Here is a 115343-nt window from a genome sequence, read left to right as displayed (position 1 = left end):
TGTAACATGAATAGCAAAACAGAAGCTAAAAAATATTGCTCAAATCCGAAAATTGGCTAACCTAAATTAAACGATAATTACAGCAGAGAATTAGGAGAAAATAACAATGCTAGGAACACTTTTAACCTTATTAGCCACTGCTTTGAGTCTTTTGGTAGTTGATATTATTTTTTCTGGAGTCGATTTAGCCAACTTTCCGGCTGCAATGCTCGCAGCGTTAGTTATTGGTATTGTCAACAGTGGCGTTAGACCTATCTTATCGATATTATCTTTACCGCTTAATATTTTAACTTTGGGTGGGTTTACCTTGGTTATCAATGGTTTATGTTTTTGGCTAGCTTCTTTATTCGTTCCAGGATTTCATGTCACTGGTTTAATTGCTTTTTTAGTAGCTCCTGTAGTTCTGTCAATAGCAAACACCTTGATTGGTAACTACTTTGCCGAAAAATTTCCTGATTTAACTGATAACTAAGTAACTGAATCTTAGTTAAATTTTAAGCTGAACTTGATTAACTTATTGTATGATAACCGTTATCATAGATTAATTAAGGGCGCGTGGCTCAGGGGATAGAGCAACAGATTCCGGTTCTGTAGGTCGCAGGTTCAAATCCTGCCGCGCTCGTTAGATAGAAGTAATATAGGGCAGATGTTTCGGAGTTTCTAAGCTACTGAGACATCTGCCCTTTTTAGTAGTTGTTACAAGTTTGTACCAACTTTTTTATACCTGATTCACGAATTTCGCTAATGTCAGTATTTAATTTGAAATTAGTATTCATTTAAAACAGTAGGGCTGTCTTACAAGAATGCGATCGCTAACAAATTAAATTCAGAATTTTACTCTATTTACTAAAGCCCTTCTGACTTCGGTGAACTTCTAAATTGGGGTTTTGATAAACTAATATCAGTCCTAATACAAATATTTAGTGACTTCTCCCGACGTTCGCCTATCGGCAGAACGCGGGCTTCTGAAAACCTCGTAAGATAGTCAGAACTTCCTTTAAGGTACTATTAGTTACAGAGTTGATTGTAACCCGATTCCCCTTACGGCGTTTTATAGTGGGGAACAAGCCCAGCCCCACTCTCTTGATATTGATACCAGCGTTAATGTCGCGGTCAATCAAAAGCTTGAATTCTTCATCCCAATACTCTCGAATGCTGCTATCAGTAAAGACAAATTCATCTTTATAACTGAGTAGCTGTGAGGTATAGGCAGGATTCACTTCTTGAACCAAAGCACCAGCTTTTTCGGCTTTGTACTTTAGTATGTTGAAAAATTGAGCAAAAGCAGCATCAGTCCAACTTAATGCCAATCCGCTTTTAGCTGACTGACCATTAGGTACATAATGCCCATTGCCATCTGATTTAGGTTGATTACGTTTCATCAACCCTTTTAGGTTTAACTTCTCATGGAAAAAAACTTTTTTGCCAGTAGCAAGTAGTGCATTAGCCGTATTGTATGCATGGTCTTTTCTGGCTCTAGCTATTGAGGAGTGTAGCTTTGCTTCTTTTTTGGCTAGTTTACGTCTGGCTTTACTACCTTTTTTAAAGAGCATTTTTGCGCCTTGAAACTTTAGCTAATTTAGATTTAGATATACGTAGTGATTTTAAACTTGGTAGCTTAACACCCTCAGATGTAGCCAAATAATCCGACTTATGAAGTACCGCATCCATACCCAGGGTATTATCCCAAGTTGGAATAATATCTGGTTCGTAATCTGGAATACTGTTGTCTAATAATCTTAAATTTATATACCAGCCATCAGCTTTTTTGATTACTTGAACTGACTTTAATTTCGCTCCATTAGGTATTGGTCTGTGATGGCGAATATTAACTACACCAATTTTAGGCAAGACAATATATAGCCATTTACCGCCAACAGAACAAGAGTGAAGTTTTGCACCCTCAAACACCATAGACTTGAAACGAGCTGTATTTTTAAACCGAGGTCTACCACTACGTTTCTTGTTTTTGTCTCCAGATATATAACGAGCAAAAGCCTTTTTAACTCTGTCACATACTTCTTGTAAAGTTTGTGATGGTACAGAGGAAAAATCAAGTAATTCACCACTCCAGCCAATAACAAGTAAATCTTTCTTGATTACTGGCAGTTGCTTTTTCTGCCCGTAAAACTCAGGTTTGTCCTTTAATTCTGGTAGATGACAAATTAAAGGGCATCTATCAGTGTAGCTACGATTTCTTTCCCACCAATCAAACCTTTCACCTAATTGGTGGTTATACCAATAACGACAGATACGAAACCAGTTATTGAGTACTAGCTTTTGCTCCGTATTCGGTCTTAGTCGGTATTGGTAGTTGTAAATCAAGTCAATGTGTTTAAATAAGAATACATTGATTGTAACACAAGAATAATGAAAAATGATTTTGTATCAAGTGCTAGGTCGATATCAGACATGAAAGCCCATTTGGTGCTGACAACTAAATACAGGCGAAAAGTATTGACCAGTGCAATGATTGACCGATTAAAAGAGGTAGTGATTGACTTGTGCAGTAAATGGGATTGTAAAGCAATTGAATTTAACGGGGAAGAGAATCACATTCATTTGCTTTTTCAGTACTACCCTCAAATGGAGATAAGTAAGTTTGTTGGTAATCTTAAATCTGTTACAAGTAGAAAATTGAGACAAGAATTTTCTATTGAAATTAATAGTTTTTACCAGAAAAAAGTTCTTTGGAATGAATCTTATTTCATTGCTTCATGTGGTGGAGTTACAATATCAACATTAAAGAAATATATTCAAAACCAGAATACGCCTAGTTAGTGCCAGCCCGTGCTGTCATCCCGACGTTCGTTCCTACATCCTTGGGAGCACAAAGGACTTGTCCGCATGTACGCGGGGCTTCTCGCACGGACGGCTAAAATCTAAATTTACAGCTAATCACCTCCGTAAATTCAGTTAAAATTGCTTTTATCCCTTCGTAAAGACAGGATTTATATCGAAAACAAAATATATATGTGGAATAATCTTCAGAAACTTTCCGTTATTTCTTCCTTTCTCCCTAACCAGGGTAACAATAGTACAAAAGAATTAAAGGTTGCTTCCTCTAAACCATCAAGTACAGCTTTTATTGAGATGCGTGACTTGAGCAAAAATTTTATGGAAGGGAATAATACTCGACTGGTCTTAAATCAAGTTCGGGCAACTTTTAATCAAGGAGAATTTATTGTTCTTCTGGGTCAAAGTGGTAGTGGCAAAAGCACTCTCTTGAACTTGTTAAGTGGCATCGAAAAACCGACAACTGGAACAGTATTAATTAACGGAGCGGCAGTTAATGAGATGAGCGAACGGGATTGCACTCTGTTTCGACGCGATCGCATTGGCTTTGTTTTTCAATTTTTTAATCTGATTCCGACGCTAACAGTTTTGGAAAATGTCACTCTTCCCCAGGAGTTAGCTGGTAAAAATATTCAGTCAATAGAAAAGCAAGCTTTAACCCTATTAGAGCAAGTTGGCCTAGAAGATCGCGCTCATGCTTTTCCCGACAAACTATCTGGTGGTCAGCAGCAACGAGTGGCGATCGCTAGAGCTTTAGTTCATAATCCGATGCTGGTCTTAGCGGATGAACCGACAGGCAATCTCGATGAAGAAACGGGAGAACGAGTTTTAAAACTCTTGTTAGCTCTCACCCAAAATAGAAACAAGACTTTGATTATGGCGACTCATAACCCAGAAATAGCTAAACTAGCAGATCGCGTGTTACGAGTCCACGAAGGGCATCTAGAAGAAAACCCGGTTGATTTCCCGAACAGGGAGGTGACGGCTTGATATCTAATGAACCTCTTTGGAGACTAGCTTGGCGGAGAATGCGCCGTCGACCATTTCAATATATCCTCTTTATTCTAGGTATTGCTCTGGGCGTAGCGATGATCGTCTCCATTGACTTAGCCAATGGTTCGGCGCAGAGAGCTTTTGAATTGTCTACCGATGCGATTTCTGGACGTACTACCCATCGCATTGTTTCTGTGGCACCGACTGGCGTAGAAGAATCTATATACCGTCGGCTTGAGCGGAAAATTGGCTACTCTCCCGCAGCCCCAGTAGTAGAAGGTTATGTATCTGCTCAAGAATTGGGAGAACAAACTCTACAGCTAGTAGGAGTCGATCTTTTTGCCGAAAAACCATTTCGCAGTTATTTTAACGACGATAGCGGTGAGGGCACAGAAGCTTTAAGCGCATTTCTCACCGAACCAAATACCGTAATCCTGTCGCAAAATTTAGGTCAACAATATGGAGTAAAAGCAGGAGATTACATAACTCTCAATATATCTGGTCAGGAGCAAAAGGCTCGTGTAGTAGGGACGATCCAACCAGCCAATAATTTAACTAGGGATGCTCTGGATAGTTTATTGTTTACGGATATTGCCTCCGCGCAAGAAATTTTAGGCAAAATCGGTTACTTGAGTCATATCGATCTGATTGCTCAAAACGAAGCAGATTTAGCACCCATTAAATCTATCTTGCCCCCAGGAGTAAAGCTAGAATCGGCAGAAATACAAAAAAATGCCGTTCAGCAAATGACTGCTGCTTTTAAGCTCAATCTAACTGCCTTAAGTTTATTAGCTTTGGTAGTAGGGATGTTCTTAATCTATAACACCGTTACTTTTAGTGTGGTGCAAAGAAGACCGCTATTTGGCATTCTGCGATGTATAGGAGCAACCCCAGGACAACTATTTACCCTGATTTTGGGAGAAGCGATCGCCCTAAGTATTCTAGGTTCATTTTTAGGTCTTGGTTTGGGGGTTTTGCTTGGTCATGGCGTGGTTGGCTTAATCACTCAAAGTATTAATGACTTTTATTTTGTGGTTAGTGTTCGGCAAATATCTATTGCGCCTTCTACCTTGGTCAAAGGTGTAGTTATTGGTATTGCTGCTGCTATTGTGGCTTCTTTAATTCCTGCTTTAGAGGCAATGCAAACATCCCCCCAAAGCACTTTACAAAGGTCTAACTTAGAGGTCAAGGTTCAGAAAATTTTACCCTGGCTAGTTTTAGCTTCTGCTAGTTTAACCATACTCGCAATTAGTCTGCTAGCTATGAGAGGTGGGGGGCTAATCGTTGCTTTTACTGGATTGTTCGCTATTTTATTAGCAGCAGCTTTGTTAACCGTACCCTTGACTGACTGGTTAATGCAGGGATTAACGCCGATAACTAGTGGCTTATTTGGCGTGCTAGGCAAGCTTGCCCCCAGAACTATTTCTCGCTCTTTAAGTCGTACCTCAGTAGCGATCGCGGCTTTGATGGTTGCCGTTTCGGTGATTGTCGGTGTTTCTATTATGGTTGGCTCTTTTCGGGGAACAGTGGTGCAATGGCTAGACCAAACTTTGCAAGCAGATATTTTTGTGACTCCCCCGACTACTACTGCTAATCGAGTTTTTGGTCGTTTAGACTCTGAAGCGATCGCTGAAATCAAACGTTGGTCAGGACTGGAAGATGTGGTTACTTATAATGAAACTGATATTGTTGTCGAAGAATATAACCGCACCGTCAAATTGATTTCTGCTGGTGGTGATGTATCCCACGGTCAACGCCCATATGCCTGGATTAGAGACAATGTAAGCAATCCTTGGTCGCAGATGGAAGAGGAAGGAGGGGTAATTATCTCTGAAGCTTTGATGCTTAAAGAAAATTTAGACGACCCCCCTGAAACTATTACCTTGGAGACAACTTTAGGTACGCGGAGTTTTCCTGTTGTCGCCGTGTTCTACGATTATTCTTCTGACCAAGGAACAATCTTAATTGATGATGACCTGTTTATTGAGCTTTGGCAGGATGATAGTGTTGCTTCCCTAGGACTGTTTGTGCAACCTGGACAATCAGTAGAAGCAATAGTCTCTGAATTAAAAACTCATTTTCGAGGTAGACAGGATTTGTTCATTCAATCCAATCAAAATCTAAGATCTGGTTCTCTCGAAATATTTGATCGCACTTTTGCCATTACGAGTGCCTTGCGTCTGCTAGCAATAATAGTCGCTTTTATTGGCGTTCTTAGTGCTTTGATGAGTCTCCAGTTAGAGAAGACTAGAGAATTAGGTATTTTAAGAGCTACAGGAATGACCCCTAGTCAACTATGGCGGTTAACACTCCTAGAAACAGGCTTGATGGGAAGTGTGGCAGGAGTCCTCGCTATGCCTTTAGGCTATGCTCTGGCATGGATTTTAATCTATGTGATTAATGTGCGTTCCTTTGGTTGGACTTTACAAATGCAACTACAACCTAGTTATTTTTGGCAGTCTTTAATTGTCGCAGTAGTAGCAGGTTTATTAGCAGGAATCTATCCAGCATGGCGTTTAGGAAATATGGTAGTTGCTACGGCAATTCGAGAGGAATAGTAGGAAGATATATCTGTACGCTAAAATAGCCCTATCTTAATTCCATAGATGATTCTATGACTTCACTCACATTGAATCTTTCGTCCCTAGTCGATAAAATTAGCGATCGCGATTTAGAGATGCTTTCTCGTGACAATCCTGATGCTCGATTGGAAACTAATTCAGAAGGACAATTAATTTTTATGTCTCCTACTGGTAGTGAAACTGGCGATCGTAATTTAGAACTTGCTTTTCAAATTAAACTTTGGAATAAGCAAAACAAACTGGGAAAAGTTTTTGATTCTTCCACTGGGTTTAAGCTATCTAATAATGCTGTTCGTTCTCCTGATGTTAGCTGGGTAACTTTAGACAAATGGAACAGTTTAACCAAACAACAACGAAGAAAATTTGCACCTATCGATCCTGATTTTGTTCTTGAACTTATGAGTCCTAGCGACGATCTCGATGATTTGCAAAACAAAATGAGAGAATATATGAACTGTGGAGTCAAGTTAGGTTGGTTGATTAATCCCGATGATAAACAAGTAGAAATTTACCGTCAGGGGAAAAACAAAGAAGTACTAGAGAATCCTTTAACCCTATCTGGCGAAGATATTATGCCTGGATTAATTGTAGATTTATCCGAAATCTTTGATTGAGAGAAAGCGCGCCTTAGTCAAGCCTGCCACTACGCGATCGCACTTTTCTATGGATTTGGATAAAAAGCGATCGCACTTAGGTTGTCAGCAGATCAGAGTAATAAGGTAATGATAAACAATAAACATCAATTTTTGTTTGCTGATATTCTGCAAAAAGGGTTGGGAAGAGCTTTTAAATACGTAAAGCAAAATAATGGCGGTCGCAATTTTAATATCTAGAGCTATAAGCTTACAGAGATTTTACTAAACTCTTGGTGAACAAATCATCCCCAAAAAGTAGTTACGAATAACATGAAAAGATTATCGATTCTAGCTTTTTTACTAATTGTATTAGCGGGTCTTATTTTCACTCTCTTACCGCAACCCCAAGTAACAGCTACAGGTAAAGCAACTGTTTCCTGGTTGCAACCAGAGTCTTCTGAGTCTGAAAATACTTTTAGCCGAGTATATGAACCTCAAGAAATGATATTTCCCAGAGATTTAGGCTCTCATGAAGATTATCAAACAGAGTGGTGGTACTATACTGGCAACTTGGAGACTGCATCGGGTCGTCCCTTTGGTTTTCAATTAACCATTTTTCGGCGAGCTTTAACACCTGAAACAGCAAGTTTGACTAGCGATCGCTCGTCGAATTGGCGCAGCAATCAAGTTTACTTTGCTCACTTCACTATCAGTGATATTGATCGGCAATCCTTCTACCAAAAAGAGCGTTTTAGCCGAGGAGGAATGGGATTAGCAGGGGCGCAAGCAAGTCCCTATCAGGTCTGGTTAGAAGATTGGTCAGCTACTGAGTTAGCACCAGGACAGGTACAATTAGTCGCGAAAACCGATGAAGTTGCCTTAGACCTGACACTCCAGGAAACATTACCACCAATCCTCCAGGGCGATCGCGGATATAGCGTTAAAGGGCAAGAGCCAGGCAATGCCTCAATCTACTATTCTATTATTCAACAACAAACTAAGGGAACTATTACTATTGCTGATGAAATCTTTGACGTAACAGGTCTTACTTGGAAAGATCATGAATATTCTACTAGTAGTCTCAGCCCTGGAACTGTTGGTTGGGACTGGTTTTCTCTCCAGTTTGATCGAGGTACAGCCCTGATGTTGTATGTGCTAAGGAAAGAAGATGGGACTATTTCCCCTACCTCTGGTGGAACTTTTATTTCTGCTGATGGTACAGTCCAACCTTTAACTTCTCAGGATTGGCAGTTACAAATATTAGACACTTGGAAAAGCCCTACTAGCCAAGGAGAATATCCTTCTAAATGGCAGTTGTCAATTCCCAAACTAGATTTGACCTTAACAGGGAAGCCTTTGATGGCAAATCAAGAACTAAACTTATCTACCACCTATTGGGAAGGAGCAGTTGAGTTTCAGGGACGACAACAGGAAAAACCTGTCCAAGCGAAAGGTTACGTGGAAATGACAGGCTATACCCAAGGTCTGGATACAGTTCTTTAGAACTATTTGCCTTGCTTTTATGGGACTAATGCCGATTTTATCGTTAATTAACCTGAGTTCGGAATAAGAAAATTTATCGGTGGGGCTAGCTATTAGCCATTAGCCATTAGCTTTTAAGAAATTTTAAATTGAGCCAAAGTTCTAAAATTACCTCAAAAAACTATTTTTTAAATCTCCCCATTCGTAAGGGATACAGCTTAAACCGAATTGACGGTAATTAATACCACGTTTTTCTATAACTCCGAACTCCCATTACTTATACCAATTTTCAAAAGTAACAAGAGAGAGCGAAGAATTAATTGTGAGTAATAAAAACATGAAACTCTTATTTCCCCTACACCCTAAACCCTATCCCCTAACCCCTCCTATTACCGAAGTCTTTGGATATTTACGAGAAATGGTATTAGACTTTTTCTAGCTGCATCGGTAAGCCATGTTTAGGGCGAGTATTAAAACTAAAATAAGGTACTAGCTGATAATCTGGCGCAGTAGTCAAACGATATTGTTGCAGAATGGTTGCCAAATTGATCCGCATTTGAGTCATCGCAAAGGCTTGACCCAGGCAAATGCGGGGTCCTCCACCAAATGGCAAGTAAGCAAATTTGGGAATTTGGCTACGGACTTTGACTTCAAAGCGATCAGGATTAAAAGCAAGAGGGTCGGCAAAAATGTCGGCACGGCGATGCAGTGTCCAGGGAGATATCAAAATAAAGGAATTTTTGGGAATTGAACGGTCTGCCCAGGCAACATTAGTTGTACTTTGCCTGGCAAAAACAGTATTAACGGGAAGTAACCGCATAGATTCTTTTAATACACATTCTAGATAAGGCATCTGGGCGAGATCATCGAGAGTAATTGGTCGGTTGCCAATTACTTGCTCGATTTCTGCTCTTAAGCGGGCTTCTACCGATGGATGTTTATGAATTAAATAGAGAGTAAAAGCTAAGGAATTACCAGTTACTTCATAACCAGCAGCAAATAGGTTACTCACCTCGTTGCGTACCTGTTGGTCAGTAATCAGTCCAGTTTCATCAGCAGCTTGTGCGTTCAGAATCATTGCGAGGATGTCAGTATAAGTACCTTTTGCTGCTCGACGTTCGGCGATTAGAGAGTTAAAGAATTTATATCCTTGGTTCAGGTAACGTTTTAATTCAAGTGTTACAGGTAAGGGCAACCAAGCAGGTACAGGTATTCCAGAAATTCTCTCGTTGAATAGCTCAGTAAATCTGACCAAAACTTTTCCTTCTGCTTTACCGCGCAAGTCTACTCCGAAAAATGCTTGGGTAGTAATGCCCATAGTCAGATCCATCATCGCTTGGCAAATTTCAATGGTTTGTCCTGGTTCCCACCGATCTACCATTTCCCTACTAGCTTGGATCATAATCTGGCTATGGTTTTTAATCTGTTGAGATTGAAAGGCTGGCTGCAAAGTTTGACGCAGTACTTCCCATAATTTTCCATCGGTAGTAAAGATATTTTCACCGAACAGTCCCTTGGCAGCGTACTTGACTGGGAAGGGTTTATGGAAACAATCAGCTTTTACTACCAATATCTGGCGAATGTCATCTGGGTGATTGAGGTAATATCCCCGAGCCATAAACAACGGAATTTTGAGACAATCTCCCTGCTGAGCCAATGCCTCAAGATATTCAATCATATTCTGGCGCATAGCGCGAGCGTGACCTAACTGAGGTTGTTTGGCAGTAACAATAACCATAGGTGAGAATGCGATCTATACTACTTCTCTATCATTTCATTATCACTAACAATCTACTGTATAAACCCAATCTTGATACTTTGGCTCTTTATTTTCGGTAATCGCTGTGAGCTTTTGTTTGATTGTTTCAGTGATTGGTCTATTGGTCGATAAATGGTAACTCTCGATTTGTTTGACAGGAGTCACTTTAGCTGCTGTACCACTTAAAAACACTTCGTCGGCAATTAACAATTCAGTTTTATCGATCGCTCTTTCTTCAGTGGCAATGTCCATATCTCTGGCAATAGTTAAAACACTATCTCTAGTGATTCCCTCTAAAATATCTTGATTGAATCCAGGAGTAATTAATTTCCCATTTCTGACTATAAAAATATTCATGCCCGAAGCTTCACAGACTTTCCCCTGAGAGTTCATTAAAATTGCTTCATCAAATCCCGATTCTACGGCTTCAGTCTTAGCTAAAGAAGAAGTAATATATGCCCCACTAATTTTGCCCCGTAAGGGCAAGCTACGGTCTTCCTGACGATACCAGGAACTAATACGACAGCTAATTCCTTCCGGGGGTAGATAATCCCCCAATTCTAAGCCGTAGATAAAAAAGTCTTTGGCAATTTTGTGTAGTCGGGGAGCAATACCCAAATCGGAAGTGTAGACAAAGGGTCGGATATAAAAAGATTTATTGGGCTTATTTTTCTGGACAAAATCAAGAATCACCTGCTGAATTTTATCGGCAGGTAGATCGTAATTTAGCAGCTTGGCACTATCGCTCAATCTCTGACAATGGCGATCGAGTCTGAATAACAATATTTGATTTGGATTTTCGGGGTTAGGAATCCCTCTCATTCCGCCAAAAGCACCTGTCCCGTAGTGAAGGGCATGGGTAGCAATGGAAATATTTGCTTGCTCAAAAGGGACAAACTGATTTTTAAAATAGGCGATTTCTAAAAAATTGTGCATAGCCACTGATTACTGATTACTGATTACTGATTGCGAGACACTTCGTTGGCGGGAGAACCCCGCTTAAAGAAAGTGTCGAGGGTACTGATTACTGACTACTTATCTCCAAGCCATCCCACTAAATTTTGCCGTTGCACCTCAGATAAATTATCTTTAATCACCACTTCGTATCGGCTAGGTTCGGGAGGAGCTAAGGTAATGGGAATAGTTTTTAATTCATCTTGATGAAAAACGGTAACTTGAATCCTATCATTTGCCTGATAATCTTTGAGTCGTTCATTTAAAGAATTAGCATTAACTCGAATACCGTCAATTGCTAAAAGTTCGTCATTAGGGTCAATGCCCCCTTTTGCTGCGGGAGATTCGGCAGCGACAAATTTAATTACTTCCTGGTTATTTTCTGACTGAACCCTGATGCCCAAATAAGGTAGTTCTGACTCGGTACAGGATTTTAAGTGTAGGCCAAACAGGTCTAGATAGTCATTAAAAGGTAATTCGTCAGTAGTTTCAATGTAGCGAGAGAAAAAATCATCTAAGTTTTCCTCGGCAACTTCGGCAAATACAGCTCTAAGTTGAGTTTCTGTAAAACCAATTTCGTCTTGCCCAAAACGTTGCCACATTAACTGCATCACATCATCTAGCGATCGCATATTATTATGCTTAGCTCGAATGAGTAAATCTAATAGCAACGAAACCAATTGTCCTTTCAGGTAATAAGAAATCTGATTGTTATCACTGTTGGCATCACGGCGATAGAGTTTAATCCAAGCATCATAACTGGATTCTCCTAAAGGTTGCACCTTGCGTCCGAAAGTATTGAGATATTTGGTAATATCTTTGCTCAGATTTTCTAAATAAGTTTTTCGATTATAAATCCCTGCTCTTAGGGGAATGAGAATGTCGTAGTAGCTAGTTGTTCCCTCACAAAACCAGAGGGAAGTAGTGTAGTTCTCTGCTTCGTAATCAAAATTTTCTAGTGCTTGAGGTCGAATTCGCTTGACATTCCAAAGGTGAAAAAATTCGTGAGCCACTAATTGCAGAAAACGATTATATTTCTCGCGATCACGAAATCCAAATCGAGGATAATTGAGAGTACAGCAGTCTTTATGTTCTAAACCACCATAACCACTGCCTGATAGGTGCAACAAAAATAAATATTGCTCGTAGGGTAAACCACCAAAAAGTTCCGCTTCTACTTCAATGATCTTGGTAGTATCGGCAATTATCTGTTGAGGATTGGCGTTTCCCTCCCCCCATATAGCTAGTGCATGAGGCTTATCTAATACCAGGAAATCGTATACTTTTTGTCTGCCAATTTCTACCGGAGTATCTACCAAAGTATCGAAGTCCCGAGCAATGAATGTATTTGCTTCGGCTTCTGCCGGGGGAAAAGTGGTGGTAACGTGCCAATCTGATTGGGGGGGGATAATTTTAATTTTTATTAGCTCTTTTTCCAACCCTGGAATAAAGAAAAATAAGGCTGCCCCATTAAAATAACCATGGGTAGCATCCAAATGATTAGTACGTACCGTCAATTCATGGGCAAAAATACGATAGCTAACTATTATTTCCGAACATTCCTCTGTTGCTACCTGCCAATGATTTTTACTAACTTTTCTGTCAGCTAAAATCTGCTTATTGCTATTCAGTGCCTGAAAATCTTGAACGTGCCTAGCATATTCTCTGACCAAATAAGAACCAGGAGTCCAAACTGGCATTTTTAAATCTAATGTTGCAAAGTGCCAATTTGTTATTTGTAACTTAACTTCAAACAAATGAGAAGCAGGTTGAGACATGGCAACCTGGTAAGACAAGGTTGTCATTTTGCTGTTTGGTTGTGACTTGCGAGTAGCAGTGACTTCAGTCATTAAGCTTCCAGATGATCTACAAAATCAACTTTAAATATCGGCGCGAATTTATATTCTATCCGTATCTTGTTGATTGCCCAAATGATAGATGAAATAAAGGGCTTCGCCCTAGCTATCAGCTATTAGCTATTAGCTATTAGCTTCAATAACTAATAACCTAAGTAAGACTTCTAGCGCAATGGTTAATAGTCTCCAATCTAAAATCTAAATCAAGATCTAAACTTCACAAGTTACGTAACTGTGATATATATATTAAGTATTGTGAAATAAAAGCCAGATATTCGTAATATTTTCGGAGCAGTTATAGGATAACTTGCCGTTACTGCCGAAGATTCAATATTTACTTTTCCAGCTATGGATTTCATAGGTGGTAGGTTTTTATGCGCATTAAAGGAGTGTGATCTTCGACAATAAATTGTTCGCCAAGACCGTCGTCCATCAGCTCTCTCTAACAATATAATTTAAATCGCCAGATTAATTTTATGACAGCAGTATCGCCACGAACTTTAAAAGCTCCTCAGTTGGATGACAGTGTTAAGCTGAGAGACATTATCAAAACTTTACCGTCCGAAGTTTTTATTAAAAATCCACGTAAGGCGTGGTCTAAGTTAATTATCAATGTTTTATGTGTGGCGATCGGCTACTGGACAGTTGCAGTTTCCCCTTGGTATTTACTTCCTTTTGCTTGGGTATTTTTAGGAACAAGCTTACAGGGTTTTTTTGTTATTGCTCACGATTGTGGTCATCGTTCGTTCTCTAATCGAATTTGGGTAAATGATTTAGTAGGACACATTATGACCCTCCCTCTTATTTATCCTTTCCACGCTTGGCGAATTTTACATAACTTTCACCACAAGCACACTAATAAATTGGGTGTTGATAATGCCTGGGACCCTTTTACCACTCAAACATTTGATAATTGTCCCAATTCTATAAAATGGCTATATCGTAGAATGCGAGGCAAGTTCTGGTGGCTGGGTTCAATCATACACTGGGCTAAACTACACTTTAACTGGCAGAATTTTGAAGGTAAACAAAGAGAGCAAGTACGCTTATCTGTATTGGTAGTCTTAATTGGTGCAGCGATTGGTTTTCCCGTTCTATTGATTACTACTGGAATTACAGGTTTTGTGAAATTTTGGCTCATACCTTGGATAGTCTACCATTTTTGGATGAGTACTTTTACTATGTTTCATCACACTATGCCCGAAATTCCCTTTATGCCTGAGTCTGAATGGAACGAAGCTCGTGCTCAGCTATCGGGAACTGTAAATTGTAAGTATCCTTGGTGGGTGGAATTTCTCTGTCATGACATTAATGTCCATATTCCCCATCACCTGACTACTGGAATCCCCTGGTACAATTTACGCCAAGCCCATCAAAGTCTGGTGGAAAATTGGGGAGAATATCTTTATGAAGACTGTACTTTTAACTGGGAATTAATTCAAAAAGTAACTCAAGTTTGTCATTTGTACGAAGAGCAGGATAATTACCAAAGTATTGAAAAATATCGTTTATCCAAAGAGTTTCCAGATTAGCATCATCAGTAATCGATAATTAAATTATATTTTGTAAGCGATTTCCTTAATTATAGGAAATCGCTTTTTTTTGCTATTAAGTAATAAGTAATACGTAATTTTAATCATCTAATTTCAAAGTCACATTTGCGATGAAATAGTAAAATTTGATACTAAAACAGCATAGTCATAATTCAAATAATTAGGTTTTTATTAATCCACTAGTAGCCTTTGATTTAGAATACCACCTTGGTTGAATTGAGTATCAGAAAAGTGTATTTATGTCAACTTTTGTTAAAAGCAAATATAACTTGTTTTTTGGGAATTAGTTCAAATTACAGATTAGATAAAACAGAAAATTTTGGGCATGTGAGATGTTAATTTCAAGACTCTTTTGGGAATTATAGTTCTATCAATAAATTATTATTCGGGTTTTTGAATTACGAAAGTCAAGAAATTTCAACAATGTCATCACAGAAGTATGAAGCAAATCAGCTTAATTCTATTCTCGAATCTTTATTTAAAGAGAAGGCTAATGGGATTTTAAGCTTAAAATCCCAGGTTCCTGCTCGGCAAAATCAAAGGTCTTGCATCTTGATGCTCAATCAAGGTGCATTAGTATATGGAGACAATCAAACCGATCAAATTCCTAACAATCAGGAGTTCTGCAAAATGTTAGGAGATAAATTAAAACCTAACATCATTAATGCTGCTTTATCTGTTGCCAGTGAAAGAATATCTAAACCTACATCGGTAAGAGAGTTAATCGAGCTATTGACTAAAATGAAGATTTTTACTTGGGAAGAAGTAGAGACTTTTATTACTATTAAAGTTACTTTGATTTTGGAACAATTTTTATCTCATCCAGGAGAAGCTCACTGGCAATCCAATAGTGATTTTGATCTGAGTTTCGGTACGGAGCGACATGGTTTAAATTGGTTTCATATCAAACAAAAATTAAATCAGCGTCAACAGCAATGGCAGAGTCTTGCTCCAAAAATTCCCAGTATGGATGCAATTCCCATTGCGACCCTAGAACAATTTAAACAAATTAATAATTTCCAAGTTCAAGAACATTTTAAAAATTCAGTAGATGGCAAAAGGTCAATTGTGGATATTGCTGAAAAAATGGGTAAGGACCCATTGTCAGTTGCCAAAAGCTATCTCAATTGGCTGAATAATGGCTGGGTAAGTCTACAGACTCAGCCTCTTAGGACTCAAGCTGTTATTGAATCACAAGCAAAAACTGCATCTAGCCCGGTTAAACCGGTAATCTCAGTTGGCAGTAATCAAATCCAGGATAGTAACAACTTACCGATAGTTCTCTCTGTAGATGATAGTCCAATTATTCAAACCACGATTAAACGAGCATTAAATGAAAATTACAATGTTTTATTAGCAGATAAAGCCACAGAAGCTCTAAAAATACTTAATCAAAAGCCAGTTAAGTTGCTGTTATTAGATTTGACGATGCCTGATGTTGATGGCTTAGAGTTCTGTAAAACGATTCGTAAAATTCCCAAGTTTAAAGACCTACCCATCATTATGGTCACAGCGCGGGATGGTTTGGTGAACAAAATGAAAGGGCATATTGCAGGTACTAGCAAATATCTAACCAAGCCTTTTAAGCCAGATGAATTAAAAGAAATTGTTCATCAATACATTAGCAAATAGCAATTAAAACTGAGAAATGAACAATGGCAAGTAAACCCTATGTAATTTTTAGTCTTCACGATGGGCGATATGCGATCGCCGCAGAAGCAGTTAAAGAAATATTTTTCTTACCAGAATTAAGTCCCGTTGCCGAGGCACCAACAGATATTGTCGGGTTACTCAATTTGCATTCTGTGTTTGTACCAGTAATGCACTTAGATCTGCGTTTTGGACACAAATTTGAGCGGTGTCATCTGACGGATAGCGTAATTGTAATTGAGTCTCAAGGCTTACAAGTAGGTGTCATCGTACATCAAGTTGAGACGGTAAATGATATTGACGAACAGTACCTACAAGCTGATTTATCTTACGGAAGGGAAAAAAATATCAGTCAGGCCTTTGTTCAGGGAGTGATTAATCTCGACGACGAGATTATTTTACTCCTAAATGTGGATAATTTGGTGCGCCACCCCGATGAATTAGAGTCACTAGTTGTTGGGGAAGACTCTCCAGATGCAAAATCTTCAGCAAGCAATTTTTATGAGCAATATTTTCCTGCCGCCTCTACTAATACGAAAGAAATTTTGCACCAGCGGGCTATCAATCTTCAAGGTGGGACAGATGATTCTGAATCAGGGGAATTAATACCGATTGCAGTGGTCAGCATTGATGGCAATTACTATGGTTTAGATCTAGGGATAGTGCGAGAATTTACCAAAATTGAACGAGTTACGACTATTCCCTGCTGTCCTCCCCATATTATCGGCAATATGAATCTCAGGGGAGAAATCTTGACTTTAGTAGATATTCGTCACCCTTTGAATTTGGGCATTGATAATCATCGCCAACCAGCTAAAGCAGTAGTTATTGAGGTCGATGACATTGTGGTGGGAATTGCTGTGGAGGAAGTTTTTGATGTAGTTGATTTTCGTCCCGATCAACTTAAGCCAGTTCCCGTGGCTACTGATACGAATATCGCAGCTTATTTTAAAGGCATGGCAGATTACTTAGATCGGCCATTAAACGCGATTGACCTACCTAAGCTCCTGACACAAGGAGCGATGACCGTGGAACTAGCAGCTTAAACAAATATTGATCTTAACTAATTAAATTAAATTATTAGGTAATTCATTATGAAAATTGGAACTCAATTGACCGCAGGTGCGATCGGCATTGGTCTTATTGTAGTAGCTAACTCAGGGATAATTTTTCTTGAGGCGACTGGACAAGAGGCAAAAGTGATTAACCAGTCTGGTGTAGTTCGGGGAGGGACACAAAGATCGATTAAGCTCGAACTAGCGAACAATCCTAACGATCAGTTAATCAATAGGCTAGATAATCTAATTCAGGGTCTAATTAATGGTAGTGAAGAACTGGGATTGCCTAAAGCTACAGATGCTGGCTATCTTGCAGCAATGCAAGAAGTAGATAATGAATGGCAAGAGATTAAAAGGATAATTCTACAGTTTAGAAACAACCCTAATGAAAGTACTCGTCAAGCTTTGCTACAGGAAAGCGAAAAATTATTTGAAATCACCAATGCCGCAGTCAACACTGCAGAGGATTACGAAGCCAGAGGTTCCGAGCGATTAAAAGTAATTGAGATTATTGTGACAACCCTTAGTATTGCCATCGTTGTGGGAATTATTGCGGGTTCTCGTCGAATCACCAGCACCCTAGACCAATTTACTAACACCATTGCTACTTCTTCAGAGGAAATTGCTTCCAAAGTAGAAACTCAAGAGACAGTAGCCAATGAACAGGCCAGTTCCGTTAGTCAAACCACTTCTACGGTGGATTCCTTGGGTGAAACTTCTAGACGTTCAGCAATTCAGGCAGAAGAATCGGCCAAAAGTGCCAATACCGCCCTCTCCCTAGCAGAAACTGGAGCGCAAACAGTAGAACAAACTAGGGTAGGTATGGAAAGTCTCAAAGAAAGGGTAAGAGAAATTGCCGAACAAATCATCAACCTGAGTGAACAAACTGAGCAAATTGCTGGTGTATCAGAACTAGTGAGAAACTTAGCAAACCAGACGAATATGCTAGCTTTGAACGCAGCAGTTGAGGCTGCTCACGCAGGAGAACAAGGTAAAGGTTTTAGGGTGGTTGCCGGGGAAATTCGGAAGTTAGCAGACCAAAGTCGTCAATCAGCCGACAAAATCAATAATTTGGTCACAGATGTACAAGCGGCGATGAATAGTGCGGTGATGGTAACAGACGAAGGAAAGAAAACCGCAGAATCCAGTATTGAGCTGGCGTTGGGTACAGCAGAGTCCTTTATTGGGGTAAAAAATGCCATTAACAATGTGTTTACCAATACCTCAGAAATTTCTGAAGCAGCAAAACGACAGGCAGTTGACATTCAAGAAATTTTAGCTGCGGTTAATGCTCTTAACCTAGGTGCAATGGATACAGCCGCTGATATGGGTGAGGTAAAAACGTCTACAGTCCAGCTAAAACAAGCGGCTAATGATTTAAGAACTATTGTTTAATCATAATTCCTCAGTATACTTGGAGTAGCAAATGTCCGAATCAATTAATCAAAATCTAATTACATCCAGTAAATCTAAAAGTTCTGGATATTTCAAAATTCTCTTAATTCCGATTATTCTTACCTTTGCCCTTTGTGGCGGCATGGCTTGGTATATTTTAGATTTATACAATTCTTTTAAACTATTAGAAACTCGGGAGTTTAAAATTCTCAATCTGAGTAATCAAATTACCTATCTGGATGAAGTGTTATCGTCTAGTGCACGTTTGGCTGCTACCACTGGAGATAAACGATGGGAAAAACGTTATTTAGATTTTGTTCCTCAATTAGATAATGCCATAGCAGAAACAGAAGCACTTGTACCAAGTATATTTGAGAATAAAGATGCGATTTCTCAAACCGATGAAGCTAATAACAAGCTGATTGCGATGGAAGATCGAGCTTTTGAGTTAATCAATCAAGGCAAGCTCGAGGAAGCAACAAGTCTGCTTTTAAGTTCTGAGTATGAACAGCAAAAAGCAATATATGCTGAAGGATTAGAAAAAACTACCAATGCTCTCAGAAATTATGTACAAACAATTGTTCAAAATAAATCGCGGTTGACCTTTTCCGGATTAACTACAATTGCTATCGGATTTAGTATTTTATTATTTGCCTGGATTTTAGTTTTACGGAGAACGCAAAAATATATTCAAGCAATTAACGATCTGGAAACACTAATTTCCCAAACGTCGACAGAAATGTCTGCTACAGTCGACAGACAAGAAGAAATTATTTCACAACAGGCAAGCGCAGTTAATAACACTACAGTCACCATAGATCGGCTAGGGTTTAGTTCCAAAGAATCAGCTCAACGAGCAGAAGATTCCGCAGCTGGTGCTAGTGAAGCTTTATCTTTGGCTGAAAATGGATCTCAAACTATCCAACAAACCTTAACCGGTATGGAAAACCTCAAAATGAGAGTTAGAGAAATTGCCGAACAAATTATGAACCTGAGCGAACAAACAGGTCAGATATCAACTATATCTGAGCTTGTAGAAGATGTAGCGAACCAGACTAATATCCTAGCTCTGAGAGCTTCAGTTGAGGCGGCTCGTGTCGGTGAGGAAGGTAAAGGTTTTGGAGTAGTAGCAGATGAAATTCGCAAATTAGCAGATGAAAGTCGCAGCTCAGCAAATACAATCAACAATTTGGTTGCTGAAATTCAAGCTGCGATGAATAGCGCAGTAATGGTAACAGATGAAGGCAAGAAAACTGCGGAGACAAGTATCCAACTAGCAGAGGATACAGCACAGACTTTCGTTAATGTAAAAAATTCTATCAATAATATATTTTCCAACAGTCAAGAAATTTTCCAGAACACTAAACAACAAGCGGTTAGTATTCAAGATATTATGTCTACGATTAATGCGATTAACCTTGATGCTCAGGATACTGCTGTAGGTATCACTCAGGTCAAAACTTCAGCTACTCAACTTCAAGACTTTGCAGAGAAATTAAAAGCGATTATTTAATTGCTAAATTATTCTCTGGGAATCTGACATTGCCCAACTCCTCTGATTCCATCGGCACTCTTAATTATTACTATTAACAACTTATGATTATAGAAGACGAAGAGCTAAGAGAGCTTTATAAAACTTCCAGTAGAGAACACCTACAAAAGCTGGAATCCGAGTTAATGATCTTGGAGAAAAATCCCCAGGATGTTTCATCAATTGACGAATTTTTGCGAGAGGCTCATACCCTTAAGGGAGATTCCCGGATGCTGGGGTTAAACGATATAGAGATGTTGGTGCATCAGCTTGAAGACTGTGTTGAAGGAATCAAAGCTGGAAAAGGTGAAATCACCCCTGAATTATGCGATCGCCTGTATCAAGGTATTGATGCGGTCAACCAACTTTCTCATCAGGCAATTACTGGTGATGCAGTAGAGGTAAATACTTTTGAAGTGCTGGCACTATTGATGGGTGCATCAGATGCTGACGAGTCTGCTGGCGGTAATGAAACAGATTTATTTGAAGAGCATTCTAGTTCGGAAGCCTCTTTATTTGAGGATGATGAGGCTGCTTTCTTTGACACTGACTCCAGTTCCGAAGCATCCTTGTTTGATAATGAGGGTGATGATTTCTTGGGCGATGAACATAGCTCGGAAGCCTCTTTGTTTGATGATGAAGTTGGAGACAATTTCTTAGCAGAAAAACAAGAGCCAATTGTTGATACAGTAGACACCACCAATATTAACCAGCCAGTAAAAACTACTACTCCTACTAGAGACTATAAAATCGACACCATTCGGGTTGAACCACAAAAGCTCGATACCCTAATGACTCATGCCAGTGAGTTAGCCGTTACTAAATTGCGTATTTCGCAGCAAATGACGGAAATAAACCAAATGTTAACTCTCTGGGAGGGGTGGAGCCACAATAATCTGGTTAATAATAATCTTTGGCAAGAGATTGAGCAGAGTCTCCGTCCAGAACAAATTCAACCCCTAAAGTATTTCTTTAACATTACTCAACAGCGGGTCAATTCTCTTGGGGGCTTGGTCAATAACCTAAAAGCCAGGGCGAGTGAAGATGTTACTAGTTTGGGTATCATTGCCGATCGCCTGGAATCAGGAATTCAGGATTTAAGACAGTTACCACTCTCAACAGTATTTAATATTTATCCCCGTATGGTCAGGGATCTGGCTAAACAGCAAGGAAAAGAAATCAACCTGATTATTGAAGGAGGAGACACCAAAGCTGATAAAAGAATTTTAGAAGAAATTAAAGACCCCCTGCTACATTTAATTCGGAATGCAGTCGATCATGGAATTGAAACGCCGGAAGAACGGATTAGTCAAGATAAACCCCAGCAAGCAACTATTATTCTTCGAGGTTATCAGCTTGGAAATAGTATTGGTATTGAAATTAGTGACGATGGACGGGGACTAAATCTCGAAAGTATCAAAAAGACGGCAATTAGACGTAACATGAGTACCGAGGCGGAATTGGCTGTCATGAGTAGCTCTGAGATTCAATCTTTGATCTTTGCTTCGGGTTTTTCTACTCGTACTGAAATTACCGAACTTTCTGGTAGAGGGGTCGGTTTGGATGTAGTAAGAGCTAATGTAGAACGGCTTAAGGGTTCAATTCAAGTTGCTTCTACTCCTGGTAATGGCTGTAAATTTCAGGTTCGTTTAGGTACTAGCCTTGCTATTACTCGGGTATTAATTGTAGGGGTTTCTGATAATTTCTACGCTATTCCAGTCGAGTACATTGCCAATATGTTGGCGATCTCCAGAAGTGATATTTATACAATCAAAGATAGTGAAGTAATTAATTTTGAAGAGCGGCCGATTTCCATAGTTCAATTAGGAAGTTTATTACAATTGCCTACTGGCAACCAGGCTCAAACAACTAGAGCAACTGACAAATTATTGTGCGTAGTTTTAAGCCTTGACAACGATTTTTTGGGCTTGATTGTCGATGCTTTTGTAGATAGACAGGATATTGTCTTCAAACCTCAAAGTAAATTACTCAAACGTATTCCTAACATTGCTGGTGCAACCATTTTGGGCAGCGGGGAAGTCTGTATGATTCTCAATCCCCCCGACCTGCTGCATTCTCTGAGAAATGGTAGTTGGCAGGACGTTTCCCTTCCAGCGAAATCAAAAGCAACCAAAAACAAACTGCTGTTAGTTGAAGATTCAGTCATTATTCGGACTCAAATGCAGCGTCTCCTTAAAGGAGCTGGCTATGATGTTACCTTGGCTGAAAATGGTCTGGAAGGTTTACAAAAAGTTCAAGAGCAGAATTTTGATATTGTGCTGTCTGATGTAGAAATGCCTGGCATGAATGGCTTTGAAATGACTGCCACTATTCGTCAAAACAGCAAATATAACCAATTACCGATTGTGTTGATCACCACTTTAGCCTCACCAGAAGATAAACGTCGTGGTAAAGAAGTGGGAGCAAATGCCTATTTAACCAAAGGTGATTTTGAGCAACAAGTTTTATTCCAAACTCTCAAACAATTAATTAGCCAAGGATAAATATGAATTTAAAACAGCAACGATCTATTTTTTCTGCTGTCAAGTGTTACGGGACGGCGATGGCTGGAGGAAAACCTCTCAGAATAAATTCTGATTAATTCAGTAAAAAAATCACAAATTTAATCACAAATTTAATTGGTAAATATCATGGCTAAAATCAAAGTTTTACTCGTCGAAGATTCCGATGTGGCAATCAACATATATGAAAAAATGCTCAATTCTTCTCCCCATATTGAAGTAATTGGCAAAGCCAAGAATGGGAAACAAGGGTTAGATTTAGTTTTTCAGTTGCATCCCGATGTAATTTGCACTGATTTACAGATGCCAGAAATGGATGGTTTGGAATTTACTAAACAAATTATGGCCCATTACCCCACACCAATTCTGGTTTTAAGTAACAGCGTGCAAAAAAACGATGTCGAGAATATTTATGAAGTAATGAAAGCTGGTGCAGTCGATGTAATGGCTAAACCTCAAACTGCTTTGGGTGGTAATTCTGAATCTATGCAGAACGAACTGATCGTCAAAATTAGGGTCCTAGCTACGAAAAAGGTTACGGCTATACCTTTAGCCTAGGCAAAATCTCCAGAGTAAATCTTATACAAGTTAATCACGGTAAAATATCATGGCCAAAATCAAAGTTTTATTAGTCGAAGATTCCGATGTGGCAATCAACATATATGAAAAAATGCTCAATTCTTCCCCCCATATTGAAGTAATTGGCAAAGCTAAGGATGGTAAACAGGGACTAAGTTTAGTTGCGCAGTTAAATCCTGATGTGATTTGCACCGATTTACAGATGCCCCAGATGGACGGATTGGAATTTACTAAGCAGGTAATGGCTCATCATCCCACACCTATTTTGGTACTTAGTAATGCAGTGCAAAAGTCAGATGTAGATAATATCTATGAAGTCATGAAAGCTGGGGCAGTCGATGTGATGGCAAAACCCCAAACCACTTTAGGTGGAAATACTGAATCGATGCAGAACGAACTGGTAGTGAAAATTAGAGTTTTAGCAACTAAAAAGGTTAAGGCTATACCATTGTCTTAGAAAGGGTGAAGCCCTAATTAATAATTAATAGTTAATAATTTTCTTATTGCTTCCCCTACTCCATTGTTCGATTACATAGCCGCTGCTCTAGCTTCAGCTGCTTCGTCGGGATGAATACCTAGTCTAGTTAAATTGAGGCGATTTTTTTGGTCAAAACCACGTATTTTGACCACAATTTCGTCTCCTACTGCTACTTCATCATCCACTTTACCTACTCTGCCTTCAGCTAATTGGGAAATATGGATCATACCTTCCTTCCCTGGCAGAATTTCCACAAAAGCACCGATATCGATGATTCTAGTTACTTTACCTACGTAAACATCTCCCTCATTTAGCTTACGAGTGATGTTGTAAACCATCTTACGAGCCATCTCAGCTTTTTCAGCTTCTACGGCAGCAATAATGACCGTACCATCATCTTCAATATCAATTTTTGCCCCGGTTTGCTCGGTAATAGCTTTGATTGTTTTACCAGAGGGTCCAATAACCATCCCAATTAACTCAGGATCGATCTTCATGGTTAATAGTCTGGGTGCGTAAGGAGATAGTTCTTCTCTAGGTTCAGCGATCGCCTTAAGCATCTCTTGCAAAATATGTATCCTGGCGGGAAGAGCCTGTTGAATAGCTTTGGCAATCACCTCCATCGACAGACCAGTGATTTTCATGTCCATCTGTAGGGCAGTGATACCAGTATCTGTTCCGGCAACTTTAAAGTCCATATCTCCTAGGAAATCTTCAATACCTTGAATATCAGTTAAAATTCTGACTTCATCTCCTTCTTTAATTAACCCCATAGCTGCGCCACTGACCGGCTTAGATAAAGGAACTCCGGCATCCATTAGAGACAGAGTCGAACCACACACCGAACCCATTGAAGTTGAACCATTAGAAGACAATACTTCGGAAACCACTCGTAATACGTAGGGAAAATCTTCAGGACCAGGCAATACAGGGACTAAAGCCCTTTCCGCTAATGCCCCGTGACCAACTTCTCTTCTCCCAGGCGATCGCATGGGGCGAGTTTCGCCTACGGAATAAGGCGGAAAATTGTAGTGATGAAGATAACGTTTTTCGTCTTGAGGGTTGAGATCGTCGCTGGTATCTTGAGCATCTCCTGAGGTTCCCAATGTAGCAATGGAAAGTACTTGAGTTAAACCTCTTTGAAAGAGACCACTACCATGAACTCGATTGGGCAAAACGGCAACTCTCGAACTAATTGGTCTGACCTGATCTAGCTTTCTACCATCAACTCTGATGCCTTCTTCCAAAATTTGACTCCGCATTAGCTGCTTAGTTAAGGCTTTAAAAGCTTTGCCGATCGCTTTGGGATCTTCATTCGTGACCACGGCAATCGGGTCATCTTCAGGAAGTTCGGCGATTACCTCTTCAATCTTGGTTTTTTTAATTTCATCTAGAGCCTCGTCGCGACCTTTTTTATCTAGATCGTATTTAGAAAGAATGTTTTTAATATCTTCTGTAACGCGATCGCTGATAAAGGTTTTGAGACTTTGATCTTCCTCCGGTGTTTCAGGGACAACGACCTCAATACCTAATTCTTTGATCAATTCTCGTTGCGCTTGAATAAGTTCTCGAATCGCTTCATAAGCAAAATCAATTGCCTCAATCATATCTTGCTCTGGTAGCTGATTTGCCCCAGCTTCTACCATCACAATGCCATCAGGACTACCTGCTACAACTATATCTAAATCACCTTTTTTAATTTCTTTATAAGTAGGATTAAGAATAAAGTCATCTCCGACTAGCCCAACTCTAACGGCTGCCATCGGACCAGAGAAAGGAATTTCTGCTAATAAAACTGCTACGGAAGCCCCGGTTACCGCCAAAATGTCTGGAGGTACATCCTCATCCATCGACAAAGTAGTAGCGACAATCTGAATATCATCTCGCAGCCAACCAGGAAACAGAGGACGAATTGGGCGATCAATTAACCGACTGGTTAGAACAGCTTTTTCCCCTGGTCTGCCTTCCCTTCTAAAAAAACCTCCAGGGATACGACCTGCTGCATACTGACGCTCTTCGTAATCTACTGTTAAAGGTAAAAAATCAATCCCCTCTCTCCCTTTCGCCCTTGTAGCACTAACCAAAACTGCTGTATCACCTGACTGCACTAATACCGAACCGCCTGCTTGTGGTGCGAGCAAGCCTACTTTGAGTCTGATATCACGACCATCAAAGGATATCAACTTGTCTAATTCCTGCATTAAGTTTATTTTCCTTATTTTTTCTCGCTTTTCGTTTGCTGTGGGTCGATCCTAACACTATCTGAATTGTTAACTCCTTTAGATCAAAGAATAATCAGCCTAGAGTTTTATATCTTTAGTTTAAGTTATTTTAAGTGCTTGTCTATGATTGATTGCTCATACTTTTTGCATCTATTGGATGTACTTTTTTCAATCTACTTTTTCCTGGCTCAAGATATGATTCCAAACTCTTGCAGAGCGGGCAGAAAATTTTTGTTCTCATGACTTGGACGACTCAGCTTGATCAGTGCAAATCGTTGAGCTGGAGTTAAATTACGCCATTGCTCAAGAGACAGACTAATGTGGCTTTCCTGGGCTTTGACGATTACCTCATTGGGAATAGTTGTAGCATCTAACCAAGGTGGGTGAGGATCTATAGTTAATTCTTTGGCAGGTTGACCTGTTTTTTCAGTTACCAAGTTTTGCAAAAATTCCTTGTAAGTTTTGGTTTCTAGTTCTGTCTCACAGGGCATATTAACCAAAGCTTGACGTTCTGAGGAGGTAAATTGATTCCAATGAACTAGCTTGAGCTTAACACCACAGTTATCTAGTTTCATTCTCACTTGCATGGGGATACAGTGTAGAGAACCAACAAAATCTGCTTCAAATTGAAAATAATTTGTCGATTGAGAGATTGAGGGATTGAATCCTGAGTTATCCATCGGTTTTTGGTTGTCAAAATAAAAAACTATCTACTATCGCAGCCAATTTGTATCAAACCTATGCTAGTAGTTCACCATGCACTAGTAAGATTTTAATAGTAAGAAATGTAAAGTAATATTAATCAGAACTTTTTCTCAATGCCGAAACCTAGTCAGGCTCATCTTGAGCGTACAGTAAATAAAAACGATCCTTTAGAAGTAAGACAACAAACCCTGAGTCAGATGCAATATTATATGGGGGCAAAATTAATTGAAGTTAGGGTAGATCCTCAAGCAGTAATGTATCGTTGGTCCATCAAAAACCAAGAAGACGAGCAAATTTGCACTCTTAGTGCTTTTTGGGGAGAATCCAGAAAAAAACTACTCTCTGGCGAAAATCCTCTTAGGGGCGAAGAATTGACTAATTGTGCCAGAGCAAATGCTTCTGCAGGAGCGGAGATGGCAGCTAAATTATGTGGTTTTGGGGGAAATGTCGCTCATTTTCAGTCAAAATTAGAAGAGACAGTTCAAGAATTAGGATTATCAGCCGAATCTTTCCAAAAATTATTAGCTAACTAATGAAGCTCAGACAGATATTGACTCCTCGACAACCCCTAAAAAATTAGCTTGACTATTTTTCTCTAACAATTGCTCCTGAGAATCATAGCCAATTGGCGAGTCAATTGATTTCACCGCCATTAAATTTACCGCACAAGCTTTTAATTCTGGCTGTAAAGAAATAGGGCAGGCTTCTGGGTGAGTTAGTAAATTAGCTTCTCCATTGTCTGTCCATAATGCACCCCAATGCATTGGTATAAAGACCGTACCAGGAACAATTGCTTTCGTTATTCTGGCGGAAAAACGCCCTCTGCCTCGGCGCGATCGCACTTCTACCATCTCTTTTTCTTCGATGTCTAATTTAACAGCGTCTTTGGGGTGAATTTCGATAAATGGCTGAGGTTGTTTTTTCATAATCTTTTCGATCCTTCCGGTACGGGTCATAGTATGCCAATGTTCATAGAGGCGACCCACTGTTAAAACGAAAGGATAGGCTGGATCAATAGGTTCGGCTAAACCCCGGGAATGAAAAGCAGCAAACTTAGCCCGTCCATCAGGGGTATTAAATCTACCATCAGTATAAAGTCTTTTAGCTTTGGGAGTTTCGTCTTTGCTCCGAAATAGATTGGAAAATAATTTTTTGCCCTCTTCTCCTTCCTGAGCAATATTGCCCTGAGTATCGCAGGTCAAGGAAATATTGACCAAATCCTCTTCTGTTGATAATTCTAAGGGACAAGGCCACTGAATTGCGCCCTGTTGACGTAATCTACCGTGACTTAAACCACTCATATCACAGGGACGACCTTGAGTAAGCCGGACAAACTCCTGATATACCTGAGCTGAGTTGGCAAAATCAAACTCCTTGGTAAAACCCAAACGACGACCAACTTCGGCAAAAATCTCCCAATCTGGTCTAGCTTCTCCAGGCGGGTTACGAAACTGAGGGCAAAGGGTTACAACCCTCTCCGAGTTAGTCATAGTGCCTGTTTTCTCACCCCATTGAGCTGCGGGTAAAACTACATGGGCAAAACTAGCTGTTTCCATGGGATAGTAAGCATCTTGAACAATCGTAAAGGGCGATCGCAACAAGGCTTTCTTAGTTCTCACTAAATCGGGCATACTGACCGCCGGATTAGTAGCTGCCACCCACAAAATCCCCACATCTCCTGTTTCCAAACCAGTGATCATACTCCAGGCATCTTTACCTGGAATGGGGTTAATACTTCCTGGGGGCAGATTCCAACCTCGTTCCACTTCCGCACGATGTTGGGAATTTTTAATTAACCGATAACCAGGAATAATATGGCACAATCCCCCAGCTTCTCTACCACCCATAGCGTTAGGCTGTCCTGTAAGCGAAAATGGCCCTGCTCCTGGTTTGCCAATATTACCAGTCATTAAGTGCAAATTAATGATGGTGCGTACTTTTGCCGTCCCTTCTGTGGACTGATTAACTCCCATCGACCACAAAGAAAGTACATTATCTGATTCTGCCCAATAGCGAGCAGCTTCTTCTAAATGATCGATCCGAATTCCACAGCGACGAGCCACCAGTTCGGGGGGATACTGTTGAATTACTTGGGTATAATCACTAAATCCTTGAGTACATTCATCAATAAAGTAAGTGTCTAATTCTCCCCAACGCAATAATAAATGGGCAATTCCGTTAAGTAGATCCATGTCTGTACCCGGCTGAATCGCTAAGTGCAAATCAGCATCTTTCGCAGTTTTTGTCTGACGGGGATCGACTACGATCATTTTCACGTTGCGGTTTTTCTTGTGGTGTATCCGCAGACGATTATAGACAATGGGGTGACACTCGGCAGTATTAGTACCAATCAGAAAAGCACAATCAGTTAATTCCAAATCATCGTAGCAAGCAGGAGGACCATCAGAACCAAAGCTTTGAATATATCCGGCTACCGCTGAAGACATACAAAGACGGGAATTGGCATCAAAGTTATTTGTGCCTAAACAGCCCTTGAGTAATTTTTGAGCGATGTAGTAATCTTCGGTTTGAAACTGTCCTGAACCATACATACAGATGGCTTCTGCTCCTTGAATTGCCCTGACTTCTTTAATACGGGACACAATCCGGTCTAGGGCTTCGTCCCAACTAACACGACGCAGTTCCTGATCGAGAGAATCTCGCATCAGAGGATACTTCAAGCGATCTTTATCTAAAGATTCAGCAACGGTTCCACCTTTAATACATACTTTACCCTTACTAGAGGGATGAGAGCGATCGCCCCTTACTTGCCATAGAGGATTTCCTTGACTGTCACGATTAGTAGCTTTTCCTGATTGTGCAGGGGGTAAAACTTCCAAACCACAGCCGACTCCACAATAAGGACATAAGGTTTTGATCGGTTCACTCACTTTTACTTCTCTCCCAGTTGAATATTTTAGGTTAGAAAATTGGCGTATTATTACTTATTTATAGTTGTTAGTTTTGACATGTTGCTGTTACCTAGATTACTAGATTAAATATTTCTTAATTTTGGGAAAAAACTAGCAAAAAATGTTGAGAAAATCAGATTTTCTCAACACTACAAACTAACTTAATTTTCCTAAGACTAGATTTTTTCTGGTTCTAGTATTGGCTCTGGTACCGTCTCGCTTTCACCCTGATGAGCATCAGCAAAGGAACCTTTCGGTTCTTTGAGAACTACAAAACACAGCCCGGCAACAATTAACGCCGCCACACCCATGATTTGAAAAAAGCGCGCATTGGCTGCTGCTTCAATAGCAGGAGTAGGATCGGCACTACCACCTAACCAACCAGGTAATAAACTGAAAATATTCAGGTATAATACCGCCCCAACGTTACCGTAGGCACCAACATTACCTGCAACCTGTCCTGTAACACGACGTTTTACCAAAGGTACGATCGAGAAGGTAGAACCTTCACCAGCCTGTACAAAGAAAGAGCAGCACATAATCAATACAACCGCAGCAGGTAAGAACCAGCTATTATTTACTTGACTAAAGATCAAGTAGCCGATACCCATACAGCCAGTAAGTACAGTCATAGTCAGTTTACGACTACCTAGCTTATCGGAGATTAAACCACCACCAGGGCGAGCCACTAAGTTCATAAAGGCATAACTAGCAGCGATCATCCCTGCTGCGGCTTTGGACAGATCGAATGTTCCCTCAAAGAATGCAGGAAGCATGGAAACTACCGCTAACTCTGAACCGAAGTTCACAATGTAAGTAAGTTCGAGAATTGCTACTTGAGAAAATTCGTAGCGATCTTCAGCAGGATAACGCTTTTTGCCAGTCATCAAATCTTTGTTAACCGTCCAGCAATTATAAGCTTGGAATAAGTACAATCCAGCTAAAGCAGCCCAAATAGCGTACATTGTGCCCGTGCCATATAATCCTAGCTTCATTAAACGCCAGGCCACGAGCATGAGGATGCCACTCAAAGGCATATTCATCAGCATCAAAAACCAGAAATCTTTCTTAGTAGTAACTTCTAGACCTCTAGTACTTTTAGGACGACGATAGGCTTTCCCTGGGGGAGTATCTTTGGCATTGAATAGATAAAAGACACCGTAAAGAGCAGCAATAATTCCTGTTCCTGCGATCGCGGCACGCCAATTGAGTTCAGAGCCAGGCGCACCAAAAGCCAACCAGCCAGCAACGATAGCTAAGGTAAATGCCGAGAAAGCAGAACCAAAGTTACCCCAGCCGCCATATATTCCCTCGGCAAGACCAATTTCTTTGGGAGGGAACCATTCTGCAACCATCCTAATCCCAATTACAAAACCCGCACCGACAATACCCATGAGCAAGCGAGAAATTACTAGCTGACCAAAGTTTTGTGCCGAGGCAAACATAATACAGGGAACTGCTGCGTACATCAGTAGCAGAGAGTAGGTTAGTCGGGGACCAAATTTATCTAACAGCATCCCGATGATAATTCGCGCGGGAACTGTTAAAGCAACGTTACAGATAGCAATAGTCTTAATTTGTTCTGCTGTTAAACCTAAATCGGCTTTAACAGTAGTAGCTAATGGTGGCAAGTTAAACCACACGACAAATGATAAAAAGAATGCAAACCAAGTTATATGCAGGATTTTGTACCTACCCTTGAATTGCCACATTTCTCCCAGCATTATTTACCTTCCTTTAATGTCAAAAATTATCATAATCAAAACCAAACTTAGAGACTAAATACTCAAAGTGCTCAACAACTATAAATATTTTTTTTGTTGCTTTAAAATTTGCATATGACCTACCTAAGTGATAGTTGTTTCATTAGTTATTGGTCTCTTTCTACATCTCGAAATCCCAGGTGAATTTCAGATCATTTTTAAGATGTAATTATCTTGTGGTCATGTTTACATTTAAAAAATAGTTTTATCGTATAAATGGTTACGGAAATCTCTCGAAACCCCTCAATTAATGTATTTTCTACATAGACAAAATACACTAATTGCATACGAATAAAAAATAAATCTTAAGAAATACATATAGACCCTGTCTAACTTGGGTTTCACTAACCTCAGTTCCCAAAATTTTCAACTTTTCTGATTCTAGTTTTTAGCAACTATCCGAGGTTTATTTGATTATTCTGTGGATTTTAAATGTGAATAAAAAAAGAGATTGAAATTTAATACTTCAATCTCAAATTAATTATTTAATTATTTAGAGCGTTTCTCAAATAAGTGAGGTACAAATATAAACTTAGTCAAGAACCTTAAAAGCCCTATTCCCTATTCCCTATTCCCTATTCCCTGACTCCACCAAGGTGTATCTCATTAATACGAGAAACGCTATAGTTTCAACTCAAGTTTCTGAGTCTGAGGTAGGAGTCTGAATAAATGAGGGAGAGAGAAACGCCACAACTGCACCTAGGCAAAAGCCAATAATATTGCGGAAGAGAGGCAAAAATTCAGGAGTACGAATCACGACTGGTCCCATGCCAAAAGCAATGAAGAGAATTCCCCATAAGGGTGACATGATCAAACCCCACTGCCAAGCTATTAACTGACCTTCTTTGCGAGGTATGACGGCAACTCCCAAAATTATACCGCCCACTATAGAACTAATTAAAGTCAGAATCCATTGCTCTCTTGGCAATCCTGGCACTACATTACATCCGTTTTGTCTCAGACAACCTTTAACTGATTCTAGAGCTTCGACAATAGCATTGTTTTCACCATATTCTCTTGTGTAATACATATTGCCAAAACGAGTCTGAAGTTCGATCCAAAAGTTACGAGGTAGCAACTCGTAGACATCGTCACCAATACTAAAAGCGAGTAGATTTCCACCTCTGCCATCAGCTACTAGCAAAATACTCTTATCGTCTAAACCCCAAAATTTCTTAACTGCACGACCAGGTGAGCGGTCATATTGGGTTAAAACACGCATTTTCCAGCCTGTTTCTGCTTCAAAATCTTGGAGATTTTTAATTAACGATTCTTCTTGCAGTTTTGGTAAGAAGTTGGCTAAATCAACTACAGGAGTTTCTACATCAGGTAACAATTCAGGATTATTAACTGCCCAAGCCGAAGGGGTAAGACAGGTGAACAAGACTAGTAAGCAAACTCCCAAAGTGAGTAGAAAACGCCGTGTAAAATTAATTGCCATAATTACTCTATTTAAAAATTCTGTCGTATACAATTTTATTTTGTTAAAGAGGTTATTATTTTCGTTACATTTATTTACTTTAACTTAAGGTTATCAGTTATCAGTACCCTGAGTACCTTTCTACCAGAAAAAAGTTATGGGAACAGCTCTAATTATCTTGAGACTCATCTCTAGAAATTGGTGGTTGAAAACTCTTGTGCCTTTGGGAAGATATCTTAACATCCTTGTTTCGAGGAGTACGCCATACTTTCCAAGCTGCTTTGACTCCTGCTGCCAAACCACGACTACTTTGTTGTACTTGCTGGGCTTGCTGCTTGGCATTGACTAATCCTTGATCTACTTGCTTGACTATTCCCGTAGCGTTATTAATTCCCTGATTAATTTCATCGGTTAATTCACCGACCTCTCTCCCCGTGAAACGGATCGCTTCCAAAGTAGGAGGAAATTCTCGGTTAAGAGTATCAAATAATTTTTCGGCACTACGAGCTGCCTTAGCTACTTCTTGCAAGGTAGGAATTGTGACTAACAATACGGCAAACAGGCTAAAAGATACTAAAAATAGGGAGAGTCCTAACCAAAATAAAGGGTCTATCATAAAAGTCGAGCGTTAGATCGCATCTTTCAATTTTAAAGGCGATCGGCGACAGGATAATTGGAGTCTTGTTTGAGGTTACTGGATTTGTTAGCTTGATTAGTCTCTCTACTGGCTTCTATCCCCGCGGCGATCGCTTGTTGTAATCTTTCTAAGGTACTTTCCCAGTTTTCTAGAGTTGATTCCGAGAGGCGATCGGCTTGCATCTGAATAGTACTAGTTAGATCTTCAGCTAACTCTGGTAAAGCATCAGCAGATTTTTTAAGCACTTTTCTAGTTTCTTTACCAGTGCGAGGTGCAATTAATAATCCTAATACTGTGCCCACTGCACTACCAATGACTAATCCGCCAATAAATACTCCTGTTTGATTTTGCTTAGACATGACTCTAGTCTTTTCCCCGATTTGATTAACTTAAGCTTACCAGCCCAATAGTTTATTGAAACATCTTTAAATAGAAATCGGCTTTTTTTAATTAACTAAATGTATTTAGATCGGCAAGGTTTATTAACAAGTAAAGTGGTTGTCTCGATACCAATAAATTTAAACAGTAGACAGGAAATTTCCTCTGCTTTGACTGATAAATATGGTATGGATTATTTATTGATGGGTAGAGTGTTTCAAGCCACAAAAACTAATCAAAGTTGTGCCATTGATCTTAGTAATCGCCCTCATGTCTGGGAAATTGGCAGTTCAGCTCAAATTTCTCCTAGCTTGCTAGAGCAAATAAATAGTCATCAACGGGTTATTCAATTGTCCTCTGATGATTCAGGTTACAATACATGTTTGAAAATTGCGAAATTTACTCAGGTTTTTCTAGATATAGGAGGAATTGCCGCCACAGTGGAGTCGGCAGGAATCAGCCATGAGAAGCAGAAGTGGTTAGCTAACTATAATTCTGAAGATGTTTTTGATATTTACTCTTTGTTTGTAGCTCTGGTGGAAGGAGACGATAATTATCATTCTTGTGGAATGCACAATTTTGGGAAAGCTGATGTTGCGATGGACATTAGTGAAGAGATTGCCTTAGCAATCTATGTTATGAACGTATTTAATTATTATCGTTTAACAGAATCACCAATACTCCAAGATGGACATACTTTTCAGCCTGATATAGAGTCTCCTACTTATCAGATTAAGTGGACAGAATACGATCAATATCAAGCTGATAGTTTGCTATACAACCCTTACGGAAAATGGCATTTATCTCGTCTAAGGAATTAATTTCTCCTCTTATCTAATTATCTAATTTTTACTCCGGGATTTAAAATATCGCTCAAACCCTCACCAACTAAAGATAAACCTGTCACCATGGTGGTCATTGCTAAACCGGGGAAAGTAGCTGACCACCAAATTCCTGTAGGTAATGCATCCAGAGCTAAACGAAGATCGTGACCCCATTCTGGGACTTCGGGAGGAAGTCCTAAACCCAGAAAACCTAAACCGCCAAGAATCAGAATTGCATCTGCTGCGTTCAGAGTGAATAAAACAGGAACACTTTGGATCACATTGAAAAATAAGTAGCGGGATAAAATTCTACTAGTTGGTGCGCCCATCGCCTGAGCTGCTTCGATAAATAATTCAGTTTTGACACTGGTAGTATGATTGCGTACTATTCGGTAATATTGAGGAACATAGGCAATACTAAGAGCCAATGCTGCATTGAGAACTCCTTTGCCAACCACGAACGCCAGAGTTACAGATAGTAATAAACCAGGTAGGGTATAGATAGTGTCCATAAAAAAGAGCAGCACTTTATCAATTCTCCCACCGAGATAACCACTAACTAAGCCTAAAGGTACACCTAAAATCAAACTGATAGTAGTTGCCAGTATCACCACTTTTAAAGCTGCTTGAGTGCCAAACAAAGTACGGGAAAATACATCATATCCCTGACGAGTGGTCCCAAACCAATAATCTGCCCCCGGTGCTTCGTGAATGGGATTGGCTAAAGCTTCTACAGGGTCTTGTAACCACCCTATATTCTGTAAGGTAGGAGCAAGTAGAGCGATCGCAATACAGCTGATAGTAATAATTAACCCAATAATAGTTAAGCTTTGAGACAGGGTAGGACGGAATTGACGCGGTAATCTGACTCTGGTAGTTGTCATACTAATACTAATCTGATAGAAATACTTTGAACTTGTGGACGGTAAGAAATAGAGAATAAATTTAGTAGTCTGCCAATTTTGAAATGATGGATGTTAAAAAAGTTCGGAATTCGGAATTCGGAATTCGGAGTTATCGGTTATCGGTTAATTCGGAGTCCAAAAATTTACCCCTCAATTCAAACTTGTTAGAGTACTAGCTCTGGGATTTTTTCTTCAATTCCTTGTACATCTGGTACATTTCAGGTAATCGTTTATACATGACAAAGAGTTTACGATAAAGCTTGCTGGGTATATGGGGCATTCCCGAAACCATCTCCCCTGGTGCGACGTTGCCAGTAATACCAGTTTGTCCAGTGGCGATCGCGCGATCGCCAACTGTTACCTGATTTGCCACTCCGACTTGCCCTCCTAACATTACTCCATTACCAATAATTGCTCCTCCAGCTAAACCCACCTGTGCCGCCATAGCGCAGTTGCGTCCGATCTTACAGCCATGACCAATCTGCACTAAGTTATCTAATTTAGTGTTTTGTCCGATTCTAGTTTCTCCCACCGCAGGACGATCTACAGCACTATTACAGCCAATTTCGACCCCGTCTTCCAGGACGGTATAGCCAGACTGTTCCATTTTGTACCACCCTGTTGCTGTTGGCACAAAGCCAAAGCCTTCTGAACCAATAGCTGCACCACTGTGAATTACACAGCCAGAGCCAATTTGAGTCCGTTCGTGAATTGTACAGTTAGCGTGAAGAATGGTATCACTGCCAATAGTGACACCAGGATAAATCACCACATTGGGATGAATACAGACACGATCACCTATGGTAACTCCCGATTGGATTACGACATTTGCTCCAATGTAGATATCTTGTCCTATCCTAGTATCAGGGGCGATAACTGCTGTAGGATTAATATCCGGATCGGGTTTAAAAGGCTGGTAATATAGAGCGATCGCTTGAGCAAATAAGAGCCTAGGTTGAGAAGTAGCAATCCATGCAATTTCTCTTGCTGAAGCTTGAGTTTGTAGAGTTTCATCTGGGGGTAAAATTAAAGCACTAGCTTGAGTTGTGGCGATTATCGTCGCAAATTTCTCCCCTTCTACATAGCTCAAAGTACCAGCAGTTGCTTTATCAATAGCAGCTACTCCTTTAATTTGAGGATTTAAGCCTTGGTTACTATTAAAACTATTGTTGTTAGCTGCTTTCCCTAGCTTGGTAATAAGTTCTTGAAACTGCATTGCTACAAGTGAAATTAGTATCTAAAAATTGATAAACTCAGGCAGCATTTATTCTAGGTCAAAAATAAAAAACTATACTATCTCACGTTCGGTTTAAAAGCTAAAAAATATGGGATTTTATTCTAATTTTATTATTCCTTACGGTATTGATATAGTAATGTCTGGTTCGCCTCTAAGCGAATACCGTCAAAAGCTGCTCGAAAATGTCTCAGGAGAAATTCTGGAAATTGGCTTTGGTACGGGGTTAAATTTAGCTTACTATCCAGACAGTGTCACTAAAATTACTACCATCGATCCTAATCCGGGAATGCAAAAACTAGCGCGATCGCGTATTGCTGCTTCTAATATCGAAGTCGACTTTCAGATCTTAAATGGTGAGAGTTTGCCCATGGCTGATGCTAGTTTCGATTCAGTGGTCTGTACCTGGACATTGTGTAGTATTGCCCGAGTTGAGCAAGCGATCGCCGAAGTCCATCGATTATTAAAACCAAAAGGTCAATTTTTCTTTATTGAACATGGCTTGAGCAAAGATATACAAATTCAAGTTTGGCAAAATCGCCTGACTCCAATTCAAAAAGTAATTGCTGATGGTTGTCATCTGAATCGCAATATTAAGCATATAATCGAACAGAAATTTTCTAATGTAGCTATTGAGCAGTTTTATGCACCTAAATTACCTAAAGTAATTGGCTATATGTATCAGGGGATAGCTACAAAGTAATCATCTTCCCAATAAATCGGTTATAACCATACTGATTAAAATTAATATCTTGGCTCACTGTATTTCAGTCTTTTAGTTCATGTTCTTAAATTGAAACAAAATATTATAAAAACCAACTAAAAATGTCCCAATCGAATAAGAAACTACCATTAGGAATTTTTTTACAAAATGCCGGGTTGATTTCCAGCCAACAGTTAACTAATGCCCTGGAAATCCAATCTCAATATACACAAATGAAAATAGGAGAAATTTTGATTTTACAGGAGGAAATCAAACCACAGACTCTTGATTTTTTTGTGAATAAATGGCGGGAGATTAAAGAACAAGGACAGCAGTTTCCGATTGGATACTATCTTAAACAGGCTTCTTTACTTGACGAGCAACAAATTCAAGCTATTTTGACCGATCAAAAGCAAACTAAGCTCAAATTTGGCGAGCTAGCAGTCAAAAAAGGGTGGCTAAAACAAAGAACTGTTAACTTTTTTCTGAATAATTTGTCTATTCGACCACCACAATTAATATCTTTGATTATGTTAGAGCAATATAATCAAGATACACTGCATTTAGAACGTAAGTATGCAAATCCTCCTTTAATTTTAAGTAGAATTCTGGCTTGGTCTGGAGGAAATCCTACACTTACTAAAATTATTTGCCATGTTTTTGCTAACTCAAATTTCAATATCCCTGCTGGTTTAGAGTCGCAAGCTGTCGATCAATTTGTTGAAGGCTCTTTAATTGAAAATTGGCAAACTACAAAAGTAGGAAATTATATTAGAACTGTCAAAGAAAACTTGGTTAATAATTCAAGATGTGATACCGTCGCACTTTTAAAGGAATATCGAGAAATTATCCTGTCAGGTAGTAAAGAAAATTCAAACACAAAAGAGCAAGAAGAACTACTTGTTCTTGGATTAATTGTTGAAGAAAAAAATAAGTTAAGAGTAAGTAACTTAATTTATCAACAAATTTTCAATCAAGATTGGACTTCTGAGCAAATAGCAAAATTACAACAAATAGCTCAGGAAAAAGACATAGCTTTAATTAGACAAGATGATGTCGAGATTGAGCCATCTTCAGTAAAAGACATCGAAAAACACACTCTCAATAATGAGCAAAATCAAATTGACATCAGCGAAAAAGAGCCTGATGAAATTCTCAGGAATAATACAGTAAGCAAAATAACTGAACCGATTACTAAAATGAGTTCATTAATGACTCTAGCGGGAATTATCTTGCTAGTTCCCATCATTTTAGCTGTCAATAATTATTATTCGCTAGCAAAACAAGAACAAAAACAGGCTTCTGAGTCTCTGATAGAAGCTAATAAACTTAAACAGTTTTGCCGTGAGATACATTTTGACGATCCCAGTTCAACACTCATCTTAATATCAAAATTAGAAAGGGGGAAACAGGAACTGTTAAAGGCATTTCCTCGTAAATTGGAGGCTTTTCCCGATAACTGTGAAACAGCTTTAAATAAGTTGAGAGTATTAGCAGCCCCCCAACTAGGCAAAGAACATAGAGTTTTTGAAGCTCTGAGGCATCTGTGCAAAATACCTACTGATTCTGAAGTGTTTGTTGAAGCTGAAGTTTGGCTCGATCACTGGTATAACTCACCGGGCTGGGGCAAACAGACTAAATTTTATTTACAAGAGGTTACTAAGCAGAATGTTTCCAGATGTCCAGCTGCTCACTTTGCTAATAATAGCGAACAAAAAAAGTAATTTAAGACATCTCCAACATTCTTTGAATGGGTTTTAATGCTCTAAGGCGAATATCTTCAGGTACATCGATTTCTGGAGTTTTATTTTTCATTGCCAAATATAATTTCTCTAAAGTATTGAGACGCATATAAGGACACTCATTGCAAGCACAATTATCCATTGCTGGGGCAGGAATAAAATGTTTGTCAGGAGCTGCCTTCTGCATCTGATGAATAATACCAGGTTCAGTAGCTACGATAAATTTATCACTTTGGCTTTGCTGAGAATAATTTAATAGGGCTGTAGTTGAACCGATAAAATCTGCGTGGCGTAATACGGTCGGTTCACATTCGGGATGAGCGATAAATTCGGCAGTGGAATGCTCGACTTTTAATTCAATAATTCTTTTTTCCGAAAAGGTTTCGTGAACAATACAACTACCCTGCCATAAGACCAAATCTCTTCCAGTTTGTTCACTGACGTACCGACCTAAATTGCGATCGGGAGCAAAAATAATTGGCTGATCTTCAGGAATTTGATTAACTATTTTTACGGCATTAGAACTAGTGCAGATAATATCACTAAGGGCTTTGATTTCTGCTGAACAATTGATATAGGAAATAACTATGTGATCGGGATGAGCAGCTTTAAAAGCTTTGAATTCCTCTGGTGGGCAACTATCTGCTAAAGAACAACCAGCTTCGAGATCCGGCAATAAAACTAACTTATCAGGATTAAGAATCTTCGCTGTTTCCGCCATAAAATGTACCCCAGCAAATACAATCACCTCGGCATTAGTACTAGCCGCTTGCTGAGATAAACCCAAAGAATCTCCTAAATAATCGGCAATATCCTGAATGTCTGCCTCTTGATAGTAGTGAGCTAAAACTACGGCATTAAGTTCTTTTTTTAGTTTGTTTATAGCCCCAAATAAATCACTAGGAATCTCATTGGGATTGGCTTTGGGTGTTGCGGTGGCAAACATATTGATGATTAGTCCTTATAAGTTTATATTTCAGGTTTACAATTATTTATAGTAGTTTTTACTATAAATACAGTATACCCGATCACATCCAAATTTGCAGTTCAGATTCGCTAGGTTTTGATATCGGTTAAATTTTTTTGACTGAAACCTATTTTGTTATAACTAAGATTTCAGATCTCAGATTTAATCTATTAATGTTGTGAAATTGAAGGTTCAAGCGCGTATGAATATTTCTTGGCAATATTTATTATTAATTGTTACTACTCTATTTCATATTGTAATGAGCTGGAGAGAGAGTAGTAACCTATTGCCGCCAAGAGAATTAATTGATATTGGCGATCGCCATGTACATTTATATGTTCGGGGTGAAGGAAAAGCAACTGTCTTCAAATCATAAAAAAGTTAAACTAGCTATTTATATAGTTTTTTTTCATCCTTCATCCCTTATCCCTCCCAAAGTATGTCATTTCACCTTTCATCTTGGTCGATTAAAAATCCTGTACCCACTGTGGTTACTTTTCTCATCTTGGGGATTGTTGGGATTGGTTCGTTTTTGAGTTTAGGAATTGATGACTCTCCTAACATTGACGTGCCGATTGTAATTATCAGTGCTACCCAGCGGGGAGTCAGCCCAAGTGAATTAGAGAATCAAGTAACTAAAAAAATAGAGGATGCAGTAGCTAATTTAGATGGAATTGACGAGCTTAGTTCTACGATTACCGATGGCAGTTCTCGGACTGTAATTAACTTTGACTTTGGTGTCGATAGCGATCGCGCCGTCAATGAGGTTCGCAATGCTGTTTCTCAAATTCGCCCTGACTTACCTCAAGATATCGATGAACCCAATGTTACTAAGGTACAGTTTACCGGGGGGTCGGTAGTTACCTATGCTGTTTCTTCTCCTAAACGCTCGGTTGAAGATATTAGTAATATTGTCGACCGTACGATTATTCCTGAAATACTGAATGTTAGAGGAGTAGGAGAAGTTGAACGTCTGGGAGGCGTAGATCGAGAAGTTAGGGTTAATCTCGATCCGGAACGTTTGAAAGCCTATGGCATAACCGCTACAGAAATTGATAACCAGATTGCTCAGTTCAATCTCAATTTATCAGGAGGGCGATCGGAAGTTGGTGGCAGAGAGCAAAGCGTTCGTACTTTGGGAAGTGCTAAAACCGTCAGAGATTTGCGGGCTTATCCCATTGAGCTAAGTAATGGCGATACAGTTACTTTGGCTAACTTTGGGGAAGTGGCAGATGATTTTGAAGAATCACGACAAAAAGCATTTTTGGATGGAAAGCCTGTAGTCGGCTTTGCCGTTAAACGCAGTTTAGGCAGTACTTTGGTTTCCGTAGAAGAAGAAGTCACTAAAGCGATCGCCGAATTGAAAACTACCCTGCCCGAAGATATCCAGCTAGACTTAATCTTTACTCGTGCTGACGAAATTCGTGCTTCCTATCAGGGAACAATCAATGCCTTAGTCTTAGGCTGTTTGCTTACGGTATTGACTGTGGGCATCTTTCTCCGCGACTGGCGAGTTACTCTAATTACTGCTACGGCATTGCCCCTGTCAATTATTCCTACTTTCTGGGTGATGAGAACCCTAGGCTATACCCTCAACAGCATGAGTTTGCTAGCTTTAGCCCTAGCAGTGGGAAACCTGGTAGATGATGCGATCTGCATGATCGAAAACATCGATCGCCATCTGCAAATGAAGAAAAAGCCCTTCCAGGCGGCTTTAGATGCAGCCAGGGAGATTGGGTTAGCAGTTGTTGCCACTACAGCAACGATCGTGGCAGTATTTATTCCCGTAGCATTTATGGGAGGGATTCCTGGTCAATATTTTCAGCCTTTTGGGGTAACGGTGGCAGTATCTACCATGTTCTCTACCTTGGTTGCCTGTACTGTAACGCCCATGTTAAGTGCTTATTTGCTGAAGTCTAAAAAGCAACAGTTCAAGCTTCCCCGCTTTCGTGCTTACGGTCGATTAGATTACGATATCACTCCTGATGGTCAAGCAACAGGTAACATATTGAGCTATTCCTCCAACAATAATCTAGCTAGTTCATCTCAAGACTTACAGTTAAATTCTGGAGGCAAATGGCAACCCTATCGCTTTTTACTCAATCTAGCTTTACGCAATCGCATCGTAACTTTGATACTGGCAGCAGCATTCTTTTTTGGAAGTCTGCAGCTAGTTCCCTATATTCCTAAAGGCTTATTTAATAGTGGAGATACGGGACTGAGTACAATTAAGGTGGATTTACCACCTGGTTCTCAACTGGATGATACCGAAGCGACAATCATTCAGTTAGACAAAATCTTACAAGAACAGCCCGCAGTTAAAAGTGTTTTGTCTCAGGTAGGGGAGGAAGGAAATATTAATACTGGTTTGGTTTATGTCAATCTTTTGCCCAAAACTGAGCGAGAACTTTCCCAGCAAGAATTCCAAGAGCAGATGCGGAAAATTTTTGCTCAGATTCCTGGAACCAGAATCAGCTTTCAAAGTCAGGGGGCTGGAGGTGGTGGCAAAGATGTCTCGCTAATTCTGCGCAGCAATAATCCAGAAATATTGGTAGACACTGCTAACAATTTAGAAAAACAAGTCCGAGAAATACCTGGGCTAGTAGAAGTAACTTCTAGTACCAGCTTAGTTCAACCAGAGATCATTATTGATCCCGATCCCCAAAGAGCAACTGATTTGGGCGTTTCAGTAGAAGCGATCGCCAATACTGCTTCTTTGGCTTCTATTGGCAATAGTGATTTTAATCTAGCCAAATTTAATCTCCCTGACCGTCAAATTCCTATTAGAGTTCAAATTAACCCCAAAAAACGTCAGGACATCGAAACCCTCAAAAATCTTCGTATTACCTCTCGTAATGGTTCTTTAGTTCCCTTAGAAGCTGTGGCGACAATTCGTTTAGGCAGTGGTCCAGCTACTATCGAACGATATAACCGCAATCGTCAGGTTACTGTAGAAGGTAATTTACAAGGATTATCCTTAGGAGATGCGATCGCTAAAATCCGTGCTTTACCAGCGATGAAATCCTTGCCTCCTGAAGTCAAGGAAGAACCATCAGGAGACGCAGAAATTATGCGGGACATCTTTGCTCGTTTTGCAGGGGCATTAGGCTTAGCGATCTTATGTATTTATGCCATTTTGGTTTTACTCTACAATAACTTTCTCTATCCCCTGGCAATTCTGGTGGCGTTGCCCTTATCTGTCGGAGGTGCACTGTTAGGATTGCTAATTACCCAAAAAGAATTAGGACTATTTGCCCTGATTGGAATTGTCCTTTTGATGGGATTAGTAACTAAAAATGCGATTTTATTAGTCGATTTTGCTTTGGCAGGGCTGAAAGAGGGCAAATCTCAACGTAAGGCAGTAATAAGTGCTGGAGTATCTCGCTTACGTCCCATTTTGATGACTTCCATTTCTACTGTTGCGGGGATGATGCCTATTGCCTTAGAGTTTGGTTCTGATGGAGAGGTTCGTAGTCCTATGGCGATCGCTGTAATTGGAGGCTTTACTACTTCTACTCTTTTAACCTTGGTAGTCGTTCCTGTTTTATTTACCTATGTGGACAACTTGATCCATTGGCTCGGCAAATTTTTCGGATTTGGTAAACAGAAACAGTCAAGTAGCCAATTGACAGTGATTAATGATTAAAACTTAGAGCAAATAAACCATATTTGTAATTAATTCCAAGAATGTAAATAAAGAATGATCCACAAATATCGCCCCTCAAGCACGACTTAAAATCATGCCTAAAGGGCGTTTGTCTTCCGCAGATTGAGGATATTCTAAATCAACGGAGAAGTTGGTATATATAATCAGTAGAGTCAGAACATCAAGTCTGTTTCCATCAAAAATCGGATTGTTCTTGATGATCAACTTTTTGAGCTTGAGAATAATTGCAATTATATCCGCCAATACCAACTACGAAATCATCAAAGTCAGTATCTTCATCTTGAGTTTTTACCAGAGTCGAACCAGTGTCATCGAAGTTAAGCAATAACCCACCATTAACTAAAGCCTCAAACTGATTAGCATCAATAGCAGGATTGTTACGTCGCATAGCTATAGCTTCTTTAGTCAAGCCTTCTTCGTTAAATAGAGCTTGTCGATTACCTTGAGTATTAAAGAAATCAGTAGTGTAAACAGTGCCAGCAGGCTTACCGTCAAACTGCGACTCTAAATAAAAGGCATATCTTTTGTTCGCTTTAAACAAATACTCTGCTTGAGAAACGGGGACGGTATTACCAGGAGTACCGAGAAAATCATTATTGCGGGCTGCTTGTAAATCTGTCTCATAAGTAGATCGGCGATAAACCGTATCTAAGTTATCTGATGCTTTAACCTCAGCTAATAAAGGAGTCTTAGAACAGGAATCAAAATTAGTTATTTCTGAACCACTTACTTCACAAGAATCTAAATCGATAACTCCAAAAGTCGACTGATAAGCACCATGAGATTCAATGAATTCAAATTCAACAATTGTGTCTTCGGCAAATTTAATCTCATTATTATTTACAATATCTTCTGCTAATACAGCAGAACTCATCGAATTTAGCATACCGAATATTGCGAAAAATCCTAAATAAGCCCAATCAATGCTTAATTTGGGAAATTTATGACCAAATTGTGTTGATATTTGCTTTATATCCATAAAATTACTCCTATTTATTTACCAAATATTATTTTCTAGTTCAATTTTTTCCAGCTCTTCAATAAATTTTTTCGATTCATTTAATTGCATTTCTACTACTTCGCGGGCTTCGATTCTACGAGCTTCATATTCACTGAACTTCAAACTTGCAGAATTATCGCAACCACATAGTTCCGAATCACTGCCCCTAGCAATACGCCTAGCATTAGCAGCCTCGTCTGTTAAATTAGGACATCCACAAGTTTGCCTTCCAGCTACATCACTATTTCTTCGGGCAAGTCGTCTAGGTCCCTCTGCCACTTGAGTTCCAGCTTCGTTTTCAATTGCTGCTAAATTGTTAAAGGATTGTTCAAGATTATTCTCTAGTACTGTGGCAACCTCATTTAGAGTTATTTCGCTGCCTTGATCGACATTAGCTGAACCAATATTAATTTCATTTTCTAATCCTCCACCATAGACCATCCCAGTGTCAGGATCATATTGAACAATATTAGAGATACCATTGCCATTAATACTGTCTATGCTGACCGAAGGCGCACTAAAAGTTTGACCAGCGGAAACATCAGATTGATTAGTCTGTGCTTGAACAGATGTCGTTACTGTCAACATTCCCGCAGCAACTAAAAAACCTAGCCATAATCTTTGTTTCTTGTACATATTTAATCTTCCTAAACAATTAATTTGAATTAGAGACCAGCGCCAACTCCAAAGATGAAACGGGCTCCATCTCCAGCACCGGCAATATCTCTAGCACCGAGGTTAATAGTCATGGGTATGGTGCGAAAAGGAGAAACAGATACACCCATAGCTAGATCTTGACCTGTCCACTCGGTAATAAAACTTACTGGGCGAGCTACTCGAAAAGCTAAACTGCCGTAGACGTTAAAATCATTGTTGTCATCTCTGATCGCATCTTCAGTGCGAAATTGCCCGTTACCAACCCCAACAGTTGCTCCCACTCGACTGAAAGCAGAATTAATATTTTCTCTGGTTTTAAAAATCTTGGTAGTCGCAAAATACAGCGAATCATCGAGGTCATTATCATCACCAATGGTCAAGAAACTATTCCAGCCAGCAGCAACCCCCCATCCTTCAGCAACTTTGCGGTGTAATTTTAGGTTAAATCCCCCCGAGCCAAAATCGCGACCATTTTGACCAAAACTTGCAAGAGTATAGCTTAGTTCAGCACCAACAGACTTTTTGGCATTTCCTAAACCTAAGCCAAATCCCCAAGTAGCATCGCCATCGTTTTCATCGTCAAGTCCTCCTCGAGTATCTGCTTGGTAGCTTAAACCACTATAAAATCCACGATCTGCACCAAACCCATAGGGATTAGCAATAGTCAAAGAAGGTACCCCCCGACTGGGTGTAAAGTTACCCTGACGAATATCCTGTAGTTGAAATTTTACATCTTCGACTTCATCACGATTAGAATTACTCCAGGAATTATCAGCAGTAATCTTTGAATTATTAGCAATAATCTTTGACTCAGCACCACATATACTACAAACTTTAGCTTCAGAAAAACCTGTTTGTTGTTGTGATTTGATGTCTGGTTTTGCCAGAGCTTTTAAATTTGATAATGGTAGTAAAAAAAACGCAGTTGTACAAGCAAAAATTAGTATACGCATAAATTCATAACATCAAAAATAATTGTGTTTGCAATTTAAGATAATTTAATTACATAGATATTAATAACTATTTCAATCTTAAAGCTGTAAGTAACTAAATAGATTTAATTTAATCTATATCCAACCATTACTTGAGTTTCAATTTAATTATCAATGCTTATGTAATTTGTAGTTTTCAAATAATAGACATTCTCTAGCAGTTATACTCTACATTTTTATAAAGCTCAACACATACTATAAAAATAGTTATAATTGCTTAATATCTTAGTTGTTTGTACTGTAACAACAATTACATTGATAAAAGTAATGGTTATATCTACTGAAGACATAATAGAATTATTATTGATATTATGTTTTTCTTTTAGTAATTGTTTTAAAGCATTATTCTTGATAGTGAATAAATTTTGTATCAAAAAATATCGAAATATAGTAGCAACGAATATATTGTTAATTAATTTTATTTATCTGCGTATCTAATAATTTTACTTCATTGAATATTTTAATAAGTATATTCAAGAAGTTTAATGAAGGATAAAATTGAATTATATTACTTTTTTGTATTTTTTATTTCGTTACATTTAAGAAAAATATAATTTTTTCGATAAATTTTAATTCGGTGTAACTCTCTAACTTCATTAATGTACTAATGCACAGCAAGCAAATTAGTATCAATGACCATTCATGGCTATTTCTAGGTTTGATTGGGATTAGTATTTTATATCTCAACTTAATTTGGAGAACTACGAAAGACGTCGATCAACTTACGATTAGCTGTTTATTTTGGATAGCCATTTTATGGCTCCTCTGGAGAAAAAGAGATGGCTTAAAATATCGTAGCGATGCAGTTTCTAGTTTTGTCGGCTTACTTTTGCTAGGAGGAATTTTAGCTAAAACTTTTACACTTTTTTGGTTTGAGTCTGTTTTGATCCCATTACTACCCATCAGTGCAGCGATCGCTTTTACTTTAATTGCTTCGGGATTTACTGGGATAAGTCAATATTTGCGAGAACTGTTTTTTGCCTGGTTTTTATTTTTTCCTACTGGGGTAATAGGACGTTTTCTAGATGGGATAGTTCACATTACTATTCTCAATGCCAAATTTGCTACCTATTTTCTTTACTATTTAGGATTTGATGTCATCAGCAGAGGTAATCAAGTTCTATTATCGTTACCTAACCTGGGAGAATTCATGGCGATCGTCGATTATCCTTGCGCTGGTGTACCGATGATTCTTTTGATGCTTAAGTTAGCATTACTGTTAATAAGTTTTGTCCCTGTGCCTAGAAATCAACGATTATTAATTCCCCTATTTTCTGTTGTCTTAGGTTTTTTCTTAGGGGTAATTAGAGTTTGCATATTGACTTTGTTAATTCCAAATCAGGCTCAGTTTGATTACTGGCATGGCTCACAGGGGTCACAAATTTTTTCGACTTTGGCAATTACAATTTTTTCTGGTTATTGTTACTGGATCTTGGAACGGAAGTCAGTAATCAGTAATCAGTAATCAGTAATCAGTAATCAGTAATCAGTAATCAGTAATCAGTAATCAGTAATCAGTAATCAGTGTCTCTCTTTTACGAAGAATATGATTGATCAAATGCATTGGCGGAGTTGTGTTTTGGCGATCGCCAGCGTTGGTACTAATCTGGCTGTTGTTTACGGGATGATAGCTCCTACTGTCGGTAATCGTCCTGTTGCTGATTTTGAGTTTCCCGGGCACTTGAGTTTGAATTCTACCCAGGCAATGGCAGTTAAATCAAGACAAGTAAGTCGAAAAACTGATAATCAAGAGCAGGAAATAATCAAAGCACATCAAAAATATCAATATATCCAAGATAATCAAAAAATTAGTTTAGATATAAGCTACTTAGTAGGGACAAGAGGAGATGTGAATACATACTTGCAACAATATACTGATATTGAACCAAAAACTATTCAAGCTAAAAAAGTAAAACACATTGAAGGAGTTGGTTATCATGCATTGTTTACTACTAGCGATCGCCAAGCTCAATCAAAGAATAAGCGTGCTTATTTAAGTAGTTGTATTAGTCCCAGAAGCCCTAGCAATGTAACTCAAGAACAATTTTCTCAATTTCGCTATCAAAATGATTTACAATTGCAAGTCGGTTTAGATTGGTTACAAGGCAAAGCTAGTATTCGCGATCGCCGTTGTCTTTGGGTGCTTCTTTCGACACCGATTATGCAGTCAGATCCTAAAACTGCTTATCAAGTTCTAGAAAATGCTTGGCAGGATTTATATCGATGGTGGCTACCTAATTTTCCTGCGTTAACAAACTGAATGCTAGTTTGACTAATTCTAGTTTTAATGGACAATTGATTAATTAAGTTTACGATCTCTTCTCTTTTTTCAAGAATAAATCAAAACAAAAATTTTCATTTTTAACAATCCTCTTGTTTCAAGGACAGGTAATTATCCATTGTTAATTGTTAATTATTTGATAAAATTGTGCTGATTTATAACCAATAATTTTAGCAATGATACTATTGGGGAAAGATGTGACTTTTTGATTATAAATTTGTACTGTCTGATTATATCTTCTTCGTTCTGTAGCTAGACGATTTGCAGTACCTGTAATTTCATATTGTAGATTAATAAATGTTTGAGAAGACTGTAATTGATTATTAATGTTGGCATATTCTTGAAAGTCTTGAATAGCAGAGTTAACTGCTTGAATTGCTATTATCCTGTCAGAATTATTGTTGGCTTGCAGATATTCTTGCCGAGATTGAGTTAGTTGTTGAATTAGTTGCTGCTCGCGTTGAGCTTGAGCTTGAGTTAAATTAATTAATTGAGGAACCAAATCTACTTTACGTTGTAGCTGATTTTCTACTTGTGCCCAGGCGGCATTTACTTGTTGTAATTGTTGATTCAAAGAATTATAAACTAGAACTCCCCAAAGTGAGATTGTCACTCCTATTCCTAATGAAATTTGTAATGTTTGCTGTCGCTTTTGTTTTGCTTGTTGCTGCTTAGTTCTAATTTGCTTGAGGGCTTTTTGAATTAATTCAGGTGGAATAGAAACTTCTTTTCCTGCCTCTTGTAATTCTTCAAGAGAATATCCTCCTGAAGACTCAGCTGCATATAAGTGAGAAGCTAAATCTAAGACTTCTGCGGCGATCTCTTCAGGAATTTGTTCATGGTTATTTTGCATATTTCTAAATATCAAATATAGCGTTTCTCATTTTCATGAGGGAAGGAAAACCTTGGTTTTTGTTAATTGTTAATTGCTGATCGTTGATTGGGTATATCTGACTAATTTGAGCATTACTAGCTACGATCACACTATTAATCATCAAAACAATGCTAATAATTAAATGTATTTTTTTATAAATTTATTGTCATCTCTATTTTTTGATTATATGCAATCCCAATGTCATCAGTAATTCAAACTAAAAATAAAATTATTTTTGTCATAACTCTGTGCTTATCATTAGTTTTATTTCCGTTAGTTAGTTATGGGATAAGTGTTACCCAGGTTCCCAATCCCAAAGTTGTAAATAATACTTGGGTGACTGATATGGCAAATATTTTGAGCGATCGCACGGAAATTCAAATTAACCAGATGATCGATGGCTTGGAACAAAAAAATGGCACAGAAATTGCTGTGGTAACTGTACCTGAGACTCAACCTGCTGCTTCTCCCAAAGAATTTACTACAGAACTTTTTAATAGCTGGGGAATTGGTAAAGCGGGACAAGATAATGGCGTATTGTTCTTAGTTTCTGTTGGCGATCGCAGAGTAGAAATAGAAACGGGATATGGAGTAGAGGGAATTTTACCCGATGCTAAAGTAGGTAATATTATTCAAACTGAAATTACTCCTCGCTTCAAACAACAAGATTTTGATGGTGGTGTCTTAAATGGCACGAATGCCCTAGTCAAAGTTTTGTCAGGAGAAGATTTTGCTTCAATTCCAATAACCAGCAGCAATACTTTTAATCAAATTGCCGTACCATATAACCTAAATTATGTATTTTTGATTTTAGGCATTATTGGCAGTTCATATTGTTATAAATGTGTTCTAAAAAAAGTATCCCCAGTTTATCTAGAACCAATTGGTTATTCTCGCAATAAATATTTTACTGAACCACCCAAAGAATGGTTGATTTATAATTTTGTTTATGTAGGATGTACTTTGGGAATTATTTTGGTGATTGCACCTATTCTTGCCAGTATATCTAGAGAATTGCTAGTAGCAGCTTTAGTCGGATTACATATCTACTGGATCAAGAAAATTATCCAAAATCCTCCATCTATTGAGAATATAGTCTCAGTGATAATGTCGCCTATTTTACTTATTGCAGCTTCTTTGCTAACTTATATAGGAGGTTTTATAGGTTTCGTAATAACTATAGTCTTATCATCTGTTTATCTTCAATTTGAGCACAAAAAAGTTACTTTCTTTACTCTATTAGGTATTGTTATTAACTATATTTTGATAATGTTACCAGTGGGAATTATTCTTAGTTCGCTCAATAATCCAGGACATATACCAGTTATTCTTTTGGGTTTAATCGGCAGTATTCCCCTTACCTATTTAGTTTGGGAATATCTAAAGCAGGAATTTAATATTGATGGTAAGTCAAGAGTTTATTGCGCTACTTGCCAAGGATCTCTGAAGCAGATCGATATTCCGTTGCTACGAAAATATCTTAAACCGAAAGAAATAGTAGCTGCAAAAATAGGTAGTGTCAATTTTCAAGGCTGGAGATGTGATGAATGCAATAGTCAAAATGAATCGGCAATTCATATTTGTGCAGATGCTGTTGGGAGTAGTAAATTTTCGGAGTGTCCTACTTGTCAAGAATTAACTGTCATTCGCAAAACAGAAATTTTAAAGCAAGCAACTACCAGAAAAAGTGGTATGCGTTTACATAAATATGATTGCCAATGTTGCGATTACACTCATGAAAAAGAGGAGATCATTCCTCGCAAATCTTCTAGTTCTAGTAGTGTAAGTAGTAGCAATTACTCTGGTGGCTACAGCAGTGGTGGTAGTAGTGGTAGTAGTGGTAGTAGTAGTGGAGGAGGGAGTTTTGGTGGCGGTGACAGCGGTGGCGGTGGTGCTGGCGGTAGTTGGTAATCACTAAAGGTAAGTAGCATTAACCTAGAAAAGCAACAAGCTGAAACTAAATATAGGATTGGGGAGATTATACTAGATTGGTTTAAATTTAATCGAAACCATTTAAGTAAGTTTATGACCATCCTTCAAGATCAAGAAAGACAAGTATTTTCTTCTGGTATTCTGCGTTTAGTGGGCTACGGCTTATTAGGAATGGCAATGGTTGATATTTTATTTTTAATAATTCCGCCACAATTGATGAATCCTCTCTGGGAATTTCAAACTATGGGTGCGATTGTGGAGAGAATCCCTGTTACTTTATTGGGAACGGTTTTAGTATATTACGGAGAACGAAGCGATCGCGCTCCCATTGAAGCCATACTACTAAAGTGTATATCTTGGCTAACTTTGGTAGCTGCCATACTAATGTTATTAATGATTCCATTGAATATCAGCAACAGTTTTCGCATTTATCATCAACAGAATGCTACTGCCAATGCTCAATTTGTCAGCCAGAACGATACAATTCAGCAATTTAAGGAGCAATTAAAAGCGGCTAATTCTAAGGATGAGATTGAAGTAGTTTTACAACAGCAAGCTAAACAGCAAGTTAGTATTCCCGATTCAGTGAATACTCAGAAGCTTAAAACAGATATTCTGGCTACTGTACAAAATAATCAAGATAATATCACCAGTCAAGCACAGACCTTCAGAGTTCAAAAACGTTCGTTGCTGTTAAAAAAATGTCTTAAGTGGAATCTGGGTGCGTTGATCGCATCTATCTTATTTTTTTTGATCTGGAAAAGTACTGGCTGGGCAAGAGTTAAGCTCTATTTGAATGAAGATTAATATTTACTCAACTAATCGCTTAATTCAGATTCTCGATCATTACATGCTTGCCATTGTTCATGGGCTTCTCGGAGTAGGGCGATCGCCTCATCACAACTATCTACACAGTGAGGAATGCTGATATCTGCGGGGTCTGCCATTGGTGGCTCAACGTCGATCGTATACTGTTGTGCCCAGTTAGTTAACTCACTCCACATAGTACCAACCATGATGAATGGAGTATTTTGTAGCTTACGGACTTGTAATAATTGCCAAATCATCAACGCTTCTAAAGCAGTACCAATACCTCCTGGTAAAACTACAAAAGCATCAGAAGATAGAACAAAGTGATGTAGTCGGGAAAAGAAAGTTCTGTGGAGATATGCTTGTTCCACAAAAGGATTTGTATCTTGCTCAAATCCGAGATCGACACGGATGCCAATAGATTGCGTGCGATCTTCGGGATCGGCACTGACACTACCTTCGTTAGCAGCTTGCATTAATCCAGGTCCGCCTCCAGTAACGATATCACAACCCATCTTGGTCAGTTCACTAGCTAGATGACGAACTCCACTATAAATAGGTGTATTCGGATGAATTCTTGCCGAACCAAATAGAGTAACGCGATAACGTTCTCGTCTTGGTGGCTGAATAGAAGACAATTTATTAACCGTGTCCCAAAGGTTAAGAATTGTATCGTGAACTACTTCAAAGGCAGCTTCTGAGTCAGCGATACTAACGGCATCAGGATCTTGAGGTAGATTGCAATGGAGGGGAAGCGATCGCTTTTTCTTACTCATGATGTAAATTGCTAATTAGAAGCCAATTGTAGCTGAATTTTGATGTTATTGAATGCACAACTGCGTGATACTTGAAATATCTACATCAATTGACACGTTGCTATAAATTGGTAAAAGCACTGAAGCCTTTGACAAGAAAAAAAATTAAGATTGATGGGCAACGTACCCGAATTCTTTCTATCAGTATTTTTCCATTTAACTTTAACTAAGGTTCTGTAAGTCTCGTTTTTATGTGGTGATATTTACAGATCGAAATAAGATATGAGCAATGAAATAGCTAGATCGGAAACAATCGACCTAAGTGCTTTAACTACTCAAGAAACAGGTTTTTCTTTAGCAGATCTTAAACAGGTAGTATATCGCCGCTGGAAACCTGCATTGGCAGTGGGAATAACTGCCTTTACAGGGATTTTTCTGCTTACCGCCCTTAAAACTCCTGAATACCGCTCGGAAAGTATGATTCTGCTGGAAAATCCGCAAAATCAGCAATCTACATCTATTGCTCCTTCCCAAACAACTGCTAGTCAATATTACTCGATTAAAGATTTATCTACGGAAATATTTGTCCTCCGAAGTAACTCAATGGTTCGGAAGGCATTAGGAAAGTTAAAAGACCGTTATCCAAAACTGACGGTGAATGAATTGATAAAAAAGCTCTCAATTCATCAAGCAATAGTCAACAAAATACCCACTGATGTCTTAGCTATATCTTACACTGATACCGATCCAGCTAGAGCGAAAACAATTTTAGAAGCTCTTGGCGATACTTACGTTGAATACAGCCTAGAAAGACAAAGACTACAGGCTGCCAACGCGATCGAGTTTATTGATAGTCAACTACCTGATGCTCAACAAGAGTTAGAAAAAGCTGCGAAGGAAATTCGCCAGTTTAGGCAGGTACATCGATTAGTAGATCCTGAAACATCAGCAGTGGTAGCAGGAGAAAATCAACATAACATTGACCAACAAATAGAACAAACTAAAATTGCGATCGCCCAAAATAAAAAGCAAACTCAAGAATTAAAACGCCAATTAGAAGAATTGGGGCAAGACTCAGACACCATGGTGGCATCCTCAGTTTTGGGTCAAGATGGCGTTTATCAAAACTTAGCTAATCAATTAAAGGATGTCGAAACTCAATATAACTTGGGAAAAGTAGATTTTCATGACGACTACCATGTCATCAGCAATCTTAAAGAGAAGCGAAAAGAATTAAAAAAACTACTTCAAGAAAGAGCCGAACAGGTATTAGGCAAATCAGTTTCACCCCAGATATTAGAGCGGATTGTTTTATCTCCCAGCTATACAGATGTTCAAGCACCAGTAGCCGACAATGCAACAGCTTCTAGTGACAATCCAGGCGAAAATAATTCTAATGAAGATAAAGCATCAGGGACTAAAGTATCTTCTGAAGGTTCTACCTTAGAAATTTTTGCCAACCGACAGTTAGAGCTACAAAATCAAGCCGCTACCCTGCAAAGTCAATTAGCAAGTCTGCGTCAAACCAAAGTAGATGCTGACGGTCAATTTCTCAATATTCCTGGATTACAGCAAACCTTCACCGAATTAAAACGTCAACTAGAACTTAAATCTAAAGCCTACAATTATCTGCTGGAAAGGCGACAAGAGCTAGCCATTTCAGAAGCCGAAGAAATTGCACCATGGCGTATACTCAATGAACCCTCTTTACCCAGTAAACCCGTTTCGCCCAATATCAAACAAGGCTTGGTGCAAGCTTTAGTAGCTAGCGTTTTTTTAAGTATTGCCACCGCCTTCATGCTTCAGAAACTTGACCAAAGCGTCAAACAGGTTGACGAAATCAAACAAATTACTAAATTACCTTTATTGGGAGTGATTCCTAAAGTTGCTGAACCAAGAATTGATGCCAATATTCATGTCACTCGCAAATCATATTCATACTATTCATCATTTACTGAAGGATTACGCTCATTAGCAATGAATTTGCGTTATCTAATGACAGACGATGGTCAGCTCAAAACTTTGGCTGTAACTTCTTCAACTTCTGCCGAGGGGAAATCAACTATTTCATACAATCTCAGTATTGTTTTAGCAGAGTTAGACCTGCGGGTATTAATTGTTGATGCGGATCTGCGAAAACCTAAACTACATAAGTTAGCCAGAATCCCTAACGAAAGTGGATTAATGCAAGCTATTACTAAAGATCAACCCTGGACTAATTATATTCAGTCTGGTTCAATCAAGAATTTACATTTAATCACGGCTGGTGCAACTTCTCCTAACCCGATCGCTTTATTAAACTCAGACAAGATGAAGCAATTAATTCAAGCATGGGAAGCAGCGTACGATTACGTGATTATTGACACGCCTCCAATTGGAGTCATTGCGGATGCAAAGAGTTTAGCTAAAGAAGTTGATTCGATCTTGTTTGTTGCTGGTATTGAAAAAGCTAGTCGCAAAGCAATTAGCAACTCTGTAGATGTACTACGTCATAGTCGTTGTCATATCGCAGGTGTAGTTGCGAATATGGTCGATCCTGAGTTTGATTATTACGCTCATTCTTATCATGACTCTTACTATAATCAGCCCCAACGTGATAATAGCGATTTAGACGCTCAAGATAGTAGCTCAAAAGGCAAAATTAAAGGGGTATTACAACAATTTCGTCGGCGTTAATAACCAGAGTTCGGAGTTCGGAGTTCGGAATTCGGAATTCGGAATTCGGAGTTATAGGTTAGTTCGGAGTTTGGACTACTCGCTATTTCCTTCCGAAATGTTAGGCAAGCGCGAATTGATATTTTGTAAAACTAATCAGTAATCAGTAATCAGTAATCAGTAATTATTATTATGGTTAACCATTCCCCAGAATTAATTATTGAAGCTGGTCGTAGTGAACGCCAGTATTGGCGAGATTTGTGGCGTTATCGAGAGTTGTTTTATTTTCTGGCTTGGCGAGATATCTTAGTTCGATATAAGCAAACTATTATTGGTATTGCCTGGGCGTTAATTCGACCTTTTTTGACGATGGTTGTCTTTACAGTGGTTTTTGGTAAACTAGCCAATTTACCATCTGAAGATGCTCCCTATCCGATTTTGGTATTTGCAGCAATGCTTCCCTGGCAATTCTTCGCTAATTCTCTTAGTGAATGCAGTAATAGTCTGATCGGAAATGCCAATTTGATTTCTAAAGTCTATTTCCCGCGATTAATTATTCCCACTAGTGCAGTGGTAGTAAGCTTTGTCGACTTTATGATTTCTGGGATGATTTTATTGGGGTTAATGGCTTGGTATGACTTTGTTCCTAGTTGGCGTATTGTAACCTTGCCATTATTTATAGTGATCGCCTTTGCCGCTTCGATGGGTGCTGGCTTGTGGCTGGCATCTCTCAATGTCCAATATCGTGATTTTCGCTATATTGTGCCGTTTATAGTGCAATTTGGGTTATATATTTCTCCTGTCGGTTTCAGTAGCAGTATTGTCCCATCTCAATGGCGATCGCTCTACTCTCTTAATCCGATGGTGGGAGTAATTGATGGTTTTCGTTGGGCTATTATTGGTGGTGAATCTAATTTGTATGTGCCAGGATTTTTGCTTTCCCTCGGATTGGTAATGGCATTTTTATTAAGTGGTATTTGGTATTTTAGGAGGATGGAACGTACTTTTGCCGATGTAATTTAAAAGATAAAAAGAGTTAGTTTTAAAGGGGTATTTCTTATTTGATCAGTCACAGATGAAATCCACTGTAGAATCAACATCCAAATTTCAGATTAAACTAGAGCAAAGACGGCAACAAGCCTTGCTTGCAGCTAATAAATGTATGCAGATTTTGCGACATAATTTTGGTGCAACAGAAGTTTTTTTATGTGGTTCTTTAGCTGGAGAAAGTCCCTGGCATTGGCACTCAGATATAGACATTGCGGTTAGGGGCATGACTCAAGAGTCTATTTGGAATGCTTATTCAGCATTAGAAGACAGCGTACCCAATTGGTTGCAAGTAGATTTAATTCCTTTGGAATTTGCACCGACCCATCTAGTTGACCGTATTCTGCATAAAATACCTATGTCCGAGAACAAATACCTGGCATTAAAGTCTCACATCGAAGATGAATTGAAATCTATTAAGGGTACGATTCAAACGTTAATCGATCTATTGAAGCAAAAAGATACCATTCCCGAAGTGGCATTGATTCCTGCTCTGGCTAGCTATATTGCCGACTTTTATTCAGGATGTGAACGAATTAGCGAAAGAGTTGCTGTTTATTTAGATGGTGGATTGCCAACAAGTAAAGATTGGCATCAAGAATTATTAAAACAAGTCGCCGAGCCAGGAGGATATGAGCGTCCACCATTATGGAGTGGTTCATTGTTATTAGAACTCGATGAATATCGTAAGTTTCGACATTTAGAGCGTCATATCTACAAAATTCGCTTAAAACCAGATAGAGTAATTGCTTTAGCCGAAAATGTCGAAAAAGTTTTTAATAAAATTCAATCTACAATTACAGAATTTTATCAGTGGCTAGAGCAACAAGCTGAAGAACAAGAATTAAACTAGCTAATCATGTCAGAGGCAGTAATTAAGGTCGAAAATCTGGGAAAGAAATACACTATCGGCAAGCAAAAGCAGGAGAAGTATACTGCGCTGCGGGATGTGATTGCTGATGGAGCAAAATCAATCATCCACAGAATTACTAACTCATCATCTCAGGCTAGTAGTAATCGAGAAGAATTTTGGGCTTTAAAAGATGTTTCTTTTGAAATTAATCAAGGCGATCGCGTAGGAATTATTGGACGTAATGGCGCAGGTAAATCTACTCTTTTAAAAGTTCTCAGTCGGATTACTGAACCTACCACAGGCAGAATTAAACTGCGGGGGAGAGTTGCCAGTTTGTTAGAAGTGGGAACAGGGTTTCATCCTGAATTAACTGGTAGAGAAAATATTTTTCTTAACGGTGCTATCTTGGGCATGACCAAAGTGGAAATCAAAAAAAAGTTTGATGAGATTGTTGATTTTGCTGAAGTCGAAAAGCATTTAGATACTCCAGTCAAACGATATTCTTCGGGGATGTATGTACGCTTGGCTTTTGCTGTAGCAGCTCACTTGGAACCAGAAATCTTAATTGTAGATGAGGTATTAGCAGTAGGTGATGCAGCATTTCAAAAAAAATGTTTAGGTAAAATGGAATCTGCGGGTCAAGAAGGACGAACTATATTATTTGTTAGTCATAATATGAGCATGGTGCAGAATCTTTGTACCAGGGGAATTTTATTACAGCAAGGCAAAATTTCAACTGATTCTTCTATCGAAAATGCTGTTAATTGTTATCTCAAAACTATTGAACAATCTTACAGTGAAAATTTACTAGATCGCCAGGAAAGAATAGGTAAAGGACAGTCACAAGTAGCCAAAGTAAAGATATTAAGTGATAGTGGAGAAACTTCCACTTTAGTCACGGGAAAATTCGCACAATTTTTATTTGAAATTACTAATCTTTTACCTCGATTATCTTGTATGTTTACTATCTACGATCAATTAGGAACGGCGATCATAAATTTTAATAGTGAACAATGTAGTTCCCATGATTTAACCAATCCAGAAATAGGAGCAAAATTTATTTGTGAGATCGAACAACTTCCTTTATTACCAGGTCAATATCGGCTCAATGTTTTAATCAAGGGTGATGGAATAATACAAGATCATCTTGAAGGAGCAGCTTGGTTTGATGTAGAACCTGGAGCAATGCAAGATAGACCAATCAAGATTAAAGATAACGGAATTAAAATCTGTGTTCCACATATATGGACAGTGCCAGTTTAAGTAATCAGTAATCAGTAATCAGCAACAGATAACTAAAAGGATGAATGAAGATTGCTATTTTTGGCTATTATAATTTCTTTAATGCAGGAGACGATCGCATACAGCACTGCTTAAAAAGAATTTTTTCAGGACATATCTTGGTCTTCTTTCCACATTTTTTGCCGCCTCCTAACTTGAAATATTTGAATACTTTTGATTGGATAATTATTGGTGGTGGCGGACTGGTTAGGGAACGTGTTGGTATTTGGGTTAATATGTCCCGTTGGTTGAAAGGCTTAAGAGCTAATGTGGGAGTAATTGGCTTAGGAGTAAATAGTATTACTCCAGAATTGTCACGAGAATTATCTACCTTATTAGATTATGCTCAGTTCTTTTTTGTCAGGGATAGCAAAAGTAAACAGCTCTTAAATAATGACTCTAGAGTTGAAGTTTATCCCGATCTAACTTGGTGTTTTCCTCTGGCGAAAACCACAGATACTTTTAATAACACTATTGCAATTAATTTAACCCCATGTCACGAACAGAAATTTGAACCAGATAAATGGCTAGAAAGGTGTTCTCATCAAAATTTGATTCCTTTTCCACTATATTTTACGAAGAATCGCGACTACTGGTTACTGCAAAAGTATTTTGGCGATCGCCCTGATGCCATAGCTTCACACCCCGTACCGGAAGAATTTGATTTACAACCGCTAAGAACTAGCAAAATGTTAATTGCTTGTCGCTTTCACGCGATCGTATTTGCCATGCAACTTGGGAAACCATTTATTGCGATTAATTATGATGATAAGGTCAAAAGATTATTAACAGAAAGTAATTTAGCTCATTTGTGTTTAGAGCCAAATGAATATCATTTATTACCTGAAAAGATTAACTTTGTAGAATCTCATCGTCATGAAATCGAACGTACAATAAATATCTATGCTACCCAGCAAACTTATCAGGCTAAAATCATACTGGATAAATTAAATCAAAATATCGCCAATACTCCTCTGGTTGAACATCCTCGCGCAGCATTTAAACGAAAAATAAAAGAACTGTTAAAAATTAACTAACTATTAATTATTAGCAAAATATTAGATGAATGAAGCTCCGCTAAAAGTTCTAATGATGCCTGATTATCGCTCAGATAATCCCTATCAGTCATTATTAGCTGATGGATTGCGATCGCAAGGAGCTGAAGTAGTTTTTCCCAGAGGATATCGGCGAGTATTACCGTTCTACCGTGCTGTCCAGGATAATTCTGCTACTGTCTTACATTTACATTGGCTCACTCCTTATCTAAAGGGTGAAATGTGGTTGATGAGATTTTTCTATAGTTTAAAGATGCTCATCGATCTCTGGTTAACTCGCTTCAAGGGAGTCAAAATAATTTGGACAATTCATAATGATCTTGCTCACGATTGTCCTTTTCCCAAGTTGGAATTATGGCTGAGAAAAAAACTGCTCAAGGTAGCTGATGAAATTATCGTTCACAATCACGCAACTGTAGAACAGCTTCAGCTTTTAGATGTTACTGTAATTCCTCATGGACATTATCGAGATGTCTATCAATCTTCCATTCCTCAATCAATAGCGAGAAAACAACTAAATTTGCCTTTAGATGGTTATCTGTATCTCAATTTGGGAATGATAAGACCATACAAGGGAATTGAAAATTTACTGCAAGTTTGGCAAGCAAACCAAACTAAATTTCAAGCCCATAACCTTTTAATTGCCGGGAAATTTTTAGATAGTGCCTATGAAAAACATATTGGAGCATTAATCTCGAAAGCCGAACAGGTGATATTGCAAGCAAATTTTATTCCATCTGACCAAATGCATCTATATTTTAGTGCTGCAGATGTTGTGGTTCTTCCATTTACTAATATTTTGACCTCTGGAAGTCTGATTTTGGCTATGTCTTATGGCAAACCAGTTATTGCACCATCTCAAGGGGCAATTCAGGAGATTCTCCAAGAAGCTGATAGTCTACTTTACGATCCCAGCGATCGCCAAGGACTGGCAAAAGCTCTCAAAACTAGTACTCAAATTGATCTTCAAGAATTAAGTAAGCAAGTTAGACTTGCAAGCGATCGCCTGGACTGGGACAAAATTGCTCAGCAAACTGTCCAACTCTACCAAACCCGAAAGATTAATTACTGATTACTGATTACTGATTATTTTTTTCAAACCCACGTCTGCTCTACTCTCATTTCATCCCATGAATCCTTTAGTTAGTGTCCTTATTCCTTGTCACAACGCCGAAAGGTGGATCGAACAAGCCATTACCAGTGCGCTCAACCAGGCTTATGACAATACTGAAGTCATAGTAGTTGACGATGGCTCAACTGATAATAGTTTAGAGGTTATTAAAACTTTTGATGATTACATTTATTGGGAAACTAGTATCAATCGAGGAGGAAATCCTACACGCAATCGGTTATTAGAAATGAGTAATGGAGAGTGGTTGCAATACTTAGATTCGGATGATTATTTGCTTCCAAACAAGATTGCCCATCAAGTAAAGTTTTTGCAGCAAAATGTTGATGCTGATGTTGTCTTTAGCCCTATTATCCTGCAACATCATAACCGCATAGTCGAATCAATATTGAAAGAGCGAGAACCAAATTTGTTGGCTTTACCTAAAGTTCTTAATCTGGAATCAGCAGATGCGATCGCTCAGGAAATATTACCTATCCCCGAACCTCACGATCCCTGGATACTTTTGGCTCGATGGTATCTGCCCCAAACAGGAAGCCCCCTCTGGCGCAAGGAAGCAATTGTTGATGTGGGTGGTTGGAAGGAAGATCAACCCTGTTGTCAGGAGCATGAACTATATCTGCGTTTACTTCAAGGAGGTAGAAAATTTAGTTATTTTGGACAAGCGGGTTCAGTATATCGACAGTGGAGTGAATTTACCGTTTGTAAAACTAATAAGGCTGAAACTTATCACCGAAGATTAGAAATAATTGACCAAATAGAAGAATATCTTAGAACAACTCAGCAGTTATCTGAACCAAGACAAGATGCTATTAACCAAGCGCGATTTGAATGCGCCAGGATTATTTGGTTGACCGATAAACATTGGGCAAAAGCTATTATTAATCAAATTCGCCAGACAGAAATTAATTTTATTCCTTCAGGCAATTATGCACCGAGAATATATCGACTGCTTTACCAGGTTCTGGGCTTCAATCTTGCTGAAAATTTAGCTCAACTCAAACGTCAACTCATACTCAATTGATTACTTTGATCTAAATCTTTGATCTAAATAATGCACTTCCTACCCGTCTCTGCCATAGTTGCAACCAGAAACCGTAGTCATCCTCTTACCAGGATGCTTAACAGCATGGCAAAACAAACCTTGCAACCTCAAGAAATAATTATTGCAGATGGTTCAGATAATGATGCCACCGAGCAATTATGTAGTAGTGAAATTTCTAATTTGACATCAAAGGTTATTTATCATCCAGCAACCGCCATCGGTGCTGCAACTCAACGCAATCAAGCTCTGGCTTATGCTACCCAAAACCATATTTGGTTACTTGATGATGACATTATTTTAGAACCAGATTGCCTGGCAAAACTCTGGCAAGCCTTACAAAGTGACTCAAAATTGGGGGGAGTTAATGCCATGATTACTAATCAAAAATATTTACCTCCAGGCAAAATTACTAGTATTTTATTCCGTCTATTACACGGTCGTTGTGAAAATAGTTACGCGGGAAAATGTATTGGTCCAGGTTTGAACTTGTTACCGGAAGATAATCCCGAGCTACCTGAAGTCGTTACTGTAGAGTGGTTGAATAGTGGATGCACACTCTATCGACGCGAAGCATTACCAGAGCCATTATTTCCTCCCGTTTTTATAGGCTATTCCTTAATGGAAGATCTTTCTTTGTCATTGACTGTAGGTAAGAGATGGAAGCTTGCCAATGCCAGAACCGCAAGAATATTTCACGACAGTCAACCAGGTGAGGATAAAAATAACCCTGGGGTTTTAGCCAAAATGGATTTAGTCAATCGTCATTACGTGATGACGACAGTTTTAAATCGAGCGACACTACAAGATTATTTCAAGCTAACAATTTTGCAATTATTTGGTATTGCTACATCTTTAATCTCTTTGAGAGGTTGGTTAAATCTACCTGCAATACTCTGGGGAAAAATAATAGCGATCGCCGAGATTATCAATTCGGACTACGAGACATTAGAGCCTGGGGCGGCTAATAAGTAATAAGTAATGAAGGAAATGGGAACGCTTGTTGTTCAGTTTATTAGTTTGATAGAAGGACTTAAAAGTCGCTGGCGTAATATTTACTATCGTTTTTTGGGAGTGAAACTCAATGGTTATGTTTGGCTACGTCAGGTGGAGATTCCCCGTAATTACTCAGATATTGAGATTGAAGCAAACTGTGCTCTAGATCGAGGTGTCACTTTACTTTGTAGCGGCGAAGCCTTAACCCATCCCAAAATCTTGATTGGCGCAAATACCTATCTCAATCGCCATACTTTTATTGATGCCATTTTGTCAGTTACCCTGGGACACGATTGCGCTGTTGGTCCTAATTGCTATATCACCGATCACGATCATGGTTTAGATATTCAACTTCCTCCTTTACAGCAACCAATGATTGCCAACAAAACTAAAATTGGCGATCGCGTTTGGTTGGGGGCAAATGTGACTGTTCTCAAAGGCGTACATATTGGCGATGATGCAGTAATTGGTGCGGGAAGTGTAGTCACCAAAGATATTCCCGCAGGGGCGATCGCTGTTGGCGTTCCTGCCCAAGTTATTAAGTCTAAAGAATTACCCACAGTTACTTGCTAGCGATAATCATGAAGAATGATATAAAGCTCGAAAATTTAGTCTCCATTGGTATTACTACCCAAAATCGCTGGGAAGATCTACGAGTTGGGCTAACTAAAATTGTTGAGGCAGGTTTAGAATCTCTTACTATCTTGATTATCGATGATGGCTCAGAAATTCCCTGTCCTTTTGACCTGGAGGAACTTCCATTTCATAATCTTCAATTCCAAAAGTATTCCACTTCCGAAGGCTTGATTGTACGGCGCAACCAAATAGCTAAAGCAATCCCAACCAAATACTATCTCAGCTTTGATGATGATTCTTATCCAGTTTCAGGCTCTTTAAAAGCTGCGGTTAAATTTGCAGAGAATCGTGAAGATTTACTATGTCTGAGTTTTCCTATTTATAATCCAATACAAAAAAAATATGAAAACAGTTCTACCCAGCAACAACCCTACCAAGTTCGAGCCTTTGTAGGTTGTGGTCATTTATTACATTGCGATCGCTTTTTACAGTTAGGTGGTTATCGAGAAGAATTAATCCATCAAGGAGAAGAAATGGAAATAGCTGCTAGAGCTTTTCAACAAGGCTTACACTGCTATCATTTCCCTGACTTTTTAATTCACCATACGGCTTCTAATCGAGGTCGTAATTGGTGGCGGATGGATTATTATGGTTCCCGAAATAATGTTTTATGGAACGATTGGTATGTTCCCCAAAGATTAAAAGTACTTAAACAAATTAGGACATTGATATCACGACTATTTCTTTCTTTTAAAATCAAAAGATTAGGAGTAATTCAAGGAGAAATAGCGGGGTTAATTGATATATTTAAACTACAAAATTATCGTCAGACTATGACTTTATTCTTTTTTAAAGAATGGCAAAATCTCCCCTATAGCTAATAAATCTTTCTCTTCACAATTAAATTATCAATTGTTTCATTACTCATTACTCATTACTCATTACTCATTACTCATTACTCATTACTCATTACTCATTACTCATTACTCATTACTTATGAATAACTGGATTTGTTGTCAATTAGGAGCAAGAGAGCATTATGCTATTCCTAGAGCTTTACACAATCAAGGAAGACTTAAACATCTAATTACAGATGCTTGGGTGTATGATGATTATGCTCTAAATTTATTACCCAGGTTTTTATTAACCAATTTACGGGCAAGATATCATCCTGAATTAAACAATGCTTCTATCAAAACTTTTAATTATTCTTCAATTACTTGGGAGTTTTACCATGCTATTAACAGAAAGAATAGTTGGGATCAAATAATTGCTCGTAATACTTGGTGGCAAGAACAAGTTATTCAAGTATTATCTAAATTATCTAATAAAAATATTACTTTATTTGCCTATAGTTATGCCGCACTTGAGCTATTTAAATATGCCAAGTCTCAAGGATGGAAGACAGTTTTAGGTCAAATAGATCCAGGTATTATCGAAGAAAAACTAGTATCCAGAGAAATACGTAAATTTCCCTTTTATAAATCTAGTTTACACTTAGCACCTTTACAGTACTGGACGGATTGGCGACAAGAATGTGCTTTGGCTGACAAAATTGTTGTCAACTCCCCTTGGTCTAGCCAAGCACTACAAAAAACTGGTATTGCTAGCCATAAAATCAAAGTTATTCCCTTAGCTTATCAAGCACCTGTAACGGCACCAGATTTTTCCAGAACTTATCCTCAAAATTTCTCCGATCAACGTCCCTTAAAAGTTTTATTTCTGGGACAAATAATTGTGCGTAAAGGTATTCACGCTATCTTAGAGTCTATCAATTTGTTGTCTAATCAACCAATTGAATTTTGGTTTGTTGGTCAAGTTAAAATTGACGTACCGCGAACATTTAAAAAACATCCTCAAATTAAATGGCTGGGAGCAGTATCTCGGAGCAAAACTGACTACTATTACCAGCAAACAGATGTATTTTTATTCCCCACTCTTTCTGATGGTTTTGGCATAACTCAATTGGAAGCTCAAGCTTGGAAATTACCTTTAATAACTTCTCAATTTTGTGGAGCTGTAGTCAAAGATGGAATTAATGGGTTAATATTGCCAAATGTTAGTGGAGTGGAGATCGCTAAAGTCCTAAAATATTGTCTTTATCATCCTCAACAATTAGCCAAATTTTCTCAAGCATCACATCAAATATTATCTACATTTAATTTGTCCCAATTAGCTCATGAACTCCAGGTTCTAAATAATACTAAATTTCATGGTAAACCTCTAATTCACTACTAATAGATATTACTTATTACTTATTACTTCCTCAATGGTTCCCTCAAATATTGCCAGAGAAATACCTAAACTCGTAACTTCAAGGTGGTTAAAACAAGAATATCCTATCTATCCTCTACTAGGTTTAGTAAGTACTATTGTCGGCACATTGATTGCCATTTTTATTCTTCCTGAAGAAACTACAGCTCCTAGTGCTCTATTTCCCTGTGCTTTAGCAATGACTCTAGGGCTTGCGATCGCCCCTTTTGCTGCTGCTTGCCGCAGTCCCAGAACTTTATTACGTACTGAACATGTCTTAGTGCTTGCGCCTATTTACTGGCTCCTACTGGATTTACTACAACAAGCCTATTCCTTGGAATATTTCCCTAATAGCTTTGTCGCTGGCACATTTTTAAGCATCGGTTTATTTACTACAGGAGTGTGGCTAGCTGCATTAATGCGTCCGTTGCCGATGCCTACATCCTTAGCTAATGCTGCCGATCATCGGTTGAATCCTACTCTTATTTTTAGTCTTATTCTGGTCTTTTTTAGCATTGCCATAATTAAATTTGCCTATCCATGTGATTTCAACCCTATGTTGATGTTTTTTCACTTAGGGAGCGATCGCTGGTCAGCACCTTGGGCTAGGGAAACTTTAGGTGGCTGGAGTTCTTTTATTGACCACCTAGACTACTTTGGCTATTTATTACCAACGCTAACTACTTTGCTAATTGTCAGGAGTCGTCGTTTAGATTTTCGAGTTATCTTGGCAATTAGCTTGTCTGTCATTATGACTGCTTTTTTAGCTCAAGCAGGAGGTCGTCGGATCATTGGAGTGGTGTTAGGTGCAGCAATTATTTGTTGGGTATTAGAGCAGCAAAAACTCAAGCTCAAGCAAATTATTATTACTTTAGTTAGCGTGGCGATGGTTTTGGGCATCATGCAATGGATGCTGGAGGTCAGAAATGACGGATTTCAGGCACTCTTGCAAAAAGAGCATCCAGAATTTCAATACAAACATTTGCACATTGACGATAATTTCCTTCGTCTAGCTCAAACCATAGCTTTGGTGCCCAGATATTACCCCTACGTTTACGAAAAACAAATAATTTTTACCTTGGTCCGACCCATACCGCGAGTTTTTTGGCCCGACAAACCAGTCGATCCTGGTTTTGATTTACCTTCTGCTTTAGGTGTTGAAGGAATTTCTTATAGCTATACGGTAATTGGCGATTGGTATATCTGCGCGGGGTGGATTGGAATATTTTTTGGGGGAATAATTTACGGTGGATTCGCCAGGATGGTCGGTCAGTTATTGACCAAAAATACGGAAAATGCCAGTGCGATCGTCTATAGTCTCTGTACAATGGCTCTCTTTGCTGGATTTCGCTCCATGTTGGAATTAGTGCTGATGAGTTATGCAGTTTTAGCTTGGATGCTAATTTCTTGGCTAATGTTACCGAAGAGGAAGATTTTAAAAGGATGAGAAAGCAAATAGCAGTTAGTAATGATTACTGATTACTGATTACTGATTACTGATTCGATAAAAATGCCTAAGCTTTTAGTTCTGACCTACATACCATCACCCTATCAGGTAGAGCTATTCAATGCGATCGCTTTATCAGGTAAATTCAACTTACAGGTTGCTTATCTATATGCTCGTTGTGAAGCGGCGATCGCAAGTCAATGGCAACAGTTTAATATTAAGCATAACTATTTAATTTTGAATGATTGTCCTGAGTATTATCAACAGCTTGAACAAAATATAGACTCTAGTGATTTAATTATTTTTAACTACTATCGTCATCCCCGTATTAGTAATTTAATTGCTCACTGCATTAGCTTTAATAAACCCTGGTGTTTTTGGGGAGAACGTCCGGGGTTTAAACATTCAGGATTACTGGGTAAGTTATATCGTCGCTGGAAGTTAGCTAAATTACATCAGTCATCAGTAGCAATTTGGGGTGTAGGAACATGGGGCGTAGAGGGATATCGTCGAGAATTTGGTGATCGCCGTTCCTATTTTAATCTGCCCTATTTTTCCGATCTCAGCCGTTTTCCTAACTCTTCTACCACAGTCAGTAACTCTAACAGCAACCAAAGAGTCTTTTTATACTCAGGGGCATTAATTAAACGCAAGGGAGTAGATCTTTTAGCAGCTGCTTTTTGTCGATTAGCAGAGCAATTTAAACACATTAGGTTACATCTATTAGGAGAGGGGGATTTGCGACGGAGTTTAGAACATAAACTTACTGAGTATCATCAACAAGTACAGTTTTTTGGCTTTCAATCTTGGGATAAATTGCCTTATTACTATCAACAAGCCGATATCCTCTGTGTCCCTTCCCGATACGATGGTTGGGGTTTGGTAGTCCCCGAAGGACTTGCAGCAGGTCTCCCTGTAATCAGTACTAGGCGCACAGGAGCAGCAATAGATCTAATCAAAGATGGTAGTAATGGCTGGCTGATTGATACCAATGATTCAGAGTCTTTATATCAGGCTATGTATCAAGCTGTAACCCTCTCCCCTTCAGAGTTAGCCAACTATTCTCAAGCTGCAAGCGATCGCGCCCTAGAACACTCCTTAGAACATGGAGTACAAAGATTTCAACAAGCAGCAACAGAAACCATTAAGGAATTCTATATAGATAATTCTCCAAAGCAGAATAACATTCAAATAACTTTTACGGCAGGGGTGCGGGGAGGTCGTAACGTCCCCGCCAGGGGGTCTGGGGGAAAGTTCCCCCAGTAGAAAAATTTGGTTTTTCAAAGATAGTTTTAGTTAAATGAAAGTGCTTCACGTTATTCCCTCCCTTAGCCCTACTTTAGGTGGTCCAACTCAAGTAGCTCTACAAATTGTCAAATCCCTGAGACATCAAGGAATCGATGCCGAAATTGTCACGACCAACTACGATGAAACAAAACTACTAGATGTTCCTCTCAACCAATGTGTAGAGTATCAGGATGTTCCCGTTTGGTTTTTGCCAGCCTTTCCTCATCCCTTCAAAGAATATATCTTTTCTTCTGCCTTAACTAGATGGCTTTGGCAAAATATTGATCGCTACGACATCCTAGATAACCATTATCTATTTTCTTACGCTTCTACCTGTGCTGGTGCGATCGCCCGTTGTCAAAAGGTCCCCTACACTGTACGTACTCAAGGACAATTAAGCTCCTGGGCATTAAAGCAAAGTTCTTTAAAAAAGCAATTCTACACAGCCATTATTGAACGCCATAATTTGAACCAAGCTGCGGCTATTCATTGCACGACTTTGGAAGAAGTTGAAGATTTAAAGAAGTTCGGGATCAAAACACCTACTATTACTCTTCCTTTAGGAGTAGACCCCCCAGAACAAATATCATCAGCTAGCGCAGAATTACATAATCTATACAATATCCCGCAAGAAAAACTAATTATTCTCTTTTTATCCCGTCTTCATTATAAAAAACGTCCTAATCTTTTAATTAATTCCCTTAATAAAATAGTCGCTCAAAATAACAATTTCCATTTAATTATGGCTGGCTCTGGAGAAGCTGATTATCTCAATTATCTTCAAAAGTTAGTCCACAAACATCAATTAACCAACCATATTACTTTTACTGGGTTCATAACAGGTAGAAATAAACATCTTCTCTTGCAAGGTTCAGATATATTTGTTCTCCCATCCTATTCCGAAAACTTCGGTATTGCCGTGGCTGAAGCTATGGTAGCAGGATTACCCGTAATTATTACCCCAGGAGTACAAATAGCACCAGAAATAGCAACAGCTGATGCAGGAATAATCATTGAAGATGAAGCAGGATTAACCAATGCAATTACTCAATTATTAAATTCCGAAGCAATGCGATCGCGCTTAGGGAAAAATGCAATGGTACTAGCTAATGACAAATACGCTTGGAAGGGAATTGTTAGTCAACTTATCTGTTCTTATCAGGAGATTGTTAACACTCTTATGTCACTCTCCGAGATTTCCTATTAATAAAAAATTTTCAAAAGCAACGATATCAATTCGTTGAGCTGTTTGTCGTTACATTTTCATCATTTGAGTGCCCGCTCAAATTTACGATCCATAAAACTATTGTCTTGTTTTTAGAAGCAATCTGTTGCTTAAATATTGTATTGTCTTTTTTAAAGAAACAATACATAATATAACCAAGAACCAAATAATGTTAAGAAATCGGGAGGTAAAAATAATGATTACAGTTCGTCCAGCTCAAGATAGAGGTAATGCTAACTTTGGTTGGCTCGATAGCAGACATACTTTTTCTTTTGGTAGCTATTACGACCCCAATCACATGGGCTTTTCCAGTCTGCGAGTGATTAACGAAGATAAAGTCAAACCAGGACAAGGTTTTGGTACTCACAGTCATCGAGACATGGAAATTATTTCTTACGTTTTAGAAGGAGAACTAGCCCATAAGGACAGTATTGGTAACGGTTCGGTAATTCGTCCTGGAGACGTACAAAGGATGTCGGCTGGTACGGGTATCGCTCACAGTGAATTTAACGCTTTTAATATCGACCTCGTTCACTTTTTGCAAATTTGGATTCTACCAAAGCAAGGAGGAATTGAGCCCAGCTACGAACAAAAACATTTTGATGTCGCCGAAAGACAAGGGCAATTAAGACTGGTAGCTTCGCCTGATGGTAGAAATAATTCAGTAACAATTCATCAAGATACTGATCTTTACGTTGCTACTCTCAATAACGGCGATCGCGTTAACTATAGTGCCAACAGTAATAGATCTTTGTGGATACAAATAGCCAAAGGTGGAATAGAGGTAAACGGTCGAGTTCTCAATGGCGGTGATGGTGCTGCAATTGCGGAAGAAACAGAAATTTCTCTTTCTGCCACTACAGATAATACCGAAATCTTGTTGTTCGATTTAGCCTAGAAACAACTAGACACTGACAAATCATGAATTTATCAGTACCCAATAGTCTTCCCTCGCCTTTGCCAGATTGCGCTAGCTATCAAAATCTCGTTGCAGGACAGGTACTTTTTCATCATCGAGATTCCGCCGAGTATATTTTTGCCCTCGAAGTCGGACGAATCCAGCTAGTACGTTATACTTGCGATGGAAACATGGTTGTTTTTCAGATAGTTAGGGCAACGGAAAGCTTTGCCGAGTCTGCATTATTTACGGAACTTTACCACTGTAATGCGATTGTTGAAGTTCCTTCCCGCGTGATTCGTTATCCCAAAACTATTGTCGGGGAAGTCTTACAAAATAACCCCGATCTGGCTTTAAATTTTTTACGAAGACAAGATCGCAAAAGCCAATCTCTGAAGAAACTATTGGAGTTACGGAGTATTCGTTCGGCACGAGATCGCATTCTACAGTATTTGTTGTTCTCGGCTTATCCAGGTGAAACTAGAGTCGTTTTTGATCGCACCTACAAAGATATTGCTACTGAGTTGGGTTTGAGTTCGGAAACTCTATACCGTAACCTTTCAGAGTTAGAAAGATTGGGTTTTATCGCTCGTCGCGGTAGAGAAATCGAGTTATCGATTCCCGAAACATGATTTAAATCATATGTTCTTCGATCTCAAGAGCTATATACTCTTTCTGATTTACCAATCTTCTTAGTTTACAATCATTCCGCAGCTATGCAATGCCCAATCATTTATTAAATTTGCCACTTTTTAAAATTTTACTCATGAAAACCGAAAATCAACTACAACCCCAACTTAGTCTTACTGAAGCTATTAAAACTCGCCGTGCTGCTCGTGCTTTTCGCTCCGATCCCATTGCCGATGGGGTTCTAGAATCAATTCTTCGTTTGGGCTTACAGTCCCCATCTGGATATAATTTACAACCCTGGAGATTTATTGTGGTCAAAGAACAAGCTAATAAAGATAAATTAAGAGCCTGTGCTTTCGACCAACCTCAAGTATCCCAAGCACCTGTAGTCGTAATCTGTTGTGGAGATCGCCGTGTTAATAATACCGAATATATTGAAGAAATTATTCAAATAGGAACATCGGCAGGGGGAGTCAATGAAAAATACGCCGACTATATGCGCGGTGCAATTCCTCAGCTATTTGAGTATCAGCCCTCTTTTAAATCGATGGAAGCTTGGACAAATCGTCACACGATGTTAGCTGTAGCTTACTTAACGATCGTCGCTAAAGCTTTTGGAGTCGATTCTTGTCCCATGGAAGGCTTTGTGACGGCACAAGTAAAGGAAGCATTTGATATTCCTGAGGAAGTAGATGTTTGTTGCTTGTTGCCTTTGGGATATGCAGATGAGCCGATCAAAAAATATGGTGGCAGATTTAGTACAGAGCGTGTTTGCTACGGAGAAAGTTTTGGTCGCGCTCTGTAATTAAGCTAGAGAAATTAGACAAACATATTGTGAGTAGGGCGATGCATCGCCCGCTAACTGATCGAGTTTAGAGAAGTAAAATCATGAATAATTACCATAAAACAAAAAGACGGGATTTTTTAAAACTGGCTTTGGCTGCGGGATTTTCAACTTATTTTCTGGATCGAGGAAAATCTTGGGGGCAGAATCCTCCAGATACCAGTAATAAAGCAGATTTAATTCTTCACAATGCTCGTATTGCCACCCAAGACGACAGACGCTCCTTTGCCGAAGCTTTAGCTATTCGAGATAATCGCTTTCTAGCTGTAGGGACGGAAAAGGAAATCATGGCATATCGGGGAGATAATACCCAAGTTATCGATCTCAATCGCCGTACTGTAATTCCTGGCATTAATGACAGTCATACTCACTTGATTCGCGGTGGTTTAAATTACAATATGGAACTGCGTTGGGATGGTGTGCCTTCTTTGGCTGATGCGCTACGAATGCTCAAAGAACAAGCTAGGAGAACTCCCGCACCGCAATGGGTAAGAGTAATTGGTGGTTGGAGTGAGTTTCAGTTTGCTGAGAAAAGAATGCCCACCCTAGCAGAAGTTAATGCAGTTTCCCAAGATGTACCCGTCTTTATTCTCCATCTTTATGATCGCGCTATGCTCAACGGGGCAGCTTTGAGGGCTTTAAAAATTGATCGCAACACCATACCCCCTCCTAATTCTGTTATTGAAAAAGACAGTAACGGTAATCCTACAGGAATGCTAATCGCCAAACCCAATGCCACCATTTTATATGCTGCGATCGCCCAAGGACCAGTTTTAGGTTTAGAAGACCAGATTAACTCTAGCCGTCATTATATGCGGGAGATGAACCGTCTGGGCATTACTAGCGTTATCGACGCTGGTGGTGGGGGACAAAACTATCCCGATGATTACCAGATTATAGATCGCCTCCACAAAGAAGGCTTGATGACAGTGAGGATTGCTTACAACCTATTTACCCAAAACCCAGGGGAGGAAAAAGCCGATTTTGAACGCTGGATTAATATCGCTAATCCAGGACAGGGAGATGATTTTTATCGCCTCAATGGTGCGGGAGAGATGTTAGTTTTCTCCGCTGCGGATTTTGAAGATTTTACCGAACCCCGTCCCGATCTTGCTGCCAAAATGGAAACTGAATTAACGGATGTGATTCAACTCCTAGCAGAAAATAAGTGGCCCTTTAGACTCCACGCTACCTACGACGAATCAATTTCTCGTTTTTTAAATGTCTTTGAAAACGTTAACCGTGAAGTTCCCTTTACGGGTATGCACTGGATTTTAGACCACGCGGAAACCATTAGCGATCGCAATATCGAGCGGGTTAAAGCTTTGGGAGGAGGCATTGCCGTTCAACACCGCATGGCTTATCAAGGGGAATATTTTATGGAGCGTTATGGTACTAAAGCGACAGCTCATACTCCACCAATTAAAAAGATGCTGGCAATGGATTTGCCCGTATCAGGAGGAACGGACGGCACGAGAGTTGCCAGCTACAATCCTTGGGTAGGTTTGTATTGGTTAGTTGCGGGTAAAACAGTCGGAGGAACAACTATCTATCCCGAAGCCAATCGCCTTGATCGCCTGGAAGCTCTTGGATTATACACTACTGCTGCTGCTTGGTTTGACAATCAAGAAGGGAATAAAGGCGCGATCGTTCCAGGTCAATTAGCAGACTTAGCGGTACTATCGGAAGACTATTTCTCTATACCCGAAAACAGAATCAAACACCTCGAATCAGTTTTAACTATTGTTGATGGTAAACCCGTTTATGCTACCGAAGAATTTAGCAATCTTTCTCCGCAACCTCTACCCGTAAGCCCAAATTGGTCGCCTGTTAAATATTTTGGTGGTTATCACAACGACTCAAAGATTAGTTTTATCTCTCCGACTCCCTCAAAACAAACAGCTTCTATTATTGCTAATTCTCAGAGTCAGCAGCATTTAGGTTTATCTTCTCTAAGTATGCCAGGCAGCCTATCTCGTTTTTGGGGTGGTTTAGCTTGCGCCTGTTGCTATTAGTTGCATTTTGATGTTTAGCTAAATCTTCAGAAAGAATAGGAAATGAACCAATTTTCTTTCTATTTGCCTAACGGGTAAATTTAATTTTTGCTACTCTTAAATCTCGGAAAGTGACAGAAAAGGGATAAGGAGTAACGGAGCAAAGCTCTTAGCTATTAGTCCTTCGGGTTCAACGGACTGCTTCACCGCCAAGCAATTATTTACTATCAGCTCAATCAAAAGAGGCTTTATACCAATAGCTATCAGTTTTTAGCCCTTGCGCAGGTAGCTAATTTAAAGCTGATAGCTGATAGCTATAAGCTGAAAGTTTTTAGTAAGAAAGAGCTTCTAGATACTACCGTGAGACTTTAGTCTTAGATATATATACTTAGCTATGCAACGAAAGTTAGAAGATTATTACTTCCTTCGTTGAGGGGGGATTCGAGACGTTTTTCAGATGTTTTTCCTTAGTTAAATCTCTACGATTAACTTAAATGAATTTGATTAAGGAAGTATCCCCAACAAAAAAGCCATGTTAAAAACCGAACTTTCTCCCCAACTAAATACTCAACTAAGCAAATTATTAGAAATTGCTATTAGTGTAACGAATAACCGTTCACTAAAAGATTCATCATCGGTTCATTTATCTCAAGTCAAAGATTATCAAATTTGGAGAGATCCAGAAAACATAGCAATAGTCAATTCCAAAACTCAACAGTTAATAGTCTTTGGGTCTTTAAAATCTGAATTTTATCACCAGCAACCCGACTCTCAAAACATTACCAGTCAAACCTTGTGGAAAAATATACAACACTATTCTTCTAACCTTAATTTGGCGATCTCAGCCCCGGAAATCACCTCAGCTTGGAAATTTTTCAAACCATTAGATCCAGTTTTTAGCAGCTTAAACCAAATTAGAACGGTTGAGCAAAAAAACGAAAATTTGGATATTGTTTCTCAAAAAAATACCAAAGCATTAAAAGAATCGAAAAACTCGCTCGTCCATCGCCTTAATAATCTCTGTTCCTTCTCTCGTAATAAATTAAGCACCACTAACTCAATGGTGTAATCTCCATGGGCAAAAAAATTACGAATAGACTTTGGAAACAAGAATAATGAAACTCTTCAACAAAAATACCTTTTCCACAAAATCAAACAATAATTTAGGTTCGCTCTCTTTTTTAACTGTATTGGGATGTTTGTTAACAACAGTTGCGATCAACTTTGCTAGTGGGCATCACGCGATCGCTGATGTTAATAATAATATCAATACTGCTAATGTACCTAATTGCAACTATAGGTTAACAGGCTCTGAGCATCCTACTTTTTGGTTTTATTTACCTAAAACTAATGCACAGCAAATAATTTTAAGTATTAAAGAAGAAGGTATAAATCCTTATTGGCAACAATCAATTAATCTGACAGGAGAAACTGGGATAATTGGGATTAAGTTATCAGATGATGCCCCTACCCTAGAAATTGGTAAAAACTATCAATGGGAAGTAATCTTAGTTGGCGATGATGGTCCAAATGCGAAAGAGCCAGTTGTTAGTGATTGGATTAAGCGAGTTGATGAATCTAAAGTGATTGATTCTCAGTCGTCAGCAAAAACAAATGTGAACAAGACTGACGTGTAGAAATTGACAGATGAATAAAATGAACAAAAAAAATGTAGAGACATTATGCCAAATCTCTACATCTAATACAAATCTCTACATCTAATAATTTATAACAATGCTTATTTCCATTAATTAATAAGCATCCTGTAGCTCATAAAAATCGGGAGATACATAATCTTTCCGCAGAGGCCAACCTACCCAATCTTCGTTCATTAAAATACGCTTGAGGTTAGGGTGTCCTTCGTAGACAATACCGAACATATCAAAGCTTTCACGTTCTTGCCAGTCTGCTGCTTTCCAAATCCAGTAGACAGAAGGAACCTTCGGATTATCTCTGGGAAGAAAAACTTTTAAACGAACTTCTTGAGCTTGCTCGACATTATCGCCAACTTTAATTAAATGATAAAAGCTAACTAGCTCCTTCCCTGGTCCTAAATCGTAAGCACCTTGGCACTGAAGATAATTATATCCATAAGCATATAAAGCAGTGGCGATCGGCAATAATAAATCTGCCTCGACCTTAATCATTTCTACGTTAGAAGTGTCGGGAGCTAGAGCTTCATTATCGAAGCCATTTTCTGTCAACCAAGTAGAAGTTACACCAGCAACGACTAACTCTGATGCTGTAGAATTTTCTTCGGAATTTTGATTTTCATTAGTAGGATCAGCCACGTTCCACCTCCTCTTGTGCTGCTGATTCGATGGCAGGTAAAGGCATTCCCATCGCTTCTGCTAGTTCTTTCGGTGGTGCTTGACGAGCTTCAGATTGGACATACGTTCCAGTTAAGATTGGCTCAACAGCTTTCATGTCATGTCTGGTGCTGTAGTAGCGATGAGTCTGTTCTAAAACTGCTGCTCGCTCTTGTAGAGCTTCGTTAGAAACTTTTTTGCGTAGCTTGATAATGGCATCAAAAATAGCTTCGGGACGAGGAGGACAGCCGGGAATATATAAATCTACAGGAATAAGTTTATCTACCCCTCTAACGGCAGTAGTAGAATCGCTGCTAAACATTCCCCCAGTGATTGTGCAAGCTCCCATAGCAATTACGTACTTAGGTTCAGGCATCTCTTCATAAAGACGAACCAATGCTGGAGCCATTTTCATGGTGATTGTACCAGCGGTGATAATCAAATCCGACTGACGGGGACTTGAACGCGGTACTAAGCCATAGCGGTCAAAATCAAATCTAGAGCCAATTAAAGCCGCAAATTCGATAAAACAACAGGCTGTACCATAAAGCATCGGCCATAAACTAGATAGCTTTGCCCAGTTGTAAAGATCATCTACTGTAGTTAAGATGACATTTTCCGATAAATCTTGAGTTACTTTTGTCGGATTAATTGGATTGAGAATTTTCTCTGTTTGCTGTTGTTCAAATGTTTTGGAATTCATGACCACTCCAAAGCTCCTTTTCTCCATGCATATACTAAGGCAACTACCAAAATGGCAATAAAAATTAGGGCCTCTACAAATGCTAGCAATCCTAGACGATTGAAAGCTACCGCCCAAGGATATAAAAATACTGTTTCTACATCGAAGACGACGAAAACCAGGGCAAACATATAATAGCGGATATTAAATTGAATCCAAGCTCCACCCATGGGTTCCATGCCAGATTCGTAGGTTGTTTGCCGTTCTGGACCACCTTCGCCGGGTCTTAATAACTTTGAGGCAGTCAAAGCTAAGGCTGGAACTGCGCTACAGATAAGCAAGAAACCCAGAAAATATTCATAACCATTGAGAACAAACAATTTTTATCTATTACTCCCTTACGGATGTGTACGCTAATACTATACTTGTCAACTTTAATCAATTGTAAAGGAATTTTGAGTTAGAAACAGGTAAGGCGATCGCGAAGCATCCCCATAACTTCGTTTAATCGTATATGTTGGGTAAGCTTTTAGGAGTTTAGCGTTCTTTTAAATAGTAGAGCAGAGTTATTGGTATTTTTTGAGTCTTCAGCTTTCTTTAGTCTATTTTTTAACCTAATAAAGCGTAATGTCTCTACCAAAATCAATACAGTTACAAAAACAAAAGGAGAATAGATTAACCACTATTTATTCTAATACTTCTCATTTAAGTATTAAACAGAGTTGAAAATATTTTATTACCATAAAATAAGGTAAATTTGTTAGTAATAAATTGCTAGATATCACCGTCAAAAAAGACTAGAATTAGTATTTTAATAGTACTATCTCCAGTAAATTTGTTACTAACTGACATTACCCAGTACAACAAGAAATCAATGATTTTAATAATTGATAAAAACAGAACAATGTTTCCTTCAAACCTTTCCCAGCCTTAACAGATTAATTAGTGAGTAACTTCAATTACTAATAAAAAAGTGTCGACGATCCAAATTTGATTGCCAACACTGGCTCAAACTAAGCCTTAATAATCATCAAATAGCTTGGTCTAAACCTTTAAGTTGCAATAAGTCGAAGAAAAATATAAACACAGAGAAGATAAATCCCACTGATACAAGGAATAAGAAGTGATGAATTGATATACATATCGTTCTTTACATATCCTTTATATTAACTTCATAATAACTTTATAACTGGTTCAAGTTAAAAAGTCTAGTGAAAACACTTAAATATTTTTTGATAAAACTGAACTTTTAAGACTGAATACTCGTGAAATTACTGAGAAAAAGCTACTATTTCCTCTAATTTGCTCTTAAATCACTGCGAATTTCTGCCAGAAATATTATTTTCAGTTCATAAAAGTATTGATTAGTTAAAGATTTGAAAGATTTAATTAATGGAAATAGCTACTCCCATCCCGTCAAAAAACTACCGAAGGTAAAGTGTTGAAAATCAATATCAATCTGGGTTTAGTGTAAGTAATTATCGAGTGGGAAGGGAGTAGCTATTTAACAATCAAGCTTTCTTTAGTCTATTTTTCAAGCTAATCAAGCGCAATGAAATTGCCAAGATCAATACAGTTACAATAGGATAGTAGATTAACCACGATTCATTCAACCTCTCGCTAAAAGCATAAATAAACGAGAACCACAAATAATACATTCCCACTGTATGCAAAATCACCCAGTTACGCCGTCCCAGAATAGCAGCAGGGCGTTCAAAAGATGTAATTGTCATCAGAATAATAAATACGTAACCCAAGTTAGCCGCATAATTATCCCGTACCATGTTTTCTGAGGTTAAAATTGCAACTCCTACGATCGCTATTGCGTGATATCCATGAGATATTGCCATCGATAAACCTAGATAACGGCGGTTTTTTAATAGCCAGTTCGTAAAGGGAGTTGATTGAAATTTGCGTAAGGAAGAAGCACAAAAAGCAAGTAAAAACAAGATGCAGGATGAACGAGCAGTAAATCTGATAGCAATACGAAAGCTGGCTTCATTAATGCCATTAAATAACAGTATTAAAGCGAAGACAGCTCCAATAATGATAGTTGACCACTTAACAATTTTCCATCTCTGCAAAGCAAAAATTGTGTTCATATTAATGCTCCTGGGTGTTGTCTAGCTAAGTGACGTACTCGCATCCACAGAAATAAAGGAAGAGCAAAAGACAAACCAACTATCAAATTCAAAACAATATAAATCCAGAGATATTTCATGTGTAACTTCATTCCTTCTCTGAGCATAAATATCCAAAACACTAGGGAAGAAATAAACAAATCGAAGCCAAATAAACTGGAGATCTGATTAGCAAATAATTGTGACCAAAACAACGGTAAATTCAAACCGTTCTCAGCAAAAAAAGGTGTCAATTGCGAATAAGGCAGCACAAAACCGAGTATTGATAAGATTGAATAGATTAATTGCATGGCGAGACTAGAAAAGCCTTAAACTACATTTTTTATCAGTTTAGGAATTTCATATTTAGCTGTCTTGCCTATTCTTCCGAAAATTGTTCTATTCTTATGATTAATAAACTGATTATTCTAGATGCTAAATGATTCAGGCAGTTATCTTTGATCTAGACGGAACATTACTGGATCGCGATTCATCATTACAAAGCTTTATCACCACACAATATGAAAGATTTTCATCTTCTCTGAAGCATATTGCTAAAAAAGATTATGTCGAGAGATTTATTCAGCTAGACTGTCATGGCTATGTTTGGAAGGATAAAGTTTACGCAAGCTTAATTGAAGAATTTAAGATTACTCAAGTAAGTTGGCAACATTTGTTAGATGATTATGAAACTCATTTTATTGCCCACTGCATCCCTTTTCCACATCTAATTGAAACAATAAAACTGTACAGCAGCACAATTATCTTTTGGGAATGATCACCAATGGTCGTGAAACGTTCCAATCCTCTTCTATTCAGGGGTTAGGAATTCAAGATTACTTTGATACAATTCTAATTTCAGAAGCAGAACAAATTAGAAAGCCACAACCAGAAATATTCCATAGAGCATTATCTCGATTTGATTTTTGATACCCACTTCTTGACAAATAAAGATGAAAGGCGATCAGCCTAACGGCATAGTTCCGCAACACCTTTTTAACTCTTCATAAATCTTGACTTAACTCTCAAATGTGCTTCTATTTTGGACTTTCAAATAAAATCTAAGATAAATGGCGGAAGGCAATATTTATATTTCCGCCTAATAACTGATGATTAGTTATTGATACTTCGGATATTTTTAGAATAAAGGGTTAGAATTTCAGCTAAAAAATACAAGAGTCAAACAATTTATTGCCAAAACAATATCCAAAGATATTAAATATTGTTGTGTCTTGGCTTCAAAGCATCGTCGTTGTTCGCATAAATTGATTTGTTTTTTGTCAATCCTAGCTCTTGATTGATAAGTTTTCGGAGCAAGAAAAATGATACACAAAAAAGCTAGCTCTGTATGTTTTTGGGAACGAATGATGATGACAATAGTATTAACCTTGTTTGTGATTTTTTATGAAGCATCTTGGTTAAATAATGTCTTGTTACCTGTATCTAATATTAAATCAGCAGAAGTAAATCCAGAATAGCGATCGCGAGAAAAACAGCAAAAAGCGATCGCCTCAAAATCTTTAATCAATAACTTGTAGAGATGAAAAGGGCTAGTAATTGAGTTTTAACTCAATATTTACCCATTGATGATGAAAATAGTCTGCTAGATGTTGAAATACCCAAATCCACCGGCAAAGGCAAAGATTTACTGGTAAAAGTTAAAGCTGTATCTGTCGATCTTGCTTTCACCAAGTCCGTGCTTTCTATTTTCTTAGTTAACAACTAAGTAAAGTTGTTAGCATTCCCACCATATAATCAGTCAAATCTCGATCAAGAACAACACCAGTAGTTTTCCACCAGCGATCGCTTAGATCTAAATTTCGTACCTGTTCGGTATCAACCGAGCCTGTAATAGATAAATTATCTGGCAACGGCACTAAAGTTTTAATTTGGGGTTTAACTGTGTTAGTTATGGGTAAAACAATAACCATCTTACGCCGATGATTGAACTTGGTGTTGCTAATAACCAAGCAAGGTCTGGCTTTTCCCTGTTGTTCTCTACCTGAAGTTGGATTGAGATTGATTCTAACGATCTCTCCTCTTTGAACGCTCAAATTAACTCTCTCCCCTGTGGTTCAGACAGAAGAAAGTCTTGCAAATCTTCTGGGTGTCTGTAATCTTCAGGAATACTATCTAAAATTTCATCTAGAGTTGGCAATGTTTTATCTTGTTCGACGATTAAACGATTGCCTTCTACGCTTACAAGAATATTAGTATTAGCTTCTAGTTCGAGATCGTTAACTATCGAACTGGGAACGATTAACCCCAAGCTATTTCCCCATTTTCTGATTTGACCTTTGATTTTCATGAGTTAGACATAATATAATTAGACATAATATAACAAATACAATGTCTGAATTAACAAAAGCTCTGGAAAAATTTTCATCTGTCTTCGCGCAGGAGACCTACGCTTACCGCAAAACGGAAGCGATAGGAGGAATGCACGCCTCCAATTATGTTTTTTACATTTAATGCTGTATAATGTGAAGCATGGTCGAACGTGCTTACAAATACAGATTTTTCCCCACTGCCGAGCAAGAAAATCTCTTGCGACGGACGATGGGCTGTGTGCGTTTGGTCTATAACAAAGCTTTGGCTACTAGAACAATCGCTTGGTATGAAAGACAGGAGAGGATTCAATACCAGGAAACCTCTAGTCTTCTTACTGGCTGGAAAAAAGTTGAAGACTTGGATTTTCTTAATGAGGTTAGCTGTGTACCTTTGCAGCAATGCTTGAGACATCTGCAAAAAGCGGATGCGACCCCGCGCCGCCGATAGGCGCAAGGGAACGCGCACCAAGAAGCGTTTGCCAACTTTTGGGGTAAACGTGCTAAGTATCCAAGATTCAAAGCTAAACGCAATGGTGGTTCGGCAGAATTTACCAAGTCGGCGTTTAACTACCGTAATGGTTCTCTTTGGCTTGCTAAATGCAAAGAACCATTGAATATAGTTTGGTCTAGACTTTTGCCAGATGGATGTGAACCATCTACAGTTACAGTCAAACTCGATCCTAGTGGTCGCTGGTTCGTCTCGATGCTGGTAGATGACTACACCATTGAAACCTTGCCACCAACTAAGAAAAAAGTTGGCATTGATGTTGGTGTTTCTAGCTTGCTGTCTACTAGTGATGGCGAAAAGATAGCTAACCCAAAGCATTTTAATCGACTGTATCAAAAGCTTGCATCTGCGCAAAAGGAATTGAGTCGGAAAACCAAAGGCTCTCTTAACCGACATAAAGCGCGACTTAAAGTAGCTAAAATACACGCCCAAATTAAAGATGCTCGTACTGATTTTCTGCACAAGTTGACTACTCGCCTGATTCAAGAAAATAGCGTAATTGCTATTGAGGATTTGGCGATTAGAAACATGGTCAAAAACCACAAGCTGTCTCGTAGTATTAGCGATGCCGCTTGGGGGAAAATGTTTCGCCAACTGGAATATAAATGTGATTGGTACGGGCGGAAGCTGGTCAAAATTGACCGCTTCTTTCCTAGCAGCAAACGATGTAACCATTGCGGATTTGTTGTTGACAAGATGCCTCTTGATATTCGTACCTGGGATTGTCCCAGTTGTGGAACGAAGGGAATTGATAGAGACATCAATGCTGGGAAAAATATACTCGCCGCCGGGCTGGCGGTGATTGTCTGTGGAGCGGACATAAGACCTGATAGACATAGTTCTAAAGGGCAGTTGCGAAAAACCCGTAAGGGAAGGAAACAGAAACCTAAGTCGTGAGTCTTAGGAATCCCTCGCTATAATCTCTGATTTAGCGCAGGGAGGATGTCAAAAGACTTGAACCTAATTTAGACTTTTAGAATTGTTTATCTAAATCCAGAATAGCGATCGCGGCAAAAACAGCAACAAGCGATCGCCTCAAAATCTTTAATCAATAACTTGTAGAGATGAAAAGGGCTAGTACTAGTAATTGAGTTTAAACTGTCTTTTAAGTCGATTAATAGACTGAGTTGTCTACAAATACCTGAAAACCGATTTAACAGACATGATATGAAGGTTATTGGGGAATGTCTACAAAGTTATAACTTATGAGACAAGTAAAGCTTGGTAATTAGTTGAACCTATCCCACTAATCAATTTTTAGGGTTTTCAAGAAGTTTAAAATCACTCATTTGTTGAAAATGTGGGAGCAAAATGTTGTTTTTTCATGTTCGACATCAGTGTCAGATCAATAGTGGGATAGGTTCTTCTACATCCTCTATTTTTCTAACCTCCAAAGTGACACATTATTTTGATAAATAGGCTTTAGTTTAAGTTGATGTTGGTGTTTTATTTGAGCTTGTAATGAAGCAGGAGGGTTGAGAATAAAATAAGCATTAAATTCATCTGGTATTTTTGAGATGTTTATTTGCTCAAAATTATCGAAGCATTGTAATTTTACTTGATTGTCTAAGTGATAGCTGAGAGAGATTAAGTCTCCAAATTGCCCATCCCAATTCTGCAAAGAGCTCAAATTACATTCAGAGATAAGCAATGAAGAATCTTGATTCAGAATACTTGATATTGGTAAATTATGAGAATTAGGGTCCTTATTCCACCAAGTCGATTGGGAGACATTAAGAGTACAAGAAATTAGCTCTAGGAAAATTAATATAATTAGTAATAAACTCCATAAATATTGTTGTTTTGTTTGGTTATTGAGATGATTAGCTTGGATTTGTTGACCAAACAAATAAGTAAATGTCAAATGACATCCCAGATAGGTGATTATAGAGTAGCGAGTTTGAATCGAGCGTATTCCACCAAATAAAACATCTGGAACAGCCAGGAATAAGGCAGGCAAAAATATTAAAATTAGAATAAAAGAATAAGTTTTTTTCGAAGAATGATAAATTAAAAAATAGATTGAATATACAAATAGAATTAGAAAAACTCTGATCATAGTCCACCACAAATTATCAGAGATTATATTTTCATATTCGTAATTAGGATTTATGTCAAAAAAAATACGTGCGAAGTGAACTTCCCATCCAATCCTTAAGTCGTCTAAAGATAGAGTAATTTTGTGAACCCAGTTGATAGTAGACTGAACCTTATCTAGTTGAGACAAAATTAAATAAAGCCAAGGAGCAAAAAATAGCAATCCTAGCGAAGATGCTTTTAAATAAGAAAAAAATGTTTTATTAGTTCTGATTCCTTGGTTTGAAATTATATAAATACCATGTATAATTACTAACAAAGAAAAGATGGTATGAGTGTAAATTCCTAAAGAAATAGTCCCTGCATAAAGACCCCAGCTTAGCTTAGTATTGATTCTAATTGCTCTAAACAGAACTGCACTTGATAGCAATATATTAACTGTATGTAAAGTATACATTCTTGCTTCTTGTGCATAGAGAATGTGGAATGGTGATACGGCTATCAATGCTATTGCTATCCAGGCTACAAATGATGAGCCGAATAATTCTAGACATAGCCAATACATAGATGGGAATACAAGCAGACTGATAAATGCAGAAAAACTTCTGATAACAGCTACAGAATCACCAAAAATTTGAGTCCAAAGTCGCGTCATTACAAAATATAATGGCGGATGTTTAGGGTCTTCTACTGCTAGGGTTTTAACTACATTAAACAGACCTTTTTCAGGATTAGGCTTTTGATAATTCTGAAAAAAATCTTTAGTAATTATTTCGCCATCTGTAACTTCATTTGTTATTTCCTGTTTGGTATAACCATAAATTCTTAATGAAGTAAAAGTTTCATCTTTCCAGTACAATTTTTGGTCAAGATTGGCAAATCTAAAAAATATCCCCAAAACTAATAAAACTATAATCAAAAAACGTAAATTAGAAAGAGGAAGTGTCCAACGCATGATATTTTTGATTTTTATTAAAACAATAATACCTTGATTAGTAACCTCGCTTCTTCGGTTGTTGACTTAGCTTACTCTTTCATACATCGACTTGATTTTTTTGTGAATGAAGAATGACCTAAAAGCTAACTATCACAGGATTTTATCCTATTGAGACTTTTGAAATTTTTTATGTCCCATTAATCTTGAGGAATAAAGGAAATATGGAGTCGTGTATTAGTAGCCTGAGCAATACGATTCAGAGTTTTAACCAATCCAAGAAAAGCGATCGCTAGATATTAGTTTTGGAGTCCCACAGTCAAAATGACTTAAATTGAGCTTATAGAGCATAACAAAAGTTTAAGGGAGTCAATTACTATGGTTCTACATCATCAATCAATACTTAACTTGTTTGCACACCGCTGTATTAAGGGCGTTCCGTAGAACACCCCTAAGTAACATAATTAAATTGCTCAGATTGAATCAGATATTAATCAATACCTTCAATCTTGTCTTCAACTTCTTGATACAATTCCCGCAATCTGTCGAGGTTTTCCTCACTAGTTTCCCAGTAACCACGACCGTTAACTTCTAGGAGAGTTCCAACAATCTTACGGAAGGAATTGGGGTTCATATCCATTAAACGTTTGCACATTTCAGGATCGTCAATGAAGGTAGTATTAACATCTTCATATACCCAATTATCAACTGCATCTGCTGTAGCTGACCAACCCATAGTATTAACCAAACGCTTAGATAGTTCACGAACGCCCTCATAACCGTGACTGAGCATACCTTCGTACCATTTAGGGTTTAGTAATTTAGTACGGGCATCCAAACGTACTGTTTCCGATAGAGTTCGGACTTGTGCATTAGCAGTGGTAGTATCAGCTATATATGCAGTAGGTTTTCTACCATCATCTCGCAAGCTAGAAACGATTTTAGTCGGGTCAGAATCAAAGTAGTGAGATACGTCAGTCAAACTAATTTCAGATGAGTCTAGATTCTGAAAAGTAACATCAGCTTTTTTCAAGGAAGATTCAAACAAGCCTCGGCTTTCATCCATTACCCCAGGATTATCAGAATTAAAAGCAAAGGATTTACGATTGAGGTACATATCCTGAAGTTCTTTTTCTTCCTCCCAACTGCTGTTTTCTACCGCTAGGTTAATGTTAGAAGAGTATGAACCAGAAGCATTCGAGAAAATACGAGTAGCTGCTTGGCGTACGTTGATCCCCATTTCCTCTGCTTGTTCTAAGGAGTGTTTACGAACAAAGTTCATTTCAATGGGTTCATTAGCTTCTGCTGCCATTTTGACTCCCCGATCTAGCAGGTTCATCTGATTGATAAACAAATCACGGAAGACTCCAGAACAGTTAACCACAACATCAATTCGAGGACGACCTAATTCTTCTAGTGAAATCAGTTCAAGTTTGTTAACTCGACCTAAAGCATCGGGTACAGGACGCACCCCAATCATCCACATAATTTGTGCTAACGATTCACCATAGGTCTTGATGTTGTCGGTTCCCCAGAGTACACAAGCAATACTTTCAGGATATTGACCGCCATTATCAATTTTTTGACGTTCGATCAGACGATCTACCACAATTTTGGCTGATTTAACTGCGGCTAAGGTGGGAATCGCTTGAGGATCGAGAGCGTGAATATTCTTACCAGTAGGTAGAACATTAGGATTACGGATGGGGTCTCCACCAGGTCCAGGTAAGACGTATTCCCCTTCTAAAGCTTTTAGTAAACCACCAAGTTCGTTATCTGCACATACCTGCTCTAAACAAAATTCCAGATATTCCATCAAAGGCTTGAGAAGTTCAGTATCGACATTTTTGTAACCGTGTTCTTGCAAGGCTTCAATCCACGGTGCTTTTTTACCGATATTAAAGAAGTTTAGTTTAGATACCATTGATACTCTGCCTTCCGCGTCAATTTGAGCATTGACTAGGGCAGATACAGCAGCGCGAGTTGCTTGAGTAATATCTTGGAAAAGTTGAACGTCTTCTAAGATTCCCCGATCGTTATTCGCATATATTTCATCGATATCTCTACCAATGCTGTTCGCAATAATTCTGGGCAGGGAGACTATTTCTTCTTCTTCCCGGTCTAGGTTAGAGATATTAACCAAAGTAGCGATCGCTTCTTCTGCGGTGGGAGGTTTACCAATTACGTGTAAGCCACAGGGTAAGAGACGGGATTCGATTTCCATCAGTTTTTTGTAAACCAAACCAATAATCGTATCCCGTTCCACTTGGGTCATTTCTTTGGCACTGTGGTCAGGAAAATCAATATCTTGATCCAGATTGACGATCCGCGCCTGATCCATCACCGTATCAACAATTTGAATACCCCTACCGCCATCTTTCAAACTCTGATAAGAACCAATTAATTCTCCTAGTTCTTTTAAACCCTTATATAAACCAGCGTTTTCCGCAGGAGGGGTTAAGTAAGAAATGGTAGAAGCATAACTACGACGTTTCGCAATCGTTGCTTCAGAAGGATTATTTGCTGCGTAGTAGTAGATATTAGGAATACTCCCAATTAAGCTATCGGGATAACAGGCTCCCGACATTCCCATCTGTTTCCCTGGCATGAATTCTAGTGAGCCATGAGTACCGAAGTGCAGTACTGCATCGGCTTTCCAGATATGTTCTAAATAGGTGTAATAAGCCGCAAAGCCATGATGAGGAGAAGCAGAACGAGAGAACAGTAATCGCATCGGATCGCCTTCATAACCAAAGGTAGGTTGCACGCCAATGAAAACATTACCAAATTCCTTACCGTAAATTAAAAGGTTTTGACCGTCACTGTTGAGATGTCCTGGTGGAGGTCCCCAGTTTTCTTCCAAACTCACTGAATAAGGAGTTAGACGTTCATATTGCTCGACAGACATCCGATGGGCAATATTTAATTCAGGAGAGGCATACTGTGCCTGGGCATCATGAATTACCGCCTCCATTAACTCTTGGGGAGAATCTGGTAAGTCTTGGATTTCATAGCCGTTATCTCTTAAGCCTTTCATGGCCTCGTAGATGGAGCCAAATACATCTAGATAAGCCGCTGTCCCGACGTTTCCTTTATCAGGGGGGAAACTAAAGACTGTAATAGCTACTTTCTTCTGTAACTTTGGTTTTTTACGTAAACTACCCCACTTCATCGCTCTTCTAGCGATCGCTTCAACTCGATCTTGGAGGGCAATGGAGCGACCAGTTGCTCCATCTCTACCAGAAGCAATTATGGGTTCGATCGCCCCATCTAATTCAGGAATAGCAATTTGTAATGCTACCTGTACAGGGTGTAACCCCAAATCACTTTCTTCCCATTCTTCAGTCGTTTGGAATACTAGTGGTAATGCCACCATGTAAGGACGGTTGAGGCGTTTCAAGGACTCGATCGCTTTGGGATGATCTTGTCTTGCGGGACCACCAACTAAGGCAAATCCAGTTAGGGAAACTACTACGTCAACTATTGCCTGACTTTGGCTTTCCTGCCAGAAATAAGCATCTACAGGCTTAGAGAAGTCTAATCCCCCAGCAAAGACTGGGATGACTCTGGCACCCATACATTCCAATTCCTGCACCATAGCTACATAATGAGCATTGTCCTGAGTAACCAAATGAGTGCGTTGCAATACTAAGCCAACACAGGGAGCCAAAGGATCTTTAAGATCATCAGAAATATCTCGACGACTATTAAACCAATCGAGGTATTCTTGAACATCCTCAAACATTTTGGGCGCGAGAGGATGCCAAATACCCATGTCTGGATAGACAATTGGTTCGGCATATTGAATCGCATTTTCTTGCTTATCTGGATAAACATATTTATCCGACAGCATCAATAAGAAATTCTCTAGATTATCGGCATTACCACCCAGCCAATACTGAAAACTCAGCATAAAGTTACGAGCATCCTGAGCTTTTTCGACCGGTAGGTATTTCAAGACTTTAGGCAAAGTCCGCAACAGCTTGAGCATCGCATCTTGGAAAGAACTGCCAGACTTGTTTTTGCGCTTCCGCATAAATTGGGCGATCGCACTCTTAGACTGTCCTAACTGTGCCATGGAGAAGCTTCCCATTTTGTTGAGGCGCATTACCTCAGGCATGGAAGGGAAAACCACCGCTGCATCCAAATTATCGCGATGGGGAGTCACTGCTTCTACTACCTTTTGGGCTAAATCCTCGACAAAGATTAATGATGCAATAAATATATTGGCTTGAGCAACATCATTTTGGAAGTTTCGATAGTTCTCTTCGTCTCTTAACTCTTCTATTAAATAGCCACTCAATTCAACGGCTAAGTGGGGATTATTGCTATTAATCGACTGAGCTGCTTCAGTAAGGGTACTTTGGTACTGAGGCTCCAGCACGACATAGACCACCCTCAATAGATCGCGTCCGTTAACGGCATCTGGCTTAACGTGACGAACGGTGGACTTGACCTGGGTGAACATATAACTTGACTCTCCTTAAGTAAAAGTGGCGATGTTTCAAAGGTAATTAGGGTAAGCTCGCTCTTTACCTACCCAGACAACAGGATTATGCTTATGTAGAGTATTTTTATCAAAAAACGTTATCGCAATTTTGCCAAACCCCTCTTTTGACACAATTCGATAAAAATAACGAAATATTACGTAACAAACTTTTACAAAAATTGTGAGTATATACTCAGGTATTATCTTTACAAAAGTTTACTATGATATCTGTTTAGCTATTCATTAAACTTTTAGCCGCTCCCAATAAATCCTTTTTAATATCTTGTAAATCTTCTCGGTTATTTAAATAAGTTGTTAAGGCTTCTATTGGATCGAGAGTATTGCCCACACCCAATTCAGGTAAACGAGGTCGTGCTAATTGACTGATTAATTCGGGACGAATACTATAGGTGTGAGCTTTTTGTAATGCTCTATCTATTGCCGAAGTGTTAATTAAATCTAGTTGTTCAGAACGAAGTTTGTAGATAAAACGAACAACTTTTTCTTCAATTTCCTGTTTGGCGATCGCCTGTAAAACTGCTTCTAAGGGATCTTCTTCTTGAGAAACGTCTACTTCGATGGTTAAAAAAGGACGGGCAGGAATAGGGCAAAATTCCCAGTCAACTTTACCTGGGGCAACTTCTAATAAAATATAACCTTTGTCTTCTTTTTCTTCGCTAAAGTCTACCCGTTCAATACTTCCAGGATAAATAATGGGGGGATCGTTAGTCGGGTTGAGATTTTGATGTTTATGGACATGACCTAGGGCAACATAATCAAATTCGGGACGAATTAACATCGAGACAGGAATTGTAAAGCCTTTGCCCACCGCCAGAAATTTCTCTGCACCCAAGTTAGCGCGATCTGCCATCAGATGAGCCAATAAAATAGTGGGTATATTACGATCTAGTCGGCGAACTTCTGCTTCCAAGACAGGTTGTAAACGCTTAATCAAAAGTTCGTTAACTTCGGCTAGTCCTAATCCCTCAGTTTCAGGACGGGTTAATAAAGTGGAGCGATTTAACCAAGGTAAGGTGATAACTTGTATATCGCCGTTACGGGTTGAGATGCGGTTGGTTTTGATCGTATCGCCGACGATAAATCCTGGAACTACTAAAGTACGGTAGATAGATAGACTGGCTCCACCATTACCCTGAGAGTGTTGATCGTGATTACCCACTAACAGTACTGCGGGTATTTCGGCATCTGCCAAACGACGAAATTGACTCGCAAAGGCTTCATGCACATACGGTGGAGGCGTAGCATCGGGAAAAGCATCTCCACCAAATAGTACTAAGTCAACTGGTTCGGCGATCGCTCTATCGATACAGATACTGAGAGTATTAACAAAGTCTTCTAGTCTCGTATTAATTCCCGTTTCAGGGTTGATCTTGCCATGGGAAAATCCACTTCCAAGATGTATATCGGATAAATGAAGAATCTTAATCATCTATATTTATAGTCATTCCCATATAATGACTTGGCAATGCATAGCACCTACAAGTATAGATGAATTAATTTGAATAAACGATCTTTTATCCTAGCTTAAACCCTTATAATTTAACGCTTGGTGTGAATTGAAATAGATTGATACCATTGTTTTGGTAGATAATTTATCCTTAAAAACCACATTTGTTCCTGGGGGATTAACCCCCCAGACCCCCCATTGGGGAGGAAATAGCCTCCCCAAACCCCTGCTATAAAAGAAATTTAGCTACGATATCTGTTTTCGTAATCTTCATTTTGCTCGCAATTTTTAATTGGCAATCGGTTATTTTAATTAAGTTCCTGAATATCTTTGAAGATAAGGTGCTCACCAATTTAATGTAGTGAACTTTATTCACACTAAACGTAATTAACTAAACTTTATAGCTTATAGCTTACAGCTTATAGCTGGTTAAACCTAAACTCTCTTTTCCAAATATTGACCGATGGTGATTTCTTGCCCGGCACGGGAAATAATTGTCTGTCTAGTGCGATATTTACTACCAACTAATTTCACTTCTTCTTCAAATACATTTGAGTTGTATTCTGTACGAAGAGCCATAGTATCAGCGTTGGTAAAAGAACATACCGCAATAATTGGTTTAGAAGTTGCAAAACCGCGATCGCGATATAATTTGTTACCTAAAACACCAAATACAGTAGAACCAGTAACTGGTTTACGACTTTCGTTAGTGTAATTACTTTCCCAGGTGACTTTTGTGCCACAAACTAAAGCTTCTAAATCAGCTAGTTGATGACTTTGGGCTAATTCAATTAATTCCGATGCACCCTGCTCCAAAAAGGAAACTGTTAGATAACTTTCTACTTCCTGGGGTTCGACATCTTGATTCAAGCTGTAGTAGCGTCTTTGAGAATTCCAGCTACCTTCAGACTTACGGAAAAAATCTACCGCTAATGACTGTAAGACAATATTTGATGTTTCCGCAAATACCATTGAGACTCAACCTCTTTTACTTATATATACAAGAGTCTTTATGTCAACAAAAAAGACTTTATGCGTAATATTTCTTAATATATCACAGCTAACATTAACTAAGAGTAATCCTTTAGATACAGTTTTCTTATGCTTAAAAATTTAGATTATGTTCTCAGGGTTCAGTATGGCAAAATATCAAAAATCTTTTGTAAAGTTGATTACAAGTTGGGCGATCGCCATAATTATTAGTTTCCTATTTATTTTTCCAGCAACAGCTTTAACTCAGGATTTGCAATTTAACGGCTCCACAGGCTATCAAGTTAAAGCAAGATTTAGCTATAACAAAACTCAAACACCAGAGATGATTGCAGAACATGGTCTGGGAAAGACTCAGGTTTTAGATTCGATGGAAGTTAACTTTTACGATCCTTCTGGAGAAATAATTGAGACTTATAAAAACATAGTTGATGGAGTTGCCACAGGAACTTACTTTGAATTTAATTTCGACCCAGTAACACAACAAATACTAGGAAATATCGATCTTGGTGGTGAATCAGCAGGAGAAATATATTTGAAAGGTAATATTGATCGAGGAATTTCTCTAATCGAAGTAGAAGCCTCAGGAGTAGAGAAAGTTATTGACCAAATTAAAGGAAATCAGTTGATTTTAATTGTGGACAAGTAGAACGATTGATCGAAGCTTAACGCCAGAGGCGATTGGACTCCGTCCAGGCTCCGCGATTTGCTTGACCACCGCGCTTCGCGCGAGCGCCCAAAAACTCTGAAGACAAAGTTTATAAATTTTGCTTATCCGAACTAAAAAGTATCGCTCTAATTAGACTATTACTTATATTGATAGGTATAATTACACTGTTTAAATTAAATAGTTTAATTGATGGATAACCAGAAGTCTTTAATCAATAATTTTGGCTTGATGCTGGCTCAATTGCCAAAAAGAGAGATCGCTTTAGCTGTTTTTCGAGAGGCAATAAGAACTAAAAATCAAAGTTTGATACATATGCTTTTACATAGTTTGAGTCAAGATTTAGGTAACAATTATGTTTCTAAGTGGATAGTAGAAGATGCATTGCCCACTTTGTCTTTAGAAGAAATAAATTATCTTGAACAAAAAGTGTTATCTTCTTCTAGCCTCGGTGAAGCAGATGACTATAGTGTTTAAGATTAACATTTACATCCTCTCCTCACGGGATTTGTTTTTCCCTCTTTCTGAATATTCAACATGGGATTAACATTAGAGATATAGAAATAGCTTTACAAATCTTGATATTATAGATAGAAAGTTGACAAGTTTTTAAGTTCGGCAATTTCCTTTTACAAAACGCTAACTATAATCATGACCAATACCATTGCTAAAACAGCTAACAACCAAACTTACAATATCGAAGAATGGAAACGGGGTTATGATTCTCAGCCCAACGAATATGAGTACGAAATCACAGAAATAGAAGGTCAGATTCCTCCTGAATTATCTGGAACATTATTTCGTAATGGTCCTGGTTTATTAGATATTGGTGGTTCAGCCATCTATCATCCCTTTGATGGGGACGGTATGATCAGTGCATTTTCTTTTAAGGATGGTAAGGCATATTATCGTAATCGTTTTGTGCAAACAGAGGCTTATCTCGAGGAGCAACAAGCAGGTAAAATTCTCTATCGAGGAGTATTTGGCACTCAAAAACCTGGAGGTTGGTTCAATAATGTATTTGATGTCAAGCTTAAGAATATTGCCAACACTGGGGTAATTTATTGGGGTGGAAAATTACTGGCCCTTTGGGAAGCTGCTGAACCTCATCGTTTAGACCCCAAAAATTTAGATACTTTGGGTAAAGATTACCTCGATGGAGTCTTAGAACCAGGTGATGCATTTTCAGCACATCCTTGGGTAGATCCTAGTTGTGAACTGGATGGAGGCGCACCCTGTCTAGTTAACTTTAGAGTTGATCCAGGGCTTTCGAGTAAAATTACCTTGTTTGAATTTGCCCCTGATGGTAAACTCTTGCGTCGTCATGCCCATAGTATTCCCGGTTTTTCGTTTATTCATGACTTTATAATTACTCCTCAATATGCCATCTTTTTTCAAAACCCAGTTAATTTTAATCCCTTGCCCTTTGTGTTTGGAATGTGTGGTGCAGGAGAATGTGTTGAGTTTAAGCCCGAACAGCCCACTAACATCGTCTTAATTCCTCGCGATCCCCAGAACAAGGAAATTAGAACTTTTAAGGTAAAATCTGGTTTTGTTTTCCACCATGCTAATGCTTTTGAGCAGGGAAATAAAATACATATTGATTCTATTACTTATGAGACTTTACCCCAAGTCCAGCCTGACTCCAACTACAAAGAAGTTGATTTCGACAGTCTTGATCCAGGACAGTTATGGCGATTTTCTTTAAACCTTGAGAATGGAACTGTTGAGCGTCAGATGTTAGAGAGTCGCTGTTGTGAATTTCCGACCCATAACCCAAATAAAGTTGGTCGAGATTATCGCTATTTATATATAGGTGCAGCAGCTAACAATACTGGACATAATGCCCCTCTACAAGCAATTTTGAAATTAGACTTAGAAACAGGAGAGCGTCAGTTACATTCTTTTACCCCCAGCGGTTACACTAGTGAACCAATTTTTGTTCCTAAGCCTAATGCTGAAAGGGAAGATGCAGGTTGGGTATTAACGGTAGTTTACGATGGTGACAAGCATCGTTCTTGCCTGGCCATTTTAGATGGAGAAAATTTAGCTGGAGAGCCGATCGCCTTGCTTCATCTGGAACATCATATTCCTTACGGCTTACATGGTAGTTGGTGTGACGAAGTGTTTATTTAATTAAGATCATGGTCATGAAGCTAGAAGAGGTTGTTCCTTTTGGGCGATCGCTAGACGAATATATTAAGATGTTCAATCTCTCCCCAAGTGATTTACGAAAGCGGATTTTAGGGGTAGGTGACGGTCCAGCCAGCTTTAATGCTGAAGGTACAGCTAGAGGTGCAAAAATCACCTCAATTGATCCGATTTATCAGTTTAGCGGGGTAGAAATTAAACAACGATTTGATGCTGTGGTGGACAATATCATCGATCAGATCATCGCTACACCTAAGAATTGGGTCTGGAGTTATCATCAATCACCCCAAGCTCTAAAAGCAAGTCGCATTAAAACTCTGGAGATTTTTCTTCAGGATTATGAGCAAGGTTTTCAAGAAGGAAGATATCTAGCTCAGGAATTGCCCCAGCTTGATTTCACAGATCAAACCTATGACTTAGCTTTATGTTCCCATTTTCTATTTTTGTATTCAGAACATTGCGATCGTGATTTTCATAGTGCCTCAATCAAAGAAATGCTCAGGGTTAGCCGAGAAGTAAGAATATTTCCTCTGTTAACCTTGATGCAAGAAACTTCACCCTACCTCGATGGTATTATGGCTGAGTTTATTAATCTGGGATATTCTGTGACGATTGAGGAAGTACCTTATGAACTCCAACCTGGAGGTAATAAAATGCTTGTAATTAAGATGAAGAAAACAACAGGAGTTTGAAAGTTTCCGTGTTATTAGTATTATCAATAGTTAAACTGCAAATTTCTTAAGTTTGGATTGGTATCATCTGGTTGAGAACTTAAATTTTTCCGAGGTATAGTCATTCCAAATAGGAAACATATGAAATATGGAATAATGAAAAAGAGATTCAAAATAGTTTTGAGGGAATGACTTACAGCATTGATTTACGCAAACGAGTAGTGGAATTTGTTCTTGATGGTGGCTCAAAGGCAGAAGCATCTCGACGATACAAGGTAAGTTTATGGTGCGTTAATGATTGGTGTCAGCGAGAAGATTTAACTCCGCAGCAGCCAAAGGGAAGAAAGCGAAAGCTGGATTGGTCAGCTTTATCTCAGCATATTCAAGAATATCCAGACGCTTTACTTAGAGAACGCGCGCAACATTTTGGGGTACACATAAATGCTATTTGGTATGCTAGCCGAAGGATGAAGTTGACCCGTAAAAAAAACTCTCAGATATAGTGAGCGCAAGCACAATCAAAGAATTACTTTCCTAAGAAGTCTACGTCAAATTGTTACCGAACAAGGGTCATCAAATCTAGTTTATTTAGATGAATCAGGTTTTGAGGCAAACACATATCGTCCCTATGCTTGGTCGAAACGCGGACAGAAGTCTTATGGAGAGCGAAGTGGTAGGCGAGGAACGCGTACTAGCTTGATTGCTGCCAAAAGAGGGAAGAACTTACTTGCTCCAGTTTTATTCCAAGGTAGTACCAATGCATTATGGTTTAACCAATGGCTAGAAGAGTATCTTCTTCCTGAACTTGAACCTAATTCAACTTTGATTCTGGATAATGCACCATTTCACCGTAAAAATGATGTGTTTGAGATTGCCGAACAAGCTGGTCATAAAGTTCTTTTCTTACCACCTTACTCTCCTGACTTTAACCGTATTGAACAAGACTTTGCCATTATTAAAAAAAGACGTATTTATTCTGCTCCAGGTACTTCTTTAGATGACATTGTGAAATCGTACGGAAATTATTTGGAATGACTATAAGAATTATTTACTGGTTGTTGACTCAAAAGCTACAGCAGAACACTCAAGCTTGGCTGAAAAGATGATTTCAAGTCTGTGTAATAGTTAATGGTGTACCCCATTAATACCAAACTATCTGCCTTAGAAGACAACAAAAATTCAATCTGAGGGAATGTAACGTTATCACATTAAACATAATTTTAAAGTAGTTAAATCAATACAATTAAGGTAGAAGAGCTGCTTTAAAACAATGAAATATTCTTCTCATGTAATCAGCTTGATATTATTATCAATTGGGATGCTCGCTTTTCCTGGCATCAAAACAGAAAAAGCTGAAGCTATCGGCTGCGATACTTACTACCGTGTATCTGGAGAAATTAGTGGTTGTAGCGATATTTCTACTGAATATGCTAGAAATCTCTGGATTGAAAAATATAGTGCTTGTTTGGAACAACAATTGCTAACTGCGATCATTGACTATAATCGTAAATTGCCTAATTATTATGCCCAATGGGAGAAAGATAAAGGCTTTAAACCAGATATGAAGTTTGAAGATATTTCCTCCAAGTATCTAGATAGTTCATTTCTAAATTTGTCTGAGAGGAGATCCAGAATTTACAAGGGTTTAAGCGATTTTTGTGAGTAATATCATTTGCTTTTTAGTTCAGACAGATAACTTTAGCGGCTGATAGCTGATAGCTAAAACCAATAAATGATATGTTCTAGCCAAAAACTGAAATGATATATAGCAATACGGACTTACATTAGGACACTCATTACTTATTATTTATTACTTGTTACTTACGAGCAATCAAATAAACTTGTTCTAATACAACTTTGTACGGCTATAAAAAGCTGATGTGGGGATAATTGATTAATCAAGAAAAAAATGCAAAGCAGGAAAACTACTTTGCACTGTTAATTGAAATTTAAAATATGCTGATTATGTTGCTGCACTGCGGCGATTATCGTCCCATGCCAACATAGCGAATACCTCCAGCTTCAACAGTTTTTCGGTCGAGGAAGTTACGTCCATCAATTACTAAAGGATTACTCATTAACTTAGCCATTTTGCTGAAGTCTAATTTGAGGAATTCTTTCCAGTCGGTAACTAAAACTAGGGCATCGCAACTATCCGCCAACATTTCAGCATTAGTTTCAATGATCACGTTAGATAAACCATGACTCAAACCTGATTGAGAAACAATAGGGTCGTAAGCTTTAACTCTGGCACCAAGACGATTGAGTTGCTCGATTAAGTCTAGTGCAGGCGCATCTCTCATATCATCTGTATCTGGCTTAAAAGTTAGTCCCAGTAAGCCAACGGTTTTACCTTTCAAGATTTTCAGCTCATTTTGCAGCTTTTCTAGAGCTAGTAAACGCTGACGTTGATTGACATTAATTGCTGCTTTCAATAGTTCAGTTTCATAACCATAGTCTTCGGCAGTGTGAACTAAAGCTGAGACATCTTTAGGAAAACAAGAACCACCCCAACCAATACCAGCATTTAAGAACTTGCCCCCTATACGGGAGTCTAAACCGATTCCCTGAGCAACTTGGGTAACATCTGCGCCAACACGATCACAGATATTGGCAACTTCATTAATAAAGCTGATTTTAGTTGCCAAGAATGAATTAGCCGCATATTTGATCATCTCAGCAGAGCTAAGATCGGTAACGACCACTGGAACAGGAGGCAAGGATTTATCCTCGGCAAATTCGCGTTTCACAAGAGGTTGATAGAGTTCTTGCATCATGGCGATCGCTTTTTCACTATTGCCACCCAAAACAATGCGATCGGGGTTAAAGGTATCGTATACTGCCGAACCCTCACGTAAGAATTCAGGATTACTAACCACATCAAAGTGAGGTTCAATGTTACTACCAGATTCTTTATGACCATCGAGAACAATCATCCGTACCCAGTCACCAGAACCAATAGGTACTGTAGACTTGTTAACAATCACTTTGTATTCGCCCTTTAAGTGAGTGCCGATACCACGAGCTACAGCTTCAACATAGCGTGTGTCACTTTCTCCTGTTGGCAAAGGTGGAGTTCCCACAGCAATATAGAGGATTTCTCCATGACCTACTCCTTTTGCTAAGTCAGAAGTAAAAGTTAATCTTCCAGATTCAGCAGAAGACTGCATCAGTTCAGATAACCCTGGTTCATAAATAGGCGATTGTCCCGACTGCATCAACTTTACTTTTTCTTCGTTATTATCAACACAAATTACATCGTGTCCGATATGAGATAAACAAACGCCAGTTACCAAACCGACATATCCAGTACCAATAACGCAAACACGCATAAAATTAATTAACCTCTTGCTATCTATTATTTTTTAATTTTCTACTCTCGATGTAACTCGATCCGTAAATCAAGCACCGTAAGAGATTGATACAGAATACTTCTAGAATTAATAGAATTAAATTTTCTCAGTTTCTATCCGAGAACGAAAGTCGGCTATGGTGAGTTTTAAACCTTCTTCTAGATCAATTGTGGGTTCCCAACCCAATAAATTTTTAGCCTTGGTAATATCAGGTTGTCTCTGTAGAGGATCGTCCTGCGGTAGAGGTTTGAATGTCAATTCAGCATCAGGATTAATCATTCTTTGAATGGTTTCAGCAAGTTGCAGAATCGTATATTCACCAGGATTACCAATATTAATTGGACCAATGTGTTCACTGTTCATCAGTCGCATCATTCCTTCCACCAGATCGGCAACGTAACAGAAGCTGCGAGTTTGTAAACCATCACCATAAACTGTCAAGGGTTGTCCTTTCAGTGCTTGAACAATAAAGTTGCTGACCACACGACCATCATTTTCAAACATTCTTGGTCCATAAGTATTAAAAATTCGCATCACACGAATGTCAACATTATTTTGCCGATGGTAATCAAAGGCCAAGGTTTCAGCGACACGCTTCCCTTCGTCATAACAACTGCGAATACCAATACAGTTAACATTACCGCGATATTCTTCTGGTTGAGGATGTACATCAGGATCGCCATATACTTCTGAAGTAGAAGCCAGCAAAAATCTAGCTTTAATCCGCTTAGCTAACCCCAACATATATAACGTTCCCATAACATTAGTTTTAATGGTTTTTACGGGGTTATATTGATAGTGAACTGGAGAAGCAGGACAAGCGAGATGATAAATTTGATCTACTTCGAGACGAATTGGCTCGGTAATATCGTGACGAATCAATTCAAAATAAGGATTATCCATCCAATGAAGAATGTTACGCTTATGACCGGTGAAAAAGTTGTCTAGACAGATAACTTCATGACCCTGTTTCATTAAGCGATCGATAAGATGAGAACCGATAAAACCAGCACCACCAGTTACTAATACTCTCATGCAATTAGATTTAACTAGATTTTCATTTAACTATTGTCAGAAATAATATTAAACTAACGTTGTAATGTTGGCGAGATTAAATCAATTTAAGAGGGAAACCTCATCGGATATTTACAGATTATTTACAGATATTTGTAAATAGTGTTTCGCTGTTGATAAGGACGATCTAAAGAAGCGATCGCCTGCTGTAAATCCTCAACTGTCATGGATGTACCTCCCTGTGCTCCAGCCATAGTGGTTATATGTTCCTCCATCAGCGTTCCACCAATATCATTGCAACCTTGCTGAAGAGCTAGTTTTGCCCCTGCTAAACCTATTTTGACCCAGCTTGGCTGATGGTTAACTATCCAGTTTCCCAGGAAAATACGGGCAACTGCTGTTAAATGCAATACATCTGGTACATTTGGTTGATCTCTGCCCACTCGGCGACGTAATGGCGCCGGTGCTTCTTGCCCGACAAAGGGTAAGATGATAAATTCTGTGATTTTGGCTGGGTAATCATGCGCTATGGCAGTTTCCTGGAGCGATCGCAATTTTGCTAGATGGGCTATTTGCTGTTGGGGAGTTTCAATATGACCCGACAACATGGTACTAGTAGTGGGTATTCCCAGACGGTGAGCGAGACTAATTATTTCTAACCAGGTAGCACTATTTATTTTTTCAGGGCAAATGATATTTCTGACAGAATCATCAAGTATTTCTGCTGCTGTCCCTGGCATGGAACCCAAACCAGCATCTTTAAGAGCTAATAGTACCTGTTCGTAACTGAGATTGTCTTCTCGAGCAATAAACTGAATTTCCTGGGGGGAAAAAGCGTGAAGATGCAGTTGTGGAAAATTTAATTTAATTTCTGTAATTAATTTCAAATAATAAGGAAGAGATGTCCCATTAATTTTTGCTTGAGGGTTTAATCCTCCCTGCATACATATTTCGGTAGCACCAATCTTTATTGCCTCTGCCGCTTTGCTAATTATTTGCTCCGTATCGAGCCAAAATGAGCCAGCTTCATCGGCATCACGACGAAAAGCACAAAAGCTACAGTGTTGTTCACAGATATTAGTGAAATTTATATTGCGATTGATCACATAAGTAATCGTTTCCCCTACCTGTTTTTGACGTAGCAGATCTGCTGTATGAGCTATAGCTGCTCTAGTTTCTATATCTTTTTGCTCAATTAATTTTAAAGCATCAACAACTGAGATATCTAAGCTACTTTCAGCCTTTTTTAAAATATCAGCAACCGTTGATATATTTTGAGTTTGATTAACCACGTTTTATATTAATCAGTACAAGTAATAGAATAGGTTTAGAGACTTATCCTATCACCAGCTAATAGCCAATCGCTAACGGTTTAATTGCCTTTGCAAGATTGCCAAAACTGCTTTTTTGTTAGTGTTAATGTTATAAGATACCTCATCAATTTCAAAATACGCATCATAACTTACTGATCTATTCGGGTAAATCTTGTTCATAAAACTTACTTCCCCGCGATGACAAATTATCTTACTGAATGCTTGATGAAATAAGGCTGACAATTCCTTATTACTATACCTTTCAATATTTCTAGCATCTCTAAAAAACTCTATTAATCTTAATTTTTCTGTATCTTCATCATCACTTTTTAAATAAACACTAGCCTCTAAGTTCTTTAGTTGTTTTTTCTTTTGTTCGATTACATATTCTAAATCAGATACACTTTTAGCAGTATTTTCCAATGTCTTTATTTCTTCTCTTAACTTGAGTAGTTCTTTAGGTTCTTCTAGCTTCTCTTCAACCTTACCTTTTGCCATCTCATTGGCAATTTCGGTAGCAAAAATACCTGCGGCATTTATACTCAATTTGGTTAGCTGTTCAATCCTCAAACCAAAGCTACCTTTTAACTTACATCTATTCTGCTTGCTTCTATTCTTGACCGTATAACTGCTAGGACTAGCCTCCGCACAAGTAATATACTTATGATCTTTATTAAATTGGACTCTCATCTTACTTCCACATGAGCAATATAATATTCCCTTCCATAAGTTAGTTAGTACATTCGATTTGTTGCCTTGTTGAGAAATAGAGAGGATATTGTCTAACTGCTGTAATCTATCCCCACTAACTAGAGGAGTATGGGTATTGTAATACGATTTATCTACTGTTACATAATGAATATGTCCTCTTATGTTGGCGTGTTTTAACCACTTTTTCAGAGCAGCAATACTAATGACAAATTTCTTATCCCTATCAGTTTCTTCATCCCATCCAAATTTATCTCTGGTTAACTTAAGAGTTTTACTATAGTTAGCAGTCTGAATAAAAGTATCGATAATAAAATTGCCTACGTCCCAACAAGTCTCTTGATGATCCCTATACCTATCTAAATTAGGTTCTAATTTTCCATTGATTAACTTATAAGGAAATATATTTCTCATGGGGATTCCATTATCCCTAAGATACTTATGCCCCCTAACAGACCTAAGAGCATTTATTTCAGCTTCTTTTTGTGCCAATGATATCTGAATCCTCAAAGCTAACTTAGCATCTGGAGTATCAAATTTATATTCAGTACCTTCTAAACTCCATAAAGTAGCCCCAGCCTCACTAAAAGCCTCCATCACATCTTCAAAACCCATTACAGACCTACTGAATCTGGTCAACTCAGGTACATATACTTTTCTAATTTTTCCTTTCCTCACCCTGTCTAAAATATTCTGATAGATTTTTCTACTATCATTAGTCCCACTGTCTACCTCATAAAATATCTGCTCCTTCCTAAACCCTGCTTTTAAACCCCTGTCTACATAATGTTTTATTGCTTGGGGTGCTGATGCTTGTTTCTCAGTTGACAATCTAAAGTAGTAAACTGAGTTAATCAAATCAATCATATTGATTAAAATACTGGTTATGGTGTATCTGCATCATAACTACGGCAGGTGATAGTAAATGCAGAAACAAAGAGCCTATATAATTTTAATTTTGGCATTGGTCGCAGCAGCGATCGCTATTTTAACAACCATTCCTCCGCAGCTAGGGTTAGACCTCAGGGGAGGAGCGCAATTAACCATACAAGTTAACCCGACCAAAGAGCAACCCGATGTTAAACCTACTCCAGACGATGTTGAGGCAGTGCAAAGGGTTTTAGAGAATCGGATCAATGAATTTGGGGTCTCCGAAACTACCGTTCAGACTATTGGGGAAGATAAAATCTTAATTCAATTACCAGGAGAAAGTGAACCTCAAGAAGCGGAGAGACGTTTAAAAGGAACGGCTAAATTAGAATTTAAGCAGCAAAAACAAGGTTCTGAAGGAGACTTTGCAGCCGAATCTCAAGTTAGACAACAGCTTAAAGTACAGCAAGCTATTTTAAGTCAAGGTGATTTAAAGCCATCAAATCAAGAAAAACTGGCAGAAGTTACCACATCTCTGCAAAAATCTAATCAGGCGATCGCTGGTTTATTTGAATCCGTCGGCTTAACAGGGACAAATCTTACAGATGCTCGTCCTCAACCCGATGCTACAGGTAATCGTTGGGAAGTAGCAATTAATTTTGACGATCCAGGAGGCAAAAAGTTTGCGGAATTGACCAAGAATTTGGCAGGTACAGGTCGTAGTATTGGAATATTCCTGGATGATGAGTTGATTAGTTCGCCAGTTGTCGGACCGGAATTTGCCGATCGCGGGATTGCGGGAGGTAGAGCTGTAATTACCGGAAATTTTGATTTAGAGGGCGCAAAAGATTTAGCGATCCAGATTAAAGGAGGTTCCTTACCCTTCCCTGTATCCGTAGTCGAAAACCGTACAGTGGGAGCAACCTTAGGACAAGACAGTATCCGTCGCAGTATTATTGCCGCTTGTGTTGGTTTGGTCTTGGTACTGATTTTTATGGCAGTTTACTATCGTCTACCAGGAATTATTGCGGATGGGGCGTTAATTGTTTATGCTCTGTTAACTTTGGGTTGTTACGCCCTGGTGGGGGTTACTTTAACTTTACCTGGAATTGCTGGTTTTATTCTCAGTATTGGCATGGCAGTTGATGCTAACGTGCTTATTTTTGAGCGTACTAGAGAAGAATTACGCGCCGGTAAAACCCTCTATCGTTCTGTAGAATCTGGTTTCTTTCGGGCATTTTCTAGTATTTTAGACAGCAACGTGACTACGGCGATCGCTTGTTTGGCTTTGTTATGGCTCGGTTCAGGACTGGTTAAAGGTTTTGCGATCACTCTTTTAATTGGAGTCATAGTTAGTATGTTTACTGCCGTTACCTGTAGTCGCACCCTGATGTTATTAACTGTTCTTAGCCTGCCAAAAGTCCGACAAAAACCAGAATTATTCTGCCCTAATTTAGATACAGCAGCCAATAATCAGTAGGCAATGACAAATCAACAATAATCAAATGATGAAATTTAGTATTACCAAAAAGCGCGGCTTGTGGTGGGCAATTTCGGGAACAGCTATTCTCGCCAGTATTGCTGCTATGGTTGTCTCTTTTACCAGTTTAAATGCACCTATCCGTCCAGGGATTGATTTTATTGGCGGTACTCGTCTACAGATTGCTAGAGACTGTACTGTTGCCAATAACTGTGAGCAACCCATTGATACAGCTCAAGTACGGCAAGTTCTTGACGAACAAGGGCTGGGTAACAGCAGTATTCAGCTATTAGGAGAAGACAAACAAACTCTCTCTGTGCGGACGGAAAATCTCGATGGCGACCAAAGAGGGAAATTACTCGATGATTTAAGTAATACCATTGGTAAATTTGATAGTAAAACTGTCCAAATAGATTCTGTTGGACCTACTATCGGTGAAGAACTATTCGTTTCAGGAATCTTAGCCCTCCTAGTTGCCTTTTTTGGCATTATTGCCTATCTAAGTATTCGTTTTCAGTTTGACTACGCTCTTTTCGCGATCGCTGCCCTGTTTCATGACGTAATCATTACTGCGGGAATTTTTGCTGTTTTGGGCTTAGTCATCGGTCTAGAAGCAGACAGTTTATTCTTAGTATCATTACTGACTATTATTGGTTTTTCAGTCAACGATACAGTAGTAATTTACGATCGCATTCGGGAGAATTTAGCTGCCAATCCAGAGCGAGCGATCAACGAAATTGTTGATAATGCTGTCAATCAAACCCTAGGGCGATCAATTAATACTACTTTGACTACTTTGTTACCCCTTTTGGGTATATTCCTTTTTGGAGGTCAAACTCTAAAATTCTTCGCTTTAGCTTTAATTATCGGCTTTATTTTGGGAGCCTACTCAAGTATTTTCATTGCCAGTACCCTTCTGGCATGGTGGAGAAATAGTAAAGGAAAAGATTCAGTAGTGATTTCTGATTCGCCCGCATCCGAATAAACTGGCAAAAATGAACTATAACCTGGTTAAACAAAATTATTTAATTTAATTTAGACAGTAGGGGTGCTTTTAAACATTCTGCATTTGAGCTAAGCAAAGTGAGCAAACTTAAATCTGATTTTCAGTCAAAAGTAGCCAAACTATATCGACTAACCGTTTATGGGCGTTGGCTATTTATTTTGTTCAACTGGCTCACATTTGGAGTTTATGCTCTCTGGAATTTAAGAGAAGAAATTGCACTTTGGTTTGATTATTTCACTTGGGCAGCAGTATATTACGGTTTTCACTTTAATTTCGTCCCTACTCTTTGCTTAGCTTTTTGCGTAGGAACTACCGTTTCTGTATTAGTCTGGCAAAGTCGCAATCTTCTTTGGGGTTTACCTGCTCAGGAACAACGTCAGTTAGAAAAACAGGTTAAGAAAATTCTCAAACAGGGAGCAACACATCCTCTTTGGAAATGGATTCAATAATTCACTCGACTGTTGTAATTAGAATTATAGTCAGTCTTAGGTGAATCAAACCCGTCATTTCATGTAAAAATTAATTGGCAAAGCAGATATCTTGCCGAAACTTTAGTTACGAAGGGGCTTGGGGAAGCCGTCACTTCCCCAACTGGGGGTCTGGGGGAAAGTTCCCCCAGAGAAAAATAAGGTTTTGAAGGATAAATTACCAACAAAATAGTTCAAAATCAAGCATTATTAATCCACATTAAGGGTACAGTTTTTTGAACTTTGTGAATGTAATTAAATTTTCTCCCGTATTTTTCTTGTCTGCTTAGTCTTTCTTATCTAATTTCAACCCATCATTCCCAATTTGAGACAAAATTAGCCACCGCTTATTTTTGCTTTATAACCCAGTTTAGTTAGAGTTTCTAGTAACTTTTGCTTGTGATCTCCCTGAATTTCCAAATTCTGATCTTTAACGGTACCGCCACTGCCACACTGACTTTTGAGTTTTTTCAGTAATTTAGCTAGAGTTTCAGGTTTATGCTGGAATCCTGTGAGAACAGTAACCGTTTTACCTTTACGTCCCGATCGCGTTGCCTGTATCCGAATATCTTGTTGTTGGGGTGGTAAATCTGGTACTCCTCTTGCTAACGCCTCGGAGTTGTCAATATTACCAAATTCCTGATAAGCAATACGTTTACGTTTAGCAGCCATCTCTAAATTGCTCTTGTTAGAAAAAAATAGACTTATCTAGTTAAATATAGCTTCCTAGCTGCGGCGAAAATTACTCAATTCTGAAACCCCAATTAGGATATGATGTTTGTGCAATCCTGACAATATCATTAACAACTTCCATGTCTGTAGGCAATGAACCCCCAGAGATTCTAGAGCAAAAACTTTCATATAAAGGGCGTAAGTTTAACTATGAAGTAATCAAACTCCGTCTACCCAATGGTGTCGCGGGAGAATGGGAGTGTATTCGCCATCCAGGAGGAGCCTTAGCTGTTCCTGTAACTTCAGACGGTAAATTTATTTTAGTTAAACAATACCGCTTTACTGTTAATGGGCGGCTCTTAGAATTTCCTGCGGGAACTGTAGAAGCAAATGAATCACCTTTTGCCACCATCAAACGTGAAATAGAGGAAGAAACAGGTTATCGAGCTAATAAATGGCAGGATATGGGCAAATTTATCCTGGCACCTGGATATTCTGATGAATATATCTATGCTTTCTTAGCACAAGACTTAGAAAAATTGGAGGAGCCGCCTCAACAAGACGACGATGAGGATATTGAAGTGGTCTTGATGACTGAGGAAGAATTAGAAGCCGCTATTCTTGCTGGTGAACCTATAGATGGGAAATCGATCGCCAGTTTTTATATGGCACGAGCTTATCTCAAGAGGGAATAAAAGTACTCTTCTACTTAACCTCAATAGAGTACCCACATCGATGTTCTCCATCATTAATCCACTGAGTTCTGGTCACAATACAGTCTGGTAAAACAGCCGCAAACATTTCCAATTCGTGCCCACAAATACTGGGATAAGACTCGGCAACTTCAGAAATTGCACAGTTATGTTCTACCAAGATAAACTGCTGCTTATTCTTGGGTGATACTTGATGCAACTCCGCCATATAGCCTTCATCTTTTCTCAGTTGAACTAGTTTAGCCATACGCTGTTTAAGAGTTCCTTTACCGAGGCGATCGCGATATTCGGCTGCTTTGCGTTGCCATTGTTTTTCTAAAACCTTGCTAACCTGTTCCTCTCCCGCAGTTTCCGCCAGAGTATCTAAAAAAGAAACCGCAAAATCACCATACTTATGCGGACTAAGGCGATCGCGCCCTTGAGGACTCAAATAGTATAAATGCTGCGGTCTACCCATCCCCTGCTGTACGGACTGGTATTCAATTAATCCATCTGCATCCAATTCATTGAGATGGCGACGAATTGCTTGCGCACTAATCTCAAGGTCTTGAGCTAGCTGTTGGGCTGTTGCTTGACCCTGCTTGAGCAAATATTGCAGGATATTTTGTTTGGTAGACGGTAAACCAGTGGTTGTCATCGTCTTGAGAGCTATATTTTGGTCTAATAAAGAAATGATATCAAAAAGATTTTTTTTGACTTAAACAACAAATTTATTGTTAATGTAACCTACAATATACTTAAACAACAAATTTATTGTTAAACTCAGAAGTAATTTCCTTCAACCAAGTCCCTTAAGTTAATTTTACCGAAGCATTAACCATACTCCCTGTTACTGCTCCATAAAATTTTAATAACTCAGAAAAAAATAGTCTATTTAATTCCTTACTATGAGTGCCAACGTTAAAACTTTAGTTAATCAACCCTACAAATATGGTTTCGTTACCGATATTGAGACTGATACCATCCCTCGTGGTCTAAGCGAAGACGTCATTCGCCTCATTTCAGCCAAGAAAAACGAGCCAGAATTTATGCTAGAGTTTCGCCTTAAAGCCTATCGTCAGTGGCTTAAGATGAGCGAACCTGATTGGCCTCATGTTGAATATCCAGCGATCGATTATCAAGACATTGTTTATTACTCTGCGCCGAAGAAAAAACAAGAGAAGTTGGGTAGTTTAGATGATGTAGATCCTGCTTTATTAGAGACTTTTGACAAATTAGGTATTCCTCTTTCCGAACAAAAAAGATTGGGGAATGTGGCAGTAGATGCCATCTTTGATAGTGTTTCGATTGGTACCACTTTCAAAGAGAAGTTAGCAGAAGATGGAGTGATTTTTTGCTCAATTTCTGAAGCTTTACAAGAATATCCTGAACTAGTACAAAAATATTTAGGGAGCGTTGTTCCTGTAGCGGATAATTTTTTTGCAGCTTTAAATTCAGCGGTATTTAGTGACGGTTCTTTTGTTTTTATTCCCAGAGGTGTCACCTGTCCCATGGAGCTATCAACTTACTTCCGGATTAACGATGGCGATACTGGACAGTTTGAGCGAACTCTCATAGTTGCCGAAGAGGGTGCGTCTGTTAGCTATCTTGAAGGCTGTACTGCACCTATGTTTGATACCAATCAACTTCACGCTGCGGTAGTCGAATTAGTGGCATTAGATAATGCTGATATCAAGTATTCTACTGTGCAAAATTGGTTTGCCGGAGACGAAGACGGCAAAGGTGGTATTTATAACTTTGTTACCAAACGTGGTTTGTGTAAAGGAGTTAATTCTAAAATCTCTTGGACACAAGTAGAAACAGGTTCTGCGATTACCTGGAAGTATCCCAGTTGTGTCTTAGTAGGAGACAATTCCGTGGGTGAATTTTATTCCATTGCCTTAACTAACAATAAGCAACAGGCTGATACAGGGACAAAAATGATCCATGTGGGCAAAAATACTCGCAGCACGATTATTTCTAAAGGTATCTCCGCTGGTGATTCTAAGGGTAGTTATCGGGGCTTAGTCAAAATTGGTAACAAAGCCGCTGGTGCGCGCAACTATTCCCAGTGTGATTCTATGCTAATTGGCGATAATGCTGAGGCGAATACTTTTCCTTATATCCAGGTAGATAATAATACTGCCAAATTAGAACATGAAGCCTCCACTGCCAAAATCGGCGAAGAACAGCTATTTTACTTTGCACAACGAGGTATTTCTGAAGAAGATGCTGTTTCCATGTTAGTTAGTGGTTTTTGTAAAGATGTTCTTAATGAATTACCGATGGAATTTGCCGCCGAAGCAGATAAATTATTAAGCCTAAAATTAGAAGGAACAGTCGGATAATAATCTCTACTTTTAACTTTAACCTTAATAAAACTTAATCTAAAGGTGTGTTTTGACAATGCACCTTTTTTGTTTTCTGAGAGATTCAAGGCATAGAAGATCTTCTATTGAGTTGCTGATTGAAAAAACTTTATAGTTATCTAAGTTTTGAATATTATTTCTTCTGTTACATACAATGCTAATAATTTTATTTTCTTACTGTAAGTTAACCACAACCTAAAAGGCATCTTCTGGCTTCTTCCTCAAAGTTTTTTAGAATGGAAACTGGTAATAAAAGTTCAACAAAAGTAATAACCGTTACAAATCCCAAGCAGATGGACTGGAATCAATCTATCTTAAGATACATGTTGTTATGATCATCCGAACCTTTCACTGTTTTCATGCAAAATACGAATATCTGTTAATGAAAAAGTAATGAATTAGTAATTCGTCATAAAATTACCTAGCGTCATGACTGTAAAATTTGAGAAGCATCTTAAATCAGAGCATAAATGTTATTTATATTACACCATCCCGGATAAAGCTTAGCAATCATTAAGATTAAAAATATTGATTTTGTTTTGGTTAATATTCACTACAAATTAATGTCCAATATCAAGCAAAAGCAAATTAAAACTCTGTTAGTTGAGAATAACCAAGAAGATGCATTTTCATTGAGAAAAAAATTAGCCGACACTAGAGAAGTTCGATTCAATTTAACTCACGTTGAAAGACTTGAAAAAGCACTTCAATGTTTACAACAAGAAAGTTTTGATGTTGTTTTGCTCGATCTTAGTTTGCCAGATAGTCATGGATTAGCTACTTTTTTATCGTTAGAAGAAATAGTCCCAAATTTACCGATAGTTCTATTAACAACATTAAACGATGAGTCTTTAGCTCTAGAAGCTATTAGACAAGGAGCTCAAGATTACTTAGTCAAAGAACAAACGACGATAAATGTATTGCTACGTTCGATTAATTATGCTATTGAACGAATGCACCACGTCGAAAAGTTATTTCAAAGTGAAGAACGTTTACAACAAATAAATCGCGAATTAGAAAAACGAGTTAAAAAATGTACTTTTGAACTAAAGTACCAAAATCAGGAACTCAAAAAGCTATTTTTACTGGCTACGACCGACAGAATTACGGGCATTGCTAATCGTTATCGTTTGGAAGATTTTCTGGAGCGGGAATGGGGTGATGCCATCAGAAATCAGGTGCCATTATCGATAATTATGATTGATATTGATCGCTTTAAACTGTATAACGATACCTATGGTCATCCCCAAGGAGATCGATGTTTAAGGCAAGTAGCCCAGACTATTGATGCCACAATCAAACGTTCTAAAGACTTGGTAGCACGTTATGGTGGTGAAGAATTTATCGTAATTTTACCTAATGTTGACATTGATGGTGCCGCGGTAGTTGCTGAAAATATTCGCTCTCAGGTTAAAGCCTTGAATATTGCCCATGCAACTTCAGAAATAAGCGATCGCCTAACAATTAGTTTAGGTGTTGCCAGTACAATTCCTGCACATAATTCTCAAGCTTCAAATTTAATCATGACTGCGGATCGAGCACTCTATTTTGCCAAACAACATGGACGAAATCGCATCGAAATTTATCAAAATCAGTATCAAAACTAGGAGGTATTGTTAATTGACGTTACTATATTTGACTAAGTTCAATGATGTTACCATCTGGATCTTGTGTAAATAGAGCAGGGCGTCCCGAAGCACTCATTTGGATAGGATATCCTTGACTTTCCAATTTGACTTTCGCTTGTTGAATATTATCTACTGCTAGGGCAAGATGCGGATTTCTTCCCCATTTCTCTTGATTGATTATGGGAGAAACATAATTAGGATGAACAATTAGGTGTAGTTGATGTTCTCCAATTTGATACCATGTACCAGAGAATTGAAGCGATCGCTTTGAAGATTTAATTAAACCCAAAACCTGAGTATAGAATTGTTCTGCCTTGTCTAGATCTGAAACCAGAATAGTTGTATGTAGACAGCGAGTAGTTTTCATAGCTTGAGTTATTTTCAATACTCTTGAATCTCAGTTAGATAACTTATTTACCATCTTAATAAATTCCATATTAGATACATATTTAGATACTTACTAATTGTTTCAGTCTTGCTAATCCAGGAATTGTAGTTTCTTTTTCTCCAGCCAATACTACTTGTTCCAGAGTTAAATTAGATGGATCGACTTCTTGCAAGTCTCGGCATCTTTGAGTTTTAATCATGGTAATTTGGCTAGTCAAAACAAAACTGACGAAAGAGGCGATCGCAATGACTGGTAACATCGCAGTACCAGACAGCACACTAAGGATAATACTAGTGCTAACTGGAGTTTTGGTAACAGCTACATTAATTGCTGCCATCAAGCAGACCATACCCACCGTTGGATGAACTTGAGGTACTGCTAAAGACACTGCATAACCAACGTTTGCACCAATAAAAAATAAAGGGAAGATAAAACCACCTAAGAAACCAGAATGGAGGGTAAAGCTGATAGCAAACATCTTAGCTAGGGCGATCGCCAGTAACAAACCAACACCTAAACCAGCACCCGTTTCAATTACAGTCTGAATTTGTGTTTCGCTAAAAAATAGGGTCTGCGGGAAAGCAAAAGCAATTAAACCGATTGATAAACCACCTAGAGTTGCTAAGAGAATTGGATAATGTTCTAAAGGTTTGAGTAACTTACCGATAATGCGAAAGATCACAATAAACAGAACTGCCAATCCAGCACCAATTATGCCCAAAACTAAGCCTTCTAATAAGTTTTGGGGAGAAAGGGCAGGAACTTCTTCAAAGTGGTAAAAACCGCCGATAGTTATGCCCGTATTGAGTCGGAATACGGCAAAGGAAAAAATGGCGGCAATAATCGCAGGAGCGATCGCTTCAAAATACTGCAAACCACGACGATGGGGAATTTCCAGAGCAAATAAAGCTGCACCAATGGGTGCGCCAAAAAAAGCACCTAAAGCGGCACTCATCCCGCAAAAAGTGAGAATTCTGACTGAAGTTTTGGCAAGCTTTAATTTATCTCCCAACCAGCTACCGAAACTACCATTAACTTGAACTAAGGGTGCTTCGGGTCCCGCACTCCCCCCAGAAGTAATGGCAATTAGAGAAGCAACGATCATTGATGGGGTTTTGCGAATATCAATTTTGCCTGGGTCATGAATTTTATCCACTACCTGAGCCATTTCCCCAGGAAGCCCAAAGAAATAAAGAGCCAAACCAACGCAGAATCCACCAATAGTGGTGGCAATCCAGACATAGTTGCTAACTCCAAGCCAACTAGGAAAATAAGGCTTAATTATTTCAGGCAGGTTATGCCACATACCGTGCATCATGGTTTCTAATACGAAGTAATATACAGTAGCAACCATCCCGCCAAAGATACCGATAATTACCGCACAAAGATAAAGCTGTGAGTAAGTAAGTTGTCTATCATTGTTGATTCTTTTCAGGCTCTTGTCATTTTCGTGGCAATTGCCGATCTCAACTTGACCATTCGAGGACATATGTGACTCCTAATATTCGCAAAAAATCTGTTAATATTTATACTTATTTAGAGCAAACGGTAACAATAGCTACATTTTGCTGCATATTTTTGTATGATTAAGATAGACGCTATGAGCTTCAAAAGAAGGGACTACGTGATGTCCGAAAACTTATCTATCAGTTACCAGAGATTGAAATGAAATCCCCAAAAATGTCCCCAGATGTGTTGTATGTCCCTCTTTATTTGAGGAGTTTTAACATTGGCGAGAAAATAATACTAACTTTGTTGATTTTCGTATCGGCGATCGCTGTAGGTTCAATTCCGCTCGTTCTAAGTTTGACTGGAACGCCAGAACAAACCACAACCACGATTTACAGCAGTGAAGCTGAACTTTGGAGGATACTTGGAGAAAGAAAATAAGCTATTTATTTCGATTTGCCCCTGCTTGATATACGGCTGATTCTTCTGGAGTAAAGTGCGCTGTTGATTCTCCATGCTCTCCTGTGGGTTCTTTGAGGAAAAAGGCACAAAGACTAGCCACAATCAACGCTACAACCCCTAACATTTGAAAAAAGAATTTATCTCCACCTCCGCCTTCAGGAAGTAAGCTATAGATAGTAAGATATGCCACTGCCCCGACATTTCCATAAGCACCGACATTACCTGCTATTTGACCAGTGACGCGATGTTTTACCAGAGGAACAATGGCGTAAGTTGCACCTTCTGTTGCCATCACAAAGAAAGAAGCACACATAGTCATAATTACGATTAAAGGCAAAGCTATTTTACCCAAGCTGCTAAAGATTAAATAACCAATTCCCGTACCCGCCAGGGTTACAGCTAATGTCCACTTTCGGCTACCAATCTTGTCAGATAGAAAACCGCCTCCAGGACGAGCGACTAAATTCATAAAGGCATACATCCCCGCAATTCCCCCCGCCAATGCGGCTGTCAAACCAAAGGTATTTTCAAAAAAGGCTGGCAACATCGAAACTACTGCTAATTCCGAGCCAAAACTAGCGATATAAGCCAGTTCCAAAAGTGCCACTTGAGAAAATTGGTAACGATCTGAGGCAGGATAGCGCTTGACCCCAGTTATGAGTTGGCGATTGGCTTGATAAATATTAAATGCCTGGAATAAATATAGAGCTACCAGTCCCGCCCAGATAAGATACATTGTACCTGTGCCGTACAGCTCCACTTTTTGTAAACGCCAAGCAATTACGCCTAAAATTCCCACTAAAGGAACGTTCATAGCTAGCAAAAACCAGAAGTCTTTTTTCGTAGTTACCTCTAATCCCGCGCTACTTTCAGGTCGCTGGTAGACTTTACCAGGAGGTGTATCTTGAACGTTAAAGAAATAGAATGCGCCATAGAGAGCAGCAATAACTCCTGTTAAAGAGATCGCCAGTCTCCAGTTAAGTTGACTCGCAGTTAAACCAGCCGTTATCGCAGCAATAGTTGGCAGGGTAAACGCCGATGCAGCTGAGCCAAAGTTTCCCCAGCCCCCATATATTCCCTCTGCTAAACCGATTTCCTCAGAATTAAACCATTCTGCTACCATGCGAATGCCAATTACAAAACCGCAACCAACAATGCTCAAAGCTAAACGGCTGATTACCAACTGAGTAAAGTTTTGTGCGAGTGCGAAAATGATACAGGGGATAGCTGCATAAATTAGCAAACAAGAATAAGTAATTCGAGGACCAAGACGATCAAGAATCATCCCGACAATGATTCGTGCGGGAACGGTAAGAGCAACATTACAAATAGCAATTGTTCTAATTTGTGCTGGCTCTAAATTAAATTCTGTCTGGATTGCTGTCGAAAAAGGAGCAAAGTTAAACCAGACAACAAAGCTCAAGAAAAAGGCAAACCAAGTTAAATGTAAAATGCGGTAGCGACCGCTAAAGGAAAAAATTCCAGACATAAAATATTCACTTCTTTGATACTTACAGCTTTTTAAATTTTTAGTCTTTTTGCAGTTTTACCTCGGACAAATAGATTTAAATACAGTTAATTTATATTCAAACTATTTGTGTAATTTGAACAAAAAACACAGTAATTTTATGAATAACGACATTCTCACTGCAAACATTATTAGTTTTAATCAAAGACCAATTAATAATCAAACCTAGTGTGAGTGGCATCGGCTAAATGTATCTAAAAGCACACAAACTCTTGAGCGCAGCTTTTTTTAAT

General features: G+C 38.6%; 95 protein-coding genes, 1 tRNA gene and 4 pseudogenes. 60 read left to right on the top strand and 40 right to left on the bottom strand.

The features are described from left to right. The first annotated feature begins 106 nt into the window (after positions 1-106). Both PLEUR7319_RS0128405 and PLEUR7319_RS0128400 read left to right on the top strand, forming a co-directional pair. Positions 107-472 (top strand): phage holin family protein, encoded by a 366-nt coding sequence (locus PLEUR7319_RS0128405; protein WP_019508624.1) that lies wholly within the window; start codon positions 107-109, stop codon positions 470-472. A gap of 77 nt (positions 473-549) precedes the next feature. Next, positions 550-622: transfer RNA gene (locus PLEUR7319_RS0128400), tRNA-Arg, on the top strand. 322 nt (positions 623-944) lie between these two features. Here PLEUR7319_RS0128400 and PLEUR7319_RS43710 read toward each other — a convergent pair. Continuing rightward, a pseudogene (locus tag PLEUR7319_RS43710) lies at positions 945-2325 on the bottom strand (RNA-guided endonuclease InsQ/TnpB family protein). A gap of 45 nt (positions 2326-2370) precedes the next feature. Here PLEUR7319_RS43710 and tnpA point away from each other — a divergent pair. The 5 genes from tnpA to PLEUR7319_RS0128365 all read left to right on the top strand — a co-directional run bounded on the left by tnpA (position 2371) and on the right by PLEUR7319_RS0128365 (position 8449). Further along, on the top strand, positions 2371-2781 hold the full coding sequence (gene tnpA, locus PLEUR7319_RS0128390; protein WP_019508623.1) for an IS200/IS605 family transposase: 411 nt from the start codon (positions 2371-2373) through the stop codon (positions 2779-2781). 312 nt (positions 2782-3093) lie between these two features. Beyond that, positions 3094-3786, top strand: a complete 693-nt coding sequence (locus tag PLEUR7319_RS36990; protein WP_371265404.1) for an ABC transporter ATP-binding protein — start codon at positions 3094-3096, stop codon at positions 3784-3786. Between the two features lie 38 nt (positions 3787-3824). Continuing rightward, positions 3825-6347: an FtsX-like permease family protein gene (locus PLEUR7319_RS0128380; RefSeq protein ID WP_019508621.1), complete on the top strand. Its 2523-nt coding sequence runs from the start codon at positions 3825-3827 to the stop codon at positions 6345-6347. 56 nt (positions 6348-6403) lie between these two features. Then, complete coding sequence (locus PLEUR7319_RS0128375; RefSeq protein WP_019508620.1) at positions 6404-6985, top strand: Uma2 family endonuclease; 582 nt, start codon at positions 6404-6406, stop codon at positions 6983-6985. Between the two features lie 291 nt (positions 6986-7276). Continuing rightward, positions 7277-8449, top strand: a complete 1173-nt coding sequence (locus PLEUR7319_RS0128365) for a lipocalin-like domain-containing protein (protein ID WP_019508618.1) — start codon at positions 7277-7279, stop codon at positions 8447-8449. Positions 8450-8852: 403 nt separating this feature from the next. Here PLEUR7319_RS0128365 and PLEUR7319_RS0128360 read toward each other — a convergent pair whose 3' ends face one another. The 3 genes from PLEUR7319_RS0128360 to PLEUR7319_RS0128350 form a co-directional block, all read right to left on the bottom strand. After that, entirely contained in the window at positions 8853-10166 is a 1314-nt protein-coding gene (locus PLEUR7319_RS0128360) for a cytochrome P450 (RefSeq protein ID WP_019508616.1), read from the bottom strand. A gap of 45 nt (positions 10167-10211) precedes the next feature. Continuing rightward, positions 10212-11123: a branched-chain amino acid transaminase gene (locus tag PLEUR7319_RS0128355; protein ID WP_019508615.1), complete on the bottom strand. Its 912-nt coding sequence runs from the start codon at positions 11121-11123 to the stop codon at positions 10212-10214. Positions 11124-11218: 95 nt separating this feature from the next. Next, entirely contained in the window at positions 11219-12991 is a 1773-nt protein-coding gene (locus tag PLEUR7319_RS0128350) for a M61 family metallopeptidase (RefSeq protein WP_019508614.1), read from the bottom strand. A 482-nt stretch (positions 12992-13473) separates the two neighbouring features. Here PLEUR7319_RS0128350 and PLEUR7319_RS0128345 point away from each other — a divergent pair, with 482 nt between their 5' ends. The 8 genes from PLEUR7319_RS0128345 to PLEUR7319_RS0128310 all read left to right on the top strand — a co-directional run bounded on the left by PLEUR7319_RS0128345 (position 13474) and on the right by PLEUR7319_RS0128310 (position 23742). Beyond that, the gene (locus tag PLEUR7319_RS0128345; protein WP_019508613.1) at positions 13474-14529 is read left to right on the top strand and encodes a fatty acid desaturase; all 1056 of its coding nucleotides are present in this window, start codon (positions 13474-13476) and stop codon (positions 14527-14529) included. A 444-nt stretch (positions 14530-14973) separates the two neighbouring features. Then, positions 14974-16182, top strand: a complete 1209-nt coding sequence (locus PLEUR7319_RS0128340; RefSeq protein ID WP_019508612.1) for a response regulator — start codon at positions 14974-14976, stop codon at positions 16180-16182. Positions 16183-16205: 23 nt separating this feature from the next. Next, positions 16206-17246, top strand: coding sequence for a chemotaxis protein CheW (locus PLEUR7319_RS0128335; RefSeq protein WP_019508611.1), 1041 nt, complete (start codon positions 16206-16208; stop codon positions 17244-17246). Between the two features lie 48 nt (positions 17247-17294). Beyond that, complete coding sequence (locus PLEUR7319_RS0128330) at positions 17295-18653, top strand: methyl-accepting chemotaxis protein (RefSeq protein WP_019508610.1); 1359 nt, start codon at positions 17295-17297, stop codon at positions 18651-18653. A 31-nt stretch (positions 18654-18684) separates the two neighbouring features. Continuing rightward, positions 18685-20166, top strand: a complete 1482-nt coding sequence (locus tag PLEUR7319_RS0128325) for a methyl-accepting chemotaxis protein (RefSeq protein WP_019508609.1) — start codon at positions 18685-18687, stop codon at positions 20164-20166. Between the two features lie 83 nt (positions 20167-20249). Continuing rightward, positions 20250-22688 carry a response regulator gene (locus tag PLEUR7319_RS0128320; protein WP_019508608.1) on the top strand — a complete coding sequence of 813 codons (2439 nt, stop codon included), beginning with the start codon at positions 20250-20252 and terminating at the stop codon, positions 22686-22688. A 147-nt stretch (positions 22689-22835) separates the two neighbouring features. After that, entirely contained in the window at positions 22836-23264 is a 429-nt protein-coding gene (locus tag PLEUR7319_RS0128315; RefSeq protein WP_019508607.1) for a response regulator, read from the top strand. 49 nt (positions 23265-23313) lie between these two features. Further along, on the top strand, positions 23314-23742 hold the full coding sequence (locus PLEUR7319_RS0128310; protein WP_019508606.1) for a response regulator: 429 nt from the start codon (positions 23314-23316) through the stop codon (positions 23740-23742). A gap of 71 nt (positions 23743-23813) precedes the next feature. Here PLEUR7319_RS0128310 and PLEUR7319_RS0128305 read toward each other — a convergent pair whose 3' ends face one another. Then, complete coding sequence (locus PLEUR7319_RS0128305; protein ID WP_019508605.1) at positions 23814-25964, bottom strand: polyribonucleotide nucleotidyltransferase; 2151 nt, start codon at positions 25962-25964, stop codon at positions 23814-23816. A gap of 209 nt (positions 25965-26173) precedes the next feature. Beyond that, positions 26174-26665, bottom strand: a complete 492-nt coding sequence (locus PLEUR7319_RS0128300) for a nitrate reductase associated protein (protein ID WP_019508604.1) — start codon at positions 26663-26665, stop codon at positions 26174-26176. A gap of 138 nt (positions 26666-26803) precedes the next feature. On the opposite strand from PLEUR7319_RS0128300, the gene PLEUR7319_RS0128295 reads away from it, so the two are divergent. Further along, the gene (locus tag PLEUR7319_RS0128295) at positions 26804-27223 is read left to right on the top strand and encodes a hypothetical protein (RefSeq protein ID WP_019508603.1); all 420 of its coding nucleotides are present in this window, start codon (positions 26804-26806) and stop codon (positions 27221-27223) included. A gap of 6 nt (positions 27224-27229) precedes the next feature. Here the strand turns inward: PLEUR7319_RS0128295 and PLEUR7319_RS0128290 are convergent, their stop codons facing one another. The 5 genes from PLEUR7319_RS0128290 to PLEUR7319_RS0128270 all read right to left on the bottom strand — a co-directional run bounded on the left by PLEUR7319_RS0128290 (position 27230) and on the right by PLEUR7319_RS0128270 (position 33781). Next, positions 27230-29581: a molybdopterin oxidoreductase family protein gene (locus PLEUR7319_RS0128290; RefSeq protein ID WP_019508602.1), complete on the bottom strand. Its 2352-nt coding sequence runs from the start codon at positions 29579-29581 to the stop codon at positions 27230-27232. A gap of 197 nt (positions 29582-29778) precedes the next feature. Further along, the gene (locus PLEUR7319_RS0128285; protein WP_019508601.1) at positions 29779-31326 is read right to left on the bottom strand and encodes an MFS transporter; all 1548 of its coding nucleotides are present in this window, start codon (positions 31324-31326) and stop codon (positions 29779-29781) included. Positions 31327-31999: 673 nt separating this feature from the next. Further along, on the bottom strand, positions 32000-32806 hold the full coding sequence (locus tag PLEUR7319_RS0128280) for a TPM domain-containing protein (RefSeq protein ID WP_019508600.1): 807 nt from the start codon (positions 32804-32806) through the stop codon (positions 32000-32002). A 148-nt stretch (positions 32807-32954) separates the two neighbouring features. Further along, positions 32955-33401: a hypothetical protein gene (locus PLEUR7319_RS0128275; protein WP_019508599.1), complete on the bottom strand. Its 447-nt coding sequence runs from the start codon at positions 33399-33401 to the stop codon at positions 32955-32957. Positions 33402-33433: 32 nt separating this feature from the next. Beyond that, positions 33434-33781, bottom strand: coding sequence for a YtxH domain-containing protein (locus tag PLEUR7319_RS0128270; protein WP_019508598.1), 348 nt, complete (start codon positions 33779-33781; stop codon positions 33434-33436). A gap of 99 nt (positions 33782-33880) precedes the next feature. Between PLEUR7319_RS0128270 and PLEUR7319_RS0128265 the strand changes: the two genes are divergently transcribed. Beyond that, positions 33881-34621 (top strand): hypothetical protein, encoded by a 741-nt coding sequence (locus PLEUR7319_RS0128265; RefSeq protein ID WP_019508597.1) that lies wholly within the window; start codon positions 33881-33883, stop codon positions 34619-34621. A 17-nt stretch (positions 34622-34638) separates the two neighbouring features. Here the strand turns inward: PLEUR7319_RS0128265 and PLEUR7319_RS0128260 are convergent, their stop codons facing one another. Both PLEUR7319_RS0128260 and lpxD read right to left on the bottom strand, forming a co-directional pair. Further along, complete coding sequence (locus PLEUR7319_RS0128260; protein WP_019508596.1) at positions 34639-35508, bottom strand: ABC transporter permease; 870 nt, start codon at positions 35506-35508, stop codon at positions 34639-34641. Positions 35509-35701: 193 nt separating this feature from the next. Then, on the bottom strand, positions 35702-36745 hold the full coding sequence (lpxD, locus tag PLEUR7319_RS0128255) for a UDP-3-O-(3-hydroxymyristoyl)glucosamine N-acyltransferase (RefSeq protein WP_019508595.1): 1044 nt from the start codon (positions 36743-36745) through the stop codon (positions 35702-35704). Between the two features lie 109 nt (positions 36746-36854). On the opposite strand from lpxD, the gene PLEUR7319_RS0128250 reads away from it, so the two are divergent. Together PLEUR7319_RS0128250 and PLEUR7319_RS38635 are read left to right on the top strand one after the other, a co-directional pair. Further along, positions 36855-37466, top strand: coding sequence for a class I SAM-dependent methyltransferase (locus tag PLEUR7319_RS0128250; protein WP_019508594.1), 612 nt, complete (start codon positions 36855-36857; stop codon positions 37464-37466). A 122-nt stretch (positions 37467-37588) separates the two neighbouring features. Continuing rightward, a complete protein-coding gene (locus PLEUR7319_RS38635; protein ID WP_019508593.1) occupies positions 37589-39190 on the top strand; it encodes a hypothetical protein in 1602 nt (533 codons plus the stop codon). Position 39191: 1 nt separating this feature from the next. On the opposite strand, the gene nadA is transcribed toward PLEUR7319_RS38635, so the two are convergent. After that, entirely contained in the window at positions 39192-40154 is a 963-nt protein-coding gene (nadA, locus tag PLEUR7319_RS0128240; protein ID WP_019508592.1) for a quinolinate synthase NadA, read from the bottom strand. 223 nt (positions 40155-40377) lie between these two features. Between nadA and PLEUR7319_RS41495 the strand changes: the two genes are divergently transcribed. Beyond that, complete coding sequence (locus tag PLEUR7319_RS41495) at positions 40378-40551, top strand: hypothetical protein (protein WP_019508591.1); 174 nt, start codon at positions 40378-40380, stop codon at positions 40549-40551. A 63-nt stretch (positions 40552-40614) separates the two neighbouring features. Further along, positions 40615-43821 (top strand): efflux RND transporter permease subunit, encoded by a 3207-nt coding sequence (locus PLEUR7319_RS0128230; RefSeq protein ID WP_036799186.1) that lies wholly within the window; start codon positions 40615-40617, stop codon positions 43819-43821. A 196-nt stretch (positions 43822-44017) separates the two neighbouring features. Here PLEUR7319_RS0128230 and PLEUR7319_RS0128225 read toward each other — a convergent pair whose 3' ends face one another. Genes PLEUR7319_RS0128225 through PLEUR7319_RS0128215 form a run of 3 tightly spaced genes read right to left on the bottom strand, consistent with a single transcriptional unit; the run spans position 44018 to position 46452 of the window. Beyond that, positions 44018-44821 (bottom strand): hypothetical protein, encoded by an 804-nt coding sequence (locus tag PLEUR7319_RS0128225; RefSeq protein ID WP_019508589.1) that lies wholly within the window; start codon positions 44819-44821, stop codon positions 44018-44020. A gap of 18 nt (positions 44822-44839) precedes the next feature. Continuing rightward, the gene (locus tag PLEUR7319_RS0128220; protein WP_019508588.1) at positions 44840-45478 is read right to left on the bottom strand and encodes a hypothetical protein; all 639 of its coding nucleotides are present in this window, start codon (positions 45476-45478) and stop codon (positions 44840-44842) included. Between the two features lie 29 nt (positions 45479-45507). Then, positions 45508-46452 carry a hypothetical protein gene (locus PLEUR7319_RS0128215; RefSeq protein ID WP_019508587.1) on the bottom strand — a complete coding sequence of 315 codons (945 nt, stop codon included), beginning with the start codon at positions 46450-46452 and terminating at the stop codon, positions 45508-45510. A gap of 646 nt (positions 46453-47098) precedes the next feature. Here PLEUR7319_RS0128215 and crtA point away from each other — a divergent pair. Further along, positions 47099-47956 (top strand): cyanoexosortase A, encoded by an 858-nt coding sequence (gene crtA, locus PLEUR7319_RS0128210; protein ID WP_019508586.1) that lies wholly within the window; start codon positions 47099-47101, stop codon positions 47954-47956. A gap of 81 nt (positions 47957-48037) precedes the next feature. Beyond that, on the top strand, positions 48038-48751 hold the full coding sequence (locus PLEUR7319_RS36980) for a cyanoexosortase A system-associated protein (RefSeq protein WP_019508585.1): 714 nt from the start codon (positions 48038-48040) through the stop codon (positions 48749-48751). A gap of 142 nt (positions 48752-48893) precedes the next feature. Here the strand turns inward: PLEUR7319_RS36980 and PLEUR7319_RS0128200 are convergent, their stop codons facing one another. After that, positions 48894-49625: a LemA family protein gene (locus tag PLEUR7319_RS0128200; RefSeq protein WP_019508584.1), complete on the bottom strand. Its 732-nt coding sequence runs from the start codon at positions 49623-49625 to the stop codon at positions 48894-48896. Positions 49626-49844: 219 nt separating this feature from the next. Between PLEUR7319_RS0128200 and PLEUR7319_RS40285 the strand changes: the two genes are divergently transcribed. Together PLEUR7319_RS40285 and PLEUR7319_RS36965 are read left to right on the top strand one after the other, a co-directional pair. Next, complete coding sequence (locus tag PLEUR7319_RS40285; protein ID WP_019508582.1) at positions 49845-51557, top strand: TPM domain-containing protein; 1713 nt, start codon at positions 49845-49847, stop codon at positions 51555-51557. Positions 51558-51671: 114 nt separating this feature from the next. Beyond that, positions 51672-52385: an HpsJ family protein gene (locus PLEUR7319_RS36965; RefSeq protein ID WP_019508581.1), complete on the top strand. Its 714-nt coding sequence runs from the start codon at positions 51672-51674 to the stop codon at positions 52383-52385. An 11-nt stretch (positions 52386-52396) separates the two neighbouring features. On the opposite strand, the gene PLEUR7319_RS0128180 is transcribed toward PLEUR7319_RS36965, so the two are convergent. Beyond that, entirely contained in the window at positions 52397-53164 is a 768-nt protein-coding gene (locus PLEUR7319_RS0128180) for an LOG family protein (protein WP_019508580.1), read from the bottom strand. Positions 53165-53425: 261 nt separating this feature from the next. Between PLEUR7319_RS0128180 and PLEUR7319_RS0128175 the strand changes: the two genes are divergently transcribed. The 20 genes from PLEUR7319_RS0128175 (at position 53426) to PLEUR7319_RS38630 (ending at position 75992) form a co-directional block, all read left to right on the top strand. Then, positions 53426-55819, top strand: a complete 2394-nt coding sequence (locus PLEUR7319_RS0128175; protein ID WP_019508579.1) for a polysaccharide biosynthesis tyrosine autokinase — start codon at positions 53426-53428, stop codon at positions 55817-55819. Between the two features lie 171 nt (positions 55820-55990). Next, positions 55991-56821, top strand: a complete 831-nt coding sequence (locus PLEUR7319_RS0128170; RefSeq protein ID WP_019508578.1) for an ABC transporter permease — start codon at positions 55991-55993, stop codon at positions 56819-56821. Positions 56822-56873: 52 nt separating this feature from the next. Then, a complete protein-coding gene (locus PLEUR7319_RS0128165) occupies positions 56874-57698 on the top strand; it encodes a nucleotidyltransferase family protein (RefSeq protein WP_019508577.1) in 825 nt (274 codons plus the stop codon). Between the two features lie 6 nt (positions 57699-57704). Then, complete coding sequence (locus tag PLEUR7319_RS0128160; RefSeq protein ID WP_019508576.1) at positions 57705-58961, top strand: ABC transporter ATP-binding protein; 1257 nt, start codon at positions 57705-57707, stop codon at positions 58959-58961. Positions 58962-59005: 44 nt separating this feature from the next. Continuing rightward, positions 59006-60016, top strand: a complete 1011-nt coding sequence (locus PLEUR7319_RS0128155) for a polysaccharide pyruvyl transferase family protein (RefSeq protein WP_019508575.1) — start codon at positions 59006-59008, stop codon at positions 60014-60016. 25 nt (positions 60017-60041) lie between these two features. Then, positions 60042-61106, top strand: coding sequence for a glycosyltransferase (locus tag PLEUR7319_RS0128150; RefSeq protein WP_019508574.1), 1065 nt, complete (start codon positions 60042-60044; stop codon positions 61104-61106). A 58-nt stretch (positions 61107-61164) separates the two neighbouring features. Continuing rightward, positions 61165-62187 carry a glycosyltransferase gene (locus PLEUR7319_RS0128145; RefSeq protein ID WP_019508573.1) on the top strand — a complete coding sequence of 341 codons (1023 nt, stop codon included), beginning with the start codon at positions 61165-61167 and terminating at the stop codon, positions 62185-62187. Positions 62188-62217: 30 nt separating this feature from the next. Then, on the top strand, positions 62218-63180 hold the full coding sequence (locus tag PLEUR7319_RS0128140; RefSeq protein ID WP_036799183.1) for a glycosyltransferase family 2 protein: 963 nt from the start codon (positions 62218-62220) through the stop codon (positions 63178-63180). A 15-nt stretch (positions 63181-63195) separates the two neighbouring features. Beyond that, positions 63196-63774, top strand: coding sequence for an acyltransferase (locus PLEUR7319_RS0128135; RefSeq protein ID WP_144054392.1), 579 nt, complete (start codon positions 63196-63198; stop codon positions 63772-63774). 8 nt (positions 63775-63782) lie between these two features. Beyond that, positions 63783-64658 (top strand): glycosyltransferase family 2 protein, encoded by an 876-nt coding sequence (locus PLEUR7319_RS0128130; RefSeq protein ID WP_019508570.1) that lies wholly within the window; start codon positions 63783-63785, stop codon positions 64656-64658. Between the two features lie 115 nt (positions 64659-64773). After that, positions 64774-66015, top strand: coding sequence for a glycosyltransferase family 4 protein (locus PLEUR7319_RS0128125; protein ID WP_019508569.1), 1242 nt, complete (start codon positions 64774-64776; stop codon positions 66013-66015). A 31-nt stretch (positions 66016-66046) separates the two neighbouring features. Then, positions 66047-67477 (top strand): O-antigen polymerase, encoded by a 1431-nt coding sequence (locus PLEUR7319_RS0128120; protein WP_019508568.1) that lies wholly within the window; start codon positions 66047-66049, stop codon positions 67475-67477. Positions 67478-67540: 63 nt separating this feature from the next. Beyond that, complete coding sequence (locus PLEUR7319_RS0128115; protein WP_019508567.1) at positions 67541-68743, top strand: glycosyltransferase family 4 protein; 1203 nt, start codon at positions 67541-67543, stop codon at positions 68741-68743. A gap of 34 nt (positions 68744-68777) precedes the next feature. Continuing rightward, on the top strand, positions 68778-69971 hold the full coding sequence (locus PLEUR7319_RS0128110; protein WP_019508566.1) for a glycosyltransferase: 1194 nt from the start codon (positions 68778-68780) through the stop codon (positions 69969-69971). Between the two features lie 214 nt (positions 69972-70185). Then, complete coding sequence (locus PLEUR7319_RS0128105) at positions 70186-70887, top strand: pirin family protein (protein ID WP_019508565.1); 702 nt, start codon at positions 70186-70188, stop codon at positions 70885-70887. Positions 70888-70910: 23 nt separating this feature from the next. Next, the gene (locus tag PLEUR7319_RS0128100; protein WP_019508564.1) at positions 70911-71519 is read left to right on the top strand and encodes a Crp/Fnr family transcriptional regulator; all 609 of its coding nucleotides are present in this window, start codon (positions 70911-70913) and stop codon (positions 71517-71519) included. A gap of 134 nt (positions 71520-71653) precedes the next feature. Beyond that, a complete protein-coding gene (locus PLEUR7319_RS0128095; RefSeq protein ID WP_026102837.1) occupies positions 71654-72322 on the top strand; it encodes a nitroreductase family protein in 669 nt (222 codons plus the stop codon). An 83-nt stretch (positions 72323-72405) separates the two neighbouring features. Continuing rightward, positions 72406-74376, top strand: coding sequence for an amidohydrolase (locus PLEUR7319_RS0128090; RefSeq protein ID WP_019508562.1), 1971 nt, complete (start codon positions 72406-72408; stop codon positions 74374-74376). Between the two features lie 511 nt (positions 74377-74887). Beyond that, a complete protein-coding gene (locus PLEUR7319_RS0128085) occupies positions 74888-75424 on the top strand; it encodes a hypothetical protein (RefSeq protein WP_019508561.1) in 537 nt (178 codons plus the stop codon). Positions 75425-75470: 46 nt separating this feature from the next. After that, on the top strand, positions 75471-75992 hold the full coding sequence (locus PLEUR7319_RS38630) for a DUF928 domain-containing protein (RefSeq protein WP_019508560.1): 522 nt from the start codon (positions 75471-75473) through the stop codon (positions 75990-75992). 114 nt (positions 75993-76106) lie between these two features. Here the strand turns inward: PLEUR7319_RS38630 and PLEUR7319_RS0128075 are convergent, their stop codons facing one another. From PLEUR7319_RS0128075 to PLEUR7319_RS0128055, 5 genes are all read right to left on the bottom strand, one after another. Further along, the gene (locus PLEUR7319_RS0128075) at positions 76107-76646 is read right to left on the bottom strand and encodes an NAD(P)H-quinone oxidoreductase subunit J (RefSeq protein WP_019508559.1); all 540 of its coding nucleotides are present in this window, start codon (positions 76644-76646) and stop codon (positions 76107-76109) included. Then, positions 76639-77367 (bottom strand): NADH dehydrogenase subunit K, encoded by a 729-nt coding sequence (locus PLEUR7319_RS0128070; RefSeq protein ID WP_019508558.1) that lies wholly within the window; start codon positions 77365-77367, stop codon positions 76639-76641. Before PLEUR7319_RS0128070 ends, PLEUR7319_RS0128075 begins: the two co-directional genes overlap by 8 nt. After that, complete coding sequence (gene ndhC, locus PLEUR7319_RS0128065; RefSeq protein ID WP_019508557.1) at positions 77364-77726, bottom strand: photosynthetic/respiratory NAD(P)H-quinone oxidoreductase subunit C; 363 nt, start codon at positions 77724-77726, stop codon at positions 77364-77366. The genes PLEUR7319_RS0128070 and ndhC overlap by 4 nt, the downstream gene beginning before the upstream one ends. A gap of 1131 nt (positions 77727-78857) precedes the next feature. After that, entirely contained in the window at positions 78858-79448 is a 591-nt protein-coding gene (locus PLEUR7319_RS0128060) for a hypothetical protein (RefSeq protein ID WP_019508556.1), read from the bottom strand. Continuing rightward, positions 79445-79777: a DUF2834 domain-containing protein gene (locus tag PLEUR7319_RS0128055; RefSeq protein WP_019508555.1), complete on the bottom strand. Its 333-nt coding sequence runs from the start codon at positions 79775-79777 to the stop codon at positions 79445-79447. Before PLEUR7319_RS0128055 ends, PLEUR7319_RS0128060 begins: the two co-directional genes overlap by 4 nt. A gap of 128 nt (positions 79778-79905) precedes the next feature. On the opposite strand from PLEUR7319_RS0128055, the pseudogene PLEUR7319_RS36955 reads away from it, so the two are divergent. Then, positions 79906-80396 (top strand): annotated as a pseudogene (locus tag PLEUR7319_RS36955) (HAD family hydrolase). 472 nt (positions 80397-80868) lie between these two features. Here the strand turns inward: PLEUR7319_RS36955 and PLEUR7319_RS43240 are convergent. The 3 genes from PLEUR7319_RS43240 to PLEUR7319_RS0128035 form a co-directional block, all read right to left on the bottom strand. Next, positions 80869-80994 (bottom strand): hypothetical protein, encoded by a 126-nt coding sequence (locus PLEUR7319_RS43240; RefSeq protein ID WP_256380651.1) that lies wholly within the window; start codon positions 80992-80994, stop codon positions 80869-80871. Positions 80995-81181: 187 nt separating this feature from the next. Beyond that, positions 81182-81520 (bottom strand): type II toxin-antitoxin system PemK/MazF family toxin, encoded by a 339-nt coding sequence (locus tag PLEUR7319_RS0128040; protein WP_019508553.1) that lies wholly within the window; start codon positions 81518-81520, stop codon positions 81182-81184. Then, on the bottom strand, positions 81517-81774 hold the full coding sequence (locus tag PLEUR7319_RS0128035; protein WP_019508552.1) for a hypothetical protein: 258 nt from the start codon (positions 81772-81774) through the stop codon (positions 81517-81519). The genes PLEUR7319_RS0128040 and PLEUR7319_RS0128035 overlap by 4 nt, the downstream gene beginning before the upstream one ends. A gap of 182 nt (positions 81775-81956) precedes the next feature. On the opposite strand from PLEUR7319_RS0128035, the pseudogene PLEUR7319_RS36950 reads away from it, so the two are divergent. Beyond that, positions 81957-83201, top strand: a pseudogene (locus PLEUR7319_RS36950) (RNA-guided endonuclease InsQ/TnpB family protein). Positions 83202-83679: 478 nt separating this feature from the next. On the opposite strand, the gene PLEUR7319_RS0128025 reads toward PLEUR7319_RS36950, so the two are convergent. The 4 genes from PLEUR7319_RS0128025 to PLEUR7319_RS0128010 all read right to left on the bottom strand — a co-directional run bounded on the left by PLEUR7319_RS0128025 (position 83680) and on the right by PLEUR7319_RS0128010 (position 92204). After that, on the bottom strand, positions 83680-85296 hold the full coding sequence (locus PLEUR7319_RS0128025) for a glycosyltransferase family 39 protein (protein ID WP_019508551.1): 1617 nt from the start codon (positions 85294-85296) through the stop codon (positions 83680-83682). Between the two features lie 469 nt (positions 85297-85765). Continuing rightward, positions 85766-89743 carry a magnesium chelatase subunit H gene (locus tag PLEUR7319_RS0128020; protein ID WP_019508550.1) on the bottom strand — a complete coding sequence of 1326 codons (3978 nt, stop codon included), beginning with the start codon at positions 89741-89743 and terminating at the stop codon, positions 85766-85768. A 253-nt stretch (positions 89744-89996) separates the two neighbouring features. Then, positions 89997-91214: an exonuclease subunit SbcD gene (gene sbcD, locus PLEUR7319_RS0128015; protein ID WP_019508549.1), complete on the bottom strand. Its 1218-nt coding sequence runs from the start codon at positions 91212-91214 to the stop codon at positions 89997-89999. Positions 91215-91667: 453 nt separating this feature from the next. Then, positions 91668-92204 carry a phycobiliprotein lyase gene (locus PLEUR7319_RS0128010; RefSeq protein ID WP_019508548.1) on the bottom strand — a complete coding sequence of 179 codons (537 nt, stop codon included), beginning with the start codon at positions 92202-92204 and terminating at the stop codon, positions 91668-91670. A 166-nt stretch (positions 92205-92370) separates the two neighbouring features. Between PLEUR7319_RS0128010 and PLEUR7319_RS0128005 the strand changes: the two genes are divergently transcribed. The 6 genes and pseudogenes from PLEUR7319_RS0128005 (at position 92371) to PLEUR7319_RS0127975 (ending at position 97377) form a co-directional block, all read left to right on the top strand. Continuing rightward, a complete protein-coding gene (locus PLEUR7319_RS0128005) occupies positions 92371-92871 on the top strand; it encodes a hypothetical protein (protein ID WP_019508547.1) in 501 nt (166 codons plus the stop codon). Between the two features lie 210 nt (positions 92872-93081). Continuing rightward, a complete protein-coding gene (locus PLEUR7319_RS0128000) occupies positions 93082-93366 on the top strand; it encodes a hypothetical protein (protein WP_019508546.1) in 285 nt (94 codons plus the stop codon). Positions 93367-93540: 174 nt separating this feature from the next. Next, positions 93541-95025: a carotenoid oxygenase family protein gene (locus PLEUR7319_RS0127995; protein ID WP_019508545.1), complete on the top strand. Its 1485-nt coding sequence runs from the start codon at positions 93541-93543 to the stop codon at positions 95023-95025. An 8-nt stretch (positions 95026-95033) separates the two neighbouring features. Then, entirely contained in the window at positions 95034-95732 is a 699-nt protein-coding gene (locus PLEUR7319_RS0127990; RefSeq protein WP_036799179.1) for a class I SAM-dependent methyltransferase, read from the top strand. A 167-nt stretch (positions 95733-95899) separates the two neighbouring features. Continuing rightward, a pseudogene (locus tag PLEUR7319_RS40275) lies at positions 95900-96746 on the top strand (IS630 family transposase). Between the two features lie 235 nt (positions 96747-96981). Further along, positions 96982-97377 carry a hypothetical protein gene (locus tag PLEUR7319_RS0127975; RefSeq protein ID WP_019508540.1) on the top strand — a complete coding sequence of 132 codons (396 nt, stop codon included), beginning with the start codon at positions 96982-96984 and terminating at the stop codon, positions 97375-97377. A gap of 319 nt (positions 97378-97696) precedes the next feature. Here PLEUR7319_RS0127975 and PLEUR7319_RS0127970 read toward each other — a convergent pair whose 3' ends face one another. The 4 genes from PLEUR7319_RS0127970 to PLEUR7319_RS0127955 all read right to left on the bottom strand — a co-directional run bounded on the left by PLEUR7319_RS0127970 (position 97697) and on the right by PLEUR7319_RS0127955 (position 102966). Continuing rightward, a complete protein-coding gene (locus PLEUR7319_RS0127970) occupies positions 97697-99043 on the bottom strand; it encodes a UDP-glucose/GDP-mannose dehydrogenase family protein (protein ID WP_019508539.1) in 1347 nt (448 codons plus the stop codon). A 117-nt stretch (positions 99044-99160) separates the two neighbouring features. Continuing rightward, complete coding sequence (locus PLEUR7319_RS0127965) at positions 99161-100099, bottom strand: UDP-glucuronic acid decarboxylase family protein (RefSeq protein ID WP_019508538.1); 939 nt, start codon at positions 100097-100099, stop codon at positions 99161-99163. A gap of 122 nt (positions 100100-100221) precedes the next feature. Beyond that, a complete protein-coding gene (gene cofH, locus PLEUR7319_RS0127960; RefSeq protein ID WP_019508537.1) occupies positions 100222-101370 on the bottom strand; it encodes a 7,8-didemethyl-8-hydroxy-5-deazariboflavin synthase subunit CofH in 1149 nt (382 codons plus the stop codon). Positions 101371-101442: 72 nt separating this feature from the next. Further along, complete coding sequence (locus tag PLEUR7319_RS0127955; protein ID WP_019508536.1) at positions 101443-102966, bottom strand: recombinase family protein; 1524 nt, start codon at positions 102964-102966, stop codon at positions 101443-101445. Between the two features lie 58 nt (positions 102967-103024). On the opposite strand from PLEUR7319_RS0127955, the gene secD reads away from it, so the two are divergent. The 3 genes from secD (at position 103025) to PLEUR7319_RS0127940 (ending at position 105904) form a co-directional block, all read left to right on the top strand. Beyond that, the gene (gene secD, locus PLEUR7319_RS0127950) at positions 103025-104449 is read left to right on the top strand and encodes a protein translocase subunit SecD (RefSeq protein ID WP_019508535.1); all 1425 of its coding nucleotides are present in this window, start codon (positions 103025-103027) and stop codon (positions 104447-104449) included. A gap of 28 nt (positions 104450-104477) precedes the next feature. Beyond that, positions 104478-105434 carry a protein translocase subunit SecF gene (secF, locus tag PLEUR7319_RS0127945; RefSeq protein ID WP_019508534.1) on the top strand — a complete coding sequence of 319 codons (957 nt, stop codon included), beginning with the start codon at positions 104478-104480 and terminating at the stop codon, positions 105432-105434. A gap of 98 nt (positions 105435-105532) precedes the next feature. Then, positions 105533-105904 carry a hypothetical protein gene (locus tag PLEUR7319_RS0127940; protein WP_019508533.1) on the top strand — a complete coding sequence of 124 codons (372 nt, stop codon included), beginning with the start codon at positions 105533-105535 and terminating at the stop codon, positions 105902-105904. Between the two features lie 354 nt (positions 105905-106258). Here PLEUR7319_RS0127940 and PLEUR7319_RS0127935 read toward each other — a convergent pair whose 3' ends face one another. After that, positions 106259-106594, bottom strand: a complete 336-nt coding sequence (locus PLEUR7319_RS0127935; RefSeq protein WP_019508532.1) for a translation initiation factor — start codon at positions 106592-106594, stop codon at positions 106259-106261. Between the two features lie 140 nt (positions 106595-106734). Here PLEUR7319_RS0127935 and PLEUR7319_RS0127930 point away from each other — a divergent pair, with 140 nt between their 5' ends. Continuing rightward, positions 106735-107289, top strand: a complete 555-nt coding sequence (locus tag PLEUR7319_RS0127930; protein ID WP_019508531.1) for an NUDIX hydrolase — start codon at positions 106735-106737, stop codon at positions 107287-107289. Between the two features lie 10 nt (positions 107290-107299). Here PLEUR7319_RS0127930 and sufR read toward each other — a convergent pair whose 3' ends face one another. Next, positions 107300-107944, bottom strand: coding sequence for an iron-sulfur cluster biosynthesis transcriptional regulator SufR (gene sufR / locus PLEUR7319_RS0127925; protein WP_019508530.1), 645 nt, complete (start codon positions 107942-107944; stop codon positions 107300-107302). Positions 107945-108194: 250 nt separating this feature from the next. Between sufR and sufB the strand changes: the two genes are divergently transcribed. Further along, positions 108195-109634: a Fe-S cluster assembly protein SufB gene (gene sufB, locus PLEUR7319_RS0127920; protein WP_019508529.1), complete on the top strand. Its 1440-nt coding sequence runs from the start codon at positions 108195-108197 to the stop codon at positions 109632-109634. Positions 109635-110218: 584 nt separating this feature from the next. Then, positions 110219-111262 (top strand): response regulator, encoded by a 1044-nt coding sequence (locus PLEUR7319_RS0127915; protein ID WP_019508528.1) that lies wholly within the window; start codon positions 110219-110221, stop codon positions 111260-111262. 22 nt (positions 111263-111284) lie between these two features. Here the strand turns inward: PLEUR7319_RS0127915 and PLEUR7319_RS0127910 are convergent, their stop codons facing one another. Both PLEUR7319_RS0127910 and PLEUR7319_RS0127905 read right to left on the bottom strand, forming a co-directional pair. Then, complete coding sequence (locus PLEUR7319_RS0127910; RefSeq protein ID WP_019508527.1) at positions 111285-111650, bottom strand: VOC family protein; 366 nt, start codon at positions 111648-111650, stop codon at positions 111285-111287. 82 nt (positions 111651-111732) lie between these two features. Then, on the bottom strand, positions 111733-113160 hold the full coding sequence (locus tag PLEUR7319_RS0127905) for a chloride channel protein (RefSeq protein ID WP_019508526.1): 1428 nt from the start codon (positions 113158-113160) through the stop codon (positions 111733-111735). Positions 113161-113336: 176 nt separating this feature from the next. Between PLEUR7319_RS0127905 and PLEUR7319_RS36945 the strand changes: the two genes are divergently transcribed. Continuing rightward, the gene (locus PLEUR7319_RS36945) at positions 113337-113561 is read left to right on the top strand and encodes a hypothetical protein (RefSeq protein ID WP_019508525.1); all 225 of its coding nucleotides are present in this window, start codon (positions 113337-113339) and stop codon (positions 113559-113561) included. A 1-nt stretch (position 113562) separates the two neighbouring features. On the opposite strand, the gene PLEUR7319_RS0127900 is transcribed toward PLEUR7319_RS36945, so the two are convergent. Further along, positions 113563-115071 carry a NarK family nitrate/nitrite MFS transporter gene (locus PLEUR7319_RS0127900; protein ID WP_019508524.1) on the bottom strand — a complete coding sequence of 503 codons (1509 nt, stop codon included), beginning with the start codon at positions 115069-115071 and terminating at the stop codon, positions 113563-113565. Positions 115072-115343 lie beyond the last annotated feature (272 nt).

The organism is Pleurocapsa sp. PCC 7319 (assembly GCF_000332195.1).
Taxonomy (GTDB): domain Bacteria; phylum Cyanobacteriota; class Cyanobacteriia; order Cyanobacteriales; family Xenococcaceae; genus Waterburya.
The sequence above is the reverse complement of the archived record's forward strand: the minus strand, read 5'-3'. Positions and strand labels throughout refer to the sequence as shown.

Excerpts from the sequence above, each read along its gene's own strand:
- PLEUR7319_RS0128405 (WP_019508624.1), top strand. The coding sequence starts at position 107 with ATGCTAGGAACACTTTTAACCTTATTAGCCACTGCTTTGAGTCTTTTG.
- tnpA (WP_019508623.1), top strand. The coding sequence starts at position 2,371 with ATGAAAAATGATTTTGTATCAAGTGCTAGGTCGATATCAGACATGAAA.
- PLEUR7319_RS36990 (WP_371265404.1), top strand. The coding sequence starts at position 3,094 with ATGCGTGACTTGAGCAAAAATTTTATGGAAGGGAATAATACTCGACTG.
- PLEUR7319_RS0128380 (WP_019508621.1), top strand. The coding sequence starts at position 3,825 with ATGCGCCGTCGACCATTTCAATATATCCTCTTTATTCTAGGTATTGCT.
- PLEUR7319_RS0128375 (WP_019508620.1), top strand. The coding sequence starts at position 6,404 with ATGACTTCACTCACATTGAATCTTTCGTCCCTAGTCGATAAAATTAGC.
- PLEUR7319_RS0128365 (WP_019508618.1), top strand. The coding sequence starts at position 7,277 with ATGAAAAGATTATCGATTCTAGCTTTTTTACTAATTGTATTAGCGGGT.
- PLEUR7319_RS0128360 (WP_019508616.1), bottom strand. The coding sequence starts at position 10,166 with ATGGTTATTGTTACTGCCAAACAACCTCAGTTAGGTCACGCTCGCGCT.
- PLEUR7319_RS0128355 (WP_019508615.1), bottom strand. The coding sequence starts at position 11,123 with ATGCACAATTTTTTAGAAATCGCCTATTTTAAAAATCAGTTTGTCCCT.
- PLEUR7319_RS0128350 (WP_019508614.1), bottom strand. The coding sequence starts at position 12,991 with ATGACTGAAGTCACTGCTACTCGCAAGTCACAACCAAACAGCAAAATG.
- PLEUR7319_RS0128345 (WP_019508613.1), top strand. The coding sequence starts at position 13,474 with ATGACAGCAGTATCGCCACGAACTTTAAAAGCTCCTCAGTTGGATGAC.
- PLEUR7319_RS0128340 (WP_019508612.1), top strand. The coding sequence starts at position 14,974 with ATGTCATCACAGAAGTATGAAGCAAATCAGCTTAATTCTATTCTCGAA.
- PLEUR7319_RS0128335 (WP_019508611.1), top strand. The coding sequence starts at position 16,206 with ATGGCAAGTAAACCCTATGTAATTTTTAGTCTTCACGATGGGCGATAT.
- PLEUR7319_RS0128330 (WP_019508610.1), top strand. The coding sequence starts at position 17,295 with ATGAAAATTGGAACTCAATTGACCGCAGGTGCGATCGGCATTGGTCTT.
- PLEUR7319_RS0128325 (WP_019508609.1), top strand. The coding sequence starts at position 18,685 with ATGTCCGAATCAATTAATCAAAATCTAATTACATCCAGTAAATCTAAA.
- PLEUR7319_RS0128320 (WP_019508608.1), top strand. The coding sequence starts at position 20,250 with ATGATTATAGAAGACGAAGAGCTAAGAGAGCTTTATAAAACTTCCAGT.
- PLEUR7319_RS0128315 (WP_019508607.1), top strand. The coding sequence starts at position 22,836 with ATGGCTAAAATCAAAGTTTTACTCGTCGAAGATTCCGATGTGGCAATC.
- PLEUR7319_RS0128310 (WP_019508606.1), top strand. The coding sequence starts at position 23,314 with ATGGCCAAAATCAAAGTTTTATTAGTCGAAGATTCCGATGTGGCAATC.
- PLEUR7319_RS0128305 (WP_019508605.1), bottom strand. The coding sequence starts at position 25,964 with ATGCAGGAATTAGACAAGTTGATATCCTTTGATGGTCGTGATATCAGA.
- PLEUR7319_RS0128300 (WP_019508604.1), bottom strand. The coding sequence starts at position 26,665 with ATGGATAACTCAGGATTCAATCCCTCAATCTCTCAATCGACAAATTAT.
- PLEUR7319_RS0128295 (WP_019508603.1), top strand. The coding sequence starts at position 26,804 with ATGCCGAAACCTAGTCAGGCTCATCTTGAGCGTACAGTAAATAAAAAC.
- PLEUR7319_RS0128285 (WP_019508601.1), bottom strand. The coding sequence starts at position 31,326 with ATGCTGGGAGAAATGTGGCAATTCAAGGGTAGGTACAAAATCCTGCAT.
- PLEUR7319_RS0128280 (WP_019508600.1), bottom strand. The coding sequence starts at position 32,806 with ATGGCAATTAATTTTACACGGCGTTTTCTACTCACTTTGGGAGTTTGC.
- PLEUR7319_RS0128275 (WP_019508599.1), bottom strand. The coding sequence starts at position 33,401 with ATGATAGACCCTTTATTTTGGTTAGGACTCTCCCTATTTTTAGTATCT.
- PLEUR7319_RS0128270 (WP_019508598.1), bottom strand. The coding sequence starts at position 33,781 with ATGTCTAAGCAAAATCAAACAGGAGTATTTATTGGCGGATTAGTCATT.
- PLEUR7319_RS0128265 (WP_019508597.1), top strand. The coding sequence starts at position 33,881 with ATGTATTTAGATCGGCAAGGTTTATTAACAAGTAAAGTGGTTGTCTCG.
- PLEUR7319_RS0128260 (WP_019508596.1), bottom strand. The coding sequence starts at position 35,508 with ATGACAACTACCAGAGTCAGATTACCGCGTCAATTCCGTCCTACCCTG.
- lpxD (WP_019508595.1), bottom strand. The coding sequence starts at position 36,745 with ATGCAGTTTCAAGAACTTATTACCAAGCTAGGGAAAGCAGCTAACAAC.
- PLEUR7319_RS0128250 (WP_019508594.1), top strand. The coding sequence starts at position 36,855 with ATGGGATTTTATTCTAATTTTATTATTCCTTACGGTATTGATATAGTA.
- PLEUR7319_RS38635 (WP_019508593.1), top strand. The coding sequence starts at position 37,589 with ATGTCCCAATCGAATAAGAAACTACCATTAGGAATTTTTTTACAAAAT.
- nadA (WP_019508592.1), bottom strand. The coding sequence starts at position 40,154 with ATGTTTGCCACCGCAACACCCAAAGCCAATCCCAATGAGATTCCTAGT.
- PLEUR7319_RS41495 (WP_019508591.1), top strand. The coding sequence starts at position 40,378 with ATGAATATTTCTTGGCAATATTTATTATTAATTGTTACTACTCTATTT.
- PLEUR7319_RS0128230 (WP_036799186.1), top strand. The coding sequence starts at position 40,615 with ATGTCATTTCACCTTTCATCTTGGTCGATTAAAAATCCTGTACCCACT.
- PLEUR7319_RS0128225 (WP_019508589.1), bottom strand. The coding sequence starts at position 44,821 with ATGGATATAAAGCAAATATCAACACAATTTGGTCATAAATTTCCCAAA.
- PLEUR7319_RS0128220 (WP_019508588.1), bottom strand. The coding sequence starts at position 45,478 with ATGTACAAGAAACAAAGATTATGGCTAGGTTTTTTAGTTGCTGCGGGA.
- PLEUR7319_RS0128215 (WP_019508587.1), bottom strand. The coding sequence starts at position 46,452 with ATGCGTATACTAATTTTTGCTTGTACAACTGCGTTTTTTTTACTACCA.
- crtA (WP_019508586.1), top strand. The coding sequence starts at position 47,099 with ATGCACAGCAAGCAAATTAGTATCAATGACCATTCATGGCTATTTCTA.
- PLEUR7319_RS36980 (WP_019508585.1), top strand. The coding sequence starts at position 48,038 with ATGATTGATCAAATGCATTGGCGGAGTTGTGTTTTGGCGATCGCCAGC.
- PLEUR7319_RS0128200 (WP_019508584.1), bottom strand. The coding sequence starts at position 49,625 with ATGCAAAATAACCATGAACAAATTCCTGAAGAGATCGCCGCAGAAGTC.
- PLEUR7319_RS40285 (WP_019508582.1), top strand. The coding sequence starts at position 49,845 with ATGTCATCAGTAATTCAAACTAAAAATAAAATTATTTTTGTCATAACT.
- PLEUR7319_RS36965 (WP_019508581.1), top strand. The coding sequence starts at position 51,672 with ATGACCATCCTTCAAGATCAAGAAAGACAAGTATTTTCTTCTGGTATT.
- PLEUR7319_RS0128180 (WP_019508580.1), bottom strand. The coding sequence starts at position 53,164 with ATGAGTAAGAAAAAGCGATCGCTTCCCCTCCATTGCAATCTACCTCAA.
- PLEUR7319_RS0128175 (WP_019508579.1), top strand. The coding sequence starts at position 53,426 with ATGAGCAATGAAATAGCTAGATCGGAAACAATCGACCTAAGTGCTTTA.
- PLEUR7319_RS0128170 (WP_019508578.1), top strand. The coding sequence starts at position 55,991 with ATGGTTAACCATTCCCCAGAATTAATTATTGAAGCTGGTCGTAGTGAA.
- PLEUR7319_RS0128165 (WP_019508577.1), top strand. The coding sequence starts at position 56,874 with ATGAAATCCACTGTAGAATCAACATCCAAATTTCAGATTAAACTAGAG.
- PLEUR7319_RS0128160 (WP_019508576.1), top strand. The coding sequence starts at position 57,705 with ATGTCAGAGGCAGTAATTAAGGTCGAAAATCTGGGAAAGAAATACACT.
- PLEUR7319_RS0128155 (WP_019508575.1), top strand. The coding sequence starts at position 59,006 with ATGAAGATTGCTATTTTTGGCTATTATAATTTCTTTAATGCAGGAGAC.
- PLEUR7319_RS0128150 (WP_019508574.1), top strand. The coding sequence starts at position 60,042 with ATGAATGAAGCTCCGCTAAAAGTTCTAATGATGCCTGATTATCGCTCA.
- PLEUR7319_RS0128145 (WP_019508573.1), top strand. The coding sequence starts at position 61,165 with ATGAATCCTTTAGTTAGTGTCCTTATTCCTTGTCACAACGCCGAAAGG.
- PLEUR7319_RS0128140 (WP_036799183.1), top strand. The coding sequence starts at position 62,218 with ATGCACTTCCTACCCGTCTCTGCCATAGTTGCAACCAGAAACCGTAGT.
- PLEUR7319_RS0128135 (WP_144054392.1), top strand. The coding sequence starts at position 63,196 with ATGGGAACGCTTGTTGTTCAGTTTATTAGTTTGATAGAAGGACTTAAA.
- PLEUR7319_RS0128130 (WP_019508570.1), top strand. The coding sequence starts at position 63,783 with ATGAAGAATGATATAAAGCTCGAAAATTTAGTCTCCATTGGTATTACT.
- PLEUR7319_RS0128125 (WP_019508569.1), top strand. The coding sequence starts at position 64,774 with ATGAATAACTGGATTTGTTGTCAATTAGGAGCAAGAGAGCATTATGCT.
- PLEUR7319_RS0128120 (WP_019508568.1), top strand. The coding sequence starts at position 66,047 with ATGGTTCCCTCAAATATTGCCAGAGAAATACCTAAACTCGTAACTTCA.
- PLEUR7319_RS0128115 (WP_019508567.1), top strand. The coding sequence starts at position 67,541 with ATGCCTAAGCTTTTAGTTCTGACCTACATACCATCACCCTATCAGGTA.
- PLEUR7319_RS0128110 (WP_019508566.1), top strand. The coding sequence starts at position 68,778 with ATGAAAGTGCTTCACGTTATTCCCTCCCTTAGCCCTACTTTAGGTGGT.
- PLEUR7319_RS0128105 (WP_019508565.1), top strand. The coding sequence starts at position 70,186 with ATGATTACAGTTCGTCCAGCTCAAGATAGAGGTAATGCTAACTTTGGT.
- PLEUR7319_RS0128100 (WP_019508564.1), top strand. The coding sequence starts at position 70,911 with ATGAATTTATCAGTACCCAATAGTCTTCCCTCGCCTTTGCCAGATTGC.
- PLEUR7319_RS0128095 (WP_026102837.1), top strand. The coding sequence starts at position 71,654 with ATGAAAACCGAAAATCAACTACAACCCCAACTTAGTCTTACTGAAGCT.
- PLEUR7319_RS0128090 (WP_019508562.1), top strand. The coding sequence starts at position 72,406 with ATGAATAATTACCATAAAACAAAAAGACGGGATTTTTTAAAACTGGCT.
- PLEUR7319_RS0128085 (WP_019508561.1), top strand. The coding sequence starts at position 74,888 with ATGTTAAAAACCGAACTTTCTCCCCAACTAAATACTCAACTAAGCAAA.
- PLEUR7319_RS38630 (WP_019508560.1), top strand. The coding sequence starts at position 75,471 with ATGAAACTCTTCAACAAAAATACCTTTTCCACAAAATCAAACAATAAT.
- PLEUR7319_RS0128070 (WP_019508558.1), bottom strand. The coding sequence starts at position 77,367 with ATGAATTCCAAAACATTTGAACAACAGCAAACAGAGAAAATTCTCAAT.
- PLEUR7319_RS0128060 (WP_019508556.1), bottom strand. The coding sequence starts at position 79,448 with ATGAACACAATTTTTGCTTTGCAGAGATGGAAAATTGTTAAGTGGTCA.
- PLEUR7319_RS0128055 (WP_019508555.1), bottom strand. The coding sequence starts at position 79,777 with ATGCAATTAATCTATTCAATCTTATCAATACTCGGTTTTGTGCTGCCT.
- PLEUR7319_RS0128035 (WP_019508552.1), bottom strand. The coding sequence starts at position 81,774 with ATGAAAATCAAAGGTCAAATCAGAAAATGGGGAAATAGCTTGGGGTTA.
- PLEUR7319_RS0128025 (WP_019508551.1), bottom strand. The coding sequence starts at position 85,296 with ATGCGTTGGACACTTCCTCTTTCTAATTTACGTTTTTTGATTATAGTT.
- PLEUR7319_RS0128020 (WP_019508550.1), bottom strand. The coding sequence starts at position 89,743 with ATGTTCACCCAGGTCAAGTCCACCGTTCGTCACGTTAAGCCAGATGCC.
- sbcD (WP_019508549.1), bottom strand. The coding sequence starts at position 91,214 with ATGATTAAGATTCTTCATTTATCCGATATACATCTTGGAAGTGGATTT.
- PLEUR7319_RS0128010 (WP_019508548.1), bottom strand. The coding sequence starts at position 92,204 with ATGGTATTTGCGGAAACATCAAATATTGTCTTACAGTCATTAGCGGTA.
- PLEUR7319_RS0128005 (WP_019508547.1), top strand. The coding sequence starts at position 92,371 with ATGGCAAAATATCAAAAATCTTTTGTAAAGTTGATTACAAGTTGGGCG.
- PLEUR7319_RS0128000 (WP_019508546.1), top strand. The coding sequence starts at position 93,082 with ATGGATAACCAGAAGTCTTTAATCAATAATTTTGGCTTGATGCTGGCT.
- PLEUR7319_RS0127995 (WP_019508545.1), top strand. The coding sequence starts at position 93,541 with ATGACCAATACCATTGCTAAAACAGCTAACAACCAAACTTACAATATC.
- PLEUR7319_RS0127990 (WP_036799179.1), top strand. The coding sequence starts at position 95,034 with ATGGTCATGAAGCTAGAAGAGGTTGTTCCTTTTGGGCGATCGCTAGAC.
- PLEUR7319_RS0127975 (WP_019508540.1), top strand. The coding sequence starts at position 96,982 with ATGAAATATTCTTCTCATGTAATCAGCTTGATATTATTATCAATTGGG.
- PLEUR7319_RS0127970 (WP_019508539.1), bottom strand. The coding sequence starts at position 99,043 with ATGCGTGTTTGCGTTATTGGTACTGGATATGTCGGTTTGGTAACTGGC.
- PLEUR7319_RS0127965 (WP_019508538.1), bottom strand. The coding sequence starts at position 100,099 with ATGAGAGTATTAGTAACTGGTGGTGCTGGTTTTATCGGTTCTCATCTT.
- PLEUR7319_RS0127955 (WP_019508536.1), bottom strand. The coding sequence starts at position 102,966 with ATGATTGATTTGATTAACTCAGTTTACTACTTTAGATTGTCAACTGAG.
- secD (WP_019508535.1), top strand. The coding sequence starts at position 103,025 with ATGCAGAAACAAAGAGCCTATATAATTTTAATTTTGGCATTGGTCGCA.
- secF (WP_019508534.1), top strand. The coding sequence starts at position 104,478 with ATGAAATTTAGTATTACCAAAAAGCGCGGCTTGTGGTGGGCAATTTCG.
- PLEUR7319_RS0127935 (WP_019508532.1), bottom strand. The coding sequence starts at position 106,594 with ATGGCTGCTAAACGTAAACGTATTGCTTATCAGGAATTTGGTAATATT.
- PLEUR7319_RS0127930 (WP_019508531.1), top strand. The coding sequence starts at position 106,735 with ATGTCTGTAGGCAATGAACCCCCAGAGATTCTAGAGCAAAAACTTTCA.
- sufR (WP_019508530.1), bottom strand. The coding sequence starts at position 107,944 with ATGACAACCACTGGTTTACCGTCTACCAAACAAAATATCCTGCAATAT.
- sufB (WP_019508529.1), top strand. The coding sequence starts at position 108,195 with ATGAGTGCCAACGTTAAAACTTTAGTTAATCAACCCTACAAATATGGT.
- PLEUR7319_RS0127915 (WP_019508528.1), top strand. The coding sequence starts at position 110,219 with ATGTCCAATATCAAGCAAAAGCAAATTAAAACTCTGTTAGTTGAGAAT.
- PLEUR7319_RS0127910 (WP_019508527.1), bottom strand. The coding sequence starts at position 111,650 with ATGAAAACTACTCGCTGTCTACATACAACTATTCTGGTTTCAGATCTA.
- PLEUR7319_RS0127905 (WP_019508526.1), bottom strand. The coding sequence starts at position 113,160 with ATGTCCTCGAATGGTCAAGTTGAGATCGGCAATTGCCACGAAAATGAC.
- PLEUR7319_RS36945 (WP_019508525.1), top strand. The coding sequence starts at position 113,337 with ATGAAATCCCCAAAAATGTCCCCAGATGTGTTGTATGTCCCTCTTTAT.
- PLEUR7319_RS0127900 (WP_019508524.1), bottom strand. The coding sequence starts at position 115,071 with ATGTCTGGAATTTTTTCCTTTAGCGGTCGCTACCGCATTTTACATTTA.